This window comes from Rhodococcus sp. MSC1_016 (genome assembly GCF_023667485.2).
Lineage (GTDB): Bacteria > Actinomycetota > Actinomycetes > Mycobacteriales > Mycobacteriaceae > Rhodococcus_F > Rhodococcus_F oxybenzonivorans.
This window is the reverse complement of record NZ_JAMOZI020000001.1, coordinates 3,849,077-3,962,943: the sequence shown is the minus strand read 5'-3', so window position 1 is coordinate 3,962,943 and position 113,867 is coordinate 3,849,077. Positions and strand designations below refer to the sequence as shown.

The following is a 113,867-nucleotide window of genomic DNA, read 5'->3' as shown; positions in this document are numbered from 1 at the left end:
TCGAACGCGACCTCGCACCCCGGCTCCGCGGCTAGGCGGCTTCGCCGCCCGTGCGCCTTTTTGGTAGCTGGAGCAACCAGAAAGGCGCACGGGCGCGGAGCGCCTCAGAGCATGTGCACCCGCTTGTACAGGCGCTTGGATGGCCCGCCCAGCAGGTCCGCGTCGGCGAGGAAGCGCATCAGTGGCTGCGAGCTTTCGCGTACCTTCGCGGCGCGGAACGAGTTGTTCTTCGCCTCGCGTAGCGCTCGCTCGGTGTCGAGCCCGGCGGCGGCGTAGACAGCGGGGTTGATCATGCTCGACACGATGAGGTTCGCCGCGATCGCGATGGCGCCGCGGCTGGCCGCCCGGCGGGCCTTGCTGGTGCCGGCCGCACGGCGCAGTGTCTCCTCACGAGCGAAACGCATGTGCCGGGCTTCCTCGACAACGTGGATCTTGCTGGTCACCCGAACGATCGGCTGAACACGGGTGTCCTTCATCCAGTCGCGCTGCATGACGTCGAGGATTTCTTCGGCGACCAGGATGCCGGCGTAGGCGACCTCTCCCGACGCGAGAGCTTTGAATCCGCGACCCAGGTTGACGACGGCACGGCGCGGCACGTACGACGGGCAGCCGAACTTCTCGGCGGTACGAGCGAACATCACGGAGTGCCGGCATTCGTCGGCGACTTCGGTGAGCGCGAACTGGAAGTGCGCCTGCGAGGCATCCTTGGCATACATGTCCCGGATGACCATCTGCTGCAGGATCATTTCGAACCAGATGCCGGTGCCCATGATCGAGGACACTTCGTGCTTGGTCAGGGTGATCTGCTGCTCGAACGTCATTTCGTTCCACAGCGGGGTTCCGAACAGTGTGGACCATTCCGGTGTCAGGCCGTACAGGTCGTCGGGGACCGGTGCATCCCAGTCGACCTCGACCATGGGGTCGTACGACATCCTCGCGGAGGATTCGAGGAGCCGTGTACCCGTGTCCTGGCGATCGGTGATCCTCGGGTTGCGAAGCTCGAGCGTAGAACGGGTCATGAGCGTCCTCCATATCAGTGTGACGAGACGTAACATGTAATATGGACCTCAGAATGGTTTACGTCAAGGCGCCTCGTGTACAAATGCTGGACTCTCTGACGGATACGCTGCCCTTCGAACCGGTGGGTGATGATTCCCACACACGTCCGGAGTTAGCTTGCTGAATGTTTGCTGATGGTCTGTAGTGGGTGTGCTGCAGTCGGCATTAAGCTCCCGAACCGCAACGCGCAGGGTTCGGGATCGGCCGGCGGTCCCTCCCCCGACTCGGGGTCGTCGGCTGTTCCCACACCCGCTCACCCCAGCGGGTGTGGGAACAACCAGGCCGCCCGCGGCCCTTCTTCGAAGAAAGTTGGATGAGCAATGCCCGAGCAGAACCCTGTGAAACCCGACATCGTCGTCGGAGCCCGTGTCCGGGTTCGGCGCGAGGCGGAAACGACGGCGCAGGGTGTGGTGATCGAGGATTTCGCGGAACTGACCACGTCGGGGCAGTCGCTCGGCCGCGACTGGGCTCCGGTGCACCGGTGGGCGGTCGCTCTCGACGACGGACGTCTCGTGTTCGCCCACGACGGCGAACTCGACGTCGACACCGCGTCGAGCGGGCAGTGACCGACGTCAGTCGACGCCGTGGAGGCGGTTCATCGCTCGGTGCAGTTGGTCTTCGCTGAGCGCGGGTACGCCCAAGGTGCTGTGGCCGTCCCGGTTTGCGCGGAGACCATCGAGCGCGAAGCCGAGGACGCGCTTCCACAACTCGGGTGATTCTGCGCTGGCAAAGTCGGCTGCAGCCTGAACGGACTGCGTCAGCAACGGTAGATCCGTGCTCTCGAAGTCGTCACGCAACGCCCCGGCGGCCTTGGCACGTTCGACCAGGGCAGCTGTTCGTCGGTGAATTTCCCCTTGGGCCGCCTCAACCGCCCCGGCGAGCTTCCCGTGGGTCTCCGGATCGGCCAGGCCCTGCGGCAGCGCCCTGCCCGCCACAACCAGGTCGCGGAGGCCGCGGTCCTGAGCCAGCATTCGGGTGCTCTCGGTGAAGAAATAGACGAGACCTTCCCATGGATCCGGCATCGCTTCGGCTGTGGTCGAGACCTCGACGACGTCCTGGAGACGCGAAGCGAACAGGTGCTCGATCAGTTGATCCTTGCTCGCAAATCGGCGGTAGACGGTCCCGACGCCGACACCGGCATGCTCCGCGACCTCGGCGAGTGTGGCCTCGAGGCCCCGGGATGTGAACACCTCGCGCGCCGACTGCAGGATGCGTTCGAGGTTTGCCCGGGCGTCGCTGCGGAGAGCACGGTCTGTCTGAGGGCCCATCTCCTCAGTCTAGCTCATCCGGAATTGCCCGTTCCGCTTATGGTACCGTCTATCCGGAATTAGGCATTCCGCTTCACTGAGAGGGTGACAGCTATGGCAGTGGTACGCGAGCGACCGGCGGTGACGGGGCAGGGCATCGATCGGCGATGGTTGATCCTCGGCGTATTGGCCATCGCCCAGTTGATGGTGGTCCTCGACGCGACGATCGTGAACATCGCGCTGCCCGAGGCGCAGCATGCGCTGGGATTCACCGACGGTCAGCGTCAATGGGTCGTCACGGCGTATTCGCTGGCGTTCGGGAGCCTGCTCCTTCTGGGTGGCCGGATCAACGACCTCTTCGGCCGCAAGAACTCGTTCATCATCGGTCTGATCGGTTTCGCGGCCGCGTCCGCTCTGGGTGGGTGGAGTCCCAACTTCGACGTTCTCGTGACCGCGCGTGCATTGCAGGGCGTATTCGGAGCGCTGTTGGCCCCGGCCGCCTTGTCGCTGTTGACCGTAACGTTTGCGGGGTCGGCGGATCGGACCCGGGCCTTCGGTGTGTTCGGGGCGATCTCGGGTGCGGGCGGCGCGATCGGCCTGCTGATGGGCGGCGTTCTCACCGATTACCTGTCATGGCATTGGTGCCTGTACGTCAACGTCGCCTTCGCCGTCGTGGCGCTGGTCGGTGCACTCGTATTTCTGCCTGCGCACCAGAAGGGCTCGACGTCGAAAAGCCTGGATTGGTGGGGGGCGGTATCGGTGACGGCCGGCTTGTTCTTCCTCGTGTACGGATTCGCCAACTCGGAAAGCCACGGCTGGTCCGACGCGTCGACGCTGACGTTCCTCGGGGTGGGGATCGTTCTGCTGGCCCTGTTCGTGTGGATCGAGACCAAGGTTCGCCATCCGCTGTTGCCGATGCGGGTGCTGACCGATCGGCTGCGCGGTGCCTCGTATCTGGTGATGTTGATTTCTGCGGTAGGCATGTTCGGGATCTTTCTGTTCCTCACCTATTACCTCCAGCAGCTGCTCGGATACAGCCCGATCGCGACCGGTATCGCCTTTCTGCCGATGGTCGCGTCGATCGCCCTGAGCGCTTCGTTCTCGGGAGCGGTGCTGGCCACTCGATACAGCCCGCGGATACTTGTCACGTCCGGTCTGCTCGTCTCTGCACTCGGTATGGCGTTTCTGACCACGATCGATGTCGACAGCGCCTACCTCACCGGCATCCTGCCGGGTCTTGTCGCGGTCGGGCTCGGTCTCGGATTCGTCTTCTCGAGCGCGATGGCCTCCTCCACGGCGGGAGTGCGGGCCGACGACGCCGGCGTCGCCTCGGCCACGGTGAACACCGCGCAGCAAGTCGGCGGTTCGATCGGGATTGCCCTCCTCAGCAGTGTCGCAGCTTCAGCAGCAGACAGCTACAGCGCCGAGCACGCCGTGTCTGGGGATCCGGCCGTCGTGGCGCAGCAGCTCGCCGAGGGTGCGGCGCTGGTCAGCTATCACTCCGCGTTCTGGGTGGCCGCAGCATTCTTCGCTGTCGGCGCGTTGGTGTCGATAACACTGTATCGCAACGAGATTCCGCAGCAGGACGCCGATGCGGGGCCAGTTCTGGTCCACTGATGGAGTGTGCTGATCGGGGCCCTATCGAGGCGGTTCGCGCCGAACGGTGCGGGGGGTCGGCCTGGCATCTGGAGACCGCGCGATGGTGCGGATGCCGGTCAATCCCTCGATGGCTGCGGCCAGATCGTCGGCGGACAGCGTGCCTGATTCGGGGTCCGTATCTGCCGGCTCGTGGCCTGGTCGGGACTTCTGGTTCATCTGTCTGCCTGTCCTCGAGTCGACGCGGGGGTGGAACTCACTGATCAGGGTCGGGCGGGTTCGGCTTCAGCGGTACAGGCGCCACCGCATACGGGCGTAATCGTCTGGCTGCAAGCATGTTTCCCCCTTTCCCGGCGGCTGTCCGCCTCATCTCCTGGTTCCACCACACACCACGAGCAAACGTCTGGCAACTTGCGGCGCTGTGATTATCCCCACGTAGATGATACGGGCGGGAACAGATATCCCCGGGTAGCGCCGGGTCAGCAGATCGCGCTGATGACGCAATGACGTTGGTCAGGTGGCAGTCAGCGCGAACACCCGCATGTTGCGATCGGTGCGGGTCTCGTAGACGCCGTAGACCCTGACCATGGCATCGAATTCGCGATAGATGCGGGTTCGTTCCGGTTCGGTGAGGAGAGTGGCGGTCACCGGGATCGCCTTTCCCCCGATGGTCACCGTCGCGTGCGGCTCCGCGAGGAGATTCGCGGACCAGGCGGGGTGTCTCTCTTGCCCGAAGTTGCTGCCCACCACGTAGATTCGGGCACCCTCGCGGTAGTACAGCAGCGGGCTGGTCCTCGGCTTCCCGGACTTGCGGCCCGTCGTGGTGAGAAGCACCACCGGTGCGGCGATCGGGCCGAGAACGGTGAAACGTCCACCGCTCTTCTCGAGTAGGCGCCGGTCTACTCCGGCGAGCTTCCGAATTACCCACGACCCCGGCCGGGTAGCGGCGAAGGCCGCGGCGGGCTCACGGAGGAAGCTGTTTTCGCTGCCCCACCGCACGTCGGGGAAGGGTGATTCGGCCATATGTCATCTGACCGCTTCGCAGGACCCCTGTCAATCGTGGTGGCCGGAGGTGCCGACGGCGACGGCGCCGGCGCGGACCGCCGGATACGCTATGGCCATGGCTGCACCTGGAACCTCCGCACCAGTGAGTCCGCCGGGCCCGTCGGCGCCGTCGAGCATCTACATCGCATCGCCGGAGGGGGACACCGGTAAGTCCACCATCGCGTTGGGTGTCTTGCAGATGCTGTGTGCCTCGGCGGCACGGGTGGGTGTTTTCCGGCCGATCGCGCGATCGACGGAGGAGACCGACTACATCCTGGAGTTGCTGCTCGAGCACACCACCGCCGACGTCGGTTACGAGCAGTCCCTGGGTGTCACCTATGAGCACGTCCACGCCGACCCCGACGGCGCGCTCAGTGAGATCGTCGCGCGGTATCACACGATGGCCGAGCAGTGCGATGCCGTCGTGGTCATCGGTAGCGACTACACCGACGTAGCGAGCCCGAGCGAGCTCGGGTACAACGCGAGGATTGCCGTCAACCTGGGTGCGCCGGTGCTCCTCGCATTGCGGGGAGCGCGCCGCAGTCCTGACGAGGTGGCCCAGCTCGCTGCGCTGTGCATAGGCGAACTGAAGGCACATCACGCTCATCTGATCGCGGTGATCGCCAATCGGTGCAACCCGGACGAACTCGGCGCCGTCACGTCCGCGCTGTCCTCCACCGGCGTGCCTGCGTGGAGCTTGCCGGAGATTCCGCTGTTGACGGCGCCGACCATGGCAGAACTGCTCGACGCCGTCGACGGCACCTTGTTCAGTGGTGATCCCGAGCTTCTGCACCGTGAAGCGCTGCGGGTGATGGTCGGCGGCATGACGGCCGAGCACATCCTCGAGCGTCTGAGTGACGGGGTGGTGGTGATCGCGCCCGCCGACCGTTCCGACGTACTGCTGGCGATGGTCAACGCCCACGACGCGGAAGGGTTTCCGTCGCTCGCCGGGATCATCATGAATGGTGGTCTGCTCCCGCATCCCGCGATCGCCGACCTGATGGCAGGTTTGAAACCGCGTCTCCCGATCCTCACCACGTCGCTGGGTACGTTCGACACGGCAAGTGTTGCCGCGCAGACGCGGGGCCGGGTGGCCGTCGGTTCGCAACGCAAGGTCGACACGGCATTGAGCGTCATGGAGCAGCACGTCGATCCCGCTGTTCTCGTCGAACGGCTGAAACTTCCGATCCCCTCGGTGGTCACACCGCAGATGTTCGAGTACCGGCTGATCGACCGGGCCCGGCGCGGTCGCAGGCACATCGTCCTTCCGGAGGGTGACGACGACCGTATCCTCCGGGCCGCGGGCCGATTGCTCCAACGCCAGGTGGCGGAGCTGACACTCCTCGGAGACGAGGGGCAGGTGCGCAGGCGTGCCGCCGAACTCGGTGTGGACCTGTCCGAGGCGCAGGTTCTCGATCCGCGAACCTCGGAGTACACCACCTCGTTCGCCGAGGAGTATGCCCGGCTGCGCGCGCACAAGGGCATGACCCTCGAGCGTGCACGGGAGGTGATGGGCGACATCTCGTACTTCGGAACCATGATGGTGCACAGGGGAATAGCGGACGGAATGGTGTCCGGCGCCGCGCACACCACCGCGCACACGATTCGGCCGTCGTTCGAGATCATCAAGACTCGGCCGGGTGTGAACACGGTGTCGAGCGTGTTCCTGATGTGTCTGTCCGACCGCGTCCTCGCGTACGGCGACTGCGCCGTGGTGCCCGACCCCACCGCCGAGCAACTGGCCGACATCGCGATCTCGTCCGCTGAGACGGCAGCGCAGTTCGGCATCGACCCGCGCATCGCGATGCTGTCGTACTCCACCGGCGATTCAGGGACCGGCGCAGATGTCGACAAGGTGCGCTCCGCCACCGCCGTCGTCCGCGAGCGACGACCGGATCTGTTGGTGGAAGGACCGATTCAGTACGACGCCGCCATCGAGCAGAGTGTGGCCGACAAGAAGATGCCCGACTCGCAGGTAGCGGGTAAGGCGACGGTGTTCATCTTCCCCGATCTCAACACCGGCAACAACACCTATAAGGCGGTGCAGCGCAGTGCCGGTGCCATCGCCGTCGGCCCGGTGTTGCAGGGCCTGAACAAGCCGGTCAACGACCTCTCCCGGGGCGCGCTGGTCGAGGATATCGTCAATACGGTGGCCATCACGGCCATTCAGGCCGCGGCGCTCGAACCTCGGGGGGCAGACACGTGAGCGACGACACCGCAGGATCGGTACTGGTACTCAACTCCGGTTCTTCGTCGATCAAGTTCCAGCTCATACAGCCGGACACCGGCGAGTCGATCGCCTCCGGGCTCATCGAGCGGATCGGCGAACCGGACGGTCACATCGTGTATCGGCACCGCACGGGCGTGGAGGAACGACGCGGTGTCATCGCCGACCATCGCGCGGGTTTGAAGACGGTCCTCGAGGTGGTCGCCGAGGTCGGCCGGCCGCTCGGTGAGGCGGGGATCGTCGCCGTGGGACATCGCCTCGTTCATGGCGGCAAGGTGTTCTACGAGCCCACGATCATCGACGACGACGTAGTGCGGGCCATCTCTGATCTGTCGAGCCTGGCGCCGCTGCACAATCCGGCGAACGTGATCGGCATCGAGGTGGCCCGGGAAGTGCTTCCCGATGTCCCGCACGTCGGAGTGTTCGACACCGCGTTCTTCCACACCCTGCCCGCGGCGGCGTCCACCTATGCCATCGATCGGAGCATCGCGCAGGAGTACGACATTCGGCGTTACGGCTTCCACGGGACGTCGCACCAGTACGTGTCGTCCTGTGCCGCCCAGTTCCTCGGCAGGGATACCTCCGAGCTCGACCAGATAGTTCTGCATCTGGGCAACGGCGCCTCGGCGTCTGCCATACACAGCGGCCGCGCCGTCGACACCAGCATGGGATTCACGCCACTCGAGGGCCTCGTCATGGGTACGCGCAGTGGTGACATCGACCCGGGAGTCCTCCTCCATCTGTATCGGCAAGGACTGACGGTCGACCGGATCGACGACCTCCTCAACCGGCAGTCGGGTCTGCGAGGGCTGTCCGGCGTCAACGACTTTCGCTCGCTCCGGACCCTCGTCGGTGAGGGAAACGCGGACGCCGCGCTCGCCTATGACGTGTATGTGCACCGGCTCCGCAAGTACATCGGCGCCTACCTCGTGGAGCTGGGTGGTGCCGACGTCATCACGTTCACCGGGGGAGTGGGCGAGAACAACGTCGATGTCCGGCGCGACAGCCTGGCGGGGCTCGAACGTCTCGGCATCATCGTCGACGACACCCGCAACAGCTCGGAATCCCGGGCGGCCCGGCGCATCTCCTCGGACGACTCCGAGGTGGAAATTCTCGTCGTCCCCACCAACGAGGAGTTGGCGATCGCCCGGGCGGCAGTCGACTTGGTGGGTAGCTGAGCCGGTGACCGACTGCTAGAAAAGGCTTTTCGGGCGAATTGTGTTGGCCCGGTCGACCAGCGCATAGCGGTGGGTGCGTTCGGGTGCTTTGCGGGCCAGTGCGCGCAGCGCCGCCTCGGCGCCGGTGCGTAACCCGTGTTCGGTGAACGGCACACCGAGGAAAGGTCTGTGTTCGGTGGTGGACGTGTGGCCGCTGCGTATCCAGTCGAGTGCGGTACCCAGCACGAGGGTGCGCATCTGGAGTGCCCGGCTCTCTTCGTGCGGCAGCGCGGCCACACGAAGCGCCGCCTCACGCAGCTGGGACTCCTCGATCTTGTCGATCGGCCGCCCGGACAGCAACACAAGCACACCGGTCATCCGGGCCACGGTGAAGTGCCGGGAGGTGGGGGGAACCTCGTCGAGCGCCGCGAGGGCACCGGAAAGATCTCCGCGCTCGGTGAGTTGCCGTGCCAGCCCGAATGCCGCACTCACCGCGTTGTGGTCGGTGCGCCACACCGACCGGTAGTACTTCTCCGCGAACGACCGCCACGGGGCCGGGTCCGAGGTATCCCAGTGCTGCAGGATCAACTCGGCGGTCGCGGCCAGGGCGAGCTTGGGTGCCGTCTCACCGGGCATCGCTTGCAGCACGCCTTCGAAGTGGGAGAAGGCTGCCTCGTAGTCGCCGGAGAGCAGTGCGGCGATTCCTGCATACCAGTCGATCCGCCAGTTGTCGCCGACGTCTCCCTCCACTTCCCCGAGCAGGGTGAGTGCCGTGGCCGCGTCACCGAGATCGAGGTGGGCCTTGATCTCGGCGAGCGTGAGTTCGCGGGAAAACGACACATCGGGACTTCCGACGAGGCGTTCGACGCCGTTGTCCCGGGCATGTCGCAGGGAGTCGAGCGTCTGCTGCGGTTCGCTGTGAACGGCGGCGGCCAGCAGGGGAGCGTTGGGGTCGGTGGGATCGATCAGCGGCACCGCCAGCGCCTGCGCCACCGAGCGCGCATCGAGTTTCTGGTCCCGTTGCACACCGTCGACGTAGACGTCGGTCTGTTCGATGGCCTCGTCGGTGCCGAAAGTTGTTCGCTGCCTGCTGAACACCGTGGAGAGTCCGGGGTGTTCCTCGCCGGTCTGCTGCGCGAGTACCTCACGGAGCACGCCGGTGAGCTGACCGGCCATCTCCTGCGCCGAGCGGAAACGCTTCGCGGGGTCGGGATCGGTGGCACGCAGCAGGAGGCGATGGAAGAACTCGTATTCGGCCAGCAGCGGCGCGTTGTCGGGCGTCGGTATCCCGTCGAGGTACCGGCCCTTGTCGGAGGGCATGTCGAGCGTCAGCACCGCCAGCGTGCGGCCCACCGTGTAGATGTCGGAGGCGACGGTCGGGCCCGTCTTCACGATCTCCGGTGCCTGGAAACCTGGTGTGCCGTACAGATAGCCGTAGTCCTCGATGCCCGCGACCGCGCCGAGGTCGATCAGCTTGAGCGAATCCTCGGTCACCATCACGTTGTCGGGCTTGAGGTCGTTGTAGACCAGGCCCGTCGAGTGCAGATAGTCGAGTGCCGGAAGTATTTCCAGCACATAGGCGATGGCTTGCTCGATGGGCATCCGTTCGGGGCGGTGGTGCGTCGAGAGAACGTCCCTCAGCGAGTGCCCGCCCACGTACTCCATGACGATGTACCCCATCGGAGTCCCGTCGGATCGGGGGTGCTCGACGAAGTTGTAGATCTTCACGATGCTCGGGTGCGCCACCTCGGCGAGGAACTGGCGTTCGGCCACGGCGACCGCCTGCGCCTCGGCATCACCGAAATGCAACAGACCCTTGAGAACCACCCATCGATCGCTCACGTTGCGGTCGATTGCGAGATAGATCCACCCGAGACCGCCGTGCGCGATGCATCCCTGCACCTCGTACTGGCCGCTCACCAGCTCGCCAGGCCGCAGAAGCGGCCGGAAGTCGAAAGTGGCGGCGCACGAAGGGCATGTGCCGAACTCGCACTCTTCCGCAGTGGCGCACTTCCGGCCGACCGGATTGCCGCACTTCCAGCAGAACCGCTTGTTCTCGGGAACCGTCGGGTCCGACATCACGGCCGAAGCCGGGTCGACCGTCTTCACCACCGGCACTTCGACGAGCCCACCACCCAGGCGCAGGCGGCCACCGGAGCGACTGCGCGGTGACCTCGTCGAGCGACCTGTCGTCGAGGCTCCCGATGGACGCGAAGCCTGCGTGGCCTGTTCCGGTTCGCGGGGTGCAGCCTGAGTGGCCTGTTCCGGTTCGCGGGGCGCAGCCTGGGTGGCGACCTCCGGATCCGGCGACCCCGTATTCTCCTGGGACATCGGCCTCAGTCCTGGTACACGGCGGCCGGAGGGACGGGCGACGGTCCCAGCATCGACAACCAGCGGTTGTAGGAGTCGGTCCAGGTTCCGTCGCGGCGGATCCGCTCGAGGGTGCCGTTGACGAACCGCACGAGGTCCTCGTTCGATTTGGTGATGCCGATTCCGTACGGTTCGGCGCCCATGCTGTCCCCGACGATCTCGAGGTACGGGTCCTGAGATGCCAGTCCGGCCAGAATCGTGTCGTCGGACGTCACCGCGTCGACCTGCCGTTGCTGCAACACCACCAGGCAGTCGGACCACATCGGCACGGTGAGGATCTCGGCCGTCGGCGCCACCTGCTGCAGCCGCTCCAACGACGTGGTGCCGCGCACCACACATACCCGTTGTCCGGCCAGATCCGCCGGACCGCGGATGGGCGAGCCCTTGACGACGAGGACCCGTTGTCGCGCCTCGAAGTACTGGCTCGAGAACGCCACCCGCTCTCGCCGGTCGCAGGTGATCGTCATCGTCTTGGCGACGACATCGACCAGCGACTCCTGCAGCGCCCGTTCACGATCGGCGGACGTGAGAATTCGGTACTCCAGGCGCTCCGGGTCACCGAAGAGATCCCGTGCGATCTCACGGGCGATGTCTACATCGAACCCCTCGATCGTGCCGGTGGCCGGGTCGCGGAAACTCATGAGGTTACTGCCGGTATCCAACCCGACGATCAGCCTGCCCCGCGCGCGGATGGCGTCGACTGTCGGGCTCGGTGGTGGTGGGCCTGCGTCGGAAACGGGGCGCAGACTGGCTGTGGGATCGCCGCAGTCGCCGCCCGGCGCGGGAGAAGGCGTCGAACGGTCCGTCGGTGCCGGGGCGACGCCGGCGGGCAACGGCGGTTCGGTGTACGAGATGCTCGGCGAACCGACGTGCCCCGACGTCGACTGGGCGCAACCGCAGAGGAGCATCGCCAGCGCCAGCACCACGGGTGCTATCCGGTGCCGCCTCACTGATACTCCCTCAACCGCGGCCACAGTCCGATGATAATTCCGATCACGGCGATCAGCGTCAGGGCGAAGGCCCCCGGGCCCAACGCCGTCAGCACCCCGGATGCGGACGCCACATGGGAGCGCAGATGATCACGGGCAGAGTCGATGCCTTCGGTGAGCGCATCGTCGAGAGCGGTGAACTGGGCGGCCGAGTTCTGGTCTCCGGGACCGATGGCGATGGCCGCGCCGGCGAGGAAATCGCCCTCGGCGAGAACGGTGTTCATCCGTTCGTGCGCCGTCGACCATCGGTTCCATGCTTCCTCGGCCCGGGTCACCTCGGCGTCACCGACCGGGTTGTCGTCCTCGCGCGGATAGTTCGACAGCACCGCACCGAGCTGAGCGGACTTGTCGTCGAACACCGCGTCGTAGTCGCCGTTCGAATCGCGTCGCACCAACCGGAGTGTCTCCTCGGTGCGCGCCTGCTGGGCGAGGATGCGGCCGGTGGTCAATTCGTGCAGCGGCCGGGCACCCTCGGTGAGTGCGCGATGGGTGTCGAGAGCCGAGATCAGCCCTGCTACCAGCATCCATGCCAGCAGAATGGCGGTAGCCGACGATGCCAGAATCAGGCCGAGATTGAACGTGCGCCGAGTGAGCCGGGCCAGCACTACCTGGGTGAGGACCAATCCCACCGCGGCCGTCAACAGGAGCGCGAGCGCGAACCACGGAGGCCGTGAATAGTTACTTTGCGTCGACGCCACACGGGCCTCGTGCCCGGCGTGCAACTGCTGCGCCATCGGAAGCAGGCTCGTCTGCATCAGCGTCGAGGCCTCCCCGAGGTAGGCCGCCCCGACGGGGTTGCCCACCCGGTTGTTCGCCCGCGCGGTCTCGACGAGCCCGGTGTACACCGTGAGGTCGGTGGAGATGGAGGCGAGGAGTCGGCGGCTGTCCGCCTCGCTCGCTGCCAGCCCGCCGGAGGCATGGACGAGATCCGCCGACGCCGTGCCGATCGCCTGCGCATACCTGTCCCGAAGGTCGCCCGGCTCGAGACCCCCCGAGATGAACGCCGTCGTGGCTGCGGCGTCGGCCACCGACAACGCGATATACAGATTCTGCGCCGAGTACGACAGCGGTTCGGCATCCACGAGGACGGCGTCGAGCGTGGCCGCCCTGCCGTTCACCGTGGAGGTGGCCACCAGACCGGCGGCCACGCACAGGAGCATGAGCAGAATGCCGAGACCTGTCAGTCTGGCCGGGGTCGAGTGGAGGAAGGCGCGCAACTCCCTGCGGCGAGCCACCGCCGGATCGACCTCGTCGTCCCCGAGGGCCGACAAAGCTCGGCTACCGTGGGGTTCGATCGACGGTGCCTCACGCAGAACCACGTCGCACCCCTTCTGAAACCGGCCGCACTGTGTGGGGAGCATATAAGCTGCCGCGCCGGGAGGCGGTCAACCGGACGGAGTGCGGGATCGTGCCCCCGCCGAACGAAGCCCGAACGGGGCCGTGAGCTGGCGAGGCAGGGAGAAACCGTTAGTGTGAGGGAACTGCAGGTGACCCATCAGGTCGGACAGGGGTAGTCGATGCGTGGTGACGGGGACGGCTGGGCAACCGGTCCGGACGGCAGTCGTCATTGGGGCAAGCACGGTGCGGCCGGATTGTTGTTGCGTGCTCCGCTCGCGGACGAGACGCCGGCGGTGCTGCTCCAGCATCGTGCGGTCTGGAGCCATCAAGGCGGGACGTGGGCGTTGCCCGGCGGCGCCCGGGACAGCCACGAGACGACGACCCATGCTGCGGTCCGGGAAGCCCACGAGGAGACCGGCATCGAGAGCGCGGCCATCCGGGTGCGCACCGAGGTCGTGACGATGGAAGCCGCCAGCGGCTGGAGCTACACCACGGTGATCGCCGACGCCGAGCGCCCGCTCCCCACCGTTGCCAACGGTGAGAGCACGGAGCTGCGCTGGGTTCGTGAATCCGACGTCGCAGGGCTGCCGCTCCATCCGGGGTTCCAAGCGGGCTGGCAGATGCTGCGCACCACGGAGGTACGGCTGGTCCTCGCCGGGCACGACGTTCTGGGGGAGCACGCCTCGCTGACACACTTGTCGAAGGCGTTGCCCCGCACGATCCACCTGCCCGACGGAACCTACGGCTGGCTCCCGCGCGTCGAGGTGCTCGACTCGCTCGAGGTGATCGGTGGCACCGCGGAGCCGGCAGGCCATGGCACCACCGTCGGAACGGTGACCGCCGTGGTGACCGCGGACCCCGAACTCGTCGACCAACTCGCGGGCACCGTCCTCACCCTGGAGCCGTCGACCGTCCTGGGCTGGCTGGATCAGCCGTAACTCAGCTGTTGCCGCGGAGCATTCCGGCGAGTGAGCGCGCCGCCGCCTGAGGGTCCCGGGCCTCCGTGATCGCCCGCACCACGACGATGCGGGTGGCTCCCGCAGCCAGAATCTCCGGTACGCGTGACTCGTCGATGCCACCGATCGCGAACCAGGGTCGGGTGGGCTGCGAATCGGCGGTGGAACGCACCAGCTCGATGCCCGCCGCCGTGCGTCCCGGCTTGGTGGGGGTGGCCCACACGGGCCCGGTGCAGAAGTAGTCGACATCGTCCTCGATCGCCGCGAGACTGGCCTGCGCCCGGCTGTGGGTGGATCGGCCGATCAGGACATCCGGCCCTACGACGTTCCGGGCGTACGGCACCGGAAGGTCGCCCTGGCCGAGGTGAAGGACGTCGGCACCGGCTGCGAGCGCCATGTCCGCGCGGTCGTTGACGGCGAGCAGGGCGCCGTGCCTCCGTGCGACGGCGGCGAGCACGGACAGAGCCGCAAGTTCGTCGCGTGCGTCCATCGGACCCAGCTCGCGCTCGCCGGCCGAGCCCTTGTCGCGGAGCTGGATGATGTCGACACCACCGGACAGCGCGGCTTCCGCGAACTGTGCCAGGTCACCTTTTTCGCGTCGAGCGTCGGTACACAGGTACAAACGCGCAGCTCCGAGGCGACGCCGACGTTCTGCATGGCTGGTGTGATGCGAGGTGGTCACGGCATGACGGTAGCCTCTACGGTGAAAGTGCAACACGGGAGTCCCGGGATCGTGGGGCTGAGAGGGGCTCACGCCGAGCCCGACCGTCATACCTGACCCGGATCATGCCGGCGCAGGAAGTGAGGTGGTGTTCGATGTCAACGGTTCTGAGACCACGGTCGGTGTCCGTCGTCGGCGGCGGGGTGATCGGGCTGTCGATTGCGTGGCGCGCCGCCCACGCCGGGTGGTCGGTCCGCCTGTACGACCCGGCGATCGGCTCGGGTGCGTCGTGGGTGGCAGGGGGAATGCTGGCACCGCTGTCCGAGGGCTGGCCCGGCGAGGAGAGTGTCCTCGAACTGGGCAGTGCGTCACTGGACCGGTGGCCCGACTTCGGCAAGGAGCTCGAGGCCGCCGCCGGTGTCGAGCTGTTCACTTCGGCCAGTTCACTCACCGTCGCGCTCGACGCCGCCGATGCCGAAGATCTGCGGACCATCGCCGAATGGGTCGGTGCGCAGGGACGCGACCTGCAGATCCTGAGCCGAAGCGAGGTACGCGAACTCGAGCCGATGCTCGGGCGTGGGGTTCGGCTCGGACTGCTCGCGGTCGCGGAACTCGCCGTGGACAACCGGTTGCTGCTGGCGGCACTGCGGACGTGCGCAGTCGACGCCGGAGTGGAGTTGGTCGAGGAGAGTGTGTCCGACCTCGGCCTGCTCGACACCGACCAGATCGTCCTCACCGCAGGCGTCGCGTCGCCGTCGCTGTGGCCGGGTCTTCCGGTTCGCCCGGTGAAGGGGGAGATCCTGCGGCTGCGTGCCCGTCCCGGGGTGACGCCGGCGCCGGGTCGCACCATCCGCGGCAGTGTGCACGGCCGTCCCGCGTACCTCGTGCCGCGGGCCGACGGAATCGTCGTGGGCGCCACCCAGCACGAATCCGGCCACGACACCCAGGTCACCGTCGCCGGGGTGCGCGATCTCATCGCCGACGCCGAAGCACTGATGCCTGCGATCGGCGAGTACGAACTGCGCGAGGCCTCGGCCGGTCTGCGGCCGATGACTCCCGACAATCTGCCCCTGATCGGGCGAGTGTCGGATCGGGTCGTGGTGGCGACGGGACACGGACGCAACGGCGTCCTGCTCACCCCCGTCACCGCCGATGCGACGGTGGCACTGTTGGAGGGATCGGCTCTCGCCGAGGCGAAGGCTGCCGACCCCGGACGTTTCGAGAAAGTAGCGAGGTAGAGATGAGTGAGCAGCAAGTCGTGGTGCCCGTCGGCATCACCGTCAACGGCGAGGACCACGAGTTCGCGGTAGCGCCCACCGTCGCCCAGCTGCTGGAGACGCTGAACCTGCCCACGAAGGGCATCGCGGTAGCTGTCAACGGTGCCGTGTTCCCGAAGGCCCGCTGGGACGAAGTCGTGGACCGCGGCTGGGACATCGAGATCCTCACGGCGGTGCAGGGTGGCTGACGTGACACCGGTGGCGCAGAAGGGCCTGACCATCGCCGGCCGCACCTTCGACTCGCGGCTGATCATGGGCACCGGCGGCGCCGCCAACCTCACCGTGCTGGAAGAGGCGCTGGTGGCATCCGGCACCGAGTTGACGACCGTCGCGATGCGCCGGGTCGACGCGGCCGGCGGCACCGGCGTGCTCGACCTGCTGCGGCGGCTCGACATCGCGCCGCTGCCGAACACCGCGGGTTGCCGGGGCGCGGCCGAGGCGGTGCTCACCGCGCAGCTCGCCCGTGAGGCGCTGGAAACCGACTGGGTGAAGCTCGAGGTGATCGCCGACGAACGCACCCTGATGCCCGACGCGATCGAGCTCGTCAGTGCGGCAGAGCAATTGGTCGACGACGGCTTCGTCGTCCTGCCCTACACCACGGATGACCCGGTGCTGGCCCGACGGCTGGAGGACATCGGGTGTGTTGCCGTGATGCCCCTGGGGTCACCGATCGGAACCGGATTGGGCATCGCCAACCCGCACAACATCGAAATGATCGTCGACGGGGCCGGGGTGCCGGTGATTCTCGACGCCGGAATCGGAACCGCGAGCGACGCCACCCTGGCGATGGAATTGGGCTGTGACGCCGTCCTCCTCGCCACCGCCGTCACCCGGGCCAAGGACCCGGCGCTGATGGCGTCGGCGATGCGCGGCGCTGTCGTGGCGGGATACGAGGCACGTCACGCGGGCCGGATACCCAAGCGATTCTGGGCACAGGCGTCGTCCTGACCACTTCCGTGCGAGTGGCGTTCTCAGGGTTCTGTCGGGGTGGGTCCGGGGACGGGTGGTACCACGGGACGAGTCGACAGTAGACCCACGGCGGATGCGCCTCACCCATGGTTCGGGCATCCTCGTCACCATGATTGAAGTGAGGGGACTGACAAAGACCTTCGGTGCGACGAAGGCGGTGGACAACCTGACGTTCACCGTCCAGCCGGGTATGGTCACCGGCTTCCTCGGGCCGAACGGTGCAGGCAAATCGACGACGATGCGGATGATCCTCGGGCTGGACCGTCCCACCGCGGGCACGGCGCTGATCGACGGCAAACCGTACCGCGAGCTGGTGCAGCCGCTCCGGACCGTGGGCGCACTCCTGGACGCCAAGTGGGTGCACCCCAACCGCTCCGCCCGCGCCCACCTGCAGTGGATGGCGGCCTCGAACTCGCTGCCGAAGAGCCGGGTGGACGAGGTGCTGCACCTCGTAGGCCTCACGGAGGTGGCAGGCAAGAAGGCCGGTGGGTTCTCGCTCGGCATGTCCCAGCGACTCGGCCTGGCCGCCACCCTTCTCGGTGACCCGAAGGTGCTGCTGTTCGACGAGCCGGTCAACGGTCTCGACCCCGAGGGCATCGTGTGGATCCGCAAATTCATGCAGCGCCTCGCGGCCGAGGGACGCACCGTGCTGGTGTCGAGCCACCTGCTCTCCGAGATGGCACTCACCGCAGAGCATCTGGTGGTCATCGGCCGTGGGCGCCTGATCGCAGACACGACGGTGTCGGAATTCGTGAGCAAGTCCTCGGAATCGACGGTGCGGGTGCGCAGTCCCCAACTGGATGCGCTGCGGAGCGCGCTGACGTCGAATGGGCTCACGGTCCGCGAGGACGGATCCGACGGGCAGCAGGCGCTCGTGGTGGTCGATTCGTCCACCGACGTGATCGGCGCGATCGCCGGATCGCAGGGAATCACCCTCCACGAGTTGGCGTCTCAGCGCGGTTCGCTCGAGGATGCCTTCATGAAACTGACAGGAGACGACGTGCAGTACCACGCAGAAAGCGTCGACGACGTGATGAGGGGTGCACTGTAATGGCTGTTCTCAATGCGGAACGCATCAAGATCACCTCTACCCGGTCGCCGTGGTGGTGCACCGTCATCATCGTCGTGCTGGGTCTCGGCCTGGCCGCGGTCATCGGGTTGAGCGCGAAGGCCAGCATCAACTCTTTCAACGACCAGATGGCGGACGGGAAGGAACCCGATTTCGAACCCTTCCTGCCGCAGATGGCCGATGCCGTCGGCGGTGTCTCCGGATTCGGTGTCCTGGTCCTGATGATCCTCGCGACCCTGGCCGTGACCAGTGAATACCGCTTCGGGGTCATTCGCACCACGTTCCAGGCGATTCCGAACCGCGCTTCCGTCCTCGTCGCCAAGGCCGGCCTGATCGGCGCGTTCGGTGCCGTGCTGACGTTCGTCCTCACCTTCGGGGCGTACGCCATCGCGAAGGCGACCGCGGGCAACGAGGCAGGTGCTGCCCTCACACTCTCCGGTGGGGATGCGTGGCGGTCGATCTACGGGGTGCCGATCTACGCGTTCCTGTGTGTCGTGCTCGCCGTCGGGATCGGTGCGTTGCTGCGCCAGTCGGCGGGAGCGATCGCGCTACTGCTGCTCTGGCCGCTACTGATCGAAAGCCTGTTCAACCTGTTCGGATCATTCGGTGAGAAGATCATGCCGTTCCTGCCGTTCCTCAATGCCAACCATTTCCTCGGGGCACCGCAGGGCGTGGACTTCCACTGGGGACCGTGGGGCAGTCTCGTGTACTTCGCCGTGTTCGTCCTGGTGATCTTCGGGGCCAGCCTGGTGGTGGTGAACAAGCGCGACGCGTGAGACCGATAGAGTACTTTCGCCCTGCCCCTCCGCCAGGTGAACGTCGGGAGACCTGGCTGGGATCGTAGGCAGGGCGGGGAGCCTGTGGGCCGGTGCGACATCCATTCGCACCGGCCCACAGGTGGTTCTGCGTTAGGCTCCCGACATGCGACTACGGGGACTTTTCACCGTCGGAGTGACCGGTGCGCTGGTGCTGGCCGGGTGCTCGTCCACGAGCGAACCGGAGTCGCCACCGGTCGACGCGAGCGCTCTCGCCGGATCGGTCACCGAGGACGCGCTGGTGGCGCATCTCGAGGAACTGCAGACCATCGCCGACGACAACGACGGCAACCGCGCCGCAGGCACACCCGGATACGAGGCCAGCGTCGACTACGTGGCACAAGTTCTGACGGACAACGGCTTCGACGTCCAGACCCCGGAATTCGAGTTCCACAATTTCGATGTCGCCGCCGAGAAACTGAGGTCGCACGATCGTGACCTCGAGGTGCGAGCACTGTCCTACAGCCCGTCCACCGGCCCCGACGGACTGACGGCGCGATTGGTGCCGGCTCGCCAGGACGAGACGCCGGGGTGTGAGGCAACGGATTACGACGGTCTCGACGTCAACGGAGCGATCGTGCTGGTCGACCGGGGTATCTGCCCGTTCTCGGCCAAACAGCAGATAGCGGCCGAGCGCGGCGCTTCGGCCGTGATCGTGGTCAACAACGAAGACGGGCCGATGAGCGGTGGCACTCTCGGCGATCCGTCGGCGGGCAAAATTCCCACCGGCGGGGTGAGCAGGGCCGACGGCGACGCGCTCCGGCAGGGCGGCGGAGACGTCACGCTGACGCTCGACACCAGCACCGAGACCAGCACGTCCCGTAACGTCATCGCCCAGACCACGACGGGCTCCACCGACGATGTCGTCATGGTCGGCGCTCATCTCGACAGCGTTCCCGAGGGTCCCGGCATCAACGACAACGGCACAGGCGTGGCCGCGATCCTCGAAACGGCGGTCCAGCTCGGCGGTTCCCCGGACGCCGACAACGCGGTGCGGTTCGCCTTCTGGGGCGCCGAAGAATTGGGCCTGCTCGGCTCCGAGGCCTACGTCACCGGCCTGAGCGAGGAGGAACGCAACGACATTGCGCTCTACCTGAACTTCGACATGCTCGGCTCCGAGAATGCCGGCTACCTGACCTACGACGGCGACAACTCCGACAACGTCGGCGAAGGGCCCGGCCCCGAAGGTTCGGCGGGAATCGAGCGCACTTTCGTCGAGTACCTCGGTAAGAACGGCATTGCCGCGAACGGCACCGATTTCGACGGCCGCTCCGACTACGGTCCGTTCATCGAGCAGAAAATTCCGTCGGGCGGGGTGTTCAGTGGTGCCGACGACAAGAAGACCGCCGAGGAGGCCCAGAAATGGGGTGGCACACCCGACGCCGTGTTCGACAAGCATTACCACAGCCCGACCGACACCCTCGCAAACATCGACCGGGCAGCTCTTGCGAAGAACGCGTCCGCGGTGGCCTACGCAGTCGGGGTCTACGCGGAGTCACTGGCCGGCCCCAACGGTGTCCCCACCGGCGCCGATCGGGAGAAGGCTCGGGCAGCGCAGTGATGTCCGATTCGTCACGGGCTTCTGCCTGTGACGCTGGGTTACTCTTGCGCTCGTGAGCGAAGACCCGGCCGACGACAGCGCTGCCGAACTCGACGCTGCGTCGGAGGAGAGCAGACAGGACAAGGTTCTGGGCTGGGTGGGAGCACTGAACCGTCGGCCCCAGCTGATCGAGGGACTGCGCAGGGTCCGCCGTGCCTTGCCGGGAGATCCGGCATTCGGCGACCCGCTGTCCACCGCAGGCCCCGGCACCGCACGCGCCGTGGCCCGCGTGGCGGACCGCTTCCTCGACCATCAGCCGGGAGCGTCCCGGGAGATGAGCCTCGGCGCCCTGCAGGTGTGGCAAGCGCTGCTCGAGCGCACCGGCCGCGGCCGGGGAACCCGGGAAGTGACCATCGTGTTCACCGACCTCGTCGGCTTCTCGAGCTGGTCCCTCCCCGCCGGCGATACCGCCACCCTCGCGCTGCTACGAGACGTCGCCAAAGCAATCGAGACACCCATGGTCGACCGCGGCGGACACGTGGTGAAGCGGATGGGCGACGGCGTGATGGCCGTCTTCCCCAGCCCTGATCGCGCCGTCGACGCTGTCTTCGCCGCGCAGGACGCGCTCCGGAATGTCGAGGTCGACGGCTACCGTCCGCGGATGCGGGTCGGAATCCACACGGGAGTTCCCCGGCAGATCGGCAGCGATTGGCTCGGCGTCGACGTCACCATCGCGGCCCGCATGATGGAGCTCGGCGGGGACGGCAACGTCATGGCGTCGTCCGCCACCCTCTCGGCGCTCCAGCCGGGGACGCTGGAGGAACTCGGTATCAGCGTCAAACCGTGGCGCCGCGCCTTCTTCGCCCCCGCCCCCAGCGGGGTGCCGTCCGACCTCGGCATCTGGCGGCTGCGGCTCCGCCGCCCGTGAGTACTTATCAACCGCCGCAGGTTAATAAGTACTCACGGGTGACGAAGTCGCCAGAGGGGGGAGACGGGGCCATGACCCGCCCCCAGGTCGTACGACGCCTCGAGGCACTTGGTGACCCATTCCTTGCCGAACGCGACGGCGTCGGGCACAGACCACCCGTGGGCGAGTGCGCTGGCGATGGCCGCCGCGAGGGTGTCGCCGCCTCCGTGGTCGTTGCCGGTGTCGATCCGGGGGCTGCTGAACTCCCGGAACGTGTCCCCGTCGAAGAGCAGGTCGGTACTGACCTCCGACGTACGCAGGTGCCCACCCTTGACGATCGACCACTGGGCCCCGAGCGCGTGCAGCGCCTCGGCTGCGCGGCGCGCGGTGGCGTCGTCCACCACCTCGATCCCCGTGATGAGCCGGACCTCGTCGAGGTTCGGCGTCACCACCGTCGCGATCGGTATCAACGTGTTCCGTACGGCGTCGAGCGCTTCGGCGTGGAGCAGCGGATCCCCGTGCATCGACGCGCAGACCGGGTCGACGACGAGCGGGACCGGATGTTCGCGCCCGATCCCCACTTCTGTGCAGACACCCGCGACGGCCTCGATGATGGCGGTGGACGCCAGCATGCCCGTTTTCGCCGCTCCCACGCCGATGTCACCGACGACGGAGCGGACCTGCGCCGCCACCGTCTCGGGCGGAATTTCGTGGAACCCGCTCACACCGACGGAGTTCTGCACGGTCACGGCGGCCACCGCGACGCATGCGTGGACACCGCACAGAGCCATCGTCCGTGAATCTGCCTGAATTCCGGCGCCACCGCCAGAATCGGTGCCGGCGATGGTGAGGACTCGGACGGGGGTCTGGCCGTCGGGGGCCAGGGGCAGCAGCTTCACGGAGGGGACCTTACCGATTCTCTGAGGTGACGGATTCGACGGGCAGATATACGCGGCCACCTGCGCCGACGAACTCGTCCGACTTCTCGGCCATGCCCGCCTCGATGGCCTCGACCGAATCGAGGCCGTTCTTCTCGGCGTACTCCCGGACATCGGCGGAGATCCGCATCGAGCAGAACTTCGGGCCACACATCGAGCAGAAGTGGGCTGTTTTCGCGGGCTCCGCAGGCAGGGTCTCGTCGTGGAATTCGCGGGCGGTGTCCGGGTCGAGGGACAGCGCGAACTGGTCGTGCCAGCGGAATTCGAAGCGCGCCTTCGACAAAGCATCGTCTCGTTCCTGCGCCCGAGGGTGCTGCTTGGCGAGGTCGGCGGCGTGCGCGGCGATCTTGTACGTGATCACGCCGGTTTTGACGTCGTCGCGGTTCGGCAGCCCGAGGTGCTCCTTCGGCGTCACGTAGCAGAGCATGGCGGTGCCCGCCTGCGCGATCATCGCCGCACCGATGGCCGAAGTGATGTGGTCGTAGGCCGGGGCGATATCGGTGGCCAATGGGCCCAGGGTATAGAACGGCGCCTCTTCGCACAGTTCCTCCTCCAGGCGTACGTTCTCGACGATCTTGTGCATCGGCACGTGTCCGGGTCCTTCGATCATCACCTGCACGCCATAAGATTTCGCGATCTTCGTGAGCTCGCCCAGGGTGCGAAGCTCCGCGAACTGCGCCTCGTCGTTGGCATCCGCGATCGAACCCGGCCGGAGTCCGTCGCCGAGCGAGAATGTGACGTCGTAGCGGTGCAGGATCTCGCACAGCTCCTCGAAGTGCGTGTACAGGAACGACTCCCGGTGATGTGCCAGGCACCAGGCCGCCATGATGGAGCCGCCGCGCGAGACGATGCCGGTGACGCGACGCGCGGTCAGCGGAATGTATCGGAGCAGCACCCCGGCATGGACCGTCATGTAGTCGACGCCCTGCTCGCATTGTTCGAGCACGGTGTCCCGGTAGATCTCCCAGGTGAGGGCGGTCGGATCGCCGTTCACCTTCTCGAGTGCCTGATAGATCGGCACGGTACCCACCGGGACCGGGGAATTACGCAGAATCCACTCGCGTGTCTCGTGGATGTTCTTGCCGGTCGAGAGGTCCATGATGGTGTCGGCGCCCCAACGGGTGGCCCACACCATCTTCTCCACTTCTTCGGCGATCGAGGACGTGACCGCACTGTTGCCGATGTTCGCATTGATCTTCACCGCAAACGCCTTGCCGATGATCATCGGCTCGAGTTCTGCATGCTTGCGGTTGGCCGGGATCACGGCCCGTCCCGCAGCGACCTCGGCGAGCACGGTGTCCGGTGAGACACCCTCGCGCGCAGCGCAGTAACGCATTTCCGGAGTGAGGACGCCCGCCCGGGCGGCGTCCAGCTGGGTCTGCCCGCGATCCCCGGACCACTGCTCGCGGATGCGGGGCAGTCCGGCCGCAACGTCGATCTGGGCGTTCGAATCGGTGTACGGGCCGGACGTGTCGTACAGGTCGAGATGCTCACCGTTGGTCAGGTGGACGCGCCGGACCGGTACGCGGATGTCGTCGCTCCACTGCACGTATTCCTTGGTGCTGCCCGCGATCGGCCCCGTCGTGACGGACGTGGCCGTAGATACAGTTCTGCTCATCGAGATGCTCCCTACGCCGGCATTACCCGGACAGGTTCGACGGTCGACGGCCCTAGCCGTCCTCTCAGCCCGCTGGTGCGAGCCCCCGTGGATGTGTAGTTGTCGCACAGACTGTAACCGACATGTCTGTGAGAAATCATTCGGGGGAACCTTGGACAGCAGCCCGGAGAGTCGGTATAAATGGTGACGTACATCACGTTTTGATCACGAAGCAAACCCCAGGAGGTCGCAGTGCTGACGGACTCGCAGGTTGTGGACGTGATCGACAATGCCGATCAGAACCGCTTCGAGTTGCGGCTGAGTGGGGATCTGGTCGGAATCCTCGGATACTACGACCTCTCGGGGCCGCCGACCGGCGCCGGCGCCGGGGTGGGGGTGACGGCCGGTCGGCGCCCGCCCAGCGTCCCGGCTCCGATCGTCTCGTTCATGCACACGGTGATCGTCGAGGACTTCGGGCATCGCGGACTCGCGTCGATGATGGTGGGGCGCTCCCTCGACCTGGCCAGGGAATACGGCTGGAAGGTGCGACCGGTGTGTACCTACGTCCAGCGCTTCCTGTCGGCACATCCGGAGTATCGCGATCTCGTGGTACCGATCGAACGCTGACTGCTGGACGCGGAAAACCCGGCAACGAATCGATCCCGGTTACGGCGTTTGTGCTCCCCCAGTCTGCGACTTACTGGTTCCATGGTGGCATGGATCACATTTCGAAGTCTTCCCCGTCGGGCAGCGTCTCGGCCGCCGATGTTCGTGTACTCGACGATCCGGCTCACGAACGCTTCGACTTGTGGCTCGGTGACGAACTCGTCGGGATTCTCGGCTATCGCGACGAGGACGACATCCCCGGTTTCACGGCGAAACCGGGCGAGGTGGTGGCGTTCATGCACACGGTGGTGAAAGAGGAATTCGGCGGCCGGGGATTGGCGGAAACACTCGTCCGCGCAGCCTTCGACGAGGCACGCACTCGCGGGTGGAAAGTACGCCCGATCTGCACCTACGTCCAGCGCTATCTCTCGCGGCACCCGGAGTCCCTCGACATCCTTGTCGAGGACTGAACGTCTCTACGCCTCCGCGCTCGTGCAGGTGCGTCAGTCTCCGAGGTCGACGATGACCGGCGCGTGATCGCTCGCGCCCTTTCCCTTACGTTCGTTGCGGTCGATCTCCGCCTTGTCGACCCGGCGGGCGAAAGCGGGCGAGCCGAGGATGAAGTCGATCCGCATTCCCTGTTTCTTCGGGAATCGCAGCTGCGTGTAGTCCCAGTAGGTGTACACGCCCGGACCCGGTGTGTGCGGCCGCACCATATCGGTGAAACCTGATTCGAGGAACGACTGGAAGGCCTCCCGCTCGGGTGCGGATGTGTGCGTCTTGCCTTCGAAGAGGGCAGGATCCCACACGTCGTCGTCGGTGGGCGCGATGTTCCAGTCGCCGACCAAGGCGATCTGCTCCTCGGGATTCTTCTCCAGCCACCGGACCGCATCCGAACGCAGTTTCGACAGCCACTCGAGCTTGTAGGTGTAGTGCGGATCTGCCAGCTCGCGTCCGTTCGGAACGTACAGGCTCCACACGCGGACACCGTTGCATGTGGCACCGATCGCGCGGGCTTCCTCGACAGGGGCAACCTCTGGATCCTTGTGGAACCCGGGCTGGTCGTCGAAACCGATCCGAACGTCCGTCAGCCCCACGCGGGACGCGATGGCCACCCCGTTCCACTGACTGATACCGACGTGCGCCACCTCGTAACCGAGTTCGCGGAAACGCTCGTACGGAAACTGCTCGTCCTTGCACTTGGTCTCCTGCATGGCCAACACGTCGGTGTCGGTCCGCTGAAGCCAGTCGAGGATCCGGTCGGTACGGGCACGAACAGAATTCACGTTCCAGGTAGCGATGCGCACGCAGTCAGCCTAGTGCCCGCCGCCGACAGGTTCCGTCGCGTACCGGTATCGATGGTGCGCAACGAAGCCGAGGCCGCGATACATCGCCTGAGCACCCTCGTTCTCCGCGGCCACCTGCAGGCAGGCATGGGTGGCTCCCTGCTCGCGACCCCACGCGATCATCTCGCCGCAGATCAGGCTGCCGATACCGCGCCTGCGGTGGGCCTGCGCCACCTCGACCGCGGTGAGTCCCACCCACAGGCGGCCGTCCGGGGCCGAGGTCACCGAACCGCGTGCGACTGCGAGAAGGGTGGAGTCGGCGGCGCCGATCCGGCCGAAGCCGAGCGTGCCGCCGCGGACGGCGTCGAGCACGTCGACCGCGAAGTCGGGGAGCGCGGACCCGCGGTACCGGTAGAGCGCGAGCCAATCGTTGTCGGGACGATCGGTGATCGTGGTCGTGCGAGGGCCACGGGGAAGAGTGAGATTCGCGATATCGGCGGCCATCACGACCACCTCGTCGCTGAGATTCCATCCTGGTGGCACCGCGCCCAGCCGATCGGGAAGCAGAAGCCGCAACGGGCGGTCGCGCTCGGCGTACCAGTGGCGGAGACGATCGAGCGTGCTGCCGGGGGAGCTGTCTGCCAGGTCGCCGACCGTTCCCGGGTCACCGAGGGGGGCCGCCGAGTTCGCGCGCCCGGTGAATCCGTGACCGTACCGGGCCAGCCACCCGTCGATCCAGGCGTGTTCGACTCCCGGCCAACCGTCGGCGGAGGCGAGTTCGAGCGCCCGGATCTCGCTGGTGCGGACCGGCCGCGCGGGGACGGCCTTGAGTGCGATCACCCGGTCGGGTTCCACCTCGACGACCGAACCGTCCGCCGCACGTACGGTGACGAACGGCGCGACGCCCTCCAGAATCCCGACGACGTCGGTCATCGGGTGGCTGTGGCCGGGAGGCAATGCGTAACGCAGCACCACCCGGCTACCGACAGGAATGTCAGTCGTCATGCCCGAAGGGGTCTTCGACCGTTCCCGGCACCCAGCTCAGGCCCGGGACGCCCCAGCCGGCGCGTTTGATCGTCTTCTTCGCGGCCCGCGCGTTGCGGCCGATCAGCATGTCGACGTAGAGGAAGCCGTCGAGGTGCCCCACCTCGTGCTGCAACATCCGGGCGAAGAATCCGCGCCCCTCGATGTCGACGGGACTGCCGTCGGCGTCCGTGCCGGTGACTCTGGCCCAGTCGGCGCGGCCGGTGGGGAACTGCTCGCCCGGGACGGAGAGGCAGCCTTCGACGTCGTCGTCCGGGTCGGGCATGGTCTCGGGGACCTCGGACGTTTCGAGCACCGGATTGACGACGCAACCGCGACGGCGGAAGGCTTTGCCGCTGTCGTCGACGTCGGGGCAGTCGTAGACGAACACGCGCAGCGACTCGCCGACCTGGTTGGCGGCGAGCCCGACACCGTTGGCGGCGTCCATCGTGTCGTACATGTCCGCGATGAGTTCGGCGAGCTCTGCGGGTGACTGGGACACCGGCTCGGTCGGCTTGTGCAGTACCGGGTCGCCCACGATCCGGATGGGGAGGATGGCCATGGTTGTCAAGGATAGTGCGGCGCGCCCGCGTCGCCGGCACTGCCTGCGGCCTTCCTCATGGTTGAATAGTCGCTGAAGTACAGCTGTGTAATTCGTTGCTCGGTCGGCCCACGCGATCGAGGAGCCGGGGGAACGTGGTTTCGCTGAATTCGAGCGAGAGCTAGTAGTCGAGGAGTGACATGGACGGCGCAACAGCGCGTAGTCGGAACCAGTCCGAGCGCACCGACAACGACAACTCCGCAGGTGTCGACGAGGTCGGGACCGACGGACTGAGCCGTCGGGAACACGACATCCTGTCCTTCGAGCGCCAGTGGTGGAAGTATGCCGGGGCCAAGGAAGAGGCAATCAAGGAGCTCTTCGACATGTCGGCCACCCGGTACTACCAGGTGCTCAACGCCCTGGTCGACCGCCAGGAGGCGCTCGCGGCAGATCCGATGCTCGTGAAGCGGCTGCGGCGTCTGCGCGCCAGCAGGCAGAAGGCTCGCGCCGCTCGTCGCCTCGGGTTCGACGTCACCTAGTATCCCGGTCGCTAAGGTCGACACCGTGAGCAATCAGAATCCGCAATCGTCCGGCCCGCCGTTACGTGCCCTCGCCATGGTGCTGATTTCTCTCGCGATACTCTTCGCCGGTCTCGGGTTCGCCTCACTCGGTGATTCGGACTCGGAGAACACTGCGGCCACCGTCACGACCGCCTCCGCGGCCCCGCCGGCTTCTGCCGCGGCGCGCACGACGACTGCGACCGCGCCGGCGTCCGGTGCCACCTCGACGTCCGCGTCGGCGAGCACCACGTCCGGTCCCTCGGGTACATCCGTGTCCGCCGACGCGTCGTCGGTGCCCGTGCGGGTGTTCAACAACAGCAACGTCACCGGACTCGCCGGACAGACGGCCACCGAGCTCACCGAGGCCGGCTGGACGGTGGCCGAAACGGGAAACTATAGCGACGGAACGATCTCCGAAACCACCGTCTACTACGGAAATTCGCCTGCCGAGAAGGAAGCGGCGACGCAGATCGCCGCCGAACTGGGGGCTACGGCCAAACCCCGATTCGCCGGTATCGCGAACTCTTCCGCAGGCGTCATCGTCATCGTCACCGCCGCCGGGTAGCGCGAGCGCCGGTGCAGGCTGGACCGGAAGGCCGGTCCAGGGGCGTCGTGGTTATGATCAGTTGCACTTCTTCGCCACCTCAAAGGAGCGGTTTTGATGGCCTCGAGTACTACCCGTCGGATGTCCTGGCGCATTGTCACCCCCGTGGTGGCCATCGCTGCGTTGGGGCTGACCGCCTGCAGTAACAACGAGGAGCCGTCCGACGTCTCGGGCACCACGCCCCCCGTGTGGACCGGAGCCGCCGATCCCAGTGCCGCAGACGTTCCCGGCGACGCAGGCCACGGTTCGGCCGGCGGGCACAGCGAGAGCGGAAGCGGAAGCGAAACCCTCACTGCGACGTTCAAGAATGCCGAAGGTAACGACGTCGGCACCGCCACCTTCACACAGTCCGGCGAGCACGTCGAGGTCACCGTGTCGGTCAAGGATCAGACTCCCGGATTCCACGGGTTCCACGTGCATTCGGTCGGCAAGTGTGAGACGAATTCCGTCGCCCCCACCGGCGGTGCACCCGGCAACTTCCTCTCCGCCGGTGGACACTTCCAGGTCGAGGGACACTCCGGCCACCCGTCCAGCGGCGACCTCACCTCGCTGCAGATTCTCGAAGACGGTACCGGCGAATTGGTCACCACCACTGATGCGTTCACGGTGGAGGACTTGAAGAACAGCGAAGCCGGGACCGCGGTCATGATCCACTCCGGCGCCGACAACTTCGCAAACATCCCCACCCGATACGCACCCGCTCCCGATCAGGAAACCCTGAGCACCGGGGACGCAGGCTCACGTGTGGCCTGCGGTGTCCTGGGCGAAAGCTGAGATGCCCGACATCCCGGTTGACGCCGGGATGTCGGTGTACTGCCGCACCGTGCGGCCTGTGGTTGGATCGGAATCGTGGTAGTTCCCTTTCCCGGTTCGCCGCGGCCGACACTGGGTGTCGAGTGGGAGATCGCGCTGGTCGACAGGGTCACGCGCGATCTCTCCAACACCGCCGCCGAGGTGTTCGATGCGGTGGCGAATCTGGCGGGCCCCGAGGATCCGCGCATCACCAAGGAGTTGCTGCGCAACACCGTCGAACTCGTGACCGGCATCCACTCCACCGTCGGCGAGGCGATGAGTGATCTCGACGAGTCGCTCGATCTGCTGCGGCGGGCCGCCAACCCTTTGGGTGTCGACCTGATCTGCGCCGGCACCCACCCGTTCGCGCAGTGGTCCACCCAGTTGGTCACCCGCACACCCGACTACGACGAGCTGATCGAACGCACGCAGTGGTGGGGGCGGCAGATGCTGATCTGGGGTGTGCACGTTCACGTCGGTGTGTCGTCACCGCAGAAGGTGTTCCCGATTCTCAATGCTCTGCTGCAGCGTTATCCGCATCTCCTGGCGTTGTCGGCGTCGTCACCGATGTGGGCGGGCGTCAACACCGGGTACGCCAGTAACCGTGCGCTGATGTTTCAGCAGCTGCCCACGGCGGGGTTGCCCTACCAGTTCGCGAATTGGGCGCAGTACGAGGACTTCATCAGTGATCAGATGAAAACCGGGGTGATCACCAAGATCGGCGGCATGCACTGGGACATCCGCCCGGCTCCGCGCTGGGGCACCATCGAGGTGCGGGTTTTCGATGGAATTTCGACCCGGGCCGAACTCGGTGCGCTCGTGGCGCTCGTGCATTGCCTGATCGTCGATCTGGACCGGCGTTTCGAGGCCGGCGAGAACCTGCCGAACCTGCAGCCGTGGCATGTCAAGGAAAACAAGTGGCGGGCGGCGCGGTACGGGCTCGACGCCGAGATCATCCTCGACTCGGACAGCAACGAGAGGCTCGTCACCGACGACCTGAACGATCTGCTCGAGAAGCTCGCACCCACCGCTGCGCGCATCGGGTGTGCGGACGAACTGGCGGCTGTGGCCGATATCCCGCGCCGCGGGGCCTCCTATCAGCGCCAACGCCAGGTCGCGGAGGCGACTGGGGGCGATCTGGTGGCCGTCGTCGATGCTCTCGTGAAGGAGCTGGGCACCTGACACCGCGGTACCGGGGTCGGACGCTTGTCCACCTTCCGTTCATGTGTTGTTTACACTTGCCGGGTGTCGATCGACGAAGTAGCCGTTGCACGGCCGGGGAGGTCCGTCGACCGGTCGCCCACGCTCGTTGCCGGTGGCGTGCTGGGGGTCGTGGCTGCGCTGGTGACGGTGCAGTTGCTCGCGTCGGCGCAGGGATTCCAGGGGCCACTCGAAAGCCTGGTCCGTGACTATGTTCTGACCCCGAAGTCGGCGTCCGTCCCCTGGGCGGGGCTCGCGCTCGCGATGGTCGGGCTCACGTCACGGCAGCGGATCGTGGCCCTGTCGGCCGCGGCCGGCATCGATGTGTCCGTTGCCGCTGTGCGGTACGCGGCGGGAGGCCCTCTCACCGTCGGAAACGGTGCGACGTGGGTCCTCACCGCGGTGGGTGTCTACGCGGCGGTCCGGTGGACCGGCGAGCAGCGGCACAGCGCGCTGAAGGGGGTGGCGCTCGGTGCCCTGCTCATTCTCGCGACCAAGTTCGGCGATGCGTGGTTGCAGATCACGATCATGGCCGGCCCGATGGTTCTCGACGAATACGCGCAGCTCGCCGACCATGCGCTGGGAAATCCGTCGTGGCACATGGGACAGCTGGTCGATGCGCTCGGTTCGGTCGGCTACGGGGTTCTGCACTGGGTCTACATCGAACTCCCGGTCGCCGCGATCGCGGTGGCGATCTATCAGCTGCGAAACGGATGGCCCACGCACTATCTCGTCCGCACGTTCCTGCTGATCGGCCTCGTCGGGCCCATCTTCTACCTTCTCTTCCCCGTGGTCGGGCCGATCTTCGCATTCGGCACCGACGGGCAGGGCTTCCAGGCCGGCAACTTCTGGCCGAATTTCGTTCCGACTCCCGACTTCACCCCCGCGCCGATGGCGTTCGATGCGGTGACACCCCGCAACTGCATGCCCAGTCTGCACACTGCCTGGGCGCTCGCGCTGTTCATCCACTCGCGCGGCGGCACCTGGTGGCTTCGGCTCGGCGGCACGTTCTGGCTGGTATGCACTCTCACCGCGACGCTCGGCTTCGGCTATCACTACGGAGTCGACCTGGTGGCGGGAGCGGTGCTCTGCCTGACCATCGAGTCGGCCCTGCGGGACCCCGAACGCGGGTGGGGCTGGTTCCGGATTCGGCTCGTCGGGGGCGGGACGATCGCACTCGTCGTACTGCTGCTCAGCTACCGCTATCTGGCTGTGCCGATGGGCCGCTTCCCCGAGGTCTCGGGACCGATCGTGATCGGTGTCCTCGCCGCTGTGATTCTCGGGTTCTACGCGACCTTCTTCGCCCGCGAGGACAGCGCGCTGCACCGCTGGGGCACCGTCGGTTCCCGGCCTGTGGTCACGGCCGCTCTGGAGGCTCCAGCTCGTTGATCATCATCAGCCCGTCCTGATCGCGTTGCTCCCGGTACGCCACGCGGCCGACGCTGTGCGCGATGACGGGCGCGGTGAAGAGAGTGAAGACGCCGACGAGGATCAACATCCAGATGTCGACGTTGCCCCGCAGTTCGATTACGGCGCCCACCAGCACCATGTTCAGTCCGACCACCTGCGGTTTGGTGGCGGCGTGCATCCGCCGCAGAGTGTCGGGGAAACGCACGATGGCGATGGCCGCGGTGAGCGCGAGAAGAGAGCCCGCCAGCATGAGACCGGCGCCGATGTAGTTCAGGACACTGGTCATTTGTCACTCACTCGGAAGCGGGCCACCGACACGGAACCGATGAAGCCGACCAGCGACAGGGCGACGATGGCAGGGACGATCGTGGTGTCGCCCGTGTAGGCGGCCCACACCGCGAGACCACACATGGCGAGCGCGATCAGGGTGTCGAGGGCGACGAGGCGGTCCAGCGAGTTGGGCCCGTCGAGAAGCCGAAAGGTGGTCAGCACGCCGGCGATCACCAGAACGATCCCGGATATGACGGAGACGACTGTCATGTGGTGCCCTTCTGAGTGGGGTCCTCGTACTGCTCGTCACCGAAGTGCCAGGCACTCGGCTTCCATTCGGAGTCGCGCTCGAAGGCGGCGATGAACAAGCGTTCCAGTTGCGCGACCGTGCGGTAGAACTGGCCGACCGCCTTCGCCGAACCCATGTCGAGTACATGGACGTACACGATTCGTCGAACCTGATCGATCTCGAGCACCATCGTTCCCGGGATGAGATTCACGACGTCGATGAACAGGGTTAGGACCAGATCCGATTTGATTCCGAGTTGGTACCGCAGAACGCCGGTGACCGGTGGTGGACCGGGGCGTACCGCCAGCCAGGCGATCTGCAGGCTCGATTCGAGCGAGTAGTAGACGAATTTCCAGGCCAGCCGGAGAAGCGACAGGACGTGCACGCGTCCCTGGACCGGCACCCCCGGCAGGGGCATGAGCACCATGATCAGCACACCGACCGCCGCTCCGCCGACCACGTTGGCGATGCTGAGGTTTCCCCACAGGAGAATCCATACGGCCGTCAACCAGACCAGTGCGCTGAGTTGGAGAAATCTCTCGCGTTTCATCGCGGCGCCTCCTGCGCTTCGGCCCCGCTGCGATCGCCCAGGACGGCGGTGATGTAGATCGAGCGGTCCTGCAGGTCGGTGGCGGCACGGTCGCTGATCGAGATGATCTGCCCGGCGAAGACCGTCATGGCCAGGCCGACCCCGACGAGCGCGACCGTGGGAAGCAACATCATCGCGGGGATGCGCCCCACGTCGGCGCGGTCGTCGAACGGGATGTCGGCCTCGGACTCGTCGATCAGTGCCGACGGGCTGACATCGGCGAGGTCACCTTCCGGGGCGTCGGCGCGGGCCCGCCAGAACGCCTTGGTCCAGATGCGGGCCACCACGTACAGGGTGAGCAGGCTGGTGAGGGTGCCGCCGCCGACGAGGATCCAGGCCAGTACCCCGGCGTCCGCGGAACCTGCTTGCAGGAGGGCCACTTTGCCGATGAACCCGGAGAACGGCGGGATGCCCCCGAGGTTCAGCGCAGGGACGAGGAAGACGATGGCGAGGACGGGGCTGGCGGCGGCGAGCCCGCCGAGCCGGCGCAGCGACGACGACCCGGCCTGTCGTTCGATGAGACCGACGACGAGGAACAGCGTGGTCTGCACGAGAATGTGGTGCGCCACGTAATAGATGGCACCCGAAAGTCCCGACTGCGTGGACAGCGCGATACCGAACACCATGTAGCCGATGTGACTGACCAGGGTGAAGGACAGCAGGCGTTTGATGTCGCTCTGCGCGATCGCACCGAAGATGCCGACGAGCATCGTCAGCAGGCCGCACACCATCAGAACGTTGTCGAGTTCGCCCTCCGGGAACAGCAGCGTGTGTGCGCGGATGATCGCGTACACACCCACCTTGGTGAGCAGACCCGCGAAGACGGCCGTGACCGGTGCCGGCGCGGTCGGGTAGGAGTCGGGGAGCCACGTCGAAAGGGGGAAGACCGCGGCCTTGATCCCGAACGCCACGAGCAGGACACAGAAGATGGCGGTGCGCGTGCCCGACGGGATGCCGTCGAGCCGGGTGGCCATGTCGGCGAGGTTGAGGGTGCCGGTGGCCGCGTAGGCGAAGGAAATGCCGGCCAGGAAGATCAGCGACGACACCATCGACACCATCACGTAGGACACGCCCGCGCGGACCCGCTCGGCGCTCGCTCCCAAAGTCAGCAGGACGAAGCTGGCCGCGAGCAACACCTCGAAACCGACATACAGGTTGAACAGGTCACCGGCGAGGAAGGCGTTGGATATTCCTGCCGTGAGGGCCAGGTACGTGGGCAGGAAGATCGAGACGGGCTGGTCTTCACTTCCGTCGCGGATGCCCTGACCGACCGCGTATGCCATGACGGCCAGCAGCACGATCGACGAGACGACGAGCATCATCGCGGACAAACGGTCGACGACGAGGGTGATGCCGATGGGGGAGTCCCAGCCGCCCACTTGAATCGCCGTCGTACCGTCGCGGTCCGCGAGGTACAGGAGCAGCGCGGACACGACCAGCACGGCGATCAGTGCGGTGAGGGTGATCACCCGCTGGGCCCGGGGACGCCGGCCGAGTACCAGGGTCGCGGCGGCGGCGAGCATGGGCACGAGAACGGGCAGCGGCGCGAGTGTGGTGACGAGGTGCGGGGACAGGGTCACGGCTTCTTTCCGATCGTGGCCTTGTCGTCTTCGTCGTCGTCGAAATCGCCGGTGTGCAGCTCCTCGTAACCCTCGAGGTCTTCGAGGTTCCGTAGTGCTTCCAATGGGATGGGATTACCGTTCCGGTCGAAGGCGTCACCGGTGAAACTGGGCTCGCCGGTGACGGGGTCGTCGGAGCGGTCGCGGTCGGGGGCTTCCGAGGGCGAACGCCGCAGCAGGACCCGGGTGTCTTCGGGGTCGTTCTCGACGAGGTCGGCGGTGGTGATCTTGAACGACCGGTACGCGAGAGCCAGGACGAAGGCCGCAATGCCCATGGTGATGACGATTGCGGTGAGGACCATGGCCTGCGCGAGGGGATCGGCCATCGACTCGTGGATGGAGTCGCGGCCCACGATCGGGGGATTGCCGTCCGAGCCACCCGACGTGAGGATCAGAAGATTGATCCCGTTGCCGAACAGCAGCAGTCCCAGGAGCATGCGCGTGATGCTGCGCTCGATGAGCAGGTAGACGCCTGCAGACACCAGGACGCCGATGATGACGAGGAATCCGATGTTTGCACTCATTTCTGGTTCACCTCGATCTGTGCATCGAGACGTGCGCCGAGACTGCGGAGCACGTCGAGGACGAGACCGACCACGATGAGGTACACACCCAGGTCGAAGAACAGTGCGGTGACCAGCTTGATGTGTCCCAGCAGCGGGACCGTCACCTCGAACACTGCGGACGACAGCACGGGTGCGCCGAGGAACAACGACACCAGGGCCGTTCCCGCGGCGAGTGTGAGGCCCAGCCCGAGAATTTTGCCGGCGTCGATCGGGACCGTTTCTCCCAGCTCGTACCGACCGCCCGCGAGATAGCGCAACACAAGGGCGAGCCCCGCGGTGAGACCGCCGGCGAATCCGCCACCGGGTGCGTTGTGCCCGGAGAAGAAGAAGTACACCGACAGCACCATGATCGTCGGGAAGATCAGCCGGGTGGTCACCTCGAGAACCAGCGAACGGTGTCGGGGATCGATGAGATCTCCACCGAGCAGCCAGGTCGTCTCCGACTGCGCGGACGCCTGTTCGACGGTGACCGCAGGGGCGTCCGACACGCGGGGCGCACTGCCGAAGCGGCGATTGCGGAACACCAGACTCGCGACACCCGTCGCGGCGACGAGCAGAACCGAGATTTCACCGAGCGTGTCCCAGGCTCGGATGTCGACGAGCAGGACGTTCACGACATTCTTGCCGTTTCCGATGTAGTACGCGGCGTCGGGAAGCAACCCATGAATGGGCACCGTGTTGCGGGCGTTGATCGCGTAGGCACCGATCGTGGTGATGGTGGCGCCGACCGCGACCGCGAGCAGTGCCCGGGGCAGCTTGAAACCGATCGCCCTGCTCTCGTCGACCTCGGCGGGAAGCTTGCGGAACACCAGCACGAAGATCACCAGAGTCAGCGTTTCGACGAGGAACTGGGTCAGTGCCAGGTCCGGGGCGCCGTGCAGCGCGAACAGGACACCGCAGCCGTATCCACTGAGGCCGACGAGGATGACGCTGGCCAGCCGGTTGCGCATCACCGTCGCCGCGAGCGCGGCCGCCACCATCATCAGCCCGATCACGAACTGCACCGGCGAGTCCCACAGTCGGAGGTCGGCGTCGGTGCGGCTGCCGGTGAACAGCAGAACGAGCGGCAGCACGACGAGCGTGGCGAGAATGATCGCCTGGGTCCGGGGGAGCGAACCGCGCTGGGTGGCGCCGGTCAGCCGCATCGACAGGGCGTCCATGAAGCGGAGTGTCGCGTCGTAGATGCGGTCGGCGTTGCCGAGCGGTGGATGTTCGAACCGCAACCGGATGACCCACCGCTGCGCCACGAACAGGGCGGTGCCGACGGCGAATACGACCACCGTCAACAGCAGGGCGGTGTTCACGCCGTGCCACAGCGCGAGGTGGTAGTCGGAAGCGCCCTCGGCAGGCAGAGTCTGCGAGTACGGAACCAGCAGCTTCTCGAGTTGGGGTGACGCCACACCCGCGGCCAGACCGAGCACCGAGAGCACCGCGGGCGCGGCCAGGAACATCGGGCCGGGGGCGTGCATCTTCTGCACGGCAACGGTGGGATTCTCGAGCCGCTTGCGCCCGAATGCCCCCCACATGAACCGCACGCTGTAGGCGAAGGTCAGAATCGATCCGACCACCACCACGGCCACGGCCACGAGGCGAGCGGGGTCCGCGAGCGCCGTGGTGCTCAGCAACGAGTCGAAGGCTGCTTCCTTGCCGACGAAACCCAGGAACGGCGGCAGTCCGGCCATGCTGGCCGCGGCAAGGGCCGCGAACACCGTCAGCGCCGGTGCGCGGGCGCCCAGGTGGCCCAGTTTCCGGATGTCCCGGGTGCCGGTGGAGTGGTCGATGATCCCGACCACCATGAACAGCGCCGCCTTGAACATCGCGTGGGCGACCACCATGGTCAGCCCCGCCAGCATGGCGTCCCGCGTACCCAGACCCACGAGCACCATGAGAAATCCGAGCTGACTGACGGTGCCGAACGCGAGGACGAGTTTGAGGTCGAAGGCCCGCAGCGCACGCCACCCCGCCAGCACCATCGTCAGCAGCCCGAGCGTGACGATGGTGAATCGCCACGGGGCGGCGTCGGCGAAGCCGGGGGTCAGCCGGGCTACCAGATAGATGCCGGCCTTCACCATGGCGGCGGCGTGCAGATAGCCGCTGACCGGAGTGGGGGCGGCCATCGCTCCGGGCAGCCAGAAATGCAACGGGACGATCGCGGATTTCGACAGCGCACCGATGAGGACCAACACAACGCCGACACCGGCGAGCCAGCCCCGGGGTGCGACCTCGATCAATTCCGACAGGTTGTACGTGCCACCGACCTGGCCGAGGATGATGATGCCGACGAGCATGGCCAGCCCACCCGCGGTGGTGACGAGCAGCGCCTGCGTCGCGGCCCGGCGACTCGAGGCGCGCTCGGCATAATGGCCGACCAGCAGGAACGACAGGACCGTCGTCAGCTCCCAGAAGGTGTACAGCAACAACATGTTGTCGCTGGCGACGAGCCCGAACATTGCGCCGGCGAACGCCACCATCTGCGCGGCGAAAATACCCAGCCGCGGCTCGTCGTCGGTGAAATACCGCGCGCAGTACATCAAGATCAGGGCGCCGATCCCGAGGACGAGCACCGACATGATGGCGGCCAGGGGATCGAACCAGAAGTCGATGTTCATCGACAGGCCGGGGATCCACTCGAGTGAGACGGTCTGCACCGTCCCCCAGTGCGCGATCACCCAACCGAGAGATACCAGCGGGACGAGCGCGAGCGGATAGAAAGCGTTGCGGCCGAACATGCGCACCACAAGCGGAGCCAGAACGGCGGCGACAGCATGGGCGAGCAGAACAGCGAGCAAAAGGCACTCCGTCGTTGGTCAGCGGGCGGCGGGGTGTCGGAACGCAGCGAACCGAGTCGGTGTAGACCGTTCGCGAAGCTAGCGAGTTGGTCTACGACGTACATCTTACTGGTTCCAGGTTTCGGCCTCGAGTCCCGGCAAACCGGACGAAACGGGCGGGCCTGTCACGCTGCGTCATTTCAACGCCGCGGCGGGCTGTTCTATCTTGTGAGGCGTGCCCGCCGAGATCCGAACCGCAGCCCTCGCTCACATCCGCCGGAGGCGGCTTCTGCAGACGAGATCGGTCGGAAAGTCGGCGTTCTACATGGCCGGCGGCAAGATTGATCCCGGCGAGAACGCCGAAGAGGCGCTGCACCGGGAAATTCGGGAAGAACTCGACGCCGCAATCGTGGACGGCACCCTCGAGCAACTGGGAGTCTTCGAAGCGCCGGCGTACGGGCATCCCGAAGGCACCGCCCTGCACATGACGTGCTTTCTTGCAGAACTGAGCGCTGAGCCGCGGCCCACGAGCGAGATCGCGGAACTGCGGTACTTCACGGTCGACGAGTACGCGGCGATGCCCGACGTCGCGCCCGGTTCGATGCTGGTGTTTCGCCGGCTGCAGTCGCTGGGTCTGCTCGACTAGGTGAGCGGTGCGGTCGTTTCCAGCGGTAGGCGACGCGACCGTATCGAGTAGGCGCAGTACGCCACGACGGCCAGCATCGCGATCCCGGCGAGATGGTCCGATGCCGTCGAGGCGGGCGAGGGACCGTCGGGGGTGAACGCCGCCACAGCGCCGAGCGGTTCATGGGCGCCGGCATACACGACCCGGCTGCCCGGGATGGTGGTTGCCGCCACGAAGACGAGCGAGGCGAACGGCAACGCCAGACCCAGAACCGCGACCGGCGCCGACGCGGGGAGCGCGGCTGCCAGCGCAAAACCCATCCCGGTGCACAGGACGAAGAGCCGGGCGAGAAGGAGGACGGCGTCACTGCCGAAGTCGGGTTGTATGGCGGTGGTCAGGGGAACGAGGGCGGCGAGCCCGAGCCCCCAGTACGGTCGTCGCAACGTCGGAGGAACCCGGACCGCGACCGCGATGCCCAGTGCCAACGCTGTGACACCGACGATCAGGACGGCGGCGGCGGGGGTTGTCACGCGCGGGGTCCGGAGGTCGTCGAGGACGGGCATGGCCGCGGCGGTGACTGCCGTGGCGGCCAGCAGGAAATGCCCGTCGGCACCGGGGAGCAAGCGTGCGGACACCTCCGTGCACACCAGCACCACCACGAGGCAGAAGGCAATGATCAGCCACACCGTCAGCGGTTCACCGAATTCGTGGTCGTCGATCCACGCGCCGAGTAGCCGGTTGAGGAGAGCGAGAGCCAGTGCCGCGGCCAATGCCGTCTGGAGGGTTCGACGTTCGGGACGCTGCACCCGGAACTGCTTCTGGGCGAGGGCGGTCGACACGAGGGCCAGTACCAGCGTCCCGATCAGCAACCACATCGGTGGTTCCCCGATCGCGGACGTACTCCGGCTTGCCGGCTCGAGATACTCGGTGTCACCGCGTGGTAGTCGCGCGACGCTCGCGAGAACGAACGCTCCCGCCGCGCCGAGCGTCAGCGTCAGCTGCGGACCCCACCGTCCCCACACTGCGGCGACCGCGGCTCCGAGAAGAATCCCCGCGGTTGCGGTCTTCGCGAAGTGCAACGCGATCAGCGTGTCGACACCACTTGCCCCGGCCACCGCCGAGCGGGTTGCGATCAGGACGAGTGCACACGCCGCGGCGACAATCCACGAGGCGCGGCGTGAGCCCGACCGCTGCAGTCCGGCCACAGCGATGACGGCGAGGACGAGGGCAACCACGACACCGGTCGGCTGACTGTTGAGCCACCGGTCGATCTCACGATCCGACGCATAAATGGCCCACGCGCGATTGCGGGGATTGGTGAGAACGAACCCGGCCAGTGCGCCGGAGGCGAGGGCCGCCGCCGCCGACAGGGGTTCGCGGAAGTCCATCCACTCACGGTACTCGAGCAGCGAGGAATGGACGGCACCCACCTCGCGTTGCCAACGAAGGCGTACCGAGAACGACTCCGTCCAACACTTTCCGAGGCGAGGAGCCCACCCATGACGTCGATCCACGAGAAGGCCACAACGCTGCTGCAGCTGCATCAGCCCGGTAACCCGGTCATCCTGCCGACGGTATGGGATGCGTGGTCCGCGAATCTGGCTGTCTCCGCGGGTTTCCGAGCACTCACGGTCGGTAGCCATCCGGTGTCGGACTCGATCGGCAAGCCCGACAACGAGGGAATCACCTTCGACGAGCTGCTGCATCGGATCGCCCAGATCACCTCCGCCGTCGACCTGCCCATCTCGGTGGACATCGAATCCGGCTACGGGGAGGAACCTGCTCGCCTCATCGACGGCTTGATCGGCGCCGGCGCCGTGGGGCTGAACATCGAGGACACCGTCCACAGTGAAGGCGGCCGGCTGCGTGAGCCGCAGGAGCACGCCGACTTCGTGGGGAAACTACGCCAGGCCGCCGACGCCGCAGGCGTGCACGTCGTGGTCAATGCGCGGACCGACCTGTTCGTCAAGAAGGTCGGTGACGATGCCGATCGCGTCGACCGTGCCATCTCCCGGCTGAAGCTCGCAGCCGACGCCGGCGCCGACGTCCTGTACCCGGTAGGCCGCCACGACGACGCCACCCAGAAACGTCTCACTTCGGAGCTTCCGCTGCCCGTCAACGCGATCGGCCTGCCCGACCAGGACGACCCGGCATCCTTCGGGCCGCTCGGCGTCGCACGCGTGAGCTTCGGTCCGTTCTTCCAAGCTGCCCTCGCCGCGCACGCCGCGACGTTGCTCGGCCGCTGGTCCTGACCCGTGAGTACTTGTTAACCGCGGGCGGTTAACAAGTACTCACGGGCGCGACAGCGCATAGGCCTTGAGGTGCGCCACTTGCTCGGGGTCGAGCGAGGGGCGCACCTTCTCGCGTGCTGCGGCCACGTCGCCGGCGGTGACGTCGGCGGCATCGATGCTCCGGCGCATCGCGGCGAGCGCGGCTTCGCGGAGGAGCGCCGAGCAGTCGGCGGCCGAGTAGCCGTCGAGGTTGTCGGCCAGGTCGTCGAGGTCGACGTCGTCGGCGAGCGGGACCGAACTGCCCGCGGTCCGCAGGATCGCCTTGCGCGCCTCCGCGTCGGGCGGCGGCACGAACACCAGTCGTTCGAGGCGTCCGGGCCGCAGTAAGGCGGGGTCGATCAGGTCGGGTCGGTTGGTGGCGCCGAGCACCACGACATCGCGCAGAGGCTCGACGCCGTCGAGTTCGGTCAGCAGCGAGGCCACCACGCGGTCGGAGACACCGGAGTCGGAACTCTGACCGCGGCGCGGGGCCAGCGCGTCGATCTCGTCGAGGAAGATGAGGGACGGCGCCGAGTCGCGGGCCCGCTGGAACAACTCGCGCACCGCCTTCTCGGACGCGCCCACCCACTTGTCCAGCAGCTCTGCGCCCTTGACGGCATGCACGCTGAGGTGTCCCGTACTGGCAAGGGCCCGAACAAGGTAGGTCTTGCCGCAGCCGGGAGGTCCGTACAGCAGGACTCCGCGCGGAGGGTCGACACCGAGGCGTGCAAACGAATCCGGATGCTGCAACGGCCACAGCACCGCCTCGGTGAGGGACTGCTTGGTTTCGACCATGTCGCCGACGTCGTCGAGAGTGAGGCTGCCGATGGCCAGCTCCTCGCTTCCCGACCTCGACAAGGGGCGGATCACGTCGAGGGCGCCGAGCAGATCCTCCTGGGTCAGAGCCGGGTCGGCCGGTGATTTGGTGGCGCGAGAGGCAGCCCGCAACGCTGCTTCCCGGCACAGTGCTGCGAGATCGGCCACCACGAATCCCGGCGACCTGGCCGCGATGGCATCGAGGGCGATCCCGTCGGTGGGCACCTTGCGCAGCAGCAGTTCGAGCAGGGCTCTTCGGGTGGCGCCGTCGGGCAATGTCAGGGCGAGTTCGCGGTCGCACAGTTCCTGGCCGCGCAGCCGGGTGTCGGTCGATTCCGGATGAGCGGTGGTCGCGACGAATGCGACACCGGCAGTGTCGACGGCACGGCGGAGTTGGTCGAGGATCAGGGCGGAGACGGGTTCCGGAGTCGCGGGCAGCAGGGTGTCGATGTCGGTGATGAGTAGCACCCCGCCGCCGCTGATCGCGTCGACTGCTGCTGTGGCCCGTTGCAGTCGTGCACCGGCTTCGAGGGCGCCGACGCTGGGGCCGTCGAGTTCGACGACGCGCCGCGACGCCAGCACGGAGCGGGCCAAGGTGGCTTTACCGACGCCACCCGGCCCGGTCACGAGGACACCCAGGTGAGGCGACGCCCCGAGCTTGCGGAGCAGTTCGGGTTCGTCGAGCGCGAGTCCCAGCCACTCGGTCAGTTTGGCGGCCTGGGTCTGCGCCCCGACGAGGTCCTCGACGGGCAGGGGTGGGACGGACTGGGATTCGGTCACCGTCGCCGACAGGCGCGCCGGTGCGGACGAGACCGCGGTGCGCGTTCCCGCACCCCACCCGACCGCGGTGTTGGGTTGCACACTCACCGGGCCGCCCGCCGGGTCCACCCCGGTGACGGTGAGCAGTTCCGACGTCCATGCGACGCCGAAGGTCCGGGACAGGGCCTGGGTTGCGGGCGCTGTGCTGGTCCCGGGGCCGAGGTCGCGGGGGAGCAGGGACACCGCGTCACCCACGCTGAGGACCTTCCCCAGGAGGGCTTGCCGCAGGGTGACATCCGAGATCGAGGTGACCGCCAGATTTGAGCCGCTGACCGTGACCGCTCTTCCGCCGTACACGGTCACCGGCGTCACGACGACGGTCGCGTTCTCGGTGAGGCCGGCATTCGACATCGTCACGTCGTCGAGCAGCGCGGTGCCCGTGGGCGTTCCGGCCGGCGCGATACCCGCCACCGCTGCCGTCCGGCGCGCCCCGACCAACGCGATCGCGTCCCACTCGCGGAGACCGAGCGCGGCGAGCGCTTCCGGATGCAGCCGTATGACGCCGCGTCGCGTGTCCGCGGCCGAAGTGTTCAGTCGGACTGTGAGCGCGAGTTCCGGTGAGGTCACGCGTCGAGCCTACGTGCGCGAGTGCACTATCGGGCTCGTGGACGGCGCAACCCGAGCCGCGCCGCGGAGCGCCGTCCGCGGGTGTCGGGCTGTCGCCGGATGGCTCGCCGTTCGGCCGGTTTGATCTCCCAGGTCTCCGGCCGCGCCGCCACCCACCGCTGCGAGCGGACGGCGAACGGAATGTGCGCCAGGTACACGGCGACGAGGGCCATCAACAGAATGAACGGATACGTGACCAACGCTGCCGCTGCGAGCGCCACCAGCACCAGCAGACCTGCTGCCATGCGAGGCGGCACGGACACGGTCTTGAGCGCCAGAGTCGGAATGCGGCTGACGATCAGGGCCGCGGAGAACACCGTCCACGCCACGACGACCGGATACGACGACCACCAGCCATCGCCCCACTGCGCTGCCGCCGCCAAGGGCGTGAGCGCTACCAAGGCTCCCGCGGGTGCCGGGACGCCGACGAAGTACTCGCTGGCGTAACCGGGCATATCGTCGTCGTCGAGCAGAGTGTTGAAGCGGGCGAGCCGCAGCACGATGCTCACTGCATAGATGAGCGCGATGATCCAGCCGAAACTCTGCCCGTCCAGCAGGGTGACGTACAGCACGAGGGCCGGGGCGACACCGAACGAGATGGAGTCGGCCAGCGAATCGAGCTCGGCACCCATTTTGCTGGTGGCGTCGAGGAGCCGGGCGATCCGCCCGTCGAGGGAGTCGAGCACCGCGGCGGCACCGATCATTGCCAGCGCGGTCCCGAGATCGCCGTCGAGCGCGAACTTCACCGCGGACAGCCCACCACACAACGCGAGAATCGTGACGACACTCGGCAGCAAGCGCACCGCTTGCCGTGGTCTCCCTCTCCGCTGCTTCGTACTGGCGATCACGGCAGTTGAGCGATGACGGTTTCGGCACCGATCGTCCGCTGGCCACGCTCCACCAGCAAGGTGGTGCCCGCAGGGAAGTAGGTGTCGACGCGGGAGCCGAACCGGATCAGACCGTAGGTGTCACCGATGGGGAGGGTGTCGCCGACCGCGGCGTCACACACGATTCGCCGGGCCAGCAGGCCGGCGATCTGCACCACTGCGACGTCGTGGCCGTCCGAGGTGTGCAGCAGCATGCTGTTGCGTTCGTTCACCTCGCTGGCATCGGCAAGGTCGGCGGACAGGAATTGACCCGACCGGTGCACGACTTTCTGCACCACTCCGCCGACGGGACTGCGCTGGACGTGGACGTCGAGCACGGACAGGAAGATGCTGACCCGGGGCAGGGGCTCGGAACCCATGTCGAGTTCGGCCGGCGGCACGGCGGTGTCGACGAGTGCGACTTCACCGTCGGCAGGCGCGACCGCTACGCCCACCCGGTTGGGCGGAACACGGTGCGGATGCCGGAAGAACGCGGCGCACGCCGCGGCAGAGGTCAGCGCACCACGCCGGACCCACTTGCGGTTGCGGCCGAGTAGGGCCACACCGAGCGGTGCGAGAACGAAGGGCAGTCCGGCCGGATGAAGCGGTGGGACGGCTCCCCGGGCGAGATCGACGAAGTGGCCGATCCCTGAGGTCTGCGCGGTTCCGGGTGGTCTGGGCTTACGGGCCACGGGCTCCTCTAACTGTGTCGGGCGGGACGGCTACCTGCCGTTGCGGCGCCCTCACAGGTTACGTGAGCGCGGCCGGCTGTAACGGCATCAGGAGAGAGTACGCACTCACCGAGGCGGAGGAGGAAACGGACCGCGGACGGATGGCGAGCGGTGCGATGGGGCCGCCGAAGCGGAACGTCAGCTGATCGCCGGGGAGGGCGGCGACCGCGTCGAGGAGAAAACCCGCGTTCACCTGTACGTGGAAGAGCACCGGCCGGTCTCGGCAGGGATCGGCAAAACCACGTTGCTGCGCGCCGACCACGATGGAACCAGAGTCGAGGACGCCGAGGTCCACCCGCTCGCCCCTCCCGGCAAGGACTGCCCGCAGTTCGGTCGCCGAGATCGTCGCTTCGGTTCCGGGAACCGCACTCGACAGACTGCGATGATCGGGGAACACTCCATCCAGTGCCTCGCTCACGAACTCTTCCTCCCCACAGCGCAGCGTGACGGTGCGTGCGTCCACGGTGACGGCAACCTGCCCATGTCGGCGCAGTCGGGGTGCAGCGTCCGTCAGGAACGTCGAAGGAACTGTGACCGCGATGGATTTCTGCGGCGAGTGCACTGCGGCGATCTCGGCGACCGCCAGCCGGTAGCGGTCGGTGGCGACGAGCCGCAGCACGTCACCGTCGGTCTCGAGATGGATTCCGCGCAACGCCGGAAACTCGGACTTCGGGTCGACGGCGAACCGGACCGATGCAACAGCATCGGCGAGGTCATCGGCATCGACTACGACGGTGCCTCCTCGCTCCACGCGCCCGTCCACGAGACGGTGTATCCGGGTCAGCTCGCGTCGTGCATCGGCAAGGCCCTGCTCGAGTCTGCACAGGTGCTGGTCGAGCAGAGCGTGCGGATCGGTACCGGACAGCACCGCCGTCATCTCCTTCACCGGCATCCCGACACGCCGCATCGCAGCGAGGAGAACGGCCGCGTCGACCTGCTGGTCGGTGTACCGACGGTAGCTGCTGTGCGGGTCGACAGTGTGCGGTGCCAACACGCCTGCCTTGTCGTAGAACCGCAGCGCACTGACCGACAGGCCGGACGCCCGCGACAGCTCACCGATGCTCAGCACGGCGTTCACTTTTGCCGAGGGGTATGACAGGTGCGGTCTCGTCGATGCGGCGACGCAACCGCGCGATGGCACCGCGAACGGTGCGGCCGTAGCCGTCTTCGGCGAGGTGGTGGGATTCCTCGGCGGCCCGGTCGAGGTGAAAGCGGGCTTCCGGGACATGCCCCAGCGCGAGATGGGCCGCCGCGACGTTGAGGTGCAGCGAAGGGTAGAACGCCGCCACCTGCAGTGAGGCGTCGTGCCGTTGCGCGCGATCATCCGTCAGCGTGTCCGCGGCCTCGAGCGCACGCAGATCCCAGCGCAGTTCCTCTGCGGGGTCGATCTGAACGTCGGCCATGTAGTGGGCGAGGGTCACGATGTGAAGGGGATCGCGAGTGCCCTCGGGAGACGCCTCGAGGGCGCCCCACACCTCGGCGAAGAGATGTCGGGCGCCCTCGGCGTCGCCTGCTGTCGCGAGTTCCTGGCCTCGACCGATCTGCGCCATCACGTCATCCGAGTTCTCCATGCGGTTCACGGTGAAGGCTCGACCAGGTCGAGAGTCAAGCGGGCTACTTCGCTTCGGCGGCTGCCTTGATACGGGCCAGGGTGGTGTTCATACCCTCGATCAGTTCGACCTCGAAGTCGTCGTTGCCACCCAGCACGGTCTTGATCAGGAATTGCGACACCTTGGTCGTTCCGGTCGGCGCCTCCCGGCGTTCGATGACCTTGGTTCCGCCGGCGGTGGGCTGGAGTTCGTACGACCAGATGGTGCGGTTCTCGACGACGCGGAAGGCGATCGACTTGTTCGGCTGGAAATTGACGACCTTCGAGGTGGTCGGCCACACGAGCATGCCCTTGCGGTTGATGTTGATCGTCTTCGTGCCTTCTTCGACCACACCGCCCAGGACGCGCATCGTGCGGCACTGCGGGCTCCACTCGCCCATCCGCTTCAGGTCAGACACCACCGCCCACACATCCTGCGGGGTCGCGTCGATTTCGATGCTTGCTTCGAGGGTGTTTGCCATCGGCTGTCTCCAGTCAGGGAAGGTGGTACGGGTAGTTACAACTACTTTGCCGTCATCGTAGGCGCTCGGAGAACGAGGATGTGCGGCAGGTCACTTCTTTGTACCCCGATGGGCTCGCCGCTTCGCTCCGGACAGGTTGTCGCTTCGCTCCGGACAGGTTGTCGCTTCGCTCCGGACAGGTTGTCGCTTCGCTCCGCGCGCCTCACCGAAACTGTGTAACTCACGAGGCACGATGAGCGATAGAAAAATCAGTGCAATGGTTCGGTGCCAGCGCATTGGCACGTCGTCGAGTCGGTGTTCGGAAGTGATCGTCGTGAATGTTCATTCGATCCTGCGGCGGGACCGCAGCCCTCTCCCTCTACTCGAATCTGCCCGATTGCAAGGACGTCCGTCCTCGTGGCCGAGTGAAAAACTCGAACGTCTCATGACGCCACGCGAAATCGAAGAAGTTCTGCGCGGCGACGTGTAATCGCCGTTGGCACCCCGCATTTCCCGACCTACACCCCGCGCCGGGGTGGACACTGGGTCTGTGGGTACCGAAGAGCCTGTCGTCGTCGGTGTCGGCCCGGTGTCCGCCGAAGAAGTGGTCCGGGTGGCCAGGCTCGGCGCCCCGGTGCGGATCTCCGAAGAGGCTCTGTCCACCATGGCGAAAAGTCGTCGGTGGATCGAGGCTCTCGCCGAGGATCCGAAACCGGTGTACGGCGTCTCGACGGGGTTCGGTGCCCTCGCGATCCGTCATATTCCGGTCGACAAGCGCGCGCAGCTGCAGCGCAGCCTGATCCGTTCCCACGCCGCCGGCAACGGGCCGGAGGTGGAACGCGAGGTGGTGCGTGCGCTGATGTTGTTGCGGCTCTCGACTCTCGCCACAGGCCACACCGGCGTTCGGCCGGAGGTCGCGCAGGTGTACGCGAACCTGCTGTCGGCGGGTCTGACTCCGGTGGTGTACGAGTACGGGAGCCTGGGTTGTTCGGGCGATCTGGCGCCGCTGGCACATGTAGCCCTCGCCGTGATCGGTGAGGGCACCATACGGAACGCCGAGGGCTGTCCTACCCCCGCCGCCGACGCGCTGCGGGTCGCCGGAATCGCACCGGTGTCGCTGGAGGAGAAGGAGGGCCTTGCCCTCGTCAACGGCACCGACGGCATGCTGGGCATGCTGCTGCTGGCCTGCGAAGACCTGCGTCACCTGCTGCGTCTGGCCGACATCACGGCAGCGATGAGCGTCGAGGGTCTGCTCGGCACGGACAGGGTCTTCGCCGCCGACCTGCAGTCGCTGCGGCCGCATCCCGGGCAGGCCGCGGCGGCCGAGAACATGACTCGGCTGCTGGCCGGCTCCGAGATCGTGCGCAGCCACGCGGGGCCCGGGTGCACGGTGGTCCAGGACGCCTACTCGTTGCGCTGCGCCCCCCAGGTCGCCGGCGCCGCGCGCGACACCCTCGCCCACGCCCAGCAGGTCGCGGCGCGGGAACTCGCGAGCGCCGTCGACAACCCTGTGGTGACCGCGGACGGCCGCGTCGAGTCGAACGGCAACTTCCACGGAGCCCCACTCGGCTACGTCCTGGATTTCCTGGCGATCGTGGTCGCGGACGTGGCGAGCATGAGCGAGCGCCGCACCGACCGATTTCTCGACGTCGCCCGCAACCACGGGCTGCCCCCGTTCCTCGCCGACGACCCCGGCGTCGACAGCGGCCACATGATCGCCCAGTACACGCAGGCCGCGATCGTGTCCGAACTCAAGCGCCTGGCCGCGCCTGCGAGTGTCGACTCGATTCCGTCGTCGGCGATGCAGGAGGATCACGTGTCGATGGGGTGGTCGGCGGCCCGCAAACTTCGCCGCGCCCTCGACGGGCTCACCAGGGTCCTCGCGGTCGAGGCACTGACTGCCGCACGGGGACTCGACCTCCGTGCGCCGCTCGAGCCTTCGCCTGCAACGGGTGCCGTACGCGACGCGATCCGGGAGCACGTCGCCGGACCCGGAACCGACCGGTACCTGGCCCCCGAGATCGACGCGGTGGTGGCGCTCGCGTCATCGGGCACCCTCCTGGCCCGCGCCGAGGCGGTGGTCGGCGCATTGGCCTGAGACGAAGGACGGGCTCAGCGTAGAGGGTCGAAATGCCGCAGCACCGCGGACGGTTCGCCCCCCGTCATCGACTGGGCCACCAGTCGGCCCGTGAGGGGGCCGAGCGCGATTCCCCACATTCCGTGGCCGCCGGCAACGTGCACGCGAGGCGAGCGGGTGGCCCCGACGAGGGGCAGCCCATCCGTGGTGCACGGCCGTGAACCCACCCATTCCTCCTGGCGGACATTCCAGTCGATACCGGTGAACAGGGGTGTCGCGGCATCGATGATGGCCTGGACCCGTCGGGGATCGAGCGGTGCGTCGGGACTCCGGAATTCCATCATTCCGGCGACACGGAAGCGGTCGTGCAACGGGGTGCACGCCACCCGCTGAGTGGGGAAGTACACGGGATTCTTGGGCATCTGCTGTGGCTGGACGCTGAAACTGTAGCCACGGCCGGCCTGGACCAGTGCCCGGACGCCGAAGGGACGTGCCAGTGTGCCCAGCCGGGCGCCGTTCGCGATCACGACCGCATCGGCCGACACCGAATCTCCGCGGGCAGAGGCGAGCCGAACGCCGGACGCGCCACGGTCCTGGACCGCGGTGACGTCGAATCCGGAGACGATGTCGCCACCCCGCGCGCGGACGGCGTCGGCGAGAGAATGCACGAACCGCGGCGGATCGATGAAGCGCTGGTTCCGCAGGCGGAGACCGCAGTGCACGCCCTCCCCGAGACTCGGTTCCAGGGAGTGAATCTCGTCGGTATCGAGCCGGTCGAACTCGACCTCGCCACCGATCGCCTCCACGCGGCGGAACTCGTCGACGAGCACTTCCCGGTCCGCGTCCGACGTGAACGCAGTGAGGAAGGGGTCGGCGAGGTGGGTGTGTTCGGCGACGCCGCCCTCGGCGAGTTGGTCGTAGGCGCCCAGGGAAATCCGGTTCACTTCGGCGTAGACCTTCATCGCCTCCGCCCATCGTGCGGGAGTGCAGTGCCGGGCGAAACCGACGAGGAAACGGAGGAGGCGGAGGTCGGTGGTGAACGGAACATACACGGGGGAGGAGGGATTCAGCATCGCGCGTAGGCCGTACTTCAGGACGGCGGGCTCCGGGAGCGGGAGGGTGAGGGCAGGAGCGAGCCACCCTGCATTTCCCCACGAGGCGTCGGCCGCAACACCTTCCCGGTCGACGACGGTGACGCGGACCCCACGCTCCTGTAGGAACCAGGCAGTGGACAGGCCGATGACACCGGCTCCGACGATCGCGACATGCTCCGGGCGCGCAGTTGTGCTCATGTGTCCATCATCGATCGACGATCACGCGGGGGGAGTAGCCGTTCGGCCAGTGCCGGACCGTCCACGTTGTGCAATCGGCCAGGGTGGGTCCACGGCTCAGTGCCCGCGCAGTCCGCGCAGTTTCAAATGCAGCATCAGGACGAGTCGGGTGTCCGCGTCGGAGAGGTCCACGCCGCACGATTCGACGCAGCGCCGGAGCCGGTTGCGCAGGGTGTTGGGGTGGACGTGCAGGGCTGCGGCGGCGTCGGCCACGTCGCCGCCATGGTCCAGGAACGCGCGTGCCGTGGCCACGAGGTCGGTGCCGTGCTGCTCGTCGTGCGCAAGGAGGGCGGCCAGCGGGGTGAGCGTGCCCAACCCGTCGAAGATGTCGGCCACGCGCAGCGCGAGGACCGACGCCAGCGTGTCGCGCATGGTTCCGACGACACCGCCGTGGGAGGCGTGTTGCAGCGCCGCGAGTATCCGGTCGGCGTCACCGCGCGACAGATGCGCCTGTCCTGCCGTGTCGACCCCGCGCCCGACCGCGACGACGAAGGCATGTCCACTGCGCGCACGTCCGAGGAAATTCTCGGCGAGACGGCGAACCTCCTTCTCCCCGGCGGCGATCACCACATAAATGGTGTCGTCGAGTTGGGCTGCGACGGATTCGACGGCCAGCGTGTCCAGGTAGAGACCGAGGGAAGCCAGCAGACCGGACGGCAGCGACGAGCCGAGCGTGACCGGGGCCGCCGCGGCAACCGTCATCGGACCGCTCCACCGCAGGTCGTCGGCGGCCCGGAAAGCGGGCTCGCCGCCGGTCAGGAGGGCACGGACCCGGTCGACCTGCAATCGTCGTGTGACATCGACCCGTTCGCGTTGCGCGGCGATATGTTCGGCCACGACCGGTACGGCGGACCGGAGGATCGCTTCCTGTTCCGGCGTCGGAAAGGCGGTGACGGCTGCCCAGATGGACCCCACCGGGCGACCGCCGTCACGCACCGCGATCGCCGCCCGCGGTCGCATGTCGGGAACGTGCAGATCGACATAGATGACGTCGGTGTCGTGGTGAAGGCGTTCGAACACACCGGCCTCGGTGAGCAACTGCCGGTACCGTCCCGGCACCTGCCGGCCCAGGATGGTGCCGATTCGCGCTTCGTCCACCGCCTGCTCACCACTCGAATACGCGAGCACCGTCGAGTTCTCGTCCTCGATCGTGATCGGGGCGCCGATCAGCTCGGCCAGAGACCCCGCAACCGTGAACAGGTCTTCACCGCGCAGGTCCATTCTCGGAGCCTAGTTGGCCGGGACCGACTCGATTGGTTCCGACGAGAGGTGTTTCATCCGGCGCGGCCGAAGGGTCGTCCGTCGTGGAGGAAGTTTGGGCTCGGGCGCTGAGGGCATAGCTGTGTAGCAGGACATTCCGACGGTGATTCGTACACGTTTGTCGCACAACAGTCAGGAGAGGTCATGGAGAGAGCGTTAATTTTTGCAGCGGGGGCGGCCGTGGGTTTCGTCCTGGGCACCCGGTCCGGCAGGCAGACTTACGAGAAGATGAGGGATCAATCCCTCGAAGTCTGGCACAACCCCACTGTGCAGGAGAAGGTGAGCGGCGCGACCGAGGCGGTGAAGGAGAAGGCCCCGCACGTGCAGCACAAGGTAGGTGAGCTGGCAAAGAAGGCCACCCACCGCGACACCGACACCAGCACGCCCACCGCGCCCACCACCGGTGCGCCGCCCGTCGAAGCCACAGCACCCACGCCGGCTCCCACTCCCACGCCGGCTCCCACTCCCACGCCGGCGCCCACGGACTCGCCCGTTTCTCCGCCGGCGGGGGGCAAGCATACGCAGAGCCCGGGCTGACCGGGGCCGATGCGGCTGTAGGTAACCATCCCGGCGCGGCGTGCGGTCGCGACACTGCGGATTTCGTGGTGTCGGCGCCGCGCCGCGGGCATCCTGTGGGTATGGCGGCGACGCGACGCGGAATCCGGACGATGGGTGCGTGGCGCGCCGTCAGCCCCGGACCGATCGCGGGCACTCCGCTGCAGTGGGACATCGAAGCGCTCCCCGAGCCCGAGCCGGGTGAATTGCTGGTCAAGGTACTGGCCTGTGGGGTGTGCCGAACCGACCTACATATCGCCGAGGGTGATCTTCCCGCGCACCGACCGCAGGTCGTTCCCGGTCACGAAGTGGTGGGAGAGGTTGTCGCAGTGGGCGACTCCGTCTCCGGGGCCTATGCCGCCGGAGATCGCGTCGGTGTCGCCTGGCTGCGCCACACCTGTGGTCGGTGCCCGGCGTGCGGTCGCGGCCTCGAGAATCTCTGCCGGCAGTCGCGCTACACGGGGTGGGACGCGGACGGTGGATACGCGGAATTCACGACGGTGCCCGCCGACTACGCGCTGCAACTCCCGGACGGCTATCCGGACGCCGAGCTCGCACCACTCCTGTGCGCCGGGATCATCGGTTACCGGGCCCTGATACGGGCCGAGGTGCCGGACGGCGGCGCCTTGGGCATCTACGGCTTCGGGGGCAGCGCCCATCTCACCGCCCAGGTTGCGCTCGCCCATGGCGTCCGCGTGCACGTCATGACGCGAGGCGCGCAGGCACGGGCACTTGCCGAGGAACTCGGCGCGGCGTCGGTGCAAGGGGTGCGCGACACCCCACCGGAACCGCTCGACTCGGCGATCCTGTTCGCACCCGCCGGAGACTTGGTGCCCACGGCGTTGGAGGCGCTCGCCGACGGTGGCACGCTCGCCGTCGCGGGCATCCATCTGACCGACATTCCGCGGCTCGACTACCAGAAGCATCTGTTCCGGGAGCGGCAGGTCCGCAGCGTCACCGCCAACACCCGGGCAGATTCCGTCGCGTTCCTCCGATTCGCGGCGGACCATCGATTGAGGGTCGACACCCATCCCTATCCGCTCGACCACGCAGATCGGGCGCTGCGCGATCTCGCGGACGGAAAGTTCAGCGGTGCAGCAGTTCTCGAACCATAGAGGGAGAGATACATGAGTGAATACGCGGGCCCACCGGTGGTGGTCGGTGTCGACGGATCACGGCCTGCTCTCGACGCGGCGCGCTGGGCCGCGGCGACCGCAGTTCGGCTCGGTGCCCCGCTCCTGCTCGCGCATACCTACCCGGACGGGGCGACGTTCTACAACGGCACCGCAATGATGATCGACGCGCAGTTCATCCAGGAACTTCGGGAAGACGGAAACGCGATGCTGGACACCACCCGCACGGCCGTGCTGGAAGAGCACCCCGGACTTCCCGTCGAGACAGACCTGCGGACCGGGACCGCAGCCGCCCACCTGATCGAGTTGTCACGCGCCGCCCGGATGGTGGTTGTCGGCGCGCAGGGTGCGGGTGCCATCACGGATTACCTGCTCGGTTCGACGGTACTGCGCACGATCAACTCCGCGCAGTGCCCGGTGGCCGTGTTCCGGGGTGCACGCGAAGCCCCCTCACCGGACCTGCGCCCGATCGTCGTCGGTGTGGACGGCAGTGGCGTCAGCGAACTCGCCGTCCGCCAGGCGTTCGCCCTCGCCTCGGCGTTCGGTGTCGGACTCGAGGTCGTGCACGCCTGGAGCAGCGAGAGGCGGCACGGGCTCGCACACGCGTCGAAATACGTGGATTGGGCGGCGTACGAAGAAGCGGAGCGGGCCGTCGTCTCCGACTGCCTCGCCACCTGGGCCGGGGACTACCCCGACGTGCAGGTGACCGGGACAACCACCGAGGGCGCACCTGCCGATGTCCTGATCCGGCACGCCTCTGCCGCGCAATTGCTCGTGGTGGGCAGCCACGGCCGGGGCAAGGTGCTCGGTGCCCTGCTCGGATCGGTCAGCCAGAACCTCGTGCACCACGCTCCCTGCCCCGTTGTGGTCTGTCACGCCCAGCGGTCGCCCGGATAGGCTCGACCCCATGACTGCGGTCGAGGGAATCCTGTTCGATATAGACGGAGTTCTGGTTACTTCTTGGCATCCCATCGACGGCGCGGCCGACGCCGTGCGCGAGGTGCGGGATCGGGGACTTGCGTGTGCGTATCTCACGAATACAACGTCGCGGACGTGTGACGAGATAGCGGGCGCGCTGCGGAACGCGGGTATCGACACAGAGCCCGGCGAGATCGTCACTGCCGCTCGCCTGACCGCCGAGTACCTCCGCACCACCTACCCGGGCGCGCGGGCCTGGGTGCTCAACAATGGTGACATCACGCCCGACCTCGCCGGCATCGAGCTCGACGAGGACGATCCGCAGGTCGTCGTGCTCGGTGGCGCAGGCCCCGAATTCACCCATCGTGCGCTCAGCCGGGTGGTCGAGTTGATGCTCGACGAGGTTCCGGTGGTGGCCATGCATCGGGGGACGACGTGGGCAACCAGGGACGGACTGTGCATCGACACCGGCGCGTACCTTCCGGGCCTGGAAGAAATTGCCGGAACGAACGTCGTTTCGGTCGGCAAGCCCTCGCTGGCCGCCTTCCTCACCGCAACCGAGCTCATGGGCACCGACCCCGAAGCGGCCGTCATGGTCGGTGACGATCTGACGGGGGACGTCCTCGCCGCACAACGGGTAGGCCTGACCGGTGCGCTGGTACGTACCGGCAAGTTCCGGCAGTCGATTCTCGACCTCGCAGTGCAGCGCCCAGACCACGTCATCGACTCGGTCGCTCAGCTCCCCGAGCTGCTCGACGGACTCGCCTGAAACACGGTCCGGGACTAACCGGCCGGGAGCGGGTAGTCTCGCGGCGAATCCTCCAATTAGACGTTCCCAGAAGGAGCTTCCATGCTCGCTGTCTCCACGCCCGCCACCTCCACCGCCTCGGCCACTCGTACCCGCATCTCTTCTTTGTTCGGCCGCCGGCTGGCGCGTGCGGGAGCGGCGATGGTCGTCGGTCTGGGTGTCGCGGCGGGACTCTCGGTGGCCGGTGCCGGTGTCGCCGGTGCCGCCCCCGTCACCTGTGTCTCCCCGCCGTCCGTCAACGACATCCAGGTGTCGGACACGGCGAGCTGTGGTGCCAAGGCGACCGAGGCCGGTGTCGCGCGGGCGACGGCCATGGAGAGCGGGACCGCGGTGAGCGTCGCCAACGGGCACGGCTCCACCACCACCTACGCCAACGGGTTCGGAACATCTCTGGGCGCGTCGACGGGTTCGGGTCAGGCGTACGCCGTGTCGCTGGGCGGCGGCATCGCGCGGTCCGGGGCGGCTGACGGCACCACCACCGTGGCGATCGCCGGCTGGGGGTCGGGCGCGACCTCCGACGCGAACGGCGTCGACTGCGTCGGTGCCCTGTCGCTCGCGTTCAACCTCAACACGGGCCAGGTCTGCGCCATGCGCTGATCCTCTGACCCGGCCGTCTCGTCCCGACCTTGCACTCACCCTGGTCGAGTGCTAGAAATGCACTTGGCACTCGCGACACGTGAGTGCCAGGTCGGGATGGTGAGACCGGGAACCTAGACACCCCTGGTCGTCCGTCGCGGGCACTGACCCCGGCCCAAGGCGTAAATGGGGCGACCCGGCAAGCGGCCGTCCTGTGTGTCACCCCCCAATCCGGAGGATCACTTCGCAATGGCCAAGATCATCGCGTTCGACGAAGAGGCCCGTCGCGGCCTCGAGCGAGGACTCAACGCCCTCGCCGACGCAGTCAAGGTGACGTTGGGCCCCAAGGGTCGCAACGTCGTGCTCGAGAAGAAGTGGGGAGCTCCCACGATCACCAACGACGGCGTTTCCATCGCCAAGGAGATCGAGCTCGAGGACCCCTACGAGAAGATCGGTGCCGAGCTGGTCAAGGAGGTCGCCAAGAAGACGGACGACGTCGCCGGCGACGGAACCACCACCGCAACCGTGCTCGCTCAGGCTCTCGTGCGTGAGGGCCTCCGCAACGTTGCTGCCGGCGCCAACCCGCTCGGCCTCAAGCGCGGCATCGAGAAGGCCGTCGAGGCCGTCACCGCGCGTCTGCTCGAGACCGCCAAGGAGATCGACACCAAGGAGCAGATCGCTGCTACCGCTGGTATCTCCGCCGGCGACCCGTCCATCGGTGAGCTCATCGCCGAGGCCATGGACAAGGTCGGCAAGGAAGGCGTCATCACGGTCGAGGAGTCCAACACCTTCGGCCTGCAGCTCGAGCTCACCGAGGGCATGCGCTTCGACAAGGGCTACATCTCGGCGTACTTCGCCACCGATGCAGAGCGTCAGGAAGCCGTCCTCGAGGACGCGTACATCCTGCTCGTGAGCTCCAAGATCTCCACCGTCAAGGACCTGCTGCCGCTGCTGGAGAAGGTCATCCAGTCGGGCAAGCCGCTGGTCATCATCGCGGAGGACGTCGAGGGCGAAGCCCTGTCCACCCTGGTGGTCAACAAGATTCGTGGCACCTTCAAGTCCGTGGCCGTCAAGGCCCCCGGCTTCGGTGACCGCCGCAAGGCGCAGCTCGCCGACATCGCCATCCTCACCGGTGGCGAGGTCATCAGCGAAGAGGTCGGCCTCTCCCTGGAGACCGCCGGACTCGAGCTCCTCGGCCAGGCCCGCAAGGTCGTCATCACCAAGGACGAGACCACCATCGTCGAGGGTGCCGGCGATTCCGACGCTATCGCCGGTCGCGTGAGCCAGATCCGCGCCGAGATCGAAAACAGCGACAGCGACTACGACCGCGAGAAGCTGCAGGAGCGCCTGGCCAAGCTGGCCGGTGGCGTTGCAGTCATCAAGGCCGGTGCCGCCACCGAGGTCGAGCTCAAGGAGCGCAAGCACCGCATCGAAGATGCCGTGCGTAACGCCAAGGCTGCCGTCGAAGAGGGCATCGTTGCCGGTGGTGGCGTGGCTCTGCTGCAGTCGGCCCCCGCGCTCGACGACCTCAAGCTCGAAGGTGACGAGGCCACCGGTGCGAACATCGTTCGCGTCGCCCTCGAAGCTCCGCTGAAGCAGATCGCCTTCAACGCCGGCCTCGAGCCCGGCGTCGTCGCCGAGAAGGTCCGCAACCTGCCCGCAGGTCACGGCCTCAACGCTGCGAACAACGAGTACGGCGACCTGCTCGAAGCAGGCATCAACGACCCGGTCAAGGTCACCCGCTCCGCGCTGCAGAACGCAGCGTCGATCGCGGCTCTGTTCCTCACCACCGAGGCCGTCGTCGCCGACAAGCCGGAGAAGGCCGGAGCGCCCGCGGGCGACCCGACCGGCGGCATGGGCGGTATGGACTTCTGAGTCCGTACCACCCCGCTCCACCCGAACACCCCGAAGGCCCGGGACTCCCGCAAGGGAGCCCCGGGCCTTCGGCCTTCGGCCCCGTGCGCCTTTCTGGTAGTCGGGGCTACCACAAAGGCGCACGGGCGCGGAGCGCCTCTGGTGCACGGGCGCGGAGCGCCTACTTGGCGGGCATCAGCATCCACGCTGCGAGGTAGACGAGAGCCGCGGTGCCGCCGGTGACGAGTGTGGCGACGACGGCCAGGAGTCGGACGAGGTTGACGTCGGCACCGAAGTATTCGGCGATGCCGCCGCAGACGCCGGCGAGCATTTTCTGGTTGTCGGAGCGGGTGAACTGGCGAGGAGTATTGCTGTCGAATGTCATGCGTCCAGTCTGCTCAGCCCGCTGGTAGTGCACATCGGGATGTACCCCGATCTCCACCCTGGTCTTTCACCCCGACATCGTGCTGAGAGCGCGTTTCCCGTTCACGCCCGGGTCACTTCGAGGACGCCTCGCGCCGCTAGATTCCGCCCCATGACCGACATCGACGAACGCCCCGGCTTCCTCAGCGCGTACGCGGATCTGGCTACTGCCGTCGACCTCCGCGACACCTCCGCGTTCAGGGTCGACGACGAGGACGACGATGATCCCGTGCTCGTCACGCTCACCGACGGTCTGGTCGTCGATACCTGGCGGGAGGGCTATCCGTACGAGGAGCGGATGCCCCGCGAAGAATACGAAGTTGCCAAACGGTTGCTCCAGATCGAACTGCTGAAGTTCCAGAACTGGGTGAAGGACACCGGACGCCGTCACGTCATCGTGTTCGAGGGACGCGACGCCGCCGGCAAGGGTGGCACTATCAAACGGTTCATGGAACACCTCAATCCGCGCGGTGCGCGTGTCGTGGCACTCGAGAAGCCGTCGGTGCGCGAGTCGACCCAGTGGTACTTCCAGCGTTACGTGCAGCATCTCCCTGCGGCAGGTGAGATCGTATTGTTCGACCGGTCGTGGTACAACCGCGCCGGCGTCGAGCGGGTCATGGGCTTCTGCAGCGCAAACGAATACGACAGGTTCCTGCATCAGACGCCGCTCTTCGAACGCATGCTCGTCGACGACGGTGTCAGCCTCACCAAGCTGTGGTTCTCTGTCTCACCACTCGAGCAGCGGACCCGGTTTGCCATTCGTCAGGTCGATCCGGTTCGTCAGTGGAAATTGTCCTCGATGGACATTGCCTCACTGGATAAATGGGGCGCCTATACCGCGGCCAAGGAAGATATGTTTCGCTTCACGGACACCGATATTGCTCCGTGGACGGTAGTCAAGAGCAATGACAAGAAAAGAGCGCGCATCAATGCAATGAAGTATGTTCTGTCGCTGTTCGATTACGGGAACAAGGACTTCGATGTGGTCGGGATGGTAGATCCGCTGGTCGTGGGCCGTGCAAGCCAGGTAATTGGCGAATAACCGGATGGCCTTTCTTCCGAACGCCAGGTAACTATTCGAGATATGTCCGAGAAATTTCTTTGGTCTTCGCCTTCGGTCGGGTACAAAGAGTGAAGCGCCGACCCATGGCGCAGATCGAAAACCAACACAGTCGATCGGGAGAGAAAAATATGTCCACTCAAATCCTTGGCCTGCTCGATATACTCACCGGACTTCTCGACTTGCTGACGGGGTCATCAGAGGCGTAGAAAGCGCGTCTCCACCAACATCCAGTTGAGAACTGGAGCCCACATGACACACTGTGGGCTCCAGTTCTCGTCTCTTCGGAGTCGGGCAGGCGGCTTCGCAGCAAAGGAGAATAATGGGCAACCGCACGGCAGCGGGTAGGTACGGGGTTCGGCTGGCACTCGCGCTCGCTCTCGCAGCGGCTCTTCCGTGGGCGGGGGCGCAGGCCGTGTCCGCAGACCCGGTGGATGACGCGACCGTCGCCGACCGCGGCTCGCGACTCCTGCGTACCGAGAAGATCGACGACCGGCAGTTGACGATGCACGTCTACTCGGCGTCGATGGACCGCGACATTCCGCTCCGGGTGATTACGCCCGCGGACACCAGTGCTCCGAGGCCCACGCTGTACCTGCTCAACGGCGCGGGTGGCGGCGAGGACTCCGCCACCTGGCAGGCGAAGACCGACGTGGTCGATTTCTTCGCCGACAAGAATGTCAACGTCGTCACGCCGATGCAGGGCGCCTTCAGTTACTACACGGACTGGCGGCAGGAAGATCCCGAACTGGGCAACAACAAGTGGACGACGTTCCTCACCCAGGAACTCCCGCCCATCGTCGACGCCGAGCTGGGCACCAACGGTGTCAACTCGATCGCCGGAATCTCCATGGCCGGCAGTTCCGTCCTGAGCCTCGCGCAGTCGGCACCCGAGCTGTACGAGAGTGTCGGCGCCTACAGTGGTTGCGCGATGACCAGCACCGACCCCGGTCGCACGTATGTCCGGATGGTCGTCGAATCCCGCGGCGGCGGCGACACCAGCAACATGTGGGGTCCCGTGGACGACCCGGCCTGGACGGCCAACGATCCGTACCTCAATGCGGAGAAGCTGCGCGGCCTCGACATCTACGTCAGCAACGGTTCCGGCCTTCCGGGCCCGAACGATCGCCTCGACGGTCCGGGGATCAACGGAAACGTCGAGACGTTCGCCAACCAGATCATCCTCGGCGGTGCCATCGAGGCGGCGACCAACCAGTGCACCCGCGCCCTGGCGGACAAGCTGAACGAGCTGCAGATTCCCGCCACCTTCGACTTCCGTCCCGTCGGCACCCACTCGTGGACGTACTGGCAGGAGGACCTCCACAAGTCGTGGCCGCTCCTGGCGTCGTCGATCGGCGTGTAGCCACCGGCCTGGACACCACCGTCCTCGTGCACTGACTTCTGTCTCGACCCCGGCGGATCGCGAATCCGCGGGGGTCGAGCCGTCTAGTCTGGCGGAGTGGAGACAGTACCGATCCAGATGCCCGACGGAACGACCACTCCGGTTCGCCTGTTCGCCGGGCGGGACGAGGCACCCGTAGTCGTGGTGTTTCCCGGCCTGGGAATTCCTGCCGGCTACTACGAGCCGTTCGCCGAGGAGCTGATGTCCCGCGGCTTCAATGCGGCCATCGGCGAACTACGCGGACAGGGTGACAGCCGCCCCCGTCCGAGCAGTGCCAGCAGGTACGGCTACCACGAGCTGGTGTCGGTCGACTTTCCCGCCATCTTCGAGGTGGTGCGCGAACATTTCCCGGCTGCGACGCCGTTCCTGTTGGGACACAGTATGGGTGGTCAGCTGGGCGTGATGTACGCGGCGCGGATACGCGGCCGGCTCGGCGGAATCGTGCTCGTCGCGTCGGGGTCGCCATATCACCGGGGATTTCCCGGAATGCACTCGCCGCGAATGCTCGTCGGTGCGGCCGCGATGTCGATGACGGCCAACCTCGCCGGTTTCTGGCCGGGCGGCAGGCTCGACATCGGCGGGTTCGGCAGGCAGTCGAAGGTGCTGATTTCCGACTGGTCCCGTTTCGCGCGCACCGGGAAGATCGAACCCGACGGCGCCGACATCGACTACGAGGAACGGATCGGCAGATTGAAGCTGCCCGTCCTGTCGGTGACTATCGAGGGCGACGACCTCGCGCCGGGCCCTTCGGCGAAGAATCTCGTCGCCAAACTCCCACATGCGGACGTCACCATCTGGCACAACCCGCGACCGCAGGGTCACAACGGGTGGATCCGGGAGCCAGTCGACACGGTCGATCAGGTGGTCGACTGGATCTATGACCACACCTAGCCGTGAGTACTTATTAACATGGGGTGGTTAAGAAGTACTCACGGGCGGGTGAGTGTGCGCCACAGGAACATGAACGTCAGCGCCGACTTGAACGCGGCCTGAGCGTTGTCCGCGGCCCCGCCGTGTCCACCTTCGATGTTCTCGTAGTACCAGACTTCGTGGCCCTGCTCCTCGAGGAGGGCGGTCATCTTGCGGGCATGGCCGGGATGGACCCGGTCGTCCCGCGTGGAGGTGGTCACCAGGATCGGTGGGTACTCGGCGGTGGCACTGGTGTTCTGGTACGGCGAGTACTCGCTGATGAACTTCCAGTCCTCGGGATCGTCGGGGTCGCCGTACTCGGCCATCCACGACGCCCCGGCCAACAGCAGGTGGTACCGCTTCATGTCGAGGAGCGGCACCTGACATACGATCGCCCCGAAGAGTTCGGGGTAGCGGGTCAGCATGACGCCCATCAGGAGACCGCCGTTGCTTCCACCTTGAGCCGCAAGTTGCTTCGTGGTGGTGATGCCGCGCGCGACCAGGTCGCGCGCGACTGCGGCAAAGTCCTCGAACACTTTGTGACGGCCTTCGCGGACGGCCTGGGTGTGCCACGACGGGCCGTATTCACCGCCACCGCGAATGTTGGCGACGACGTACGCACCCCCGCGTTCGAGCCAGGCGAAGCCGACCGACCCGCTGTATCCCGGCACCATCGAGTTCTCGAACCCGCCGTATCCGTACAGGAGTGTGGGGCAGGGACCGTCGGCGTCGTCGCGGCGTACGACGAAGTACGGGATCTCCGTTCCGTCGTCCGAGGCGACGAAGTACTGGGACACCGAGATTCCGTCGGCGTCGAAGAACGAGGGCGCCTGCTTGACAGGTTCCAGCGGTCCGCCGACGGTGCCGTAGAAAAGAGTTGCGGGAGTAGTGAATCCGCTGCTGTTGACGAAGAAATTGTCCCCGCTGCGCGCATCCGTGCTGATGACACCGCTGGCCGTGAGTTCGGGCACGCCGTCGAGCGGCTTCTCGTCCCAGCCGGTTTCGGTGGGCGTGAGCACCGACAATCTGGTCTGCACGTCCGAGAGGGTGACCAGAAGCAGGTGGTTGCGAGTCCACGTGCCCTGTTCCAGGGATGTGTGCTCGTCGGGTGTGAACAGCGGCGTCAATTCCCGCGAGCCGGCGAGATAGTCGGCGTAGTCGGTGACGAGCAGCGAACCCGCGGGATAGATGGTGCCGTCCACCTCCCAGTCGGTGCGCGGGCGGACGGTCAGCCAGTCGCGGTAGACGGACGTTCCGGCGTCGTCGGGCGTGTCGATGCGCAACAGCGAACCGTCCGGCAACAACTCGTACCGTTCGGAGTTGTAGAAGTCGATCGATCGGCCGACGAAGTGCCGCTCGTATCCGGGAGTGTCGTCGTAGGAGGCGCCCACCGACACGTCGGTGCTCTCGCCCTCGAACACGGTGACCGCCTCGGACAACGGGGTACCGCGATGCCAGCGCTTCGCGATCCTCGGATAGCCGGAATCGGTCATCGAGCCGTCACCGAAGTCGGTGCCCACGTAGACGCTGTCCTCGTCGATCCAGCTGATGCTGGTCTTGGCTTCCGGGACGTCGAAAGGATTGTCTGTGACGAATTGTCGTGTGTCCAGGTCGAACTCGCGAACCACAGACGCGTCGGCGCCGCCCCGCGAGAACGACAGCAACGCGCGGGTCTGTGCTGGGCGCAGGACACTCGCCCCTGCCCACACCCAATTCTCACCCTCGCGCTCGGCGAGTTCGTCGACGTCGAGCAGCACGTCCCACTGCGGGTCCTCGGAGCGGTATTCCGCCAGGGATGTGCGCCGCCAGATTCCGCGCTTGTGCTCACCGTCGCGCCAGAAGTTGTACAAATAGTCACCGCGCAGGGCGACGTAGGGAATGCGCGCATCGGTATCCAGCAATTCCAGGATCCGGCCCTCGAGCGCGGAGAACTCCGAGTTCTCGGTGTACTCGCCGACGGTCCGCGCGTTGCGTTCCCGCACCCAGTCGAGAGACCGGTCAGCGGTGACATCTTCGAGCCAGAGATAGGGATCCGTCATGACGGCCATTGTTGCAGGAAGACCTCGGATAGCCTCGGCGGCGTGAGTGCACCCGGGCAGTACCCGTTGTGGGAGCAGCACTGCTGCCTGCCGCTGACACCATCGGCAACTATCGACGAGCTCCGCCGTTACCGCCGTCCGGCCGGCAGCTACGTGTCGGTGAACATCGGGTACTCCCCGCAGGACAGGGCGGCGTCGACGGCGATCGCCGAGAACTTTCGTGCCCAGGCCGGCGGTGACATCGAGTTGGTGACGCGGCTCGACGACGTCGACGCGATACGCGGTGCCGGTGGTATCGCGCTCGCCTTCGACCTGGAAGATTCCGCCCCGCTCGACGGCGACCTCGCCAACGTGGCCCATTTTCACCGTCTGGGCACACGATCGCTGCTGCCCACGTACAACCATGCGAATGCCGCCGGGTGCGGTTGCCTCGACGCCCACGACACCGGGCTGACCGGCTACGGCCGCGACCTCGTGCGGGAGATGAATCGGGTGGGGATGACCGTGGACGGCTCCCACTGTTCGATACGTACCGGACTCGACCTTGCCGCAGTTACCGAGCGCCCCATGATCTACAGCCACTCCAACCTGCGGCGATTGTGGGATCACCCTCGCAACATCACCGACGATCAGGCCCGCTCCTGCGCGGAGACGGGTGGCGTGATCGGGATCAACGGGGTCGGCATCTTTCTGGGTGTCAATGGGCCGGACGACCATGCCCGACGGTTGTCGGCGATGGCCGACCACATCGAGGAGGCGGTCGATCTGGTGGGTCCCGCGCACGTCGGCATCGGCTCGGACTACTCGTTCGACGCCGCGGACTTCGTCGCCGAGATCACGAACAATGCGGGCTCGTTCTCGGACGCGTATACGGCGTGGGGTCCGCTGCAGTGGGTACCGCCGGAGGATGTGCTGACTCTCGATCGCGTTCTGCGGAATCGGGGGTTCGACGAGCCCTCCATCGAGGCCGTATACGGGGGAAATTTCGCCCGTGTCGCGGCGGCAGTCTGGGCTACTGGCGGGTAACACGACCGAGGTGAGACACCGAATCCGGACGGGACTACCCTGGACAACCGTGACCTCACACTATGACGTCGTTGTCCTCGGAGCCGGTCCCGGTGGGTACGTCGCTGCTATCCGCGCGGCACAGCTGGGATTGAGTACCGCCATCATCGAGCAGAAGTATTGGGGTGGTGTGTGCCTGAACGTGGGCTGCATCCCCTCGAAGGCTCTTCTCCGTAACGCCGAGCTTGCGCATCTCTTCACGAAAGAGGCCAAGCTGTTCGGCATCACCGGTGAAGCGTCCTTCGACTTCGGCGCCGCCTACGACCGCAGCCGCAAGGTCGCGGAGGGGCGCGTCAAGGGCATCCACTTCTTGATGAAGAAGAACAAGATTCCCGAGTACGACGGCAAGGGCACCTTCACCGACGCCAACACCATCGAGGTCGCACTGACCAAGGGTGGCACCGAGACGGTGACGTTCGACAACGCCATCATCGCGACCGGTTCGACCACCAAGTTGCTGCCGGGTACCTCGCTGAGCGAGAACGTCGTCACCTACGAAGAGCAGATCATGACCCGGGATCTGCCGGGATCGATCCTCATCGTCGGGGCCGGGGCGATCGGCATGGAGTTCGGGTACGTCCTGAAGAACTACGGCGTGGACGTGACCATCGTCGAGTTCCTCGACCGGGCGCTGCCCAACGAAGACGCGGACATCTCCAAGGAAATCGAGAAGCAGTACAAAAAGCTCGGCGTCAAGGTCAGAACCGGCGCGGCGGTGCAGAGCATCGACGACGACGGCAGCAAGGTCACCGTCTCGATCAAGGACAACAAGAGCGGTGAGATCGAGACCGTCGTGGTCGACAAGGTGATGCAGTCGGTCGGCTTCGCCCCCCGCGTGGAGGGCTTCGGCCTCGAGAAGACCGGTGTCCAGCTCACCGATCGCGGTGCCATCGGGATCACCGACACGATGCAGACGTCGGTGCCGCACATCTACGCGATCGGTGACGTGACGATGAAGCTGCAGCTCGCCCACGTGGCCGAGGCGCAGGGTGTGGTGGCGGCCGAGACGATCGCCGGCGCCGAGACGCTGCCGATCGAGGACTACCGGATGATGCCGCGCGCCACGTTCTGCCAGCCGCAGGTGGCCAGCTTCGGTCTCACCGAGCAGCAGGCGAAGGACGAGGGCTACGACATCAAGGTGGCGAACTTCCCGTTCGCCGCCAACGGCAAGGCGCACGGCCTCGGTGACTCCACCGGCTTCGTCAAGCTGATCTCCGACACCAAGTACGGCGAGCTGCTCGGCGGCCACCTCATCGGCCCCGACGTCTCCGAGTTGCTGCCCGAGCTGACCCTCGCGCAGAAGTGGGATCTCACCGTCAACGAGCTGGCCCGCAACGTGCACACCCACCCCACCCTCAGCGAAGCCCTGCAGGAGGCCATCCACGGCCTCGCCGGGCACATGATCAACTTCTGATCCACGACACAAAACGAGGCCCGCACAGATCCTGTGCGGGCCTCGTTTCGTGTATGTGGGCCTAGTTCTGGTCGGTCCGGCGTTCGGCGTACTTCTGCTGCGCCGCCCACACTTCGGGCATCCGCAACTCGACCAGTTCGATCAGGCCGACGAGACGTCCGGCGATCTCGGCACCGAGCGGTGTCAGGCTGTATTCCACCTTCGGGGGTATCGCCTCGAGTACGTCGCGGACCACGAGTCCGTCTCGTTCGAGCGCTTGGAGGGTCTGCGACAGCATGCGTTCACTGACTCCGTCGACACGTCGGCGTAGTGCGCTGAAGCGGTAGTTGCCCTCGGCCAACGCCGCGAGCGCGAGCACACCCCATCGGCCGGTGACGGTCTGCAGGGTTTCGCGAGAGGTGCACCCGCGGGCGAAGACGTCGGCTTCCAGGTTGTCTGCGGCCTCGCGCGGTGTCTGTTCGAGCTCGGACATGCGCACCACTCTACCCCTCAACGGAGAAGTACTTACCGCCGATGTTGCACTTACAAATAGTTAGTGCATAATGGGACGTGCGCGCTTGAAACAACAACCCCCACGCTAGGAGTTCCCATGACCATCGCCGTCACCGGTGCCACAGGACATCTCGGCCGCCTCGCCGTCGAGGCTCTTCTCGACAAGGGCACCCCCGCCGGGGAGATCGTGGCGCTCGTTCGCACACCGGCCAAGGCCGCCGACCTGACCGGCAAGGGCGTCGATGTCCGGCAAGCCGACTACAGCGACCGCGCCTCGCTCGACAAGGCGCTCGGTGGTGTCGACAAGCTGCTCCTCGTGTCGGGTTCCGACGTCGGGCAACGAGTGATTCAGCACGGCAACGTCATCGATGCGGCGAAGGCAGCCGGTGTCGGGTTCATTGCCTACACCAGCGTCCTCGATGCGCAGAAGAGCCCGCTCGGACTGGCTGCCGAGCACCGCGCCACCGAGGATCTGCTCGACGGGTCCGGAATCGACTTCGCCTTGCTGCGCAACGGCTGGTACTGGGAAAACTACCTGGGCGCTGTGGCAACGGCCCGGGAGACGGGTTCCTTGTTCGGCAGCGCAGGGAACGGCATCATCGCCGGGGCCGCGCGCAAGGATTACGCCGAGGCGGCCGCCGCCGTCTTGATCGCCGACGGGCAGGCGGGAGCGGTGTACGAGCTCGGTGGCGACGAGCGGCTGACATACGAACAGCTGGCCGAGGCCCTCTCCACGGTGGTCGGTAACCCGGTGTCGTACAAGGATCTTCCGCAGGACGAGTACGCCGCCCTCCTCGAAGGCGCCGGCTTGCCGGCACCGGTGGCGCAGATGCTCGCCGATTCCGATGCGGGAGCAGCCACCGGCGCCCTCGACACGCAGAGCGGCGATCTGCAGAAGCTGATCGGCCGCCCGTCGACCCCGGTGGCCACCGTCCTCGCTGTGAGTACTTCTTAACCGCCCGCTGTTAAGAAGTACTCACGGGACGCGAAGCGGCAAGGTAGGCAACCCAACTACCGAATTCGGTGATGTCCGTGGCCCCGTCGACCGCGTCGTGGGTGCAGCTGAAGCCCACCACGGCGCGGCCGTCGGACAGTTCGACACTGGTCAGTGCCATCGGCGCCGGAAGTGCCGCCAGGAATCGTCCCAATCCGGCGGGGGAGACTCGGAACAACTCTCCGACGATGGGTGCGCCCGTGCCGGGGCCCCGGCGCACCAGCCCGGGTTTGGGGGGTGTGGTGGCAAGTGCGGTGAGCCGGTACGCGTCGGTGGTGGTGACGGTGTCCACGAAACGGGCACCGAGGTCCTCGAGTTGGAAATGGAGAGGCTGCCCGCGCAGGTGGGCGCCGAATACGGCGAGCTCGACACCGTCCTCGACCAACGCCGGCGCGGGAACACCGGTGAGCCGGGCAGCGAGGTCGACGGCCACCTGATCGGCGAACCCGGGTACCACGATCATCACCCCGAATGGTGCACCCGCCGCCGTGGGCATGCCGGGTACCGCGACGGCCGCCATGTCGAGCAGGTTGCAGAAGTTCGTGTATGTGCCCATTCGCCGGTTGATGTCGATCGGCTCGGCCTGGACCGCGGCGATGGTCGGGTGCTCGGTGGTGGTCGGCAGGAGCAGCCCGTCGAAGCCGGCGAGGAGGTCCCGGGTCTGCGCCTTGACGCGAACGAGGGTGTCGAGGTCGGCCACCAACTCGTGGCCTGCCGGCCGCCTCGCGGACCCGACGATGGCGGTCACCACCGGATCCGCCCCGGCAGGCGCCGTGTCGAGGAACCGTCCGACGGCGGTGTACCGTTCCGCGACGACCGCACCGTCGTAGAGTAGCCGGGCAGCGTCGAGCAGTGCGGAGATGTCTACCGTGTCGACGCGAAAGCCTTTGTCGGTCAACGCTTGTACCGTGTCGTCGAATGCCTGCCGGTAGTCGGCGCCGAGCGCGGTGAGGTCCTCGTCGCGCGGGATGGCGACCCGTGGCTGCGCGGGTGCCGCCAACCTCACGTCGGCCGGCCAAGCCCGGCTGCGCGGGTCCCTCGACGCCGGCCCGGCCATGATCCGTGCCGCGGCGGCGGCGGTGTCGAGTTCGGTGGCGAACACCGTGACACAGTCGTAGTCGACACAGGCGGGGACGACGCCGTCCGCGGGGATCACACCCAGCGTGGCCTTGATACCGACGAGACCGTTGAAGGCCGCGGGCACCCGACCCGAACCGGCGGTGTCCGTGCCGATCCCGATGTCGGCGATGCCGAGGGCCACGGCGACGGCCGAGCCGGAGCTCGAGCCACCGGACACCCGCTCGGGGTCCCACGAGCAGCGCACCGCCCCATAGGGACTGCGCGTGCCCACCAGGCCGGTGGCGAACTGGTCGAGGTTCGTCTTCCCGAGGACGATGGCACCCTGATCGACCAGTCGGCGGACGGCGGTCGCGGTGTGGTCGGGCACGTAGGCGAACTCGGGGCACCCCGCGGTGGTGGTCAGTCCCGCGACATCGATGTTGTCCTTGACTGCCAGGATCTGCCCGGCCAGCGGGAGGTCTTCGCCTGCAGCGAGTCTCGATTCGATGGCGGCCGCGTCGGCATAGACGTCCTCGGCGGGCCGAAGTGTGATCCAAATTTCCGGACGGTCCACCGCGGCGATCCGCCGGAAGGCGTCGTCGACGCGTTCGGTGGGCGAGAGGGTAATTCTGGTGGGCCCCAGCTTGTTGGCATCGACACTCACACTCATCAGTTCTCTGCTCCGATCACGAAGAGGGGGGCGCCGGGCTCGACGATCGATCCCGGTGAAACAAGCACTTGCAGAACCGTTCCGGAGGCGGTGGCAGGCACCGGCATCTCCAGTTTCATGGCCTCGAGCACCACGGCGTTGTCGCCGAGCCGGACCCGCTGCCCGACCTCGACCTCGACTCGCCACACGCTGCCCACCAGCGGAGCTTCGACGACGACCGCACCGGGTGGCAGGTCGAGGGGCGGCTGTTCGGGGAGGGGTGGCGGTTCGACGCGGTCGTATTCACCGGACGCACGCCACGCAGACTTCTCGGCGTCGAAAGCCGCCGACTGCCTGCTATTGAACGCTGCGATCGACTCGGCGTTGTCGGTCAGGAACTTCAGGTGATCGGCGAGTGCGAAGGTGCCCTCGGAGATCTCGGTATCGAACCGGCCCGCCACGGCCTGCTCGCGGTACTTCCGCAGTTCCTCCGGGGTCACCGGTTCCCAGACGATGCGGTCGAAGAACCGGAACATCCAGGGTGTGCCCTCGTCGAAGGGGCGGTGCTGCCGGTAACCGGACCAGATGGGTACCGTGCGCCCGATCAACTGGTAACCGCCCGGCGACTCCATGCCGTAGACGCACAGATACTTTCCGCCGATGCCGACGGCGTCGGACGGCGTCCAGGTGCGTGCCGGGTTGTACTTGGTGGTGACCAGGCGGTGCCGGGGGTCGAGTGGCACGGCCAGCGGGGCACCGAGATAGACGTCACCGAGCCCGAGGACCAGGTATTCGGCATCGAACACGGTGTCGCGCACGTCGTCGACACTGCCCAACCCATTGATGCGCCGGATGAATTCGGTGTTGGAGGGCAACCAGGGAGCCTCGTCCCGGACGCCGCTGCGGTAGCGGTCGATCGCCTCCGCGATGGAGGGGTCGTCGAAAGACAACGGTAACCGGACAGTTCGGCTCGGGACGACCAGGTCGTGCGTGGCGGGCAGCAGTTCCTCGATGTCCTGCAGGATGTCGAGTAGGCGGCCACCGGGGAGGACGTCGGGGTCGAAATGCAGGTGCAGCGACCGCACCCCGGGCGTGATGTCGATGATGCCGCGCACCCCGCGTCGCATCAACTCTTCCGACAGCGCGTGCACCCGCATCCGGAGTCCCAGGTCGAGTTGTTGTTCACCGTATTCGACGAGGATGTTGTCGTCCCCGCCGCGAAGGTATGCCACCGCGGGGCGGTCCAGGACGGGCCCGGTTCGCCCCAGAACGCCTCCGTCGGCCTTGGCAGGAGTCCGGACTCCTCGCGGAACATCGAGGGCGCGAGAGGAATCGGATCGCCGAAGTTCGTGCGCATCGGACTCGGACACCGCCACGAAGCGCACCCGGTCACCCGGTCGGATCTGCCCCAGCTTCCACCGGTGGGCGCTGACGACCGTGAGCGGGCAGGCGAAGCCACCGAGACTCGGGCCGTCGGGACCGAGGAGGATCGGTGTGTCACCGGAGACGTTGAGAGCACCCACGCTGTACGGGTTGTCGTGCAGGTTCGACGGGTGGAGTCCTGCCTCGCCGCCATCGGTCCGCGACCAGGTGGGTTTGGGTCCGTCGAGGCGGAGACCCGTGCGATTGGCGTGCGTCTGCACCTTCCACGTGGTGTCGTAGAACTGCGCCATGTCCGATTCGGTGAAGTACGACGGCGCAGCCTGCGGACCCTCGGTGACCGCCAGATGCCACAGGTGAGTGCAGTGGGGACGCGACTCCTTCGGAACGGGGTGTGGAGTGCCCAGGCCGCCGGTGTCGTCGACGAGTCCGAGTACGTCCCCGGTGGCAACTGCCTTACCGGTGATGCCGCCGAAACCACCGAGCGGGAAAGTGGAAGCGCTGCCGTGAAAGAGCGGTGCGTCGATGCCGCCGCGGACGGCGAGGTACGTGCGCAGACCGGTGTCGGTGGGACTGCCGATGTCGAGAACGGAACCGGCGGGCACCTCGACCGGCTCCCACAACGGGACGGCGTCGCCATCGATCGTGACCGGTGCATCCGCGCCGCCGACACAGATCAGGGTGGCATCGGAGAACTCGAGTCGCGGACCCTGCAGGGTGCACTCGAGGCCCGGCGCCCCGGCAGGGTTGCCGACGGCGGAGTTCACGAGCTGGAACGAAAGGTCGTCCATCGGTCCGGACGGCGGAATGCCGACGCTCCACAGCCCGGTGCGGCCTGGATAGTCCTGCACGGTGGTCATGGTCCCTGCCCGGAGGACGTCGATACGACGGCCCGTCGAACGGAAGTCGGTGAGAAAGCCGGTGGTATGGACGGCGTCGAGAACGTCCGCGGCAGAACAGATTCGCCGCAGCTGCGGCAGGTTCGTCTGAATTCCGTAGATGTGCGTGTCGGACAGGGCCTCGGCCAACGCGGCGAACGCACCCGTGCGCCGATGCCCGCGAGTGATCACCTTGGCGAGCATCGGGTCGTAGTACGGGCTCACCTCGGTGCCGGTGTCGACCCACGTCTCCACCCGCGTGTGGGCAGGAAACTCGACTCCGGTGAGCCGCCCCGCGCTGGGGCGGTAGTCGTGGCCCGGGTCCTCGGCGTAGATCCGGGCTTCCACCGCTGTACCGACGATGTCCGGTCCGGTGTCGGGGAGGCCCTCGAGCATCGACGAATCTCCTCGTGCGAGCCGCAGCATCCACTCGACCAGATCGATACCGGTGACTTCCTCGGTGACCGGATGTTCCACCTGCAAGCGGGTATTCATTTCGAGGAACGACGCCTCGCCGCGATCCACGTCGTAGACGAACTCGACCGTCCCTGCGGATCGGTAGTCGACGGACGACGCCAGCATGCGGGACGAACTCAGCAATCGCTCGACGACGTCATCGGGCAGTCCGGGTGCGGGAGCCTCCTCCACCACCTTCTGATGGCGCCGCTGAAGCGAGCAGTCGCGTGTGCCGAGACTGAGGGTACGTCCGAGGCCGTCACCGAAAACCTGCACTTCGATGTGCCGCGCCCGGGCGACGAAGCGTTCGAGGAACACACCGGAAGACGAGAAGTTCGCCTCGACCAATCGCTGGACGCGGTCGTACGCTTCCGTGAGGTCGCCGGCGTCGAAGCAGGCCTGCATACCGATTCCGCCGCCACCACCGACTGCCTTGATGATCACCGGGTATCCGATATCCGAGGCTGCGGACAGCGCCGCATCCACCGAATCGAGGAGGCCGCTGCCCGGAACGAGCGGAACCCCCACGGCTAGAGCCTTTTCCCGGGCGGTGTGCTTGTTCCCGAAGATTCGGAGCTGTTCCGGTGTGGGCCCCACGAAGGCAATGCCCGCCGACTCGGCTGCGGTGGCGAAGGCGTCGTTCTCGGAGAGGAACCCGTACCCGGGATGGATTGCGCCCGCGCCGGTGGCCAGCGCAGCCTCGACGACGGCATCGGCGCGTAGATACGACTCGGCTGCGGGAGCGGGTCCGAGTCGCACCGCGATGTCGGCCATCTCGACGTGCGCAGCCGCCACATCGGCGTCGGAATACACCGCCACCGTCTTGAGTCCCAGAATGTGCGCCGAGCGCATGATGCGACAAGCGATCTCGCCCCGATTCGCTACGAGGAGCGTGTCGAACGAGTACTCGACCGGCGGCGTATTCATCCCTGTGGACATGCTTGTATACGCTAAGGACGTCGTGTTGCGCGGAGATTTCTCGCGGTAAAGCGTGGGTTAGTAGAACCTCTCGCGCGCCGTCATGGCGTGGGTATTACCGGCGGCACGTAGTCGAAAGTCATCCCGAGTAGCCACACCAGGAGCAGAACCACCGGCAGGTGGAACATGAACTGCAGGAATGTGAATCCGACGAGGTCGCGGGCGCGCAGCTTCAGCACCGCCAGGAGTGGCAGCATGAAGAACGGATTGACGAGGTTGGGCAGTGCCTCGGCCACGTTGTAGATCTGAACCGTCCAGCCCAGATTCATCTGGACGTCGGTGGCCGCCTGCATGACATACGGAGCCTCGACCAGCCATTTTCCGCCGCCGGAGGGGACGAAGACCCCCAGCACCACGGTGTAGATGGCGATGACGACCGCGAAACTCCCGCCGCCCCCGATGTTCGTGAAGAACTCCGCAAGGTGTTCCGAGATGGTGAGACCCCCGTTGCCCTCGGCCTCGGTGAGGATCGCGGCCATCGCGGCATAGAGGGGAAACTGGACGAGAATACCGGCCGTGGCCGGTACAGCGAGATTGACAGCTTGCAGGAACTTGCGGGGTGTCCCGTGCAGCACCAGGCCCAGCATGAGGAATACGAGCAGATATCCATTCAAACTGCTGACAACGGTGAGCACCGGCTTCGTGACGAGCTGAGAGACCAACCATCCCAGCGTCATCAGGGCGGCGAGGACCGGCAGGATACGGCTGTACTCGAGCCACTCTCCCGGCCGTGAGCGCGGCGCCACCTCGGCGGGCTGGTCGTCTACATCGACATCCAGTTCTTCGGCAGTCTTGATGGCGGCACCCCTCGGCGCGGAGAAATGCGCAATCGCCACGGTCAGCGCGGTGATAATGGCACACATGAGCAGTGACTGCCACGTGAAAATCGTGTCACCGAAGTCGAGGACGCCGGTGATCTGCAGCAGTGCCGGAGGCAGCGAGGTGGCAGTGGCCTGCAGTTGCGCGGCCGAAGAGGACATGCCGAGCGCCCACACGGCGCCCAGTCCCATGAAGGCCGCTGCGCCGAGAGCGCGATAGTCCACACGTAGATCGGTCCGGCGGGCGATCGCACGGGCCAGCAGACCACCGAAGACGAGACTGAGTCCCCAGTTCAGGAAGGACACCGACATCGACAGGAATGCAACGACACTCACCGCACTGCTGGCGGTGCGCGGCACGGTGGCCAACCGGTCGATCAGCCTGGCGACCGGTGGCGAGGTGGCCACGACGTATCCGGTGAGTACCACCATGGCCATCTGCAGGGTGAAGGCAGTGAGATCCCAGAAGCCGTCACCGAAAGCATCGACGACCGCTTGCGGGGAGGAACCGTTGGCCAGAGCGGCGACGGCCACGAGGACCACACCGGCCAGCGCGAAAACGTAGGCGTCCGGAAACCACTTCTCGGTCCAGGTGGCGAGTGACTGGGCGACCCGTGCCAGTCCTCTTTCGGAGCTGGTTCTCTGGGCGGTGTCCGTCATTCGTTGATCCCCATCTCTGTGCGATGTCCACTCGTTCGAGCTGTGGCGCGGTGCGTCACAGCTCAGTCGGTGAAGTATCGATGCAGACTTCAACGCAGACAAGGCAGACATACGCAGACACCGACTGCAGAAATGCAGAAACAGGAAAGGCGTCACCGTGGACAAGTACGACTGCAAGAAGGAGCGCAAGCAGCTCTACGCGCCGAGCGCCGGAGGGTTCGCTCTGGTCGACGTCCCGGAGCTGACCTATATCGCAGTGGACGGACATGGTGACCCGAACACCTCACCCGAGTACGCCGCGGCCGTCGAGGCGCTGTATGCCACGGCCTACACCATCAAATTCGCCAGCAAGAATATTCGCGGTCGCGATTTCGTCGTCGGTCCGCTCGAAGGTTTGTGGCGTGCCGCCGACCCACGCAGCTTCACCAACCGCGACAAGGACAGCTGGGACTGGACCATGATGATCGTGCAACCCGACTGGATCACCATGGCCGACATCGAGGATGCGCGGTCGGCGGTCGCCGCCAAGAAGGAGCTTCCCGCTCTCGATCTGCTGCGCCCGCTCACGTTCATCGAAGGCGTAAGCGTGCAGATCCTGCACCTCGGCTCCTACGACGACGAGGCGCCTACCCTCGCCCGACTACACGACGAGTTCATGCCCGAGCACGGACTGGTCTTCAACGGCGATCATCACGAGATCTACCTCAGCGACCCCCGGCGGACGGCACCGGCGAAACTCCGGACGGTTCTCCGGCAGCCCGTCCGCCCGGCGTAGCGAAGGGGAGTGGACCGGACCGCGGCGTCTACGTGTAGTCCCGCTCGATCCGCAATGTGCCGATGGTCGTGGCCAGCGCGTCGTATTGCGTGACCAGGAAACAGAACTCGATCAGCTGGCGGTCGTCGAAGTGGGCGCTGAGCGCCGACCACGCTGCATCGTCGAGATTGTCGGTGGTGACGAGTTGGTCGACGGCCGTGAGGATGGCGCGGCGGCGCACATCCCAGCCCTCGGCGTCCGGACCGTCGAGCACCTGCTGGAGAAGGGCCGGGGTGACGCCGGCGCGGCGTCCGAGACGGACGTGGTGATCCATCTCGTACCCGCACTTCCGCAGATGAGCGACGCGGAGAATGATCAGTTCGGTCTCGTGCCGGGAGATCTTTCCACCGGGCATCAACTTGCTGGAGTAGCGCAGCCACGCCCGGAACAGGCCCCTCGCGCGGCCGACCGTGCTGAAGAGATGCGCGTCGGGAACACCGGCGACGGTCGAAATGATCCGCCACAACACCCAGTTGACCGGTCCGAGCTCCTTCAGCCGTCCTGGTGGAATGCGTGCGCTCATGCCGCTCCCTTCCGTCGAGACTGTGTTACCGAGCGGTAGCAAGACGCTAGCACTCGCTCGGCTTCCCGGTCGAGAAAGGGAGCCCGCGCGAGGGGAACGCGGTCTCAATCCCGGACGGCCCACGCCATCCGCGCCAGCGAAAGCGCCTGTTCGGCGCGTTCGATCACCACTTCTCGCGACTCGCTGATGTGCGCCAGCAGGGTGTCGTAGGCGGCATCGAGTTTGCGATCCAGGGTCAGTTCTGCCACCGCGATGTGCTCGTCGATGGTCGCAGTCATGCGGTCGGGGGTGAGGTAGTCGAACATCCGCACCGGTCGTACCTTCGCATTCACGTTGACGAGGGCGTCCGACAACGCTGTGTTGCCCGCGGCCCGCAACAGAACGGTGTGGAACTGCTCGTCGAGTGCCACGAACCCAGCGTCGGGCTCCGGAGTGTCCTTGCGCAGGGCGTACCACTTGTCGAGTTCGGGTCCCAGGACGTCGGGGTCGTGCTGCCTCGACTCGTCGTCCCTGACCCGTGCGATGCCCTGCAGTTCGAGTGTGATGCGGAGTTCGTAGAGCCCGGCGAGTTCGTCGATGCGCGGACGGTACGGAAAGAGCCCACCCACATCGCGTTGCACGAGCCCGTCCGCCAGCAGACGAGCCAGGGCCTCCCGTACCGGCGTCCGGGACACGCCGTACGTCTCGGCGAGGCGTTCCTCGCCGAGACGCTGTCCGGGCGGAATTCGTCCGCTCATCAGGTCGGTCCGCAGCGCGAGGTACACCTGGTCGCTGAGTGGACCGGCTGATTCTCGGCGAGCCATCAGATGGCCATTGCCGCGCGGACGTCGGACACCGCGGTACGGACGTCGGTCTCGGGTGCGGCGCCACCGGCACCCGACGACGTGACCCGCCCCGACTCGAGCACGTAGTAGCGCTCCGCCGATTCGAGTGCGAAGCCGATGTGCTGCTCGACGAGCAGGACGCCGAGCCCGCCCCGACGCGTGAGCTCCATGATCGTTCGTTCGATCTCCGCGACCACGGACGGCTGAATGCCCTCGGTCGGTTCGTCGAGAATCAACATCTTCGGCTCGGTGATGAGCGCCCGGGCAATGGCCAGCTGCTGACGTTGACCACCCGAGAGGAGACCGGCACGTCGGTCGAGAAGGCCACGCAACGCGGGAAAGAGATCGAGTGCCTCCCCGATGAGTTCCTTCCCGCGCTTGCGGCCGTCGGCAACCACTTGGAGGTTTTCGGCGGTGGTCAGCTGCCCGAACGACTGCTGGCCCTGCGGGACGTACGCGAGGCCGCGCGCCACGCGGGCGCTCGGGCGCAGCGCCGTGACGTCCTCGCCGTCGAACAGCACCCGCCCGGAAGCGACCTTGATCAGTCCGACCGCAGCCCGCAGAAGCGTCGTCTTGCCCGCGCCGTTGTGACCCATCACCGCTGCCACGCCGTCCGACGGCACCGTCAGCGAGACCCCGTGGATCACTTCGGTCCGGCCGTACCCGGCCCGGATGTCGTCAAGCTCGAGCATCGCTGTCCTCCTTCGAAACCTCGGGCTGCAACTCGGGAGCGGCGCCGGCGGCGGCCGTCCCGAGGTACACCTCCTGCACACGCGGGTCTGCCTGCACCTGTTCGACGGTGCCCTCGCTCAGCACCTTCCCGGCGTGCAGCACGGTCACCGACGTGGCGAACGCGCGCATGAAATCCATGTCGTGCTCGACTACGACGACGGTCCGTTCACCGCCGATGCGGCGCAACAGGTTTCCCGTCTCTTCCCGCTCCTCGGAACTCATCCCGGCAACCGGCTCGTCGAGCAGGAGAACCGAGCAGTTCTGCACCAGCAGCATCCCGATCTCGAGCCACTGCTTCTGCCCGTGCGCAAGAATCCCGGCCGGGGTGTCGCGGAGGCTGCCGAGACCCGTGACCTCGAAAGCCTCCTCGATGGCGGGGAGCACCGTCTTGCGGCGGCGCAGCAGGGTGAGTGCCGAGCGGCCCGCACCCGCGGCGATATCCAGATTCTGGAGAACCGTCAACTCCTCGAACACACTCGCAGTCTGGAACGTGCGTCCCACCCCGAGCCGGGCGATGCGGTGCACCTTCTTGCCGATCAGCTCGACACCGGACTTGGTGACCGATCCCGTCGCAGGGACGAGCCCGGTGATGGCGTCGACGAGCGTGGTCTTGCCTGCACCGTTGGGTCCGATGAGGAACCGCAGATCACCCTGCAACAGAGTGAGATCGACGCCGTCGACAGCCTTGAACCCGTCGAAGCTGACGCGTAGATCGCGCACCTCGAGGTACTCGCTGGACATCCCGGCGTTGCCGCCGAGCACAGGTTCCTTGGACGTGGTGGACGTGGTCATCGCGCCATCTCCATTCGTTCCGTCGACTCCGTGTCGTCCTCCGGTCCGGGCGAGGAAGGTTCGTCGGGGGACGCCTTCTGCCTGCGTTTCAGCAGTGCGAACAGTCCGGCGACACCGGCCGGGAAGAATCCGACCACCACGATGAACAGCAGGCCCTGGGCGTAAATCCATCCGGAGGGGAAGGACTCCGAGAAGGCACTCTGTGCCCACGCGACACCGATCGCACCCAGAACCGGACCGAGCAGGGTGGCGCGGCCACCGATGGCGACCCCGATCAGGAAGGCGATCGAGGGAACGATTCCGACGTCGGCGGGGGAGATGATGCCGACGATCGGCACGAACAGCGCACCCGCGATCCCGGCGAAGAAGGCGGCGGTCACGTAGGCGACGAGCTTGATGTTCGCCGGGTCGTACCCGAGGAAGCGGACACGCTCTTCCTGGTCACGGACGGCGACGAGCAGTTCACCGTAGCGGCTGTTCATCAGTTGCCGCACGATCGCCACCACCGCGAGGAGAACACCGGCGGTGATGAAGAAGAGCATCTGCTTGTTGGCGGGATCGTTCAGGTTGAAACCGAAGAAGGTGCGGAACCGATTGAGGCCGTTGCTGCCGCCGGTGGTCTGTTGCCCGACGAGCAGGATCGCGAACGCGGCAGCGAGTGCTTGACTGAGGATCGCGAAATACGCTCCCTTCACCCGGCGTTTGAACACGCCGAGACCCAGCGCGAAAGCGACGAGTCCGGGGATCAGCAGAATGCCCAGCACCGTCACGACCGGCGACGTGAACGGCACCCAGTAACCGGGCAGGGCGCGGATACCGGCAATCTGCATGAAGTCCGGCACGGTGTCGCCGCGGAGTTGGGCGTCGGAAATCTTCAGATGCATGGCCATCATGTAGGCGCCGAGCCCGAAGAACACGCCCTGCCCGAGGGTGAGCATCCCGCCGCGGCCCCACGCGAGGCCGATACCGACCGCGACGATCGCGAAGCACAGGAACTTCCCGAGCAGGCTCAACCGGAAATCACTGAGAACGGCAGGGGCGGCGACGAACAGGAGAAGGGCGGCGAGCGCGAAGCCCGCCCACGCACGGTAACGGCCACTCGTCAGGATGCTCATACGAGACTCCTCGTCTTGACGGCGAACAGGCCCTGTGGCCGAACCTGGAGGAACACCACGATGACCACGAACACGATGACCTTGGCGATCGACGCCGTGGTCGAGTACTCGATGAACGAGTTCAACAGGCCGAGCGCGAACGCGGCGATCACCGCACCCTTCATCTGCCCCAGACCGCCGACCACGACCACCAGGAAGGCGTCGATGAGGTAGCTCTGACCGATGGTCGGGCTGGTCGAACCGATCAGGGTGAGCGCCACACCCGCGACACCGGCGAGACCGGATCCGATGAAGAACGTCGTCACATCGGTACGGCGACTGGAGATTCCACTCGTTTCGGCCAGATCGCGGTTCTGCACGACCGCCCGTATACGACGTCCCATCGACGATCTCTTCAGTGCCAGCGACAGCGCCACCACCGACGCAACGGCGAGCACGAGGATGAACAGACGTGTCTTGGGGACCACCGCTCCCAAAATCTCCACACCGCCCGAGAGCCACCCCGGTGCGACGACGTTGACCGCCGGCGCACCGAAGATGTCCCGCGCGAGCTGCTGCAGGATCAAGCCCACACCGAACGTCACCAGCAGGGTGTCGAGCGGCCGGTGGTACATGCGTTTGACCAGAGTGACCTCGAGGAGGACGCCCATGGCACCACCCACCACGAAGCCGACGAGTAGAGAGACGAACAGGGATCCGGTGGCGCTCGAGATCACCTGCTGCACCACGTAAGCCGTGTACGAGCCCGCCATGATGAACTCGCCGTGGGCCATGTTGATGACGCCCATCTGACCGAACGTCAATGACAGTCCCAGCGCTGCGAGCAACAGGATGGATCCGATACTCAGCCCGGTGAACAACTGCCCGATCACTACATCCATGGATGCATGTCCTCTCTCCCTCTACTCGTCGGACGTGGTACTAGCTACCGAGCGACTCGGCCCAGGGGTAGGACGTCAGGTACGGGTCCGGCTCGATCGGGGTGCCGGAATCCCACACCGTGTAGATCAGGCCGTCTCCCCGGATCTCACCGATTCGGGCCGTCTTGCTGATGTGGTGGTTGGAACCGTCGATCGTGACCTTTCCCTCGGGGGCGTCGAACGTCACTCCGTCCGCGTTGGCCTGAATGTCAGCCGTAGCAAACGAATTCGCCTTCTCGACGGTGTTCTTCCACAGATAGACGGAGGTGTAGGCGGCTTCCATCGGGTCCGACGTCGGCTTGGCGGCGCCGTACCGCGCCTTGTACGCGTCGACGAACGTCTTGTTCTCCGGCGAATCGATGGTCTGGTAGTAATCCCAGGCCGTGAGCTGGCCTTCGATGTTCTGGACCCCGATACCGCCGACTTCCTCCTCGGCGATCGACACCGACACGACGGGCATGTCCTGGGCGGTCAGCCCCACGTTCTTGTACTCCCGGAAGAACGCGACGTTCGAGTCTCCGTTGAGCGTGTTGAACACGGCATCTGCGTCGGCGGAGCGAACCTTGTTGATGATGGTGGAGAAGTCGGTGGAACCGAGCGGCGTGTAGTCCTCGCCCTTGATCTCGATGCCGTTGGCCTCGGCGTAGGCCTTGATGATGCGGTTCGCGGTCTGTGGGAACACGTAGTCGCTACCCACCAGGTACAGCGACGTGACGCCCTTCTCCTTCAAGTAGTCGAGGGCAGGAACGATCTGCTGGTTGGTGGTGGCACCCGTGTAGAAGATGTTCTTCGAATCTTCGAGACCCTCGTACTGGACGGGGTAGTAGAGCAGGGAATTGTTGTCCTCGAACACCGGAAGCATCGCCTTGCGGCTCGACGAGGTCCAGCCGCCGAAAACCGCTGCGACACAGTCGCTGCTGATCAGCTTCTCGGCCTTCTCGGCGAACACGGTGGGTTCCGAAGCGCCGTCCTCGGCCACGATCTGAATCTTCTTGCCGAGCACGCCGCCCGCGCTGTTGATCTCGTCGACCGCGAGCGCGATCGAATCCCGGACGGTCACCTCACTGATGGCCATGGTGCCGGACAGCGAGTTCAACGACCCGACCTTGATCGTGTCCCCGGAGGTGTCCACGCAGGATGCCGCGGTGGACTCCGTGGCCGTGTCGGATGCCTTGCTGCCGCAACCGGTCAGCACGAGCCCGATCGCGGCGAGCGCGGTCGGTGCAGCGAGGGCGCGCTTGGAGAAGGTGCGCATGTACGGGCCTTTCCGTCGGAGGAGGTGGGGAACCCCGTATTCCGGAACGGATGTATCCGCCCCACGTATACAGAGGTGTATTCGTGGGGCGAACATTAAGCCGCGGTTGTTGCGCCTGAATGTCTGTCGGTGACGTGTTCGTGTCGCGAATTACAGACGTGTGAACAAGCGCTCACAGCGGCAGCGGTGCGCGGCGGAAAGTGCAGTCTGTCACCGAATGAGGTAGGGGGACACCGAACTGCGGTGTTCGCTGATGTCGAGTTGCTTGCCCAGGGGCGGAAAAGCCCGTTGTGGGCAGTTGACTCGCTCGCACACCCGGCAGCCGGCTCCGATCGGCGTCCCGGGATTCGACTCGTCGAGGTCCAGTCCGTCGCCGTAGACCAGGCGGTGCGCGTGTCTGATCTCGCAGCCGAGCCCGATCGCGAAGATCTTGGCAGGCTGCCCGTAGCGGGCGGCGCGACGCTCGACGGTGCGAGCGACCCAGAGGTACCGGCGGCCGTCGGGCATCTGCGCGATCTGGTTCATGATCTTGCCCGGGTACGCGAACGTCTCGTAGACGTTCCACAGCGGGCAGGTGCCACCGCTCGTGGAGAAGTGGAAGCCTGTGGCGGATTGGCGCTTCGACATGTTCCCGGCGCGGTCGACGCGCACGAACATGAACGGGACCCCGCGCAGCTTCGGCCGCTGCAGGGTGGAGAGGCGGTGGCAGACCGTCTCGTAACTGACCGAGTAGAACGCCGACAGGCGCTCGATGTCGTAACGGAAATCCTCGGCGACGTCGTGGAACTGCCCATAGGGCAGCACGGTCGCGGCGGCGAAGTAGTTGGCGAGTCCGAGCCGGGCCAGCGCCACCGACTCGTCGCTGGTGAAGCCGCCCTCCGCCACCATCTTGTCGAGGAGGTCGCCGTACTCCAGGTAGGCCAGTTCGGTGGCGAACTTGAACACCTGCTGCCCGCCCGAAAGGTGCGGCGAGATCTCCAGCACCCGCGACTCGGGGTCGTACCGGTGCAGCACGTTCTCACCCAGGTCGATGCGGCGAACGATCTGTACGTCGTGCACCGTTTCCAGCCTGCGGGCGATCTCACCCCCCACGTCGCCGCGGTGGAAACGCAGGCGGGCGGTGAGCTCTTCTGCAGCAGTATCGAGCTCGTGCAGGTAGTTCTGACGCTGGTAGAAGTAGTCCCGGACCTCTTCGTGCGGCATTGTGATGGAACCGCTGCCGCTGCCGTCGCTGAACCGGTCCTCCGTGGCCGCCGCCAGCTGCGCGGTGGTGTTGCGGAACCGGCGATGCATGTTGACCATGGCCTTCGCCAGGCCTGGATGCGACGCCACCATGTCCGCGATCTCCTGAGCGTCGGCGTCGATACCCATCTCCTGATCGAGGGCAACCTCCCGCATCTCGGCGATCAGGCGGGTGTCGTCCTGGGAGGCGAAGAAGGTGGTGTCGACGCCGAACACCTCGCTGATGCGCAGCAGAACCGGCACGGTGAGCGGCCGGACGTCGTGCTCGATCTGGTTGAGGTAACTGGCGGAGATTTCCAGCGTCTTGGCCAGTGCTGCCTGGCTCATGCCTCGTTCGGTGCGGAGCTGACGCAACCGGGTACCGACGAAGGTCTTCGACATTTCCCCAGCCTACGAACGGTTCGCGGGGTTCGCAAGAGGGGCTTCGCAGCCTTCGCGGGTGCTGTAGTCCCGGGGCGAACGTACCTTCCGGCGCTGTGGACGCGCCGAAAGGTACATTCGCCCCCGACGCCGGTCCGGCCATCGGACGCGAGCGCGGTAACGGCCGCGAGTGCGGTATCCGCCCCGATCGGTGATTGCCATCACAACCGGTTCGTCGAGGGGTGTGCCGCCCGGGGGAAAGTGCGGGCCGCAGGGGCGCAATTACCTGTGTACGAGGGGTTGCGTGCATTGTGTTCGCGACCTGCATGTTCTTACTACTGGCGGGTATCTTTCCTCGCCGACAGGGTAGGTCGTCACCCATTCCTTCTTCGCAAAGTTTGCAAGGCTGGATGAAAAGCTAGCGAAGATTGGCAGTAGCAACAGGTAGACGGCACTTTTTGTGTGTGTCATTCTCGATGAGTAACTAGGAAGGGCCTGGCAAGGATGTGAAGCAGTACATCCGTACCGGACCAGCAGATCGAAGAGATGGAGTCTTGATGTCGACCACCGGCACCCCGAAGACCGCAGCTGAGATTCAGCAGGATTGGGACACCAACCCGCGCTGGAAGGGAGTAACCCGCAACTACACGGCGGAGCAGGTCACCAAGCTCCAGGGCACCGTTGTCGAAGAGCAGACCCTCGCACGCCGTGGTTCCGAGATCCTCTGGGACCTCGTGAACAACGAGGACTACATCAACTCGCTGGGCGCGCTGACCGGCAACCAGGCCGTTCAGCAGGTTCGTGCAGGCCTCAAGGCCATCTACCTCTCCGGCTGGCAGGTCGCCGGTGACGCGAACCTGTCCGGACATACCTACCCGGACCAGAGCCTCTACCCGGCCAACTCGGTTCCGCAGGTCGTGCGTCGCATCAACAACGCGCTGCTGCGCGCCGACGAGATCGCCAAGGTCGAGGGCGACACGTCCGTCGACAACTGGCTCGCCCCGATCGTCGCCGACGGTGAAGCCGGTTTCGGTGGTGCACTCAACGTCTACGAGCTGCAGAAGGCCATGATCGCGGCCGGTGTCGCCGGTTCGCACTGGGAGGACCAGCTCGCGTCGGAGAAGAAGTGCGGCCACCTCGGTGGCAAGGTGCTCATCCCCACGCAGCAGCACATCCGCACCCTGACCTCGGCTCGCCTCGCGGCCGACGTCGCGGACGTTCCCACCGTGGTCATCGCACGCACCGACGCCGAGGCCGCAACCCTCATCACGTCGGACGTCGACGAGCGCGACCAGCCGTTCCTGGACGGCACCCGCACCGCCGAGGGCTTCTTCGGTGTCAAGAACGGCATCGAGCCCTGCATCGCTCGCGCCAAGGCTTACGCGCCGTACGCCGACCTCATCTGGATGGAGACCGGCGTGCCGGACCTCGAGGTCGCCAAGCGGTTCGCCGAGTCCGTGCGCAGCGAGTTCCCGGACCAGCTCCTCGCCTACAACTGCTCGCCGTCCTTCAACTGGAAGGCGCACCTGGACGACTCGACCATCGCGAAGTTCCAGAAGGAGCTCGGCGCGATGGGCTTCAAGTTCCAGTTCATCACCCTCGCCGGCTTCCACTCGCTCAACTACGGCATGTTCGACCTGGCTCACGGCTACGCCCGCGAGGGCATGACCGCCTTCGTCGACCTACAGGAGCGCGAGTTCAAGGCAGCCGAGGAGCGTGGCTTCACCGCCATCAAGCACCAGCGTGAGGTGGGTGCCGGCTACTTCGACAGCATCGCCACCACGGTCGACCCCAACACGTCGACGGCAGCTCTGAAGGGTTCCACCGAAGAGGGTCAGTTCCACTGATCCTTGTCCACAACAAGGATTCGACCGATCACGGTGTGACCTGATCAATCCCGACCCCCGGGAGGGGCCTGTTCCAGGGCCCCTCCCGGGGCGACGACTCCACTAGACGAAAAAGGAGCTGACGACGTGACCAGCGACAAAATTCAGCGCGTCGGCGTTATCGGCGCCGGGATCATGGGCGCCGGAATCGCAGAGGTGTGCGCTCGCGCGCACGTCGATGTTCTGGTGTTCGAGCAGACCCGTGAGCTTGCGGCTGCAGGGCGATCACGCATCCTGCGTTCGCTCGACCGCGGTGTGAGCAGCGGCAAGATCACCGAACGTGAACGTGAACAGGCGGCCTGGCGGCTGCGGTTCACCTCCGATCTCGGTGATTTCGCGGATCGCCAGCTCGTCGTGGAGGCCGTCGTCGAGGACGAGAAGGTGAAGAGTGACATCTTTGCCGAGCTCGACTCGGTCGTGACGGATCCGAATGCCGTGCTGGCATCCAACACGTCGTCGATCCCGATCATGAAGCTGGGCATTGCCACGAAGTCCCCGGAACGGGTCATCGGGATGCACTTCTTCAACCCCGTTCCTGTGCTTCCCCTCGTCGAGCTCGTGACCACGCTCAAGACGAGCAAGGCGGTGGCCGAGCGGGCCGAGGCCTTCGCGAGCGATGTGCTGGGCAAGCAGGTCGTCCGCTCCGCGGACCGTTCCGGCTTCGTCGTCAACGCCCTGCTGGTGCCGTATCTGCTCTCCGCCATTCGCATGGTGGAGTCGGGGTTCGCCACCAAGGAAGACATCGACAAGGCAACGGTGCTCGGCCTCGCACACCCGATGGGTCCGCTCGCGCTGACCGACCTGGTGGGTCTGGACACGGTCAAGTCCATTGCCGACTCCATGTACGAGGAGTTCAAGGAGCCCCTGTACTCGGCACCGCCGCTGCTGCTGCGCATGGTCGAGGCGGGACTCGTCGGCAAGAAAGCGGGCGCCGGCTTCTACGAGTACGCCGAGAACGGCCGGGCCAGCAAGAAAGCAAGCTAGTAGGTAGGTAGGCGACTACCCTGTGCGCCTTTCACGACCCCGGTTGTGAGAGGCGCACAGGTGCATCGAGTCCGCGGTGCTTTCCGCCCCCGGACTGAGCCCAGAAAGGTCGACCGCATGTCCAGCACCGCAACATACGGATCCAGCATCCTGGGGTATCCCCGCATCGGGCCGCACCGCGAACTCAAGCGCGCACTCGAGTCCTACTGGCATGGCACCAGCACGAAGGCAGAACTCGTCGCCGTCGGGCGGGATCTGCAGGAAGAGACGTGGAGTGAGCTCGCCGCGACCGGTTTGACCCAGGTCCCGGGCAACACGTTCTCGTACTACGACCACGTACTCGACAACGCGCTGCTGTTCGGTGCGGTGCCCGAGCGGTTCGCCGCGCTCGAAAGCGACCTGGATCCGCTGGACTTCTACTTCACGATGTGTCGCGGCCGGCCCGACTTCCCGCCTCTCGAGCTGGTGCGCTTCTTCGGCACCAACTACCACTACCGCCAGCCCGAACTGGACGAGAACACCACCTTCTCCCTGCGTTCGGACACACTGATGGACGAGTTCGCACGGGCGAAGGCGCGCGGAATCGAACTGCGTCCCGTCGTGCTCGGCCCGGTGTCGCTGCTGCTCCTGTCGAAGGTGGGGCCGGCGTCCCGGCGGCACGGCTTCTCGACGCTCGACCTGCTGGACGAGATCCTGCCGGAGTACGAGCTGTTGTTCGAGCAGCTCGCGAAGGCCGGCGCCACGTGCGTCCAGCTCGACGAACCGTCGTTCACCGAAGACCGCACCCCCGAGGAGCTGGCCGCGCTCGCGCGTGCCTACGAGAAGCTGTCGCACGCACCGCTGCGTCCCCGCATCCTCGTCACCGGGCCGTACGGACACCTGGGTGAAGCACTCGCCCTCCTCGCCGCGACCAAGGTCGAGGCTCTCGGTCTCGACCTGGTCAGCCACCGGATGAGCGCCGACGACCTGGCGAAGATCCCCGGCATTCGGCGCAAGCGCATCTACGCCGGTGTGGTCGACGGCCGCAACGTGTGGCGGGTCGACCGGTACAACACCCTGACGTACCTGAACACGATCAAGGACGTCGTGCCGGATCTCGTGGTCTCGACGTCCACGTCGTTGCTGCACGTTCCCTACGACGTGTTGTCCGAGTACGACATCCAGGGTGACGTGGCAGACCGGCTGGCGTTCGCCAAGCAGAAGGTCGGCGAGGTCGTGTCGCTCGCGAAGGCTCTCACCGAGGGGCCGTCGGAGAAGTGGCGCAAGCGCCCCACTTCGGTGCACTTCAAGCTCAAGCACGCCGTGCGTGCCCGGGTCAATGCGATCACGCCGTCCGACCGTGTGCGGGTCTCGTACGAGGAGAGGCGCGTCGCGCAGCAGGAGCGGCTGAATCTGCCCCTGGTTCCCGCGACGACGCTCGGCTCGTTCCCTCAGACGACCGAGATCCGTCAGGCTCGCTACGAGCTGGGGGAGGGACGCCTCGAGTGGGACGAGTACTACAAGCGGATCCAGGCAGAAATCGAGAACACCATCCGGTTGCAGGAAGACATCGGCCTGGACGTTCTTGTGCACGGCGAGCACGAGCGCAACGACATGATCCAGTATTTCGCGGAGCTGCTCGAGGGCTACGCGTACACCCACAACGGCTGGGTGCAGGCCTATGGTTCGCGGTGCACGCGTCCGCCGATCCTCTACGGGGACGTGTCGCGGCCCAAGCCGATGACGGTCGAGTGGATCTCGTACGCACAGTCTCTGACGGACAAGCCGGTCAAAGGCATGCTCACCGGTCCGGTCACGATGATCGCGCGGTCGTTCGTCCGCCAGGATCAGCCGTTGTACGAAACCGCGGACCAGCTGGCGTTGGTGATCCGCGACGAAATCGCCGATCTGGAGGCCGCGGGTATCGCGATCATCCAGGTGGACGAGCCGGCCATCCGTGAGCTGCTGCCTCTGCGCGAGGACGGTCGTGAGGCGTATCTCGAGTGGGCTGTCGATGCGTTCCGCCTCGCCACCGGTGGTGCGAAAGCGGAGACGCAGATCCACACCCACCTCACCTACACGAGCCGCGCGTCGGTCGTCGATGCCATCGAACGCCTCGACGCGGACGTCACTGCCATCGTGGCCACCCGGTCCATTACCTGGGTGCTCGATGCGCTCAAGGAACGGGCGCTGACTCACGGGGTCGGTCCCGGTGTGTACGAGAGCAGGTCGGCGCGGATCCCCGATATCGACGAGCTGGACGAACTGCTCACCGAGGCCAGCGAATCCGTCTCTCTCGAGCGGCTGTGGGCCAACCCCGACGGGGGTCTCAAGACCCGTCACTATTGGCAGTTGGAACCCTCGCTGCGCAATCTGGTGGCGGCCGCGCGGCGGCTCCGCCGCCGGGCCGAGAAGGAAGAACTCGAGGACTGAGTCGATTCGTCCGGGCGGGCCGTTGTCCTCGGACACGGCCCGCCTGGACGCCGACCGACGCGAACAGGTAGGCATGTGTGCATGGTTACCGCCGCCGCATATGCAGTCACGTCCGCTGAGGGCGCCTTCGAAAAGACCACCATCGAACGTCGGGAGCTCGGACCGCTCGACATTCTCATCGAGATCAAGTTCGCGGGCATCTGCCACTCGGACATCCACACCGCCCGCAACGAGTGGGGCGGGACCCACTATCCCGTCGTCCCCGGCCACGAGATCGCCGGTGTGGTGACCGCCGTCGGTTCCGAGGTGACTCGCCATCACGTGGGTGACCGCGTCGGAGTCGGGTGCTTCGTCGACTCCTGCGGTGAATGCGACGCCTGCCGCGCCGGTGAGGAGCAGTACTGCGCGAATCGCGTCACCGGCACGTACAACGCTCGCGGCCGCGACGGTGAGTGGACGCAGGGCGGATATTCGACGCACATCGTGGTGACGGAACGTTTCGTCGTCTCCATTCCGGACGGGCTGGAACTGGACGTCGCGGCGCCGCTGCTGTGCGCCGGAATCACGTTGTACTCACCACTCGCGCACTGGGGCGCGGGCCCGGGCAAGAAGGTCGCCGTCATCGGCATGGGTGGGCTGGGACACGTCGGGGTGAAGATCGCTCATGCGATGGGCGCGGAGGTCACGGTTCTGAGCCAGTCCCTCGGCAAGAAGGAGGACGGGCTGAAGTTCGGAGCCGATCACTACTACGCCACCTCTGATCCGGAAACGTTCAGATCGTTGCGGAGCCGGTTCGATCTGATCGTCAACACGGTGTCGGTGAACCTGGACATCGACGCGTACCTGTCGATGCTCGCGATCAACGGCACCCTCGTCGAACTCGGCCTGCCGGAAAAGCCGATCGAGGTACGCGCGTTCAGTCTCGCCGCCAATCGGCGCAGTCTCGCCGGTTCGATGGTGGGCGGTATCGCCCAGACTCAGGAGATGTTGGACTTCTGTGCGGAGCACGGCATCGGCGCGGAGATCGAGGTGATTCCGGCGAGCGACATCGATGCCGCCTACGACCGCGTCGTCGCCAGCGATGTGCGGTACCGGTTCGTCATCGACGCGGCAACGATCTGACTCACGCCTCGCCGAGCTGATCCCGCAGCGACGCCAATGTTTTCGCCAGCAGCCGCGAGACGTGCATCTGCGAGATGCCGACGCGGTCGGCGATCTGGGTCTGCGTCATGTTGCCGAAGAACCGGAGCATCAGGACGGTCCGCTCCCGTTCGGGCAGCGACTCGAGCAGAGGGCGCAGGGTCTCGTGATTCTCGACTTCGTCCATCGCGGCGTCGTAGTCACCGATCGTCTCGACCATGGACAGTTCGCCGGACCGCTCGGACGACGTGTTGTCCACGGACACCGTCTGGTAGGCGTTGCCGGCGAGGAGGCCCTGCGCCACGTCCTCCTGGTCGATGTGGAGATGTTCGGCCAGCTCGCTGACGGTGGGGGCGTGGCCGAGAGTCTGCGACAGTTCGCCTACCGCGAGGCTCAGCGCGAGATGCAGTTCCTTCATGCGGCGCGGTACGCGCACGGCCCAGCCGGTATCTCGAAAATGCCGGCGTACCTCGCCCATGATCGTGGGCACCGCAAACGACACGAAGTCGGAACCACGGGTCACGTCGAACCGATCCACCGAATTGACGAGGCCGAGGCGCGCCACCTGTACCAGGTCGTCGTGCGCCTCGCCTCGCCCGTCGAAACGACGGGCAATGTGCTCTGCGAGGGGAAGGCAACGCGTCACCAGCGCGTCGCGGAGAATTCGTCTTTCGGGATCGTTCTCGTCGAGCGCGGCCTTCCGCTCGAACAGTGCTGCCACATCCTGATACTCGTCCGGCCAGCGTGCCGTCTGCCCCCCACCGCGAGTACCGGACGTCACAGAATCGAGCCGTTCTTCACCCTGGTGAATTCCATCGTGGTGACAAATCCCGACGAGGGCGGGTCCGGCTCGTGGCGCATGTCGACCGAATCGGTCAGGGCATGGAGTACGTGCCAGCCGAACGAGCGCGGCCCGAGCGAATCAATGGTCGTGGTGGTGCTCGACACGGCCACTCGCAGTGTGCCGTCGAGGTACTGGAGCCGGCACACCAGGACAGCATCGGGCGTCGCGCGGACGATCAATTGGGTGCAGATCTCGTCCATGGCCAGTTTGATGTCGGCGATGGAGTCCAGGTCGAAGTCTTCGTGGATGGCAACGGTGGCTGCCAGGGCGCGTAATACGGACAGCTGATCGGGCGTTGCTCGCACGCGCAGTTCGACGACGGGATGAGTGTGATCCTGGTCGGGTTCGATTGTCTTGGCGATGGCCATGAGACCTCCGGGTCGGGCGTTACCGGGTTGACGGCGGGAGTGTTGCCGGCTCGCGGGTGGTGACAAGTCAGGGTAGCGATCCGGGGACACCGCAGGTGGGATACCGCAGAACAACCCCGATCAAACCAGTCCGTGCGGTACGTATGCGCAGGTAGGGTTAGCGCAAGCGATGAGCGTTCCGCAGGCTCTCGATGGGGCATGTGGTCAGAGGAGACGGGTGGGATGCGGAAGGATCTCCGACGGCAGACTGCGACGAGCGTCGACGCCCCCACGGACGTCGATCCCGTCACCGTGTCGCTCGAGGCGGTGCTCCGGCTCCTCGAGACCGAAGACAGTGTCATTGCCCTCCTGAACAACTTGTGCAGGCAGGCGGTTCGGGCATTTCCCGGAGCGGAAATGGCCGGAATCATGCTACTGGGCGCAGCCGGACCGGCATTCGTGGCCGCAACCTCGGACGAGGTCCTCCGCTTACGCGAGGCCCCAGTGTTCGGTACCGGCGGTAGCTCCTTGTCGGTGCCGTTGACCGACGGGACAACACGGGCAGACTCCCGGTCGGGGGATATCGAGACGCTGGGTGCCCTGAACCTGTACGGCAGCTGCCCGCACGCCTTCGACGACCTCGATCAGTCGGTGCTCGGGTTGCACGTCGACGCGGCGACGGCCGCACTGCGTCAGGTACGACGATGCGAGGAAGCGAGAAGCCTGATCGAACAAGTGCGGATAGCAAATGATTCGCGGGCTGTCATCGATCAGGCCAAGGGCATCGTCATGGCGTTGCGGGGAGTAGATGCCGGGGCCGCGTTCGGCGTCCTCGTCGCGCGCTCGCAACAGGAGAACGTGAAGCTGCGTGTGGTCGCCGAGCAAGTAGTGCGCGCCGTCGCGAGACGCGCGCCCGTAGGTAACGCTTTGTAATAGCTCACCTGCGCAGATGTCGGCAAGGGGATCTGTTATTTCCTTGTGACACATCACTGCCGGGAGTAGTCTCGAACCGAGGTTGAACACACAGCCGATGTCGGGAAGCGCTGCCGTAGCAGACGGTGAGAGGTGTCCGAGGTCGGGTTTGTCTGCAGGTGCTCCGCTTCCCCTCTCAATAGTTCGAGATGGGGTGAGCCATGTCTGTTGTTCCAGGGGTCCCAGAGCCTGAACTGGCCTGTTCGGGCGCGGGTGCCGGCGTCGACTACACACCGAAAGTAGTCTTCGCAGCGGTCGATACCGTTCCGACACGCTGTGCGAGTGCGAAATTCTCTTCCGAGCGAATAGGTTCAGGAGTGATGGTTCTCGGAGTGCGCGGTGACATCGATCTGTTCAGTGCCCCCGTGTTCCACGAATACGTCTGCACCCAGATCTCGCCTGAGGGGCAATTCATCCTCGACATGTCCAAGGTCGACTTCATCGGGACGGCAGGACTGTCGGTCCTCGACAGCGTCCACGCATCGAACCTTCGGGACGGCCGGCATTGGGCAATGATCTGCGGGCGCCCGCTCTGTCGGTTGCTACGGGCGGCGGGTCAGGAATCGAGTTACCCGTGTTTCCCGTCGGTCGACAGCGCGCTCGGGGCGTGGCACGGAAAAACCGCCTGACGGCAGATCCTCGGACGGAACCGGTGCGGAGATCAGTGCGCACCGGTTCGACTCGTGCGCGGGGGAGCGGAAACGCAACGTCCGTACGCACGAAGTGTGTCGGTGGCGACTCGATCCCAGGAATACCGTGCGCGGGCACGGTCGCAGCCCGCCATGCCGAAACCCGCACGCAGCGCATCATCGTCGAAGATTTGCCGTAGTGCCTCGGCCAGTCGCACCGGATTTCGGGGTGAGATCAGCCGCCCGGTGATTCCGTCGACCACCGTGTCCCGCATGCCGCCGACCGCGGAAGCCACCACCGGTGTGCCGCAGGCCATCGCCTCCAGGGGAACCATGCCGAATGGCTCGTACCACGGGGTACACACCACGGCGTCCGCGGAACGCAGCAGGGACGGCATGACGTCGTGCCGAACGTGGCCGACGATCCGTACCCTGTTGCTCACCTTGCTCTCACGCGCGAGAGCCAGCAGTCGCATCGCCTCCGGATCGTCGGCGACCCGCTCGGCGGCCGGTCCGCCCGCAATGACCAGTTCGGTATCGGGAAGATGGGTGAGCGCCGCGATGGCGGTGTCGTAGCCCTTGCTCGGCGCCAGCCTGCCGACCATCACGATGCGATGACGCATCCCCTTGTCGTCGGCGCGACCGTCCGGAGTGAATTCCGCGACGTCGACACCGGAAGGAACGACCGATGTCCGGGACCGCGGCAGACCGAGATGCGCCAGTTCGAAAACCTCGTCGGTACACGTTGCCACCACCCGGGTGGCTCCGCGGGCGATCAACTGCTCGAGGTGAACACGGTTGGACTGGCTCGTCATCGGACGCTGGAACCGCTCCTCGACGACGCCGAGGGCGTGGAAGGTCTGCACGGTGGGGATGCCGAGGAGGCGCGCCGCGAGCTGCGTCGCAATACCCGACATCCAATAGTGGGCGTGAACGATGTCGGGCCTTTCGGCCTCCCATTCGTTCTTCAGGAAATTGCCGAAACCACCCATCAGGGGCAGTATTTCGGCTTCCGGCATCGGCCGGGGCGGACCGAGGGGCACCTGCACGACCGCGTATCCGCCCGGCATGGTGAAGCGGTCCGGGAGGGTTTCGTCGGCGCGGCGCGTGTACACGGTGACGTCGTGGCCCTCGCGGGTGAGGGCAGCGGACAGTTCCGCCAGATGGATGCTCTGCCCGCCTCCGTCGCCGTCCGAATCGGTCAGCGGACCCGCGTTGCCGGAGACCATCGATATTCGTAACCGCCGGGCGGTGACGAGAGGCGCGGTTCTGATCGGCTGACCGACGCAGGAGTCGGGTCTCGGCTGGCGATGAGTGGCGGTCATGCCAGGGGATTCCCGAACTGTGGGTTTGTAAACCGACCGGCTCGCACTCTGTCACAGGACAGGTTCACGGGACCGGTCGGTGTCGCGATCTAGTACCAGTGACGCCTGCCGCCGACAGCGCGTCCGGTGGAACCGAGAATCCACAGCACCGCGCCGATCACCAGGAGAATGATGCCGAGAACCCAGAGCCAGTTGAGATTGGCCAGCCATCCGATCAGGAGCAAGATCAACCCGAGCACGATCATGACGTTCCTCGTTTCTTCCTCATCCTCTCGACGCGGGAAGCGTGTCCGCTGACGGACTGCGCTCCACGTCGCCGACTCCTGCGCCCATTGCGTAGGTCAGATGTCCGCCCAGCGTTCCGCCGACGCCGACCGCGAGAAACCCGGCGACGCTCAGCGCGACAGCTTGCGCGTCGGTACCGTGACGGCGGCGCAGGAACGACGCGGTGAAGGCGGCGATCCCCAGTGCGTTCGCACCCGCGTGAATGAGGCCGACACGGCGTTGCCTCGCATCGCGTTCGGCCCAGTCCACCCAGCCGGTCGTGAGGGTGGGCACTGCCGAGAGGAGACCGAATCCGATCAGCCGTCTGGCGGCGACGTGGTCGCGCAGCACGGTGTCCAGGACCAGTGACCCGGACCAGGCGCCGATCGGGACGGTGACGAGCACGGGATGCAGCGGGTGACCCAACCAGGAACCCCGCAGAACTTCACGGGCTCCGGTGCCGCTGAGCGTGCCGGCGATCCTGCGCTGCAACAGGGCGCTGACGTTGTCGAGGAAGTCGGCGGACTCCGTCTTGCGTAACAGACCGGGTACGTTCATTCGGCTCGATTACCCCGGCCGGACGGCGCGAAACCCCCGTTGACGCCACTGAGACATCTTGTCGCCGATTGCAGTGCGGCGTAGCGTCGGGAACAGATTCCACCAGGTGAGGTGAGTACTGATGAAACTCAATCTCTTCGCCGCGTGGACAAGCTTCGCGCTCGTCCTGTTCGCGGTGGTCTGCATCGCCGGGTTCCTCGTCGCTGCCGGATCCGGTGAGGGCGGCTGGGCGGTGATCGCCGGTTCGTTGTGCGTCGTCGCCCTCGCAGCAGCAATGGCGCTGTACGGCGGCACAGTGCACCACGATCACCGGGTGCATCACGACACGCCACACCTTTTCTGAGCGACCGCGTTCGCCCTACGACTCCGCGAGTCGGCGCTTCTCCGTGTCGACGTCGAAATCAGGTTCCGGCCATTCGAGGCGGAGGCGTTCGAATGCGTCGATCAGCAGCTCGGTGACCGCAATTCTGCTGTACCACCTCCGGTCACACGGAACCACATACCAGGGCGCGTCCTCGGTGGACGTCTTGTCGAGCATCGCCTGGTAGGCGTCTTGATACGCCGGCCACAACTTGCGTTCGGTCACATCGCCCGGGTTGTACTTCCAGTACTTGTCCGGGCGCTCCAGTCTCTTCTGCAGCCGCGACTTCTGTTCGTCGAGGGAGACGAACATGGCCACCTTCACCAGGGTGGTGCCGGTGCCGAGGAGTTCCTTCTCGAACTGATTGATCTCGTCGTAGCGGCCATGCCACACGGTCTCGGGAACGAAGCCGTGTACGCGCACTACCAGGACGTCCTCGTAATGGGAGCGGTCGAAGACGCCCAGTTGCCCACCCCGGGGCAGCGCCTTCGTGACCCGCCACAGGTAGTGGTGCCGCTTCTCCTCGTCGGTGGGCACCCCGAATGCCACGTGATCGACACCCTGCGGATCGACGTGCCCGATGACGTGACGAACCATTCCGCCCTTGCCCGCGGTGTCCATGCCCTGAAGGACGAGCAGCACCGAGCGGTTGTCGCCGGATCGGCCGTTGGCGTAGAGCTTCTCCTGCAACGAGGAGAGGACCGTTCCCCGTTCGTGAAGGGCGCGCTTCCCGTCGGTCTTGCCGCTGACGAATCCGGGTGTGCTGCGACTGTCGAGATCAGCGATTTGCATGCCGGTCCGGAAGCGCAGCACTTCGGCGGCCGGTGTCTCCCACAACCCTGCTGCGTTGTCTGCCATCGACGAACAGTGCCACAGTCGGGGGCTTCGGACAGGCGAACTCGGCTTCACACTCGGCTGAAGGGTGGCGGGGTGACCCCGTCGACGAGGTGGCTGCCCCACAAATCCACGCCCGTGATCCTGGCGGTGGCGGTACCTTGCGGTCCCGTAATCCGTAACTCCGTGCCGGGGGAGAGGTCGGCGTCCTCGCCCAGGGCGTCCGTCAGCGTGCGTACCCGCCCGTGCCAGACGTAGCGACCGCTGATGGGTTCGAAGTTCCCTGCGAGCTGGACCTGGACCGTCACGGCGGGTAGTGCACCCACCACGACCTCGGCCGGCCCGCGGTAACCCTCTTCTTCCTCGGAGTCGTTCATGATCCCGAGTTTACCTGTTACTTCTGGTTACACAATATTGAGTGAGCGTCTACTCGTCGGTTGTGGGAAGCAGCGGGTGCGGTGCCGCGTTGAATCGCGCGGGGGAACCGTTGAAGGCAGCGATGCCGGTGATGCCTCCCCAGGTCATCATCGTCAGGTAGTTGATCAGATCCTCCACCGACATCGATCGGTTCGAGATCCACCAGTGGGTAGCCAACTGGACACCGCCGACGATGCCGTACGCCCACGGCACCGCGCCTCCGGAATCCATCTCCATCTGACGCAGTCGCTCGCCGAGCACCGTCGAGAGGACCTCGGCGATCATCCGTTCGGAATCGGCCACCGTGTCCCGGCCCGGCCCTGAACCGTTCGACATGATGTACAGGTACACGTCGGGATCGGATGCGACCGTCTCCACGTAGGCGGTGATCGTGGCGCGGGTGAGTTCGAAGTCGTCGAGATCTTCGCCGATGGCCTCGTAGATCCGGGGTGCCAGCGTGGTCTCCACGTAGCGGGCCATGGTGGCATTGGTGAGATCGCTCTTGTCGGCGAAGTACCGGTACAGCACGGTCTTGGAGACGCCGATTTCCGAGGCGATCTCATCCATGCCGATGTCGCGCCCACGCAGGCGGATGGCGGCGATCGTTCCGTCGACGAGCTCCTCCCGGCGCGCGATCTTGTGCTCGCGCCAGCGGCGCTTACGCCCGTCGGGCTTGGTCGCCTTCTCCAGCTTCGTCATCGACTCCGTCACCTGCTCGGCATCCTTCAGGTCGTCATTCGCCACTGAGCTTGTTCACATCCGTTTCGTATCGCAATTCTTCTCTCAGCTTAGTGCGCGTGTGTTGTCGGCTCGCACAATGCCGTCTGTGCAGCTCGCTCGTCACTCCTTTGGGAAGCGCCGCGTCATCGACCTTCGGCACAATGGCAACTGTGCATCAATTGAGTCTTTCTGCTTTCGACGACGGGGAGAAGCGGCGCGATCTCCGCAAGATGAAGACCGTGGCGACGGGTTTCCTCGTGTTCGCCACCGTGGTCTACCTCGTGTGCCGGTGGCAGGAATCGCGTGGCGCGGGGGAGTGGGTCGGCTACGTGCGGGCCGCGTCGGAAGCCGGAATGGTGGGCGCGCTCGCCGACTGGTTCGCCGTCACGGCTCTCTTCCGTCATCCCCTCGGCCTGCCCATTCCGCACACGGCGATCATCAAACGGAAGAAGGATCAGCTCGGTGCCAGTCTGAGCAGTTTCGTGGGTCAGAACTTTCTGGCGCCCGAAGTGGTGTCGGCCAAGGTCCAGGCCGCCCAGATCCCGCTACGGCTCGGCACCTGGATGGCGCAGCCGAAACATGCCGCGCGAATCGCCGCCGAGACAGCGACCGTCCTGCGTGGACTCGTCGAGGTGCTGCGCGACGAGGACGTGCAGCAGATCATCGACAGCACCATCGTGCGCAGGCTGGCCGAGCCGGAATGGGGGCCGCCGATCGGGCGGGTGCTCGGTGAACTACTCCGCGAGAACCGTCAGCTGCCGATCCTGGACCTGCTTGCCGAGCGCGCCCATCAGTGGGCATTGGGAAGCCAGGAAACCATCGACCGCATCGTCACCCGCGACTCGCCGTCCTGGTCGCCCAAGTTCGTCGACCTGATGCTCGGCGAGAAGATCCACCGTGAGCTGGTCGAATTCACGTGGAAGGTGCGCTCGAACCCCGAGCACGAGGTCCGTCAGGCGGCCAACCGCTTCCTCGTCGACTTCGCCGACGACCTGCAGAACGACCCCGTCACGATGGAGAAGGCCGAAAAGATCAAGGCCGAGATCATGGGTCGCGAGGAGGTGACCGGGCTCGCCGCCGCCACTTGGAAGGTCGCCAAGCGCCTCATCATGGAGTCCGTCGACGATCCGGGCAGCACGCTGCGGACCAAGGTCGCCGAGAACGTCGTCCGGATCGGCGAACGACTGCGCGACGACGACGAGCTGAGACTCAAGGTCGACGGGTGGGTCATGGCGGGCACGCGATACGTCGTCGACAACTACACCGGCGAGATCACCGGGATCATCTCCGACACCGTCGAACGCTGGGATGCCGAGGAAGCGAGCAAGAAGATCGAACTGCAGGTGGGACGGGACCTTCAGTTCATCCGGATCAACGGCACAGTGGTCGGTTCGATCGCCGGGTTACTGATCTACACGGTCTCCTCTTTGATGTTCGGCTGACCGTCGGGTTGATGTTTCGCTGACCGCCCGGCACCCTGTGGCGACGGCCACGCGCCGACTGCTAGCAGAGCGCTTGCAATTGCTAGCACCCTCTCTTACACTCGAAATTGCCCAGCAATTCGGGAGGACTGATGGCCAGCGACGACCGCGAGGCAGCCGGTGCAGGAGATGTGGCCGCTCGCGTAGTCAGTAACGCCGCACACGACATCGGTGGCTTCATTCGTGCACAACGTGAAGCCGCGCAGGTCTCGATGCGACAACTGGCGCAACTCGCAGGCGTCAGTAATCCGTACCTGAGTCAGATCGAGCGCGGGTTGCGCAAGCCTTCGGCCGAAGTGCTGGCGCAGATAGCGAAGGGTCTCCGGGTGTCCTCGGAGGTCCTGTACGTCCAGGCGGGGTACCTCGAGCAACGACCCCACGGTCCTGTTCGCGACGCCCTGCTTGCGGATACGGCCATCACCGAGCGGCAGAAGCAAGTGCTGCTCGAGATCTACGAGTCCTTCTGTCGTGAGAACGACTCGGCAGAGTCCGCCGAATCCAGGATGTCCGAGGTTCGGACCCACGAACCACATCGGTCCGGACCCGAGACGCCGGAACCCGACCCCCCCAACGTTGAACAGGAGATAGCCGATGACTGACCAGAAAACCATCGACAGCGTCAAGACCTCGCTGTACGCAGCCGTAGGTGCCGGTGACGTCGTGGTGCAGGCCGTGGCCGACGTCGTCGCCCAGGTCCGCTCGCGCGCCGAGAACACCCAGGATGATGTCGAGGAGCGCGTCGGTGGCGCCCGCGAACGCATCGCCGGTCTGCAGGAAGAGGTCACCGAGGGTGTCGAGCACCTCCGCGAGCGCCTCGCGGGCCTGCCGTCCGAGCTGCCCGAGGAACTCGCCGAGCTCCGCGAGAAGTTCACCGCCGACGAACTGCGCAAGGTCGCCGAGGCGTACCTGAAGGTTGCGTCCGACCTCTACACCTCCCTCGCGGAGCGTGGCGAGGATGCAGTCGAGCGCATCCGCAAGCAGCCGGTCGTCGAGGAGGGTCTCGGCCGCGCCGAGTCGGCCTTCGGTGACGCCGTCGAGCTGACCGAGGAAGCTCTCGGCACCGTGGCACGCCAGACCCGCGCTGTGGGCGAGCAGGCCGCGAAGCTCGCCGGCCGCGCGTCCGTCCGGATCTCCGACACTGCCGAGGGTGTCGGCGAAGCGATTGCCGACGCCGGCGACGAGGCCGCGATTCGCGTTCTCGACCTGGGTGACCAGGCGGAAGAGGTCTCGAAGGAGGCTGCCGATCGGGTGAACGCTACGGCTGCCGACGTCCAGGCCCGCGCAGAGAAGGCAGCGCCGGCCAAGCACGCTGCCCCGGCGAAGAAGGCGACCCCGGCCCCGGCCCCGGCTCCGGCCAAGGCTGCTCCGGCCAAGGCTGCTGCAACTCCGCCCGCGCCCGCCAAGAAGACGGCTCCGGCCAAGAAGACGGTTCCGGCCAAGAAGGTCTGACCTTTTCGCGCTCTCGGCCCCCGCACTTTACGGTGCGGGGGCCGTTTGCGTCTTCAGCTCGTAGTATGAGCGTGTGATTCATGTTGACGGCATCGTCTCGGTGATCTTGTTGGTGATTCGCATCGTCGCCCTCGGCGGCGCGGCGTTCGCCCTGTTTCACGCTGCTCGCCAGCGCAAAGACGCCTTCACGGCCGTCGACAAGCTGAGCAAACCCATCTGGCTGAGCATTCTCGCCGTGGCATTCCTCGTGCTGCTGCTGTTCCCCGCCGTGCAGCTGTTCGGCATCGTCGCGGTGGTGGCAGTCTGTGTCTATCTCGTGGATGTCCGGCCGCGGGTGGACGACGTCCAACGCGGACCCCGCTGGTAGTTTGGCAACTGCTCGCCTACGTTAGGCTCGCGTGATGGCCACGCCTACCACAGTCGACCAGTCGCGGGCTATCCCGATCACATGCGCGCAAGCATTCGACGGGACCCTGTCGATCCCGCTGGATGCGATCTTCTCCCGCCGCTACGCCCTGCTGCCGCCCATCAAGCAGGTTCGCGGACAGGACGGAATCTGGGGCCGGGTCGGACAGTCGCGCACAGTGGTCACCACGGACGGCGGAACGATGCGCGAGGTGCTGACAAATGTCGATGCCCCACTCTCGTTCAGTTACCGGCTCAGCGACATCACCGGCCCACTGCGGCCGCTGGTTGACAGCATCGACGGCACCTGGGAGTTCGTCCCATGCGGGACCGGGACCAGAGTCACGTGGCGATGGGTCCTGCACCCGAGGGGACCTGGGACACTCGTCATGCCGCTGATCGCCTCGATGTGGCGTGGCTACGCACGACAGGCACTGGAGGTGCTGTCCGAGCAACTGCTCATGCCCGAGTCCACCGAGCACACGCCGGACTGACGCTTCGTTGCGTTATCACTGGGCGGGCAGTGCCCGCCTGAACTTCAGCCGGCCCCGGCCGGACACAACCTCGGTTGCAGAGGTTCGATTGGTGGATTCGCATGTGGAACTGATGGTTACGACTACCTCAGTGGGCCGCAGCGAACATCGAATCGCTCACGCACAGTGTCCAGGGTGTGGCGGAGGTGATCGCGTCCGCGGCGGTGGGTGAGCAGGAACCGCGTTGTTCCGATCATGCGGCGTGGCCGCGGGTACCAGCGATCAAGATCGAGTCCGCAATCGAGGAATACCTTGTTCGGCACGCTGTCGACGATGAGACTGAGGTTGTGCATGGTGAGCGATCCGAGCGTATAGGGAAATGCCGCCTTCGACTTCTTCCGTAGATCCGGCGCGTCGAGTTCATACAGCGGGAGGTCCTGGATCTTGTCCAAGAACAGTAGGTGGGTCAGGAAGTATCCCACGTACGAAGTCAGATGTAATGTGGCAGAACGCGGTTGAATCGACAGGACCGCACCGCTGTCGGTAACGTAGGGCTCGTAGGGGTTCTCGCCTCGCAGCATGTATCCGGTGCAGTTCACTATCCAGCTGCCCGGTTGAATTGTCTTCGCTGAGCCGCTGCGGAATACCAAGTCGGTGTCGCCGTTGCGGTCGACGGCATCCACGACGTGATCCATGATCACCTCGTTCAGACCGGCGGCAATCGTCCTGTTCTCCGATTCGGACAGCAAGCCCAGCAGGTAGTTGTTTGCGGTGGGGGTCAGCCAGGTGCCATAGGTAGTGCGGAACCAGGTCGCGACATCGGTCTCGTTGGTCCCGTCGAAGCGCCGACCCAGTTCCGTGAAGATGCGGGTCACGGGCGTGCCGCCCCACCATCGTCGGCCGCCGGTAGGGAACAACCGGTCGCGGTTCGAAAAGAAGGTGCCCGAACCTGCCACAAGATTCACTTCCCGGCCGGGGTATTCCGTGATCAGCGTGTGAGCGGTGTCCATCGCCGTTTTTCCGCCGCCCACGACCCACACAGGGGCGTTACTCGCCCGCATGTCGTCCCCTCGCATGTCGCAGAAATCGGGTGATACCGACAGGACGCGCGCGCTGGAGATCTCGAGCGGGTCGTTGGGCACGACTCCGAAACCGCTGGCTTTGATCAGTCGCTTCGCCTCGACGACCATGACGTGGCCGTCCGACGATGTGCAGGTGACGCGCACCATCCCACCTGACTCGTCATGCGACTCGAGCGTCCAGCCGAAGTACTCGTCCACGTGTACTCGTTGCTTGACAACGTCGAGGCAGTGTTCGAAGTGCGTGAGCACCTCGTCCTTTGTTGCCAGGTAGGACCGATCCCGGCCGAGCGTCCACTTGATGTTGCCGGCGGTGAACAGGCCATGCGGTTGGTGCAGTCGCACATACGCATAGGTATCCACCCACATGCCGCCGGGACGATCGCGGCGGTCGACCAGGATGATCTTTTGCGAGCGGGACAAGTATCGACTGGCGACGAACAGGGCATTGACTCCGGCGATGCCCGCACCGACGATGCAGACGTCGCAGCGCTCTACCCGCACGGACGTCTCAGCCGACGCAGCACTGTATGTCACCGCAACCTCCTGGGGACTCTTCAATGCTAGCGAGCCCGGGCGGTGGTGACGTCACGCTCCGCCTCGTCTCGAGGCCAGTTTGTTCTGTGTAGATCCTCCGCGCAGAGGCACGCCGGTGCCGGTACCGGTTGTGCTTGCGGGCGGTCGTGGAAGCGGCGGACAGGCGCTGGAACGCGGAGCTGGTGTACGAGGGTGTGAAGCCTCTTGATCACCGGTCCAGGGGTATACCTCAACTGCCACCAGCAGGTGCGTACGGCAGACGCATGCGGTCACATGGAACGTCCAAGGAATGTTCAAGAAATATCGAGTCCGGTGTCGGTGGAGATGAGATATTTTGCTGAACACATCTAGGTGCTTGTGGACGCGGCAGCGCAATCGGGGGCGGACGCTGCGGGTGTTCAGGAAAATGCCTCATTCCACTGTCGGTGGAGATAGCATAATTACTGAACGCAGGGAGGGACGCTATGAAGTTAAGTGCAGGGCCGCAGACGGAGAGGGAGATTCTGCGTGATGGAATCACGGCACTCCTGGATAGACTGCCAAAGAGGTGGGCCGCCGTGGAGCTGCCGATTCAATCGGATGTGCGCGTCGATGCGGTCCTAAGGGTTACCGCGCCTGACGAGCATTTCGTCGATCTCGTTTTAGCGGTTCGACGGATAGTCGAACGCCGCGACATCGCATCTGTTCGCGAGCGTCTTGAGCGTCAGATTAGGGGCAATCACTCTGCTCGAGGAGTGGTAGTTGCCCAGTATCTGTCCCCGCCGGTACGGGACCGACTCGCCGACGCGGGCATTTCGTACATCGATACAACAGGGAACATTCGCGTCGACGTTGACCTACCTGGGTTGTTCATCTCGTGTGCAGGCGCCAATCGTGCGCCGCAGAGTGGTCCAGGACGACCGCGAGGCACATTAAAAGGGGCTCCGGCGGCGAAGGTCGTTAGGGCGCTCGTCGACTTCGATAGAGAATGGACCATCCGCGGACTGATCGAGGCGGCAGGCACGTCGACAGGGTCGACCTACCGCGTAATTGAGTTCCTCGAAGGTGAGGAACTCGTTGCTCGAACGGATTTAGGAGCCGTAACCGTGCCGGACTGGCGTGAATTGTTGCGGCGGTGGAGCGCGGACTACGAGTTCGTTCGGAACAGCCGGGTCACGCGTTGGATTGCACCACGTGGCCTTTCTGCACTAATGAAGAATGCCGCAGGCAGCACCGAACGCTACGCGGTGACCGGGACGATCGCGGCGGCCGACTTGGCCGAGTATGCCCCGGCGCGCAACGCGATGATGTATGTCGCAGACAGCACCGGTTGCGCGGAGCAGTGGGGCCTGCGCGCAACCGAGGCAGGCGCGAATGTGCTTCTTGCAGAACCGGACACCGACGTGGTGTTTGTCAGAACCCGTCAGAACCCTGGCGGTGTGACATGCGCTGCCCCGGGGCAAGTAGTGGTCGATCTGTTAACCGGACCGGGCCGCAGCCCGTCCGAAGCTGAAGAGCTTATGGATTGGATGGTGCGAAATGAGTCACGATGGCGCCGAAACTAGCGACGATCTCCTCGTCCGGACTCGGGCGGCTCTGCTGGATGCGGTCGAAGCGCTCGGCGAGCACCGGGACTCGGTCGTGGTGATTGGCGCACAGGCAATCTACATTCGCACGGGAGGCGCACCCGTTGCCCTTGCTGAATCGACCAAGGACGCCGATCTCGCGCTGGATCCTCGAGGCCTGTTAGAAGATCCGAGGCTCGAGGAAGCCATGATGGCGGCAGGGTTTCTGCTCGATCGTGTCAGTGGACAGCCGGGCTCGTGGCGGAACGCCGATGGAATCCCTGTCGACCTCATGGTGCCGGAGGCGTTGGCGGGTCCGAGTTCGAAAAGCAGGCGGGGAGGGCGGATTCCTCCCCACGACAATCGGGCAACACGTCGGGCGCGTGGGTTGGAGGCAGCAGTTGTCGACAATGCGCCGACGTGGATAGACCCTCTTGACCCAGCTGACGGGCGACGTCAGAAAGTTCGAGTCGCAGGCCCAGCGGCGCTCCTGGTCGCGAAGCTGCACAAGATTGGTGAGCGAGTCGAGAAGCCGAGTCGTCTGAAGGACAAGGACGCGCACGACACTACCGGATTCTCCGGGCGGTCGAGACCGAGGAGTTGCGCAGTTCGTTTGCGCGCCTGCTGGCTGACGAGCTGAGTGGTCCGGTGACGGCGGAGGCTCTAGCACACCTTCGCACGTTGTTCGCGTCCGGCTCGGATGCGATTGGATCGGACATGGCAGGGCGTGCCGAGCAGGGTATTGGTGAACCTGAGGAGGTTGCCGTCGCGGTGGCGTTCCTCGCCAGCGATTTGGTGGACGCACTGGCGGGCAAGTAGCAGTTCACCAACGATATTGCTGTGGTTGAAGGTTCTGCCGTCTCGCGCCCCCGGAGGTTGGCAAGGACCCACGGACGGATGTCACAGGTGCTTGGACCATCGATCGGCGCGCCACCTTGTTCGACCTGTTCTGGTAGAGATAGTTTTCTTGCATCTCTTCATCGGATTGAACGGACATGACGGACTAGCCTCAGCTTGAAGTTGGGAATTATCGACCTTTCTGATGGCCTCCGCGCGGCTTTTGTTGCCACGATCCCGAGTCTTATCAAGTACACGCTCTTTGGATTTATTGGTGTATATGTGGCAAGGGAGTTGGCGAGGCGAAGGAGAGTTCGTGCCGCGTACGGCTCACAAGATCCGGATCATTGATCAATGGTTGGGCAGTGCGCAAAGGAGCTTCCGCTCCGCCGGGCGGACTGCCCCCGGTGTTGAGGCCGGAAAGTTCGAGGTGTTCGGTGTCTAACTGTGCGTGTATGTGCGTGTATGTGCGCGTTGGTGTCTCGTCGTCGGTGGTCCGCATCGAGGACTGGGTCCGGTAGGACATATGCGTGATTTGTGTTGGCTTCTTGCGTCGCGCGGTGGTCGCAGAGTTCGCGGCGGACACAGTGGTTGATTCGGTCTGGGTCGTCCTCTGCCGGAGCATGTGAGTGAAGGCGACGAAAACCTCGAGTATTTCGGCGGATGTCCGTCGGCGGTTGTTCGTGAGGGCTTCGTGCGGGACATCGGAATCCATGCCGACGGGAGTGAGGCCGCCGATCTTGTTAAAGCCCGGTGGAGTGCCGCTTCCGGGTGGGCTGAGTTCAACTTCCGCGGTCGGGATCGGCAGGTAGACATGGTTGACGTACCGGTATGCCGCACCTGCGCGTGGCTCACCGTCGTTGCCGAGGAATTCTGCAAGTTCGGATGCCGATACGAGCTGGACGGAGAGAAGGGTGTCGTGCTGGATTTTCCACAGGAGGACGAGTCCGCCTTCAGGTCGGGAGAGGTACGCCACTCCGGAAGGTGAGGGCAGGTTCTCGGGCGTGACGCTCACTTCGGCAGACGTCTCGCTGCGCGTGAGGATGTGGGCTGTCATTTCCTCGGAGGCGTAGTACGCGTACCGGTCGGCAGTAGCTCCGCTGGTGCACCGATATGCGTCGTACATTCCCAGCATCGCGTGCTCTTCCATGGCGCCGATGGCGGACCCTTCGGGCCCGAAGCAGAAGTAGCGCTCGCTGTGGACCAGCAGTGATTCAGCTGATTGACCGTAAAATTCGGACCACCACGCGAGAGTGGGGCCGATCGTTCGGGTGGCGCGGAACTCTTCGAACTCGGGCACCACCCAGGCGAATGGCTCGAGGTGTTCGACGACGGGTGTGGCGGTGTCGTCGAGTGCATCCAGTAGCAGCGGCATCTGTGCCGGTTTGAAGTCGGCCAAAGCCTGTTGTGCCTGTCGACGGATCGGGAGGCCGTGTCGGAAATGCTCACCCGCCGCGAACGGCCCAGTGGAGTCCTGTTCGGTCTTGTTCCGGTGTAATGCGTTACTCATCGTTCCACCCTCGAATCTGTGTTGGCTCAGCTGTCGTAATCGACTGCGACTGTGGGGGTGGTGGGATGGGATTGACAGGTCAGGATGAAGCCGGCCTCGGTCTCGGCCGCCTGCAGTGCGAAGTTCTGCTCCATGGATACTTTTCCTGTGATGACTCGGGCTTTGCAGGTGCCGCATGCGCCGCCGAGGCAGGCATAGGGGGCGTCGATATTGTTTTTCAGCGCGGATTCGAGGACGGTCTCACCGGGGGCGAGTTCCACGGTGTGCCGTGCGCCGGACAGGGTGATGGTCACTTGGGAGGCGGGAAAATTGTCGAGGTGTGCGGGTCGGTTCGTGCCGCGGAACAGTTCGAGGTGTATCCGCTCGGTCGGCACCTTGTCGGTTGCGAGGTCATCGCGGATTGTGGTGGTGAGTTCGCTCGGGCCGCACAGGTACCACCGGTCGATCGTGGTGAGGTCGGTGGCGAGCAGGCGTTGAATTGTCGCCAGGTCGATACGGCCGCGCAGGGCTGCGGGGTGGTGTGCCTCGGCGGAGCGGATGTGGAAGATGCGTAGCCGGTCTGCGTACCGGGATTCGAGTTCGTCGAGTTCGGCGGCGAACATGGTCGACTCTGCGGTTCGGTTGCCGTAGAAGAGGGTGAAGCGGCTCTCGGTCTCGATCTCCATGGTGGTGCGCAGAATCGACAGGATGGGGGTGATGCCGCTGCCTGCTGCTACCGCGACATGGTGGTGCCGGGCGAGTGGATCGAGGGGTGCGCCGAAGCTGCCGGTGGGGGTCATCAGTTCCAGGACGTCGCCGGCTCGCAGGGTGTCGACCGCGTAGCTCGAGAACGTCCCGCCGGGGATGCGGCGGATGCCGATCGCCAGTTCTCCCGAAGTGGCGCAGGTGCAGATCGAGTAGTTTCGTCGCACCTTCTTTCCGCCTATGCGGTGGTGCACGGTCAGATGTTGGCCGGCCTGGAAGGCGAACTGGTCCTGAAGGTGGTCGGGAACGTCGAAGGTGACTTTGACGCTGTCGGGTGTGAGGGGCTCGACGCTTGCGACAGGGATCGGGTAGGTGCTGGCATGGCGTGCCGCGGAGGAACGCGGCATACGGACCGGGAGTAGGGCGGCGAGTGTGCCGTTGAGGCGTTTCCACTCCTGGTACTGCGTGGCGTCGAGGTGTTGCCCGAAGACGGTACTGATTTCCGAGTCGCGCTCGAGGTAGGCGGCCTCGTTGCGTCGCCAGGCCGCGACGTAGCGGTAGAAGGGGATGGAGGGGTGTAAGTGGTGAACCAGGTGATAGTTCTGCGACAGGAGCAGGGGAGTGAGGATCCATTCCGAGCCGACGCGGTTACGGGTCGCGCGGTAGCGGTTCTCGCGTTGGGTGTCTTCGAGGTCGTGATGGGGTAGCCAGTCGAACCACCACGCGAGCACGAACATCGCCACCCGTTCGGGAATCAGGTAGATCAAAGCGAGCGTCCACAGATGCCCGGCGAAGGCGGCGGAGACGATGACCGTCACCGACAGGGTCATCAGGGCCGCCGTTTCGGCAATTTCGGCGCGTGGGCGGCGACGCAGGTTGCGCACCAGGAAACTGATGTAGGGCAGGTCCATGGCCGGGAAGCGGATGGGCAGCTGCCACCAGGGTGAGGCGCTCACGGAGTGATCGGGATCGGACTCACCGTCGTTGGTGTTGCGGTGGTGCTCGATATGGATGAACGCGAACGATCTGAAGGAGATCAGCGGCGAGACGAAGAACATTGCCACCCGACCGAAGGCGACGTTGACCCAGCGATGTGAGCTGATCGAGTAATGCGAGGCGTCGTGCAACACGGTGAACAGGACGAAAATTGCTGCCGAGCTCGCGGCGATGGTAGCGATCGCAGGCAACGTGTCGGTGAGGGCAGCCCAGGTCGATGCGCCGAAGAGCGCGAGCGCGAATGTGCCGATGCCGACGATCGGCCAGGACAGCGTGGGAACCTGCTCGCCGGGATCGGGCAGGGCGTGCTGCGAGGCCGCTGCCGGGGGTTGGGGGTGTCGAGTCGTGGTCGACATCGGACTCCTCTGCGCGCTTTGGGATGAGATTTCTCACAACGTACAAACGGCGGGCATTGGTCGACAAGGCCATCCCAGCCCTCTGAGGTGTGCTGTCAGCACATCCGGCGCGCTCGGGCCCCGGTCAGCGCGGCTTCGGCTCGGGCAACACCGCGGCCCCCAGCACATTGCAGACGATCAGCGCCGCGTGCAGTTCGGCGATGTTGCTCGTCGCGGGCCTGCCTCTGCGCTCTTCGGCACGACGCATCCTCTGCAGGACCGTGTTCCGATGGATTCCCAAGGTGCTCGCGGCGGTCGCCAGACTCCCTTGCGCGTCGAGAACAGCCAGGAGCGCGGCGCGCTCGCCGCGCTCTTTCGCGTCGTCCCGTGCGAGCTCGCCGAGCTGAGCGGAAACGAAGGCCCTCGCCGCATCCAGGTCACGCGAGATGGCGTCTACCAAGGCAACATCGCTGAACTCTGTGATCGATGGCGCCGCACGCCCGGACAGTTCGATGATTCGGCGTGTGCGTAGAGCCTCGAGATGGGACGTCCGGAAGCCTGCTGCCCCCGGATGGGGTGAGCCCACCGCGATGTGAACGTTCTCGCGTTCGCCGGGAAACTCCGTCGCCATGCCGTTGGGTGAAGTCCGCACGTCCCCCGTTAGCGATGCCCATCCCCACACCGCAAGTGGGCCGTCCGCCACAACGAGTGAGTGACCAGCCCCGAGGAACCTACCGACCCGCCTGGCGAATCCCTCGAGGTCGACACCGCGTTCGTCGACCCAGCACACGAAACCGATCTGCCGACCCGTGAGCCGGTGGCTGAGCACACGTTCGGCGCGCGCGATGTCGACACGTTCTCCAGCGAGCAGTGCCCGCACGACATCGGCGCGCTCGGCGCGTGCCTGGTTCTGGCGTCGGTCGAGCTCGGCGACGTACTCGGCAGCCACCAGACTGGAAATGCGATCGATGTATCGAAATCCGAAGCGCTCCAGATCGATAAACGTCCTCAGTGCAACCGCAGGGTCCTCGATCCAGTCAGTGAGTGAGTCGGAAAGCTTCTCAGTGAAGTACTCATGACCCAACCGATAGAACCGCAGCATCACATCGACGCTGTGCCCTCGTGACGCCATTGCGCGCGCGTGTTCGAGCGCCGTCACCGGCGCCTCCGCAGCCGCTACGTCGATCCCGTGACGAACCATCGACAGTGCCGCTTCGAGATTCGACGAGCACGACCCCAGGGTCAGGCCGCGAAGCTCGTCATCCCCGCCGACCTCCGGAATTCGCTCGACCAAATACTTCAGCATGTCGTCAGCCAGGCTGGACACATTCGCCAGTAGAGACGCGGCGATGCCGCGTAAGGCGACCGCGCCGTTGTCAGGCTCCAGCGCGTCCATATCTGCACACTAGTGGCCGGCGGTCGCGAATGCGCCAAGCCTGGCGCGTCAGCCGAGCTGCTCGAACAGGGACACGATGATCCCTTCGGGCCCACGCACGTAGGCCATCCGCACGCTGTTCTCGTACTCGCCGATGCCGCCGATGAGCCCGTACCCGTCCGCAGCCACCGCGTCGACGGCCGCCTGGAGGTCGCCGACCTCGAAGGACACGTTGCGCAGTCCGAGCTCGTTGGCCATCGCTTTGGGCGATCCGGGCACGTGTTCGGGCGTGACGAAGGTCGCGAGTTCCAGCCGGGAGCCGCCGCCGGGCGGCCGCAGCATCGCAATCTCACAGCGCGCGCCAGGGATGCCGCAGACGGTCTCCACGAACTCACCCTCCACGGATCCGGTGCCCTCTACCTCGAGACCCAGTCCGACGAAGAACGCCGTTACCGAGTCGAGGTCCGCGACGGTGATGCCGACGTGGTCGAAACGTTGTACGTGTGCCATGGGATCCATCCTCCAGTGTTGTCTCGCCGATTCGACCGTCTTGCCGATTCGACGCTGGGACGGAGCCGGGGCTGGATTTTCGACATCATGCGTTTCCGCACGCAATTCTCGCCCAACGATGACAATGGACATTGTGACAATGCTATTGTGGTGAAGAAAGTCGACCGAGGAGTGGTGATGTCCGTCGAGAGTGCACGGGACGTCCTCCGTGATGCCCATCCAACATCCCGGAGAATGCACGTCAGTGACCGTCAGGACACGGCTGAGCGGCTCCTCGCCTCCGCGGCACGCAAGTCCTACGACCCGCTGATCGAGGTCGACTGGGATGCGCCGATCCCCGCGGACCGGTACGGCATGACCCCCGAGTGGTGCAGCCTCTACGGCACCGAACTCTGGGACACCATGACGGAGGAACAACGCGTCACTCTCACCAAGCACGAGGCGGCGAGTATCGCCGGTACCGGAATCTGGTTCGAGCTGATCCTCATGCAGATGCTCGTCCGGGACATCTACTTCCACGATCCGGCCACCCCGCACGTTCAGTTCGCGCTCACCGAGATTGCCGACGAGTGCCGTCACTCCACGATGTTCGCGAGGTCGGCGCAGCGCTTCGGAATTCCGTCGTACCGGCCCAAGTGGTGGATCCGTCAGGCGGCTCGCGCCTTCAAGGCGACTGCCACCGGATCCCTGGCATACGGCGGGACGTTGTTCGCCGAGGAGATCCTCGACATGATGCAGCGCGACTTCATGCGGGACGAGCGAGTTCAGCCGGTGACACGCACGGTCAGCAGAATTCACGTCCTCGAGGAGTCGCGGCACATCAAGTACGCACGCGAGGAAACAATCCGGCGAATCCGATCGGCGTCCTGGTTCGCGAGGGCCCGGGTGCGGTTGGCGCTCGGTGTCATCGCCTATTTCATCGTCACCAGCCTGGTGAACCCGCAGGTCTACGCGGCGGCGGGTCTCGACGTGGACGCGGCGAAGAGGGCAGCCAGATCGAATCGCCACTATCACGACAAGATCCGCGAGGGCTGCGCCAAGACCGTCGAATTCCTCGACGAGGTGGGACTCATCGGTGGCCCGTCGAGGCTTCTGCTCGAACGGGCGCACATCGTCTGATGAAGGAATATCGGATCGACGACCTCGCACGCGAGGCGCGGGTGAGCGTGCGCAACGTGCGCGTCTACCAGGACCGCGGACTTCTCCCGCCACCACGGAAACAGGGGCGGACCGGGTGGTACAACGAGTCGCATCTGGCCCGGCTGCACCTCATCGGCCGGATGCTCGACCGCGGATACACCTTCGCCACCATCAGCGAGCTGCTCACGGCCGCCCAGTACGGACTGCACGTCACCGATGTGCTCGAGACCGATGATCCCGGCAGCCGGTGGAGGAAACGCAAGCGCGCCGCGCGACTCACCCTGGCGGAACTCCGGCGGATGTTCGGTGCGCAGACCACCGACGAGAATATTGCGCGGGGAACCGAGCTCGGCGTGCTCGTCCCCTCCGGTGACGACTACGCGGTGAACAGTCCTCGACTCGTGGAGGCGGCCCAGGTTCTCGTCGACGCGGGTATCCCACTCGAGGACGTGCTCGAACAGACCGCAGCCGTGCGCAAAGACCTTTCCGACGTCGCCGCTCGATTCGTCGCGGTCGTCGCCGACCGGTACCTCGCACCCGAGGGCGAGCAACTCGAGCTCGACGAGGCGAAGATCTCGGACATCGTGCGGCTCGTCGAGCAGATGCGGCCACTCGCACACGACGCCGTCCAGACACTTTTCACGCAGGCGATGGAAGAGCAGATCTCCCGCGCCCTCGAGAAAGCCGCACAGCAACTCGGGGATCCGCCGAGTTCCGCGCGGACGTCCGACAACGACCGCGCAAGTTGACAACTCACGGACGTCGCCGCACGGCGGTGTCACCCAGATGACAGGGGTAAGAATGACCAGCAGTTCGCGCACCACCGCCCTACGGGCACTCGCCGGCGTCGCCGGAGTGGGCGCTGCCTTCGTTGCAGCAGCGGCGATTCGGCACAAGCGCATCACTCGCGGTCTGACGCTGACGACCGAGGTCGCACCGAACGAACTGCTGCGTACCCCGAGCTTGCGACCCGACGTCAGCGAGATCGTCACCGACGACGGCGCCACCCTGTATGTGCGCGCCTATGGTCCGGTGGACGGCGACCCCATCGTGTTCAGCCACGGCTGGACCTGCTCGACCGAGTACTGGTACCCGCAAGTGAACGCCCTCTCAGGCGAATACCGCGTGATCACCTACGACCAGCGCGGGCACGGTCGGAGCACCGTCGGCTCCCTCGCTCTCGGCCCCGACGTCCTCGCCGACGACCTGTCCGAGGTGCTGAGGGCGACTGTCCGCGAGGACAAGAAGGCCGTCCTGGTCGGCCACAGCATGGGCGGCATGAGCATCATGGCCTGGGCCGGCCGTCATCCCGACGAGGTACAGAAGTATGCGTCCGCGGTCCTGCTCGCCAGCACCGCCTGCGACCGGCTCATCGCCGAGACCACGGTGATTCCCCTCCCGAATCGCTTCCCGCGAGTGCCGGTCCCGGTCGGCCGTGCGGTGCTGAGTGCACCGATGCCGCTGGTGTCTTCGCCGGTGATGACCCGGGCGATCCAGTACGTGTCGATGTCGCCGAACGCCAGTCCCGCCGAGGTCAGCTTCTGCGAGAACATCGTGCGCGAGTGCAAGCCCCGCATTCGCGGGGGCTGGGGTGCCGCGCTGAGCGGGCTCGACATCCACGAAGCACTCGACCACCTCACCGTGCCGACCACCGTGCTCGTCGGGTCCATGGACCGGCTCACACCACCGGTCCACGCGCGCAAGCTCGCTCGCGTGCTGGACGAAGCGGGACATCTCGACCGGCTCATCGTGCTCCCCGGTGTCGGGCACATGAGTTCCGTCGAGAACATCGACGAGTTCGACAAGGAGATCGTCCGGCTGCGCAACCTGTAGCCGCAGCGGTTTTTCAGCTGAAGACCACGGTCTTGCGGCCGTGTACGAGGACGCGGTCCTCGAGGTGCCAGCGCAGGCCGCGGGACAGCACGAGCTTCTCGATGTCGCGGCCCTGCCGCACCATGTCCGCGACCTCGTCGGCGTGATCGACGCGAATCACGTCCTGTTCGATGATGGGGCCTGCGTCCAGCTCTGCCGTCACGTAGTGGCAGGTGGCGCCTATCAGTTTCACTCCTCGTGCGAAGGCCTGGTGATACGGGCGGGCGCCGACGAACGAGGGCAAGAAGCTGTGGTGGATGTTTAGGGCGCGTCCCGCCCAGTGCTCACACAGTTCCGAGGGCAGCACCTGCATGAACCGGGCGAGGACCACAGCGTGCGGATCGTGCGCGTCGACGAGTTCCCGGACCTGCTCGAAGGCCGGACCACGTTCGGCCGGATCCTTGGGGAAGGGCACATGGTGGAAGTCGATGCCGTGGCGTCGGGTGACGCTCTCGAGGTCGCGGTGATTGCCGATCACCGCGCAAATGTCTGCCGGCAGCTCCCCGCCCGCCGCCCGACCCAACAGGTCGTGCAGACAGTGCGCTTCCTTGCTCACGAGCAGCACCACACGCTTGCGTTCACCCGTGTCGGACACCGTCCATTCCGTATCCGGGCCCAGCTCGGCCGCGACGGCAGCGAATCGTTCGCGCAGCTCGTCGATCGACATGTTCACCGACGACGCCCGCACGGCCTGCCGGGTGAAGAACCAGCCGGTGTCGGCGTCGGCGTGATACGCGGCCTCGACGATCCACCCGCCCACCTCGGCGAGAAACGTCGAGATCCGGGCGACGATGCCGGTGCGGTCGGGGCAGCCGAGGGACAGAACGTACCGGTGATCGTCGGAAGAAGCAGTGCTCATGGGCAACAGTCTTTCAGGTGGCCCGCCGGCCGGTCACGACTGCGGTACCCACCAGGGTTCCGGCGTCGACGTCATGGATCGCCCGCTCGGTGAGGAGCTGCAGGAAGTCCCGGCGAATCACTTCGACGGTGTTGTCGTCGAAGGGCGAGAGGGCTCCGCGCAGTGCACCACCCAGCACGAGATCCCAGGCGAACTCCGGTGTCGCGGGGATCAGATTGGACAACTCACGGACCTCCGTGGACTCCGCACCGAGGTCGGCCAGCCACTGATGGAGACCGTCCGGGGTGTCGATGCGATCGAGAACGTCGAACCGAGACGCGCTCTGCTCCGGTGCGGGTTCCTGCTGCCGGGCGACTGCGGCCAGGAACGCGTCGGCGAATTCGCGCAGCGCTCCGCGTCGCCACACGGTGATCCCCACCTTCCCACCGGGTCTGACCAAACCGGCGAGCCGGGTGAACGCCGCATCCATGTGCGGCAGGAAGAAGACGCCGTACGAGCATGCGAGCGCGTCGTAACCGGCCGAAGGCACCGTGCTCGGCGGCTCCCAGGTGGTGGCGTCCGCACACACGAACTCGATGTTCTTCAAGCCGCGTTCCGCGCTCTTCACCCGGCCCTGTTCGAGCAGTTCGTCTGCGAGGTCGACGGCATGGACCAGCCCGGCG

Annotated in this window: 110 protein-coding genes and 1 riboswitch (2 of these 111 running past the window's edge); of the genes, 54 read left to right on the top strand and 56 right to left on the bottom strand. The window is 65.9% G+C overall.

What is annotated here, in order from left to right; all coding sequences use genetic code 11:
• Positions 1–35, top strand: the final stretch of a protein-coding gene (gene fgd / locus L1080_RS18385; protein ID WP_159920060.1) for a glucose-6-phosphate dehydrogenase (coenzyme-F420). It extends 973 nt beyond the left edge of the window; only the last 35 of its 1,008 coding nucleotides appear in the window; its start codon lies beyond the left edge, outside the window; it ends in the stop codon at positions 33–35.
• A 69-nt stretch (positions 36–104) separates the two neighbouring features.
• On the opposite strand, the gene L1080_RS18380 is transcribed toward fgd, so the two are convergent.
• The gene (locus tag L1080_RS18380; protein WP_159920062.1) at positions 105–1,019 is read right to left on the bottom strand and encodes an AurF N-oxygenase family protein; all 915 of its coding nucleotides are present in this window, start codon (positions 1,017–1,019) and stop codon (positions 105–107) included.
• Positions 1,020–1,379: 360 nt separating this feature from the next.
• Between L1080_RS18380 and L1080_RS18375 the strand changes: the two genes are divergently transcribed.
• Entirely contained in the window at positions 1,380–1,625 is a 246-nt protein-coding gene (locus L1080_RS18375; protein ID WP_250774979.1) for a hypothetical protein, read from the top strand.
• Between the two features lie 6 nt (positions 1,626–1,631).
• On the opposite strand, the gene L1080_RS18370 is transcribed toward L1080_RS18375, so the two are convergent.
• Positions 1,632–2,327: a TetR/AcrR family transcriptional regulator gene (locus tag L1080_RS18370; RefSeq protein ID WP_159920064.1), complete on the bottom strand. Its 696-nt coding sequence runs from the start codon at positions 2,325–2,327 to the stop codon at positions 1,632–1,634.
• Between the two features lie 93 nt (positions 2,328–2,420).
• Between L1080_RS18370 and L1080_RS18365 the strand changes: the two genes are divergently transcribed.
• Positions 2,421–3,923, top strand: coding sequence for an MFS transporter (locus L1080_RS18365; protein WP_250774981.1), 1,503 nt, complete (start codon positions 2,421–2,423; stop codon positions 3,921–3,923).
• A gap of 492 nt (positions 3,924–4,415) precedes the next feature.
• Here L1080_RS18365 and L1080_RS18360 read toward each other — a convergent pair whose 3' ends face one another.
• Entirely contained in the window at positions 4,416–4,925 is a 510-nt protein-coding gene (locus L1080_RS18360) for a nitroreductase/quinone reductase family protein (RefSeq protein WP_250774983.1), read from the bottom strand.
• A 91-nt stretch (positions 4,926–5,016) separates the two neighbouring features.
• On the opposite strand from L1080_RS18360, the gene pta reads away from it, so the two are divergent.
• Positions 5,017–7,152, top strand: a complete 2,136-nt coding sequence (gene pta / locus L1080_RS18355) for a phosphate acetyltransferase (protein WP_250774985.1) — start codon at positions 5,017–5,019, stop codon at positions 7,150–7,152.
• Positions 7,149–8,351, top strand: coding sequence for an acetate kinase (locus tag L1080_RS18350; protein ID WP_250774987.1), 1,203 nt, complete (start codon positions 7,149–7,151; stop codon positions 8,349–8,351). Before pta ends, L1080_RS18350 begins: the two co-directional genes overlap by 4 nt.
• 15 nt (positions 8,352–8,366) lie before the next feature.
• Here the strand turns inward: L1080_RS18350 and L1080_RS18345 are convergent, their stop codons facing one another.
• The 3 genes from L1080_RS18345 to L1080_RS18335 are packed head-to-tail and all read right to left on the bottom strand — an operon-like array spanning position 8,367 to position 13,008.
• The gene (locus tag L1080_RS18345; protein ID WP_250774989.1) at positions 8,367–10,661 is read right to left on the bottom strand and encodes a serine/threonine-protein kinase; all 2,295 of its coding nucleotides are present in this window, start codon (positions 10,659–10,661) and stop codon (positions 8,367–8,369) included.
• A gap of 5 nt (positions 10,662–10,666) precedes the next feature.
• A complete protein-coding gene (locus L1080_RS18340) occupies positions 10,667–11,650 on the bottom strand; it encodes a transporter substrate-binding domain-containing protein (RefSeq protein WP_250774999.1) in 984 nt (327 codons plus the stop codon).
• A complete protein-coding gene (locus tag L1080_RS18335; RefSeq protein WP_250775002.1) occupies positions 11,647–13,008 on the bottom strand; it encodes a hypothetical protein in 1,362 nt (453 codons plus the stop codon). The genes L1080_RS18340 and L1080_RS18335 overlap by 4 nt, the downstream gene beginning before the upstream one ends.
• Positions 13,009–13,206: 198 nt before the next feature.
• On the opposite strand from L1080_RS18335, the gene L1080_RS18330 reads away from it, so the two are divergent.
• Entirely contained in the window at positions 13,207–13,965 is a 759-nt protein-coding gene (locus L1080_RS18330) for an NUDIX hydrolase (protein WP_159920078.1), read from the top strand.
• Between the two features lies 1 nt (position 13,966).
• On the opposite strand, the gene thiE is transcribed toward L1080_RS18330, so the two are convergent.
• The gene (gene thiE / locus L1080_RS18325) at positions 13,967–14,665 is read right to left on the bottom strand and encodes a thiamine phosphate synthase (RefSeq protein WP_159920080.1); all 699 of its coding nucleotides are present in this window, start codon (positions 14,663–14,665) and stop codon (positions 13,967–13,969) included.
• A gap of 134 nt (positions 14,666–14,799) precedes the next feature.
• On the opposite strand from thiE, the gene thiO reads away from it, so the two are divergent.
• The 7 genes from thiO to L1080_RS18290 all read left to right on the top strand — a co-directional run bounded on the left by thiO (position 14,800) and on the right by L1080_RS18290 (position 21,242).
• Positions 14,800–15,882, top strand: coding sequence for a glycine oxidase ThiO (thiO, locus tag L1080_RS18320; protein ID WP_250775005.1), 1,083 nt, complete (start codon positions 14,800–14,802; stop codon positions 15,880–15,882).
• Positions 15,883–15,884: 2 nt separating this feature from the next.
• The gene (gene thiS, locus L1080_RS18315; RefSeq protein WP_159920084.1) at positions 15,885–16,109 is read left to right on the top strand and encodes a sulfur carrier protein ThiS; all 225 of its coding nucleotides are present in this window, start codon (positions 15,885–15,887) and stop codon (positions 16,107–16,109) included.
• Positions 16,102–16,869: a thiazole synthase gene (gene thiG, locus L1080_RS18310; protein ID WP_109327637.1), complete on the top strand. Its 768-nt coding sequence runs from the start codon at positions 16,102–16,104 to the stop codon at positions 16,867–16,869. Before thiS ends, thiG begins: the two co-directional genes overlap by 8 nt.
• Before the next feature lie 130 nt (positions 16,870–16,999).
• Positions 17,000–17,941 carry an ABC transporter ATP-binding protein gene (locus tag L1080_RS18305; RefSeq protein WP_159920086.1) on the top strand — a complete coding sequence of 314 codons (942 nt, stop codon included), beginning with the start codon at positions 17,000–17,002 and terminating at the stop codon, positions 17,939–17,941.
• A complete protein-coding gene (locus L1080_RS18300; protein ID WP_159920088.1) occupies positions 17,941–18,735 on the top strand; it encodes an ABC transporter permease in 795 nt (264 codons plus the stop codon). The genes L1080_RS18305 and L1080_RS18300 overlap by 1 nt, the downstream gene beginning before the upstream one ends.
• Before the next feature lie 145 nt (positions 18,736–18,880).
• On the top strand, positions 18,881–20,335 hold the full coding sequence (locus L1080_RS18295; RefSeq protein ID WP_250775007.1) for a M20/M25/M40 family metallo-hydrolase: 1,455 nt from the start codon (positions 18,881–18,883) through the stop codon (positions 20,333–20,335).
• A gap of 52 nt (positions 20,336–20,387) precedes the next feature.
• The gene (locus tag L1080_RS18290; RefSeq protein WP_250775010.1) at positions 20,388–21,242 is read left to right on the top strand and encodes an adenylate/guanylate cyclase domain-containing protein; all 855 of its coding nucleotides are present in this window, start codon (positions 20,388–20,390) and stop codon (positions 21,240–21,242) included.
• 32 nt (positions 21,243–21,274) lie between these two features.
• Here the strand turns inward: L1080_RS18290 and thiD are convergent, their stop codons facing one another.
• Both thiD and thiC read right to left on the bottom strand, forming a co-directional pair.
• Positions 21,275–22,120, bottom strand: a complete 846-nt coding sequence (gene thiD, locus L1080_RS18285) for a bifunctional hydroxymethylpyrimidine kinase/phosphomethylpyrimidine kinase (RefSeq protein WP_250775012.1) — start codon at positions 22,118–22,120, stop codon at positions 21,275–21,277.
• A 10-nt stretch (positions 22,121–22,130) separates the two neighbouring features.
• Complete coding sequence (thiC, locus tag L1080_RS18280; RefSeq protein WP_250775014.1) at positions 22,131–23,777, bottom strand: phosphomethylpyrimidine synthase ThiC; 1,647 nt, start codon at positions 23,775–23,777, stop codon at positions 22,131–22,133.
• Positions 23,769–23,876, bottom strand: a riboswitch (TPP riboswitch). (Overlaps the previous gene by 9 nt.)
• A 132-nt stretch (positions 23,877–24,008) precedes the next feature.
• Between thiC and L1080_RS18275 the strand changes: the two genes are divergently transcribed.
• Positions 24,009–24,383 (top strand): GNAT family N-acetyltransferase, encoded by a 375-nt coding sequence (locus L1080_RS18275; protein ID WP_159920096.1) that lies wholly within the window; start codon positions 24,009–24,011, stop codon positions 24,381–24,383.
• An 89-nt stretch (positions 24,384–24,472) separates the two neighbouring features.
• Positions 24,473–24,832, top strand: coding sequence for a GNAT family N-acetyltransferase (locus tag L1080_RS18270; protein WP_159920098.1), 360 nt, complete (start codon positions 24,473–24,475; stop codon positions 24,830–24,832).
• Between the two features lie 33 nt (positions 24,833–24,865).
• Here the strand turns inward: L1080_RS18270 and L1080_RS18265 are convergent, their stop codons facing one another.
• The 3 genes from L1080_RS18265 to L1080_RS18255 are packed head-to-tail and all read right to left on the bottom strand — an operon-like array spanning position 24,866 to position 27,233.
• Entirely contained in the window at positions 24,866–25,669 is an 804-nt protein-coding gene (locus L1080_RS18265) for an exodeoxyribonuclease III (protein WP_250775016.1), read from the bottom strand.
• Positions 25,670–25,678: 9 nt separating this feature from the next.
• A complete protein-coding gene (locus L1080_RS18260) occupies positions 25,679–26,653 on the bottom strand; it encodes an N-acetylglutamate synthase, CG3035 family (protein ID WP_250775018.1) in 975 nt (324 codons plus the stop codon).
• Positions 26,643–27,233: a peptide deformylase gene (locus tag L1080_RS18255; RefSeq protein ID WP_159920104.1), complete on the bottom strand. Its 591-nt coding sequence runs from the start codon at positions 27,231–27,233 to the stop codon at positions 26,643–26,645. The genes L1080_RS18260 and L1080_RS18255 overlap by 11 nt, the downstream gene beginning before the upstream one ends.
• A gap of 179 nt (positions 27,234–27,412) precedes the next feature.
• Between L1080_RS18255 and L1080_RS18250 the strand changes: the two genes are divergently transcribed.
• From L1080_RS18250 to L1080_RS18230, 5 genes are all read left to right on the top strand, one after another.
• On the top strand, positions 27,413–27,751 hold the full coding sequence (locus L1080_RS18250) for a DUF3263 domain-containing protein (RefSeq protein ID WP_109327656.1): 339 nt from the start codon (positions 27,413–27,415) through the stop codon (positions 27,749–27,751).
• A 76-nt stretch (positions 27,752–27,827) separates the two neighbouring features.
• Positions 27,828–28,337, top strand: a complete 510-nt coding sequence (locus L1080_RS18245) for a LytR C-terminal domain-containing protein (protein ID WP_284708606.1) — start codon at positions 27,828–27,830, stop codon at positions 28,335–28,337.
• Between the two features lie 96 nt (positions 28,338–28,433).
• Positions 28,434–29,150 carry a superoxide dismutase[Cu-Zn] gene (gene sodC / locus L1080_RS18240; protein WP_159920110.1) on the top strand — a complete coding sequence of 239 codons (717 nt, stop codon included), beginning with the start codon at positions 28,434–28,436 and terminating at the stop codon, positions 29,148–29,150.
• A 75-nt stretch (positions 29,151–29,225) separates the two neighbouring features.
• Positions 29,226–30,350, top strand: coding sequence for a glutamate--cysteine ligase (locus L1080_RS18235; RefSeq protein ID WP_159920112.1), 1,125 nt, complete (start codon positions 29,226–29,228; stop codon positions 30,348–30,350).
• A gap of 69 nt (positions 30,351–30,419) precedes the next feature.
• A complete protein-coding gene (locus tag L1080_RS18230; protein WP_250775057.1) occupies positions 30,420–31,757 on the top strand; it encodes a phosphatase PAP2 family protein in 1,338 nt (445 codons plus the stop codon).
• On the opposite strand, the gene mnhG is transcribed toward L1080_RS18230, so the two are convergent.
• From mnhG to L1080_RS18200, 6 genes are read right to left on the bottom strand one after another with little or no spacing between them, the layout of a single operon-like run.
• A complete protein-coding gene (gene mnhG / locus L1080_RS18225) occupies positions 31,726–32,064 on the bottom strand; it encodes a monovalent cation/H(+) antiporter subunit G (protein WP_109327665.1) in 339 nt (112 codons plus the stop codon). The genes L1080_RS18230 and mnhG overlap by 32 nt on opposite strands.
• Positions 32,061–32,318, bottom strand: coding sequence for a monovalent cation/H+ antiporter complex subunit F (locus L1080_RS18220; RefSeq protein ID WP_109327667.1), 258 nt, complete (start codon positions 32,316–32,318; stop codon positions 32,061–32,063). The genes mnhG and L1080_RS18220 overlap by 4 nt, the downstream gene beginning before the upstream one ends.
• Positions 32,315–32,887, bottom strand: a complete 573-nt coding sequence (locus L1080_RS18215) for a Na+/H+ antiporter subunit E (RefSeq protein WP_250775024.1) — start codon at positions 32,885–32,887, stop codon at positions 32,315–32,317. Before L1080_RS18215 ends, L1080_RS18220 begins: the two co-directional genes overlap by 4 nt.
• Positions 32,884–34,506 (bottom strand): Na+/H+ antiporter subunit D, encoded by a 1,623-nt coding sequence (locus L1080_RS18210; RefSeq protein WP_159920120.1) that lies wholly within the window; start codon positions 34,504–34,506, stop codon positions 32,884–32,886. The genes L1080_RS18215 and L1080_RS18210 overlap by 4 nt, the downstream gene beginning before the upstream one ends.
• Positions 34,503–35,069, bottom strand: coding sequence for a Na(+)/H(+) antiporter subunit C (locus L1080_RS18205; protein WP_159920122.1), 567 nt, complete (start codon positions 35,067–35,069; stop codon positions 34,503–34,505). Before L1080_RS18205 ends, L1080_RS18210 begins: the two co-directional genes overlap by 4 nt.
• Positions 35,066–37,900: a Na+/H+ antiporter subunit A gene (locus tag L1080_RS18200; RefSeq protein WP_250775026.1), complete on the bottom strand. Its 2,835-nt coding sequence runs from the start codon at positions 37,898–37,900 to the stop codon at positions 35,066–35,068. Before L1080_RS18200 ends, L1080_RS18205 begins: the two co-directional genes overlap by 4 nt.
• A 214-nt stretch (positions 37,901–38,114) precedes the next feature.
• Between L1080_RS18200 and L1080_RS18195 the strand changes: the two genes are divergently transcribed.
• Positions 38,115–38,525 carry an NUDIX hydrolase gene (locus L1080_RS18195; RefSeq protein ID WP_159920126.1) on the top strand — a complete coding sequence of 137 codons (411 nt, stop codon included), beginning with the start codon at positions 38,115–38,117 and terminating at the stop codon, positions 38,523–38,525.
• On the opposite strand, the gene L1080_RS18190 is transcribed toward L1080_RS18195, so the two are convergent.
• Positions 38,522–39,892, bottom strand: a complete 1,371-nt coding sequence (locus L1080_RS18190) for a hypothetical protein (protein ID WP_250775028.1) — start codon at positions 39,890–39,892, stop codon at positions 38,522–38,524. The genes L1080_RS18195 and L1080_RS18190 overlap by 4 nt on opposite strands.
• A 111-nt stretch (positions 39,893–40,003) precedes the next feature.
• Here L1080_RS18190 and L1080_RS18185 point away from each other — a divergent pair, with 111 nt between their 5' ends.
• Positions 40,004–40,756: an isocitrate lyase/PEP mutase family protein gene (locus tag L1080_RS18185; RefSeq protein WP_213573185.1), complete on the top strand. Its 753-nt coding sequence runs from the start codon at positions 40,004–40,006 to the stop codon at positions 40,754–40,756.
• 39 nt (positions 40,757–40,795) lie between these two features.
• On the opposite strand, the gene L1080_RS18180 is transcribed toward L1080_RS18185, so the two are convergent.
• The 6 genes from L1080_RS18180 to L1080_RS18155 are packed head-to-tail and all read right to left on the bottom strand — an operon-like array spanning position 40,796 to position 46,682.
• Positions 40,796–42,976 (bottom strand): AAA family ATPase, encoded by a 2,181-nt coding sequence (locus tag L1080_RS18180; protein WP_159920132.1) that lies wholly within the window; start codon positions 42,974–42,976, stop codon positions 40,796–40,798.
• A 26-nt stretch (positions 42,977–43,002) separates the two neighbouring features.
• Positions 43,003–43,863 (bottom strand): CDP-diacylglycerol--serine O-phosphatidyltransferase, encoded by an 861-nt coding sequence (pssA, locus tag L1080_RS18175; protein WP_109327683.1) that lies wholly within the window; start codon positions 43,861–43,863, stop codon positions 43,003–43,005.
• Positions 43,860–44,573: a phosphatidylserine decarboxylase gene (locus L1080_RS18170; protein WP_159920134.1), complete on the bottom strand. Its 714-nt coding sequence runs from the start codon at positions 44,571–44,573 to the stop codon at positions 43,860–43,862. Before L1080_RS18170 ends, pssA begins: the two co-directional genes overlap by 4 nt.
• 58 nt (positions 44,574–44,631) lie before the next feature.
• The gene (locus tag L1080_RS18165) at positions 44,632–45,690 is read right to left on the bottom strand and encodes a DNA polymerase III subunit beta family protein (RefSeq protein ID WP_201453520.1); all 1,059 of its coding nucleotides are present in this window, start codon (positions 45,688–45,690) and stop codon (positions 44,632–44,634) included.
• On the bottom strand, positions 45,665–46,183 hold the full coding sequence (locus tag L1080_RS18160) for a hypothetical protein (protein ID WP_284708582.1): 519 nt from the start codon (positions 46,181–46,183) through the stop codon (positions 45,665–45,667). Before L1080_RS18160 ends, L1080_RS18165 begins: the two co-directional genes overlap by 26 nt.
• Positions 46,184–46,226: 43 nt before the next feature.
• Positions 46,227–46,682 (bottom strand): SRPBCC family protein, encoded by a 456-nt coding sequence (locus L1080_RS18155; RefSeq protein ID WP_159920138.1) that lies wholly within the window; start codon positions 46,680–46,682, stop codon positions 46,227–46,229.
• Positions 46,683–47,211: 529 nt separating this feature from the next.
• Between L1080_RS18155 and hutH the strand changes: the two genes are divergently transcribed.
• Positions 47,212–48,759 (top strand): histidine ammonia-lyase, encoded by a 1,548-nt coding sequence (gene hutH / locus L1080_RS18150; RefSeq protein ID WP_159920140.1) that lies wholly within the window; start codon positions 47,212–47,214, stop codon positions 48,757–48,759.
• Between the two features lie 14 nt (positions 48,760–48,773).
• Here the strand turns inward: hutH and L1080_RS18145 are convergent, their stop codons facing one another.
• Entirely contained in the window at positions 48,774–50,030 is a 1,257-nt protein-coding gene (locus L1080_RS18145; RefSeq protein WP_250775031.1) for an NAD(P)/FAD-dependent oxidoreductase, read from the bottom strand.
• Positions 50,031–50,126: 96 nt separating this feature from the next.
• Positions 50,127–51,290 (bottom strand): PucR family transcriptional regulator, encoded by a 1,164-nt coding sequence (locus L1080_RS18140; RefSeq protein ID WP_159920144.1) that lies wholly within the window; start codon positions 51,288–51,290, stop codon positions 50,127–50,129.
• 183 nt (positions 51,291–51,473) lie between these two features.
• Here L1080_RS18140 and L1080_RS18135 point away from each other — a divergent pair, with 183 nt between their 5' ends.
• From L1080_RS18135 to groL, 6 genes are all read left to right on the top strand, one after another.
• Positions 51,474–51,866 (top strand): YtxH domain-containing protein, encoded by a 393-nt coding sequence (locus L1080_RS18135; RefSeq protein WP_250775033.1) that lies wholly within the window; start codon positions 51,474–51,476, stop codon positions 51,864–51,866.
• Between the two features lie 131 nt (positions 51,867–51,997).
• Positions 51,998–52,999 carry a zinc-binding alcohol dehydrogenase family protein gene (locus L1080_RS18130; RefSeq protein WP_250775059.1) on the top strand — a complete coding sequence of 334 codons (1,002 nt, stop codon included), beginning with the start codon at positions 51,998–52,000 and terminating at the stop codon, positions 52,997–52,999.
• A 12-nt stretch (positions 53,000–53,011) separates the two neighbouring features.
• Positions 53,012–53,914 (top strand): universal stress protein, encoded by a 903-nt coding sequence (locus L1080_RS18125; protein ID WP_159920150.1) that lies wholly within the window; start codon positions 53,012–53,014, stop codon positions 53,912–53,914.
• A gap of 10 nt (positions 53,915–53,924) precedes the next feature.
• Positions 53,925–54,704 carry an HAD-IIA family hydrolase gene (locus tag L1080_RS18120; protein ID WP_159920152.1) on the top strand — a complete coding sequence of 260 codons (780 nt, stop codon included), beginning with the start codon at positions 53,925–53,927 and terminating at the stop codon, positions 54,702–54,704.
• An 81-nt stretch (positions 54,705–54,785) separates the two neighbouring features.
• On the top strand, positions 54,786–55,340 hold the full coding sequence (locus L1080_RS18115) for a DUF6764 family protein (RefSeq protein WP_250775035.1): 555 nt from the start codon (positions 54,786–54,788) through the stop codon (positions 55,338–55,340).
• A 228-nt stretch (positions 55,341–55,568) separates the two neighbouring features.
• Positions 55,569–57,194, top strand: coding sequence for a chaperonin GroEL (groL, locus tag L1080_RS18110; RefSeq protein ID WP_109327707.1), 1,626 nt, complete (start codon positions 55,569–55,571; stop codon positions 57,192–57,194).
• A 160-nt stretch (positions 57,195–57,354) separates the two neighbouring features.
• On the opposite strand, the gene L1080_RS18105 is transcribed toward groL, so the two are convergent.
• On the bottom strand, positions 57,355–57,558 hold the full coding sequence (locus L1080_RS18105; RefSeq protein ID WP_109334920.1) for a PspC domain-containing protein: 204 nt from the start codon (positions 57,556–57,558) through the stop codon (positions 57,355–57,357).
• 150 nt (positions 57,559–57,708) lie between these two features.
• Here L1080_RS18105 and ppk2 point away from each other — a divergent pair, with 150 nt between their 5' ends.
• The 3 genes from ppk2 to L1080_RS18090 all read left to right on the top strand — a co-directional run bounded on the left by ppk2 (position 57,709) and on the right by L1080_RS18090 (position 60,949).
• Positions 57,709–58,638 (top strand): polyphosphate kinase 2, encoded by a 930-nt coding sequence (ppk2, locus tag L1080_RS18100; protein WP_159920156.1) that lies wholly within the window; start codon positions 57,709–57,711, stop codon positions 58,636–58,638.
• A 340-nt stretch (positions 58,639–58,978) separates the two neighbouring features.
• Entirely contained in the window at positions 58,979–60,019 is a 1,041-nt protein-coding gene (locus L1080_RS18095) for an alpha/beta hydrolase (protein ID WP_250775038.1), read from the top strand.
• A 96-nt stretch (positions 60,020–60,115) separates the two neighbouring features.
• Complete coding sequence (locus L1080_RS18090; RefSeq protein WP_250775040.1) at positions 60,116–60,949, top strand: alpha/beta hydrolase family protein; 834 nt, start codon at positions 60,116–60,118, stop codon at positions 60,947–60,949.
• Positions 60,950–60,987: 38 nt separating this feature from the next.
• Here L1080_RS18090 and L1080_RS18085 read toward each other — a convergent pair whose 3' ends face one another.
• Positions 60,988–63,006, bottom strand: a complete 2,019-nt coding sequence (locus tag L1080_RS18085; RefSeq protein WP_250775042.1) for a prolyl oligopeptidase family serine peptidase — start codon at positions 63,004–63,006, stop codon at positions 60,988–60,990.
• A gap of 42 nt (positions 63,007–63,048) precedes the next feature.
• Between L1080_RS18085 and L1080_RS18080 the strand changes: the two genes are divergently transcribed.
• Positions 63,049–64,032 carry a dipeptidase gene (locus L1080_RS18080; RefSeq protein ID WP_250775044.1) on the top strand — a complete coding sequence of 328 codons (984 nt, stop codon included), beginning with the start codon at positions 63,049–63,051 and terminating at the stop codon, positions 64,030–64,032.
• Between the two features lie 49 nt (positions 64,033–64,081).
• Positions 64,082–65,485 carry a dihydrolipoyl dehydrogenase gene (lpdA, locus tag L1080_RS18075; protein WP_159920162.1) on the top strand — a complete coding sequence of 468 codons (1,404 nt, stop codon included), beginning with the start codon at positions 64,082–64,084 and terminating at the stop codon, positions 65,483–65,485.
• Between the two features lie 61 nt (positions 65,486–65,546).
• Here the strand turns inward: lpdA and L1080_RS18070 are convergent, their stop codons facing one another.
• Positions 65,547–65,957, bottom strand: coding sequence for a winged helix-turn-helix transcriptional regulator (locus L1080_RS18070; RefSeq protein ID WP_250772809.1), 411 nt, complete (start codon positions 65,955–65,957; stop codon positions 65,547–65,549).
• 117 nt (positions 65,958–66,074) lie between these two features.
• On the opposite strand from L1080_RS18070, the gene L1080_RS18065 reads away from it, so the two are divergent.
• Positions 66,075–66,932: an SDR family oxidoreductase gene (locus L1080_RS18065; protein WP_250772807.1), complete on the top strand. Its 858-nt coding sequence runs from the start codon at positions 66,075–66,077 to the stop codon at positions 66,930–66,932.
• A 10-nt stretch (positions 66,933–66,942) separates the two neighbouring features.
• Here the strand turns inward: L1080_RS18065 and atzF are convergent, their stop codons facing one another.
• The 3 genes from atzF to L1080_RS18050 all read right to left on the bottom strand — a co-directional run bounded on the left by atzF (position 66,943) and on the right by L1080_RS18050 (position 73,849).
• Positions 66,943–68,694, bottom strand: coding sequence for an allophanate hydrolase (atzF, locus tag L1080_RS18060; protein WP_250772841.1), 1,752 nt, complete (start codon positions 68,692–68,694; stop codon positions 66,943–66,945).
• Positions 68,695–68,699: 5 nt separating this feature from the next.
• Entirely contained in the window at positions 68,700–72,332 is a 3,633-nt protein-coding gene (gene uca / locus L1080_RS18055; RefSeq protein ID WP_250772805.1) for an urea carboxylase, read from the bottom strand.
• Positions 72,333–72,412: 80 nt separating this feature from the next.
• The gene (locus L1080_RS18050) at positions 72,413–73,849 is read right to left on the bottom strand and encodes a short-chain fatty acid transporter (RefSeq protein WP_250772803.1); all 1,437 of its coding nucleotides are present in this window, start codon (positions 73,847–73,849) and stop codon (positions 72,413–72,415) included.
• A gap of 157 nt (positions 73,850–74,006) precedes the next feature.
• On the opposite strand from L1080_RS18050, the gene L1080_RS18045 reads away from it, so the two are divergent.
• On the top strand, positions 74,007–74,624 hold the full coding sequence (locus L1080_RS18045) for a GyrI-like domain-containing protein (RefSeq protein ID WP_250772801.1): 618 nt from the start codon (positions 74,007–74,009) through the stop codon (positions 74,622–74,624).
• A 28-nt stretch (positions 74,625–74,652) separates the two neighbouring features.
• Here the strand turns inward: L1080_RS18045 and L1080_RS18040 are convergent, their stop codons facing one another.
• The 8 genes from L1080_RS18040 to ramB all read right to left on the bottom strand — a co-directional run bounded on the left by L1080_RS18040 (position 74,653) and on the right by ramB (position 82,447).
• Positions 74,653–75,186: a carboxymuconolactone decarboxylase family protein gene (locus tag L1080_RS18040; RefSeq protein ID WP_159920172.1), complete on the bottom strand. Its 534-nt coding sequence runs from the start codon at positions 75,184–75,186 to the stop codon at positions 74,653–74,655.
• A 104-nt stretch (positions 75,187–75,290) separates the two neighbouring features.
• Positions 75,291–75,989, bottom strand: a complete 699-nt coding sequence (locus L1080_RS18035) for a GntR family transcriptional regulator (RefSeq protein WP_159920174.1) — start codon at positions 75,987–75,989, stop codon at positions 75,291–75,293.
• The gene (gene urtE, locus L1080_RS18030; protein WP_250772799.1) at positions 75,989–76,702 is read right to left on the bottom strand and encodes an urea ABC transporter ATP-binding subunit UrtE; all 714 of its coding nucleotides are present in this window, start codon (positions 76,700–76,702) and stop codon (positions 75,989–75,991) included. Before urtE ends, L1080_RS18035 begins: the two co-directional genes overlap by 1 nt.
• On the bottom strand, positions 76,689–77,534 hold the full coding sequence (gene urtD, locus L1080_RS18025) for an urea ABC transporter ATP-binding protein UrtD (protein WP_109327725.1): 846 nt from the start codon (positions 77,532–77,534) through the stop codon (positions 76,689–76,691). The genes urtE and urtD overlap by 14 nt, the downstream gene beginning before the upstream one ends.
• Positions 77,531–78,649 carry an urea ABC transporter permease subunit UrtC gene (gene urtC, locus L1080_RS18020; protein ID WP_250772797.1) on the bottom strand — a complete coding sequence of 373 codons (1,119 nt, stop codon included), beginning with the start codon at positions 78,647–78,649 and terminating at the stop codon, positions 77,531–77,533. The genes urtD and urtC overlap by 4 nt, the downstream gene beginning before the upstream one ends.
• Positions 78,646–79,530 (bottom strand): urea ABC transporter permease subunit UrtB, encoded by an 885-nt coding sequence (gene urtB / locus L1080_RS18015; RefSeq protein ID WP_109327729.1) that lies wholly within the window; start codon positions 79,528–79,530, stop codon positions 78,646–78,648. Before urtB ends, urtC begins: the two co-directional genes overlap by 4 nt.
• Before the next feature lie 40 nt (positions 79,531–79,570).
• A complete protein-coding gene (urtA, locus tag L1080_RS18010) occupies positions 79,571–80,824 on the bottom strand; it encodes an urea ABC transporter substrate-binding protein (RefSeq protein WP_159920180.1) in 1,254 nt (417 codons plus the stop codon).
• Between the two features lie 210 nt (positions 80,825–81,034).
• A complete protein-coding gene (gene ramB, locus L1080_RS18005) occupies positions 81,035–82,447 on the bottom strand; it encodes an acetate metabolism transcriptional regulator RamB (protein ID WP_109327734.1) in 1,413 nt (470 codons plus the stop codon).
• Between the two features lie 536 nt (positions 82,448–82,983).
• Between ramB and aceA the strand changes: the two genes are divergently transcribed.
• The 4 genes from aceA to L1080_RS17985 all read left to right on the top strand — a co-directional run bounded on the left by aceA (position 82,984) and on the right by L1080_RS17985 (position 88,830).
• On the top strand, positions 82,984–84,273 hold the full coding sequence (gene aceA, locus L1080_RS18000; RefSeq protein ID WP_109327738.1) for an isocitrate lyase: 1,290 nt from the start codon (positions 82,984–82,986) through the stop codon (positions 84,271–84,273).
• A 126-nt stretch (positions 84,274–84,399) separates the two neighbouring features.
• Positions 84,400–85,296, top strand: coding sequence for a 3-hydroxybutyryl-CoA dehydrogenase (locus tag L1080_RS17995; RefSeq protein WP_109327740.1), 897 nt, complete (start codon positions 84,400–84,402; stop codon positions 85,294–85,296).
• A 117-nt stretch (positions 85,297–85,413) separates the two neighbouring features.
• Positions 85,414–87,708, top strand: coding sequence for a 5-methyltetrahydropteroyltriglutamate--homocysteine S-methyltransferase (gene metE, locus L1080_RS17990; protein ID WP_159920182.1), 2,295 nt, complete (start codon positions 85,414–85,416; stop codon positions 87,706–87,708).
• An 81-nt stretch (positions 87,709–87,789) separates the two neighbouring features.
• Positions 87,790–88,830: an NAD(P)-dependent alcohol dehydrogenase gene (locus L1080_RS17985; RefSeq protein ID WP_250772795.1), complete on the top strand. Its 1,041-nt coding sequence runs from the start codon at positions 87,790–87,792 to the stop codon at positions 88,828–88,830.
• Between the two features lies 1 nt (position 88,831).
• Here the strand turns inward: L1080_RS17985 and L1080_RS17980 are convergent, their stop codons facing one another.
• Positions 88,832–89,629 (bottom strand): SigB/SigF/SigG family RNA polymerase sigma factor, encoded by a 798-nt coding sequence (locus L1080_RS17980; protein WP_159920186.1) that lies wholly within the window; start codon positions 89,627–89,629, stop codon positions 88,832–88,834.
• On the bottom strand, positions 89,626–90,060 hold the full coding sequence (locus L1080_RS17975) for an ATP-binding protein (RefSeq protein WP_159920188.1): 435 nt from the start codon (positions 90,058–90,060) through the stop codon (positions 89,626–89,628). Before L1080_RS17975 ends, L1080_RS17980 begins: the two co-directional genes overlap by 4 nt.
• 222 nt (positions 90,061–90,282) lie before the next feature.
• On the opposite strand from L1080_RS17975, the gene L1080_RS17970 reads away from it, so the two are divergent.
• Together L1080_RS17970 and L1080_RS17965 are read left to right on the top strand one after the other, a co-directional pair.
• Positions 90,283–90,972 carry an ANTAR domain-containing protein gene (locus tag L1080_RS17970; protein ID WP_250772793.1) on the top strand — a complete coding sequence of 230 codons (690 nt, stop codon included), beginning with the start codon at positions 90,283–90,285 and terminating at the stop codon, positions 90,970–90,972.
• Positions 90,973–91,331: 359 nt separating this feature from the next.
• Positions 91,332–91,640 (top strand): STAS domain-containing protein, encoded by a 309-nt coding sequence (locus tag L1080_RS17965; protein WP_250772791.1) that lies wholly within the window; start codon positions 91,332–91,334, stop codon positions 91,638–91,640.
• 32 nt (positions 91,641–91,672) lie between these two features.
• Here the strand turns inward: L1080_RS17965 and L1080_RS17960 are convergent, their stop codons facing one another.
• The 3 genes from L1080_RS17960 to L1080_RS17950 all read right to left on the bottom strand — a co-directional run bounded on the left by L1080_RS17960 (position 91,673) and on the right by L1080_RS17950 (position 93,787).
• Positions 91,673–92,869 (bottom strand): glycosyltransferase, encoded by a 1,197-nt coding sequence (locus tag L1080_RS17960; protein ID WP_250772839.1) that lies wholly within the window; start codon positions 92,867–92,869, stop codon positions 91,673–91,675.
• 185 nt (positions 92,870–93,054) lie between these two features.
• Complete coding sequence (locus L1080_RS17955; RefSeq protein WP_201453523.1) at positions 93,055–93,210, bottom strand: DUF6131 family protein; 156 nt, start codon at positions 93,208–93,210, stop codon at positions 93,055–93,057.
• Between the two features lie 19 nt (positions 93,211–93,229).
• Positions 93,230–93,787 (bottom strand): DUF2231 domain-containing protein, encoded by a 558-nt coding sequence (locus L1080_RS17950; protein WP_250772788.1) that lies wholly within the window; start codon positions 93,785–93,787, stop codon positions 93,230–93,232.
• Positions 93,788–93,908: 121 nt separating this feature from the next.
• Here L1080_RS17950 and L1080_RS17945 point away from each other — a divergent pair, with 121 nt between their 5' ends.
• Complete coding sequence (locus L1080_RS17945) at positions 93,909–94,130, top strand: hypothetical protein (protein WP_159920196.1); 222 nt, start codon at positions 93,909–93,911, stop codon at positions 94,128–94,130.
• A gap of 15 nt (positions 94,131–94,145) precedes the next feature.
• Here the strand turns inward: L1080_RS17945 and L1080_RS17940 are convergent, their stop codons facing one another.
• From L1080_RS17940 to L1080_RS17930, 3 genes are read right to left on the bottom strand one after another with little or no spacing between them, the layout of a single operon-like run.
• Positions 94,146–95,006 carry a polyphosphate kinase 2 family protein gene (locus tag L1080_RS17940; protein ID WP_250772786.1) on the bottom strand — a complete coding sequence of 287 codons (861 nt, stop codon included), beginning with the start codon at positions 95,004–95,006 and terminating at the stop codon, positions 94,146–94,148.
• Positions 95,007–95,053: 47 nt separating this feature from the next.
• Positions 95,054–95,359, bottom strand: a complete 306-nt coding sequence (locus tag L1080_RS17935) for a DUF4873 domain-containing protein (RefSeq protein WP_159920200.1) — start codon at positions 95,357–95,359, stop codon at positions 95,054–95,056.
• 49 nt (positions 95,360–95,408) lie between these two features.
• On the bottom strand, positions 95,409–96,143 hold the full coding sequence (locus L1080_RS17930; protein ID WP_159920202.1) for a TetR/AcrR family transcriptional regulator: 735 nt from the start codon (positions 96,141–96,143) through the stop codon (positions 95,409–95,411).
• A gap of 146 nt (positions 96,144–96,289) precedes the next feature.
• Here L1080_RS17930 and L1080_RS17925 point away from each other — a divergent pair, with 146 nt between their 5' ends.
• The 5 genes from L1080_RS17925 to L1080_RS17905 all read left to right on the top strand — a co-directional run bounded on the left by L1080_RS17925 (position 96,290) and on the right by L1080_RS17905 (position 99,948).
• Positions 96,290–97,561, top strand: a complete 1,272-nt coding sequence (locus L1080_RS17925) for a DUF445 domain-containing protein (protein WP_250772836.1) — start codon at positions 96,290–96,292, stop codon at positions 97,559–97,561.
• A gap of 131 nt (positions 97,562–97,692) precedes the next feature.
• Entirely contained in the window at positions 97,693–98,199 is a 507-nt protein-coding gene (locus L1080_RS17920; protein ID WP_109327766.1) for a helix-turn-helix domain-containing protein, read from the top strand.
• Complete coding sequence (gene tadA, locus L1080_RS17915) at positions 98,192–99,049, top strand: major lipid droplet protein TadA (protein ID WP_159920204.1); 858 nt, start codon at positions 98,192–98,194, stop codon at positions 99,047–99,049. Before L1080_RS17920 ends, tadA begins: the two co-directional genes overlap by 8 nt.
• Before the next feature lie 73 nt (positions 99,050–99,122).
• On the top strand, positions 99,123–99,416 hold the full coding sequence (locus L1080_RS17910; protein ID WP_159920206.1) for a DUF2516 family protein: 294 nt from the start codon (positions 99,123–99,125) through the stop codon (positions 99,414–99,416).
• A 34-nt stretch (positions 99,417–99,450) separates the two neighbouring features.
• Positions 99,451–99,948 (top strand): SRPBCC family protein, encoded by a 498-nt coding sequence (locus tag L1080_RS17905; protein ID WP_250772784.1) that lies wholly within the window; start codon positions 99,451–99,453, stop codon positions 99,946–99,948.
• Positions 99,949–100,070: 122 nt separating this feature from the next.
• On the opposite strand, the gene L1080_RS17900 is transcribed toward L1080_RS17905, so the two are convergent.
• Positions 100,071–101,543 carry an FAD-dependent oxidoreductase gene (locus L1080_RS17900; RefSeq protein ID WP_250772781.1) on the bottom strand — a complete coding sequence of 491 codons (1,473 nt, stop codon included), beginning with the start codon at positions 101,541–101,543 and terminating at the stop codon, positions 100,071–100,073.
• A 557-nt stretch (positions 101,544–102,100) separates the two neighbouring features.
• On the opposite strand from L1080_RS17900, the gene L1080_RS17895 reads away from it, so the two are divergent.
• The 3 genes from L1080_RS17895 to L1080_RS17885 are packed head-to-tail and all read left to right on the top strand — an operon-like array spanning position 102,101 to position 103,906.
• The gene (locus L1080_RS17895) at positions 102,101–103,087 is read left to right on the top strand and encodes a type IV toxin-antitoxin system AbiEi family antitoxin (protein WP_250772779.1); all 987 of its coding nucleotides are present in this window, start codon (positions 102,101–102,103) and stop codon (positions 103,085–103,087) included.
• Positions 103,062–103,727: a GSU2403 family nucleotidyltransferase fold protein gene (locus L1080_RS17890; RefSeq protein WP_250772755.1), complete on the top strand. Its 666-nt coding sequence runs from the start codon at positions 103,062–103,064 to the stop codon at positions 103,725–103,727. Before L1080_RS17895 ends, L1080_RS17890 begins: the two co-directional genes overlap by 26 nt.
• Positions 103,688–103,906 (top strand): hypothetical protein, encoded by a 219-nt coding sequence (locus L1080_RS17885; RefSeq protein ID WP_459032306.1) that lies wholly within the window; start codon positions 103,688–103,690, stop codon positions 103,904–103,906. The genes L1080_RS17890 and L1080_RS17885 overlap by 40 nt, the downstream gene beginning before the upstream one ends.
• A gap of 286 nt (positions 103,907–104,192) precedes the next feature.
• Here L1080_RS17885 and L1080_RS17880 read toward each other — a convergent pair whose 3' ends face one another.
• The 4 genes from L1080_RS17880 to L1080_RS17865 all read right to left on the bottom strand — a co-directional run bounded on the left by L1080_RS17880 (position 104,193) and on the right by L1080_RS17865 (position 109,334).
• A complete protein-coding gene (locus tag L1080_RS17880; RefSeq protein ID WP_250772752.1) occupies positions 104,193–105,434 on the bottom strand; it encodes a hypothetical protein in 1,242 nt (413 codons plus the stop codon).
• Positions 105,435–105,460: 26 nt separating this feature from the next.
• Positions 105,461–107,470: a fatty acid desaturase gene (locus L1080_RS17875; RefSeq protein ID WP_250772750.1), complete on the bottom strand. Its 2,010-nt coding sequence runs from the start codon at positions 107,468–107,470 to the stop codon at positions 105,461–105,463.
• Positions 107,471–107,594: 124 nt separating this feature from the next.
• On the bottom strand, positions 107,595–108,845 hold the full coding sequence (locus L1080_RS17870) for a PucR family transcriptional regulator (RefSeq protein ID WP_250772748.1): 1,251 nt from the start codon (positions 108,843–108,845) through the stop codon (positions 107,595–107,597).
• Between the two features lie 48 nt (positions 108,846–108,893).
• Positions 108,894–109,334: a VOC family protein gene (locus L1080_RS17865; protein ID WP_250772746.1), complete on the bottom strand. Its 441-nt coding sequence runs from the start codon at positions 109,332–109,334 to the stop codon at positions 108,894–108,896.
• 234 nt (positions 109,335–109,568) lie between these two features.
• Here L1080_RS17865 and L1080_RS17860 point away from each other — a divergent pair, with 234 nt between their 5' ends.
• From L1080_RS17860 to L1080_RS17850, 3 genes are read left to right on the top strand one after another with little or no spacing between them, the layout of a single operon-like run.
• A complete protein-coding gene (locus L1080_RS17860; RefSeq protein ID WP_236603486.1) occupies positions 109,569–110,453 on the top strand; it encodes an AurF N-oxygenase family protein in 885 nt (294 codons plus the stop codon).
• On the top strand, positions 110,453–111,223 hold the full coding sequence (locus tag L1080_RS17855) for a MerR family transcriptional regulator (protein WP_159920226.1): 771 nt from the start codon (positions 110,453–110,455) through the stop codon (positions 111,221–111,223). Before L1080_RS17860 ends, L1080_RS17855 begins: the two co-directional genes overlap by 1 nt.
• A 52-nt stretch (positions 111,224–111,275) precedes the next feature.
• Positions 111,276–112,307: an alpha/beta fold hydrolase gene (locus L1080_RS17850; protein ID WP_159920228.1), complete on the top strand. Its 1,032-nt coding sequence runs from the start codon at positions 111,276–111,278 to the stop codon at positions 112,305–112,307.
• 13 nt (positions 112,308–112,320) lie between these two features.
• Here L1080_RS17850 and purU read toward each other — a convergent pair whose 3' ends face one another.
• Together purU and L1080_RS17840 are read right to left on the bottom strand one after the other, a co-directional pair.
• Positions 112,321–113,205, bottom strand: coding sequence for a formyltetrahydrofolate deformylase (gene purU, locus L1080_RS17845; protein WP_159920230.1), 885 nt, complete (start codon positions 113,203–113,205; stop codon positions 112,321–112,323).
• A 13-nt stretch (positions 113,206–113,218) separates the two neighbouring features.
• On the bottom strand, positions 113,219–113,867 hold the 3' portion of the coding sequence (locus L1080_RS17840; RefSeq protein ID WP_159920232.1) for a class I SAM-dependent methyltransferase. The gene runs 185 nt beyond the window's last position; 649 of the gene's 834 nt are visible here — the last part of the coding sequence; its start codon lies off the right edge, out of view; the stop codon is at positions 113,219–113,221.

Excerpts from the sequence above, each read along its gene's own strand:
- L1080_RS18155 (WP_159920138.1), bottom strand. The coding sequence starts at position 46,682 with ATGGCAAACACCCTCGAAGCAAGCATCGAAATCGACGCGACCCCGCAG.
- L1080_RS18140 (WP_159920144.1), bottom strand. The coding sequence starts at position 51,290 with ATGGACCTGCGCGGTGAAGACCTGTTCACGGTTGCGGGGTCTCTGGCC.
- L1080_RS18375 (WP_250774979.1), top strand. The coding sequence starts at position 1,380 with ATGCCCGAGCAGAACCCTGTGAAACCCGACATCGTCGTCGGAGCCCGT.
- L1080_RS18245 (WP_284708606.1), top strand. The coding sequence starts at position 27,828 with ATGGTGCTGATTTCTCTCGCGATACTCTTCGCCGGTCTCGGGTTCGCC.
- L1080_RS18345 (WP_250774989.1), bottom strand. The coding sequence starts at position 10,661 with ATGTCCCAGGAGAATACGGGGTCGCCGGATCCGGAGGTCGCCACCCAG.
- L1080_RS18120 (WP_159920152.1), top strand. The coding sequence starts at position 53,925 with ATGACTGCGGTCGAGGGAATCCTGTTCGATATAGACGGAGTTCTGGTT.
- L1080_RS18270 (WP_159920098.1), top strand. The coding sequence starts at position 24,473 with ATGGATCACATTTCGAAGTCTTCCCCGTCGGGCAGCGTCTCGGCCGCC.
- L1080_RS17940 (WP_250772786.1), bottom strand. The coding sequence starts at position 95,006 with ATGGCAGACAACGCAGCAGGGTTGTGGGAGACACCGGCCGCCGAAGTG.
- L1080_RS18305 (WP_159920086.1), top strand. The coding sequence starts at position 17,000 with ATGATTGAAGTGAGGGGACTGACAAAGACCTTCGGTGCGACGAAGGCG.
- L1080_RS18295 (WP_250775007.1), top strand. The coding sequence starts at position 18,881 with ATGCGACTACGGGGACTTTTCACCGTCGGAGTGACCGGTGCGCTGGTG.
- L1080_RS18085 (WP_250775042.1), bottom strand. The coding sequence starts at position 63,006 with ATGACGGATCCCTATCTCTGGCTCGAAGATGTCACCGCTGACCGGTCT.
- L1080_RS17950 (WP_250772788.1), bottom strand. The coding sequence starts at position 93,787 with ATGAACGTACCCGGTCTGTTACGCAAGACGGAGTCCGCCGACTTCCTC.
- L1080_RS18145 (WP_250775031.1), bottom strand. The coding sequence starts at position 50,030 with ATGAGCACAACTGCGCGCCCGGAGCATGTCGCGATCGTCGGAGCCGGT.
- L1080_RS17875 (WP_250772750.1), bottom strand. The coding sequence starts at position 107,470 with ATGTCGACCACGACTCGACACCCCCAACCCCCGGCAGCGGCCTCGCAG.
- L1080_RS18040 (WP_159920172.1), bottom strand. The coding sequence starts at position 75,186 with ATGAGCGCACGCATTCCACCAGGACGGCTGAAGGAGCTCGGACCGGTC.
- L1080_RS18300 (WP_159920088.1), top strand. The coding sequence starts at position 17,941 with ATGGCTGTTCTCAATGCGGAACGCATCAAGATCACCTCTACCCGGTCG.
- L1080_RS18130 (WP_250775059.1), top strand. The coding sequence starts at position 51,998 with ATGGGTGCGTGGCGCGCCGTCAGCCCCGGACCGATCGCGGGCACTCCG.
- L1080_RS18260 (WP_250775018.1), bottom strand. The coding sequence starts at position 26,653 with ATGACGACTGACATTCCTGTCGGTAGCCGGGTGGTGCTGCGTTACGCA.
- L1080_RS18365 (WP_250774981.1), top strand. The coding sequence starts at position 2,421 with ATGGCAGTGGTACGCGAGCGACCGGCGGTGACGGGGCAGGGCATCGAT.
- L1080_RS18250 (WP_109327656.1), top strand. The coding sequence starts at position 27,413 with ATGGACGGCGCAACAGCGCGTAGTCGGAACCAGTCCGAGCGCACCGAC.
- L1080_RS17855 (WP_159920226.1), top strand. The coding sequence starts at position 110,453 with ATGAAGGAATATCGGATCGACGACCTCGCACGCGAGGCGCGGGTGAGC.
- mnhG (WP_109327665.1), bottom strand. The coding sequence starts at position 32,064 with ATGACCAGTGTCCTGAACTACATCGGCGCCGGTCTCATGCTGGCGGGC.
- L1080_RS18220 (WP_109327667.1), bottom strand. The coding sequence starts at position 32,318 with ATGACAGTCGTCTCCGTCATATCCGGGATCGTTCTGGTGATCGCCGGC.
- L1080_RS18330 (WP_159920078.1), top strand. The coding sequence starts at position 13,207 with ATGCGTGGTGACGGGGACGGCTGGGCAACCGGTCCGGACGGCAGTCGT.
- tadA (WP_159920204.1), top strand. The coding sequence starts at position 98,192 with ATGACTGACCAGAAAACCATCGACAGCGTCAAGACCTCGCTGTACGCA.
- L1080_RS17880 (WP_250772752.1), bottom strand. The coding sequence starts at position 105,434 with ATGAGTAACGCATTACACCGGAACAAGACCGAACAGGACTCCACTGGG.
- L1080_RS18035 (WP_159920174.1), bottom strand. The coding sequence starts at position 75,989 with ATGGCTCGCCGAGAATCAGCCGGTCCACTCAGCGACCAGGTGTACCTC.
- L1080_RS18185 (WP_213573185.1), top strand. The coding sequence starts at position 40,004 with ATGACGTCGATCCACGAGAAGGCCACAACGCTGCTGCAGCTGCATCAG.
- purU (WP_159920230.1), bottom strand. The coding sequence starts at position 113,205 with ATGAGCACTGCTTCTTCCGACGATCACCGGTACGTTCTGTCCCTCGGC.
- L1080_RS17965 (WP_250772791.1), top strand. The coding sequence starts at position 91,332 with ATGGTTCTCGGAGTGCGCGGTGACATCGATCTGTTCAGTGCCCCCGTG.
- pta (WP_250774985.1), top strand. The coding sequence starts at position 5,017 with ATGGCCATGGCTGCACCTGGAACCTCCGCACCAGTGAGTCCGCCGGGC.
- L1080_RS17955 (WP_201453523.1), bottom strand. The coding sequence starts at position 93,210 with ATGATCGTGCTCGGGTTGATCTTGCTCCTGATCGGATGGCTGGCCAAT.
- L1080_RS18095 (WP_250775038.1), top strand. The coding sequence starts at position 58,979 with ATGGGCAACCGCACGGCAGCGGGTAGGTACGGGGTTCGGCTGGCACTC.
- L1080_RS17920 (WP_109327766.1), top strand. The coding sequence starts at position 97,693 with ATGGCCAGCGACGACCGCGAGGCAGCCGGTGCAGGAGATGTGGCCGCT.
- uca (WP_250772805.1), bottom strand. The coding sequence starts at position 72,332 with ATGTCCACAGGGATGAATACGCCGCCGGTCGAGTACTCGTTCGACACG.
- L1080_RS17860 (WP_236603486.1), top strand. The coding sequence starts at position 109,569 with ATGCACGTCAGTGACCGTCAGGACACGGCTGAGCGGCTCCTCGCCTCC.
- groL (WP_109327707.1), top strand. The coding sequence starts at position 55,569 with ATGGCCAAGATCATCGCGTTCGACGAAGAGGCCCGTCGCGGCCTCGAG.
- L1080_RS18255 (WP_159920104.1), bottom strand. The coding sequence starts at position 27,233 with ATGGCCATCCTCCCCATCCGGATCGTGGGCGACCCGGTACTGCACAAG.
- L1080_RS18050 (WP_250772803.1), bottom strand. The coding sequence starts at position 73,849 with ATGACGGACACCGCCCAGAGAACCAGCTCCGAAAGAGGACTGGCACGG.
- thiC (WP_250775014.1), bottom strand. The coding sequence starts at position 23,777 with ATGAGCAGAACTGTATCTACGGCCACGTCCGTCACGACGGGGCCGATC.
- L1080_RS18190 (WP_250775028.1), bottom strand. The coding sequence starts at position 39,892 with ATGGACTTCCGCGAACCCCTGTCGGCGGCGGCGGCCCTCGCCTCCGGC.
- L1080_RS17850 (WP_159920228.1), top strand. The coding sequence starts at position 111,276 with ATGACCAGCAGTTCGCGCACCACCGCCCTACGGGCACTCGCCGGCGTC.
- L1080_RS18160 (WP_284708582.1), bottom strand. The coding sequence starts at position 46,183 with ATGGAGAACTCGGATGACGTGATGGCGCAGATCGGTCGAGGCCAGGAA.
- ppk2 (WP_159920156.1), top strand. The coding sequence starts at position 57,709 with ATGACCGACATCGACGAACGCCCCGGCTTCCTCAGCGCGTACGCGGAT.
- thiO (WP_250775005.1), top strand. The coding sequence starts at position 14,800 with ATGTCAACGGTTCTGAGACCACGGTCGGTGTCCGTCGTCGGCGGCGGG.
- L1080_RS17865 (WP_250772746.1), bottom strand. The coding sequence starts at position 109,334 with ATGGCACACGTACAACGTTTCGACCACGTCGGCATCACCGTCGCGGAC.
- urtA (WP_159920180.1), bottom strand. The coding sequence starts at position 80,824 with ATGCGCACCTTCTCCAAGCGCGCCCTCGCTGCACCGACCGCGCTCGCC.
- ramB (WP_109327734.1), bottom strand. The coding sequence starts at position 82,447 with ATGTCGAAGACCTTCGTCGGTACCCGGTTGCGTCAGCTCCGCACCGAA.
- aceA (WP_109327738.1), top strand. The coding sequence starts at position 82,984 with ATGTCGACCACCGGCACCCCGAAGACCGCAGCTGAGATTCAGCAGGAT.
- L1080_RS18380 (WP_159920062.1), bottom strand. The coding sequence starts at position 1,019 with ATGACCCGTTCTACGCTCGAGCTTCGCAACCCGAGGATCACCGATCGC.
- L1080_RS18070 (WP_250772809.1), bottom strand. The coding sequence starts at position 65,957 with ATGTCCGAGCTCGAACAGACACCGCGCGAGGCCGCAGACAACCTGGAA.
- L1080_RS17975 (WP_159920188.1), bottom strand. The coding sequence starts at position 90,060 with ATGGCCATCGCCAAGACAATCGAACCCGACCAGGATCACACTCATCCC.
- urtD (WP_109327725.1), bottom strand. The coding sequence starts at position 77,534 with ATGACCACGTCCACCACGTCCAAGGAACCTGTGCTCGGCGGCAACGCC.
- L1080_RS17985 (WP_250772795.1), top strand. The coding sequence starts at position 87,790 with ATGGTTACCGCCGCCGCATATGCAGTCACGTCCGCTGAGGGCGCCTTC.
- L1080_RS17935 (WP_159920200.1), bottom strand. The coding sequence starts at position 95,359 with ATGAACGACTCCGAGGAAGAAGAGGGTTACCGCGGGCCGGCCGAGGTC.
- L1080_RS18370 (WP_159920064.1), bottom strand. The coding sequence starts at position 2,327 with ATGGGCCCTCAGACAGACCGTGCTCTCCGCAGCGACGCCCGGGCAAAC.
- L1080_RS18115 (WP_250775035.1), top strand. The coding sequence starts at position 54,786 with ATGCTCGCTGTCTCCACGCCCGCCACCTCCACCGCCTCGGCCACTCGT.
- L1080_RS18360 (WP_250774983.1), bottom strand. The coding sequence starts at position 4,925 with ATGGCCGAATCACCCTTCCCCGACGTGCGGTGGGGCAGCGAAAACAGC.
- thiS (WP_159920084.1), top strand. The coding sequence starts at position 15,885 with ATGAGTGAGCAGCAAGTCGTGGTGCCCGTCGGCATCACCGTCAACGGC.
- L1080_RS17970 (WP_250772793.1), top strand. The coding sequence starts at position 90,283 with ATGCGGAAGGATCTCCGACGGCAGACTGCGACGAGCGTCGACGCCCCC.
- L1080_RS17960 (WP_250772839.1), bottom strand. The coding sequence starts at position 92,869 with ATGGTCTCCGGCAACGCGGGTCCGCTGACCGATTCGGACGGCGACGGA.
- L1080_RS17890 (WP_250772755.1), top strand. The coding sequence starts at position 103,062 with ATGAGTCACGATGGCGCCGAAACTAGCGACGATCTCCTCGTCCGGACT.
- sodC (WP_159920110.1), top strand. The coding sequence starts at position 28,434 with ATGGCCTCGAGTACTACCCGTCGGATGTCCTGGCGCATTGTCACCCCC.
- L1080_RS18065 (WP_250772807.1), top strand. The coding sequence starts at position 66,075 with ATGACCATCGCCGTCACCGGTGCCACAGGACATCTCGGCCGCCTCGCC.
- metE (WP_159920182.1), top strand. The coding sequence starts at position 85,414 with ATGTCCAGCACCGCAACATACGGATCCAGCATCCTGGGGTATCCCCGC.
- urtB (WP_109327729.1), bottom strand. The coding sequence starts at position 79,530 with ATGGATGTAGTGATCGGGCAGTTGTTCACCGGGCTGAGTATCGGATCC.
- L1080_RS18215 (WP_250775024.1), bottom strand. The coding sequence starts at position 32,887 with ATGAAACGCGAGAGATTTCTCCAACTCAGCGCACTGGTCTGGTTGACG.
- L1080_RS18125 (WP_159920150.1), top strand. The coding sequence starts at position 53,012 with ATGAGTGAATACGCGGGCCCACCGGTGGTGGTCGGTGTCGACGGATCA.
- urtE (WP_250772799.1), bottom strand. The coding sequence starts at position 76,702 with ATGCTCGAGCTTGACGACATCCGGGCCGGGTACGGCCGGACCGAAGTG.
- L1080_RS17905 (WP_250772784.1), top strand. The coding sequence starts at position 99,451 with ATGGCCACGCCTACCACAGTCGACCAGTCGCGGGCTATCCCGATCACA.
- urtC (WP_250772797.1), bottom strand. The coding sequence starts at position 78,649 with ATGAGCATCCTGACGAGTGGCCGTTACCGTGCGTGGGCGGGCTTCGCG.
- L1080_RS18105 (WP_109334920.1), bottom strand. The coding sequence starts at position 57,558 with ATGACATTCGACAGCAATACTCCTCGCCAGTTCACCCGCTCCGACAAC.
- L1080_RS18205 (WP_159920122.1), bottom strand. The coding sequence starts at position 35,069 with ATGAGTGCAAACATCGGATTCCTCGTCATCATCGGCGTCCTGGTGTCT.
- L1080_RS17945 (WP_159920196.1), top strand. The coding sequence starts at position 93,909 with ATGAAACTCAATCTCTTCGCCGCGTGGACAAGCTTCGCGCTCGTCCTG.
- L1080_RS17870 (WP_250772748.1), bottom strand. The coding sequence starts at position 108,845 with ATGGACGCGCTGGAGCCTGACAACGGCGCGGTCGCCTTACGCGGCATC.
- L1080_RS18135 (WP_250775033.1), top strand. The coding sequence starts at position 51,474 with ATGGAGAGAGCGTTAATTTTTGCAGCGGGGGCGGCCGTGGGTTTCGTC.